We start from the raw sequence: 112605 nt of genomic DNA, 5'->3' as shown, positions 1-112605 counted from the left end.
GCAGCTCGGCGTGGCGGAGATGGGGGCGTTCCGCCTCGTTGTCGGCGGCGCGGAAGTAGAGGTCGGTGGCGCCGGGGATGAGCATCACGCGGGCCTGGATGGCCTGGAGGGCGGCCCGCAGGTCGCCGTCGTAGGTGGGGTTGTCGCTGATGTCGCCGGCGTTCCAGCAGCGCATCTGCGCCAGCAGGTTGGCGGCGTGCTTGTTGTCGTAGCGAGTTTCCCAACCCTTCAGGTAAGTTTCCAGGTCCGGCGCGGCGGGGGAGAGGTGCAGGCCGGCGCGGTAGAAGTCCTGGCTCATCGCATAGCCCGCGTAGTTGCGGCCGAAGGCGCGTAGGGCGGCTTTCGGCTGGGATGAGAAGAGGGCGTGGCCGTCATACTCCGGCGCGGCCTCCAGGATCGCCATCTGGGCGCGGGTGAAGACCTGGTTGTGCACGGCGGTGCGGGCGCTGCCGCAGTTGATGAACACGGCCTCCACCGCCTCGGGGAAGAGCGCGGCCCAGTGATAGGCCTGCTGCGCGCCCATGGACCAGCCGTAGACGGCGCGTAGCCGCTCGATCCCCAGCACGTCGCGCAGGAGGCGGCGCTGGGCGTGGACGTTGTCGTGGGCGGTGACGAGGAGGGGGTAGTCAGGCGTGTCCTGGGGGGAGGAGGAGACGCCGTTGCCGAACATGTCGATCTGCACGATGAACCAGCGAGCGGGGTCCAGCACGCCGTCGGGCCGGATCAGCCATTCCAGCTCGGCCGCGGTGGCGCCGTAGCTGGTGGGGTAGAGCACGACGTTGTCCCGTGCCGGGGAGAGCGTGCCGTGGGTCTTCCAGCTCAGGGTGGCGCCGCGGATGGTGCCGCCCTTCAGCACGGGCAGGTCGCCGAGGTCGAAGCGGCCCGTATCGGTGGCCCAATCGGTCGTGAGGTCGGTCATGAATCCCCTCCGGCGGCGTCGCGCCCATCCTGCCGATGGGGCGCGCCGCCGCAAGGGCGCAGGGCTAGTCGAGCTTCAGGCCGATCTTCTGCACGATGTTGCGGTAGAGCGCGAACTCGCGGTCCAGGAAGGCGCGGGTGGAGGCGGGGGTGCTGTCCGGCACCGGGGTGGTGCCCGTGCTCTCCAGCCGCTCGCGCACGCGGGGCTCGGCCAGCGCCGTGTTGGCGGCCTTGCTGAGGGCCTGCGCCACCTCGTCCGGCAGGTCCTTGGGACCGGCCATCACGGTCCAGGTGGTCAGCTCGTAGTCGGGCAGCACGGCCTCTGCCACCGTGGGCACGTCCGGGAAGTTCGTGTCGCGGGTGCGGGTGGTCACGGCCAGCAGCCGCAGCGCGCCGTCCCGCACCTGGCCGACGACGGAGCCGAGCTGGTCCACGGCGTAGAGGGTCTCGCCCTTGATGAGGGATTCCGCGGTCTGCGAGCCGCCGCGATAGGGGACGTGCTGCGCGGTGGTGCCGGCCAAGACGGCGAGGTAGTCCGCGCCGAGATGCGAGACGCCGCCGACGCCGGAGCTGGCGTAGCCGATGCGGCCGGGCTCCGCCCGCAGCCGGTCCACGAGCTGCTTGACCGTGGTGATGCCAGAATTGGTGGGGACCACGACGCCGAGCGGGCTGGTGCCGACGACCGTGATCGGCGTGAAATCCTGCGTGGGGTGGTAGCGCGCCGCGCTGGCGCCGGAGGCGGGGGCGACGGCGAGGGTGGAAGCCGAACCCACCAGCAGGGTGTAGCCGTCCGGCCTCGCGCGGCGGACGTACTCGGCGCCGATCGCGCTGCCGCCGCCGGGGCGGTTCTCCACCAGGGCGCGGCCCTCGGGCGAGAGGATCGGGCCGATGCGGTCGGCCAGCAGGCGACCGGCAAGGTCGTTCGCGCCGCCGGGGGCGAAGGGGACCACGACGGTGATGGGCCGGTCCGGGAAGGCGGCCAGGGCCGGGCGGGACAGGACGGCACCGGTCAGCGCCAGGGCGCCGAGTTGGCGTCGGGTGGGCATGGGCGTGTCTCCTTGCCGGCCTCGTTCCGGGCCGGTGCGGAGGGCATAGTGGCGTGGCGAGCCGGCGGCGTCACCCGCCAGAGGGGATGGGGCGTCTCCGGCCGGGTTGGCGTCGCCAGGCGCTGCCGACCGGGTCAGGCACCGCCGACCGTGTCAGGCGTCACCGACAGTGACGGTGACGGTTCCCGTGCCCTCGCAGCCCGGGCAGGGCTTGCCCTGGAGGGTGCCGGTGCCGCCGCAATCCGGGCAGGTGTTCTCCGCGGTCTGGGTGGCGTCGGCGGTGGTCTCGTCGCCGGGGCTCGGCGTTCCCTCGGCGGCAGGGACGGTGACGCCGGGGTTTCCGGACGGGTGGGACATCGGGGTTCCTCCGCGGGGTGGCGGAGGGGGAACGCGGGCGGGCGAGGCGGCGTTGCGGCCGCCCCGCCTCCACCCTGCCCGATGGGATCAGGCGCCGAAGCCTTCCAACACCACCTTGCCGCGGGCCTTGCCGCTCTCGATCAGGGCGTGGGCGCGGCGGAGGTTGGCGGCGTTGATGGGGCCGAAGGTCTCCGTGAGGGTGGTGCGGAGGGTGCCGGCATCCACGAGGCGGGAGACCTCGTCCAGCAGCGCGCCCTGCTCCCCCATGTCGGGGGTGCCGAACATGGATCGGGTGTACATCAGCTCCCAGTGCAGGGAGATGCTCTTCCGCTTCAGCACGCTGACGTCGAGCGTCGCCGGGTCGTCGATGAGGGCGAAGCGGCCCTGGGGGGCAATCAGCTCCGCGATCTCGGCCAGGTGCTTGTCCGTCTGGGTCGTGGAGAAGACGAAGCCGGGGGCGCCGAGGTTCAGGGCGGCGACTTCGGCGGCGAGCGGCCTGGAGTGGTCCACGACGTGGTGCGCGCCGAGTTCCAGCGCCCAGTCCCGCGTCTCCGGGCGGGAGGCGGTGGCGATGACGGTGAGGTCCGTCAGCTTGCGGGCGAGCTGGATGGTGATGGAGCCCACACCGCCGGCGCCGCCGACGATCAGCAGGGCGCGGGCGGCGCCGGGGACGGCGTGGGTCTTCACCTGCAGCCGGTCGAATAGGGCTTCCCAGGCGGTGATGGCGGTGAGCGGCATGGCGGCGGCTTCCGCGAAGCCGAGCGAGGCGGGCTTGGTACCGACGATCCGCTCATCCACCAGGTGCAGCTCGGCATTCGTGCCGGGCCGGGTGATGTCGCCGGCATAGAACACGGCGTCGCCGGGGCGGAAGCGGGTGACGTCCGGACCCACGGCCTTCACGATACCGGCGGCGTCCCAGCCCAGCACCTTGTGGCCGCCGGGCTCGGCGGCGGCGCGCATCCGCACCTTCGTGTCCACGGGATTCACGGAGACGGCGCGGACCTCGACCAGCAGGTCGCGGCCGCGCGGCTCGGGGGCGGGGAGGTCGATGTCGAGGAGGGAGTCTTCGCGGTTGATGGGGAGGGAGGTCTGGTAGCCGATGGCACGCATGGTGCTTCTCCGGATCTGTGTTGCCCCGGAGATGCGCGATACCATGTGCCCCCGCAAGAACGCACATGAACCGCCGATAGTGTCGAAAAGGATACCGTGATGGCCCGCACCCGGCACGATCGCCTGGATTGCAGCCCGGGCTGCGCGGTGGAGGCGACGCTCGCCCTCATCGACGGCAAGTGGAAGGGCGTGATCCTGCACCACCTCGGCGAGGGGACGATGCGCTTCAGCGAGATCGGCCGCCGGCTGCCGAGCGTGACGCAGCGCATGCTGACGAACCAGTTGCGGGAGTTGGAGGCGGACGGGTTAATCGCGCGCCGCGTCTATGCCGAGGTGCCGCCGCGCGTGGAGTACAGCCTTTCCGAGCGCGGGCGGAGCCTGGCGCCGGTGATCCGGGCGCTGCGGGAGTGGGGAGACGAGCACGTGATGGCGGCGTTGCAGAAGGCGGCGTGACGGCCGCCGAGCCGCGCCATCAGCGGGCGGATGGCGGCGCCGAGATTGTCTTCGGCCTATCCGGCGGGCGCACGGCGCTGCGCCACCTCTACCAGTCCTCTCCGATGCGCGTGCTGTTCCCGGATGCGGAGCCGGGCCTGCCGATCACGGGCGCGCTGGTGAACACGGCGGGCGGCCTGGCCGGGGGAGACGTGGTCCGCATGCAGGCGCGGGTGGAGGAGGGGGCGGCGGCCACGCTTTGCACCCCGGCGGCAGAGAAGCTGTACCGCTCCCTCGGGCCGGAGACGCGGATCGAGACGGCGCTGCATGTGGGGCCGGGCGCGGTGCTGGAATGGCTGCCGCAGGAGACGATCCTGTTCGACCGCGCACGGCTGCGGCGGCGGCTGGACGTGGAGCTGGCACCTGGCGCGCGGCTGCTGGCGACGGAGATGCTGGTGTTCGGCCGCGCGGCGAGGGGGGAGCGGTTTCGCGAGGGGTTCCTGCATGATTCCTGGCGCCTGCGGGTGGATGGTCGGCTGCGCTGGGCCGATGCGCTGCGGATCGAGGCGCCGGAGGAGGCGTTGGAGGACCGCTTCGGCTTCGCGGGGGCGGGCGGGTTCGCCACGCTGCTCTATGCGGGGGCGGATGCGGCTTCGCACCTGTCCGTCATGCGCGATCTCGCCGGTCCGCTGGGTGCCGCGACCATTCCGCGTGAAGGGGTGGTGCTGATCCGTTGGCTGGGCCCGGCCATGCCGGTGCGGGCCGCCCTGGCGGCGGCGATCTCCGCCCTGCGCGCGGCGCTGTTCGGGCTGCCGCCGGTTCTGCCACGGCTCTGGACCACCTGAGCCGCCCGCCGCCATACTTCTTCCCACCTTCGGAGCCCGCCCATGCACCTGACCCCGCGCGAGAAGGACAAGCTGCTGATTGCCATGGCCGCCAGCGTGGCGCGGCGCCGGCTGGAGCGGGGCGTGCGGCTGAACCATCCGGAGGCGGTGGCGCTGGTGTCCGATTTCGTGGTGGAGGGCGCGCGGGACGGGCGCAGCGTGGCGGAGCTGATGCGCGACGGCGCCACAGTGATCACGCGGGACCAGGTGATGGAGGGCGTGGCCGAGATGATCCACGAGATCCAGGTGGAGGCGACCTTCCCTGACGGGACGAAGCTCGTCACCGTCCATCAGCCGATCCGTTGAGGGGGGTCGCATGATCCCTGGAGAGGTTTTTCCCGCTGAAGGCGAGATCGAGCTGAACGCGGGGCGGCCCGTGACGGAGATGGAGGTCGCCAACACCGGCGACCGCCCCGTGCAGGTGGGCAGTCACTACCACTTCGCCGAGACGAACCCGGAACTGGCCTTCGACCGGGCGGCGGCGCGCGGGATGCGGCTGGACATCGCGGCCGGCACCGCCGTGCGCTTCGAGCCCGGGCAGACGCGGCTGGTGCGGCTGATCCCCTATGCCGGGGCGCGGATCGTGCATGGGTTCCGCGGCGACGTGGAAGGGAAGTTGTAACCGATGCCCGCCAGGATTTCCCGCTCGGCCTATGCCGGCATGTACGGGCCGACCACGGGAGACCGGGTCCGGCTGGCGGATACCGACATCATCGTCGAGGTGGAGCGCGACCTCACCACCTATGGTGAGGAGGTGAAGTTCGGCGGCGGCAAGGTGATCCGCGACGGGATGGGGCAATCCCAGCTCGGGCGCGACGAGGGCGCCATGGACACCGTGATCACCAACGCGCTGATCCTCGACCATACCGGCATCTACAAGGCCGATGTGGGGCTGCGGGACGGGCGGATCGCGGCCATCGGCAAGGCGGGGAACCCCGATACGCAGCCGGGCGTCGATATCATCATCGGGCCGACGACGGAGATCATCGCCTGCGAGGGGCGGATCCTGACCTCTGGCGGGATCGACGTGCACATCCACTTCATCTGCCCGCAACAGATCGAGGAGGCGCTAGCCTCCGGCGTGACGACGATGTTCGGCGGCGGCACGGGGCCGGCGCACGGGACGCTGGCGACGACGGCGACGCCGGGCGCGTTCCACCTCGCGCGCATGCTGCAGGCGGCGGAGGGTTTCCCGATGAACCTGGGCTTCCTCAGCAAGGGCAATGCGGCCCTGCCGAAGGGGTTGGAGGAGCAGATCCTGGCCGGCGCGGCGGGGATGAAGCTGCACGAGGACTGGGGGACGACGCCGAAGGCGATCGACACCTGCCTGGCGGTGGCGGACGCGCTGGACGTGCAGGTGGCCATCCACACGGACACGCTGAACGAGAGCGGCTTCGTGGAGAGCACGATCAGGGCGATCGGCGGGCGCACCATCCAGGCCTTCCACACGGAGGGCGCGGGCGGCGGGCACGCGCCGGATATCCTGCGGCTGGTCGGGGAGGCGAACGTGCTGCCTTCCTCCACCAACCCCACCATGCCCTACACGGTGAACACGCTGGACGAGCATCTGGACATGCTCATGGTGTGCCATCACCTCGATCCGCGCATCCCCGAGGACGTGGCCTTCGCGGAGAGCCGCATCCGGCGCGAGACGATCGCGGCGGAGGACATTCTGCACGACCTCGGCGCTATCTCCATGATGTCGTCCGACAGCCAGGCGATGGGGCGGGTGGGCGAGGTGATCATCCGCACCTGGCAGACCGCGCACAAGATGAAGCAGCAGCGCGGGCGCCTGGCGGGCGAGGTGGGCGACAACGATAACCTGCGCGCGCGGCGCTACCTCGCGAAGTACACGATCAACCCCGCCATTTCCCAGGGCATCGCCGATCATGTCGGCAGCGTGGAGGTGGGGAAGCTGGCGGATCTGGTGATGTGGAGCCCGGCCTTCTTCGGCGTGAAGCCGGAGATGGTGCTGAAATGCGGCACCATCGCCATGGCGCCGATGGGCGATCCCAACGCCTCCATCCCCACGCCGCAGCCCGTGCACTACCGACCGATGTTCGGCGCCTTCGGGCGGGCGCTGCCGGCGGTGGGGGTGACCTTCACCTCCGGGGCGGCGATGGAGGCGGGGATCGGGGAGCGGCTGCGGCTGGAGCGGCCTCTGCTGGCCGTGCGGAACACGCGCCGCGGGATTTCCAAGCGCGACATGGTGCTGAATGACCTGTGTCCCCGCATCGAGGTGGATGCCGAGACCTATGAGGTGCGCGCGGACGGCGAGCTGCTGGTCTGCGAGCCCGCGACGGTGCTGCCGATGGCGCAGCGCTACTTCCTGTTCTGAGAGCCGCCATGACCGAAGACAGCCTGCCCCGCGCCACAAAGGTCCTGCCCGCCGGCGAGTGGAGCGCCGCCGAGGCGCGCGACACGATCACGCTGGATTTCGACGACCGGCACCGGCGGCGCCGGCGCTACACGGGGGAGGGCGGGTTCGCCTTCCTGCTCGACCTGCCGGAGGCAGTGGTGCTGTACGATGGCGACGGGCTGGCGCTGGAGGGCGGCGGCGCGGTGGCCGTGCGCGCGGCGGCGGAGCCGCTGGTGGAGATCACGGCGGGGGATCGCGCGCATTTCGCGCGTCTGGCCTGGCACCTGGGAAACCGGCACCTGCCGGCGGAGATCGGGGCGGACCGCATCCTGATCCGGGACGACCACGTGATCACCGCCATGCTGCGCGGGCTGGGCGCTACGCTGCGGACGGTGCAGGCGCCGTTCAACCCGGAGGGTGGCGCCTATGGCGAGCACAACCGGCAGACCGGGCACCGCCATGGGCCGCAGCACGGGCATCATCACCATGATCACGAGCATGGGCACGACCATTCCCATGACCATCACCATCACTGAGCGCGACGCCGCCCTCTACCGCCTGCTGGCCTGGACGTCGCCGGCCTATCCGGTCGGGGCCTACACCTACAGCCACGGGCTGGAGACGGCGGTGGAGGGCGGGGCGGTGAAGGATCGCGCCGGGCTGGTGGACTACGTGCGGGCGGCGCTGGGGCGCGGCGCGGGCGCGGTGGACGGGCCCTTGCTGGCCGCGGCCTGGCGCGCGGCGGAGGCGGATGACGAGGCGGCGCTGGACGAGGTGGCGGAACTGGCCTCCGCCTGGCGCGGCACGGCGGAGACGGCGCTGGAGAGCGGGGCGCAGGGCGCGGCCTTTGCCGCCGTGACCGCGGCGGCCTGGCCGGAACCGCGCTTCGCCGCGCTGGTGGCGCGGCATCCCAGGCGGCTGGTGCATCCCGTGGCCTTCGGGGCCGCGGCGGCGTGGAACGGCATCCCGCTGCGGGCCGCGCTGTTCAGCTGGCTGGGGGCCTTCGCGGCCAATCTGGTTTCCGCCGGGGTGCGGCTGGTGCCGCTGGGGCAGACGGACGGGCAGGTGGCGACCGCTGCGCTGATGCCCGCCGTGCAGGCTGCGACCGATGCGGCGCTGGCGGCCGAACTCGATGAGATCGGCACCTCCGCGCCGATGCTCGACCTTTTCTCCATGCGCCACGAGACGCAGTACACGAGGCTCTTCCGCTCATGAGCAATACGGATCGTGCCGCAGGCGGCAATGGCCCATTCCGCGTCGGCATCGGCGGCCCCGTCGGGTCCGGCAAGACGGCGCTGACCGATCGGCTGTGCAAGCACCTGCGCGACACGCACGACATCGCCGTGATCACCAACGACATTTACACGCGCGAGGACGCGGAGTTCCTGACGCGCAGCGGCGCGCTGGCGCCGGAGCGGATCACGGGGGTGGAGACGGGCGGCTGCCCGCACACGGCGATCCGCGAGGATGCCTCCATCAACCTCGCCGCCGTGCAGGACATGAACGAGCGCTTCCCCGGGCTGGAGATCCTGTTCATCGAGAGCGGGGGCGATAACCTGGCCGCCACCTTCTCCCCGGAACTGGCGGACCTGACGATCTACGTCATCGACGTCTCGGCAGGGGACAAGATCCCGCGCAAGGGCGGGCCGGGCATCACGCGGTCCGACATGCTGGTGATCAACAAGATTGACCTCGCGCCGCTGGTGGGTGCCGATCTCGGCGTGATGGATCGGGATTCGCGGAAAATGCGCGGGCAGCGGCCGTTCCTGTTCACCAACCTGAAGGAGAACCGCGGCGTGGCCGAGATAGCCGAGTTCATCCTGCAATCCGGCGGCATCGATCGCCGCGCCCTTCAAGGGAATGCCTGACGATGCGCAGCCTTCTTCCCCTCGCCCTGATCCTGCTGCCGCTCCCCGCCCTGGCCCATACGGGGCCGGGCCATGTGGCGGGCCTCGCTGCCGGCTTCGCGCACCCGCTCGGCGGGGCGGACCACCTGATGGCGATGGTGGCGATCGGGCTCTGGGCGGGGCTGATCGGCGGGCGCGGGGTCCTGGCGCTGCCCGTGGCCTTCCTGGCGGCGATGATGGCGGGCGGTGCGCTCGGCATGGCGGGAATTGCGCTGCCGATGGTGGAGGCGGGGATCGCCGGGTCCGTCATCGTCCTCGGCGCGCTGGTGGCGCTGGCGGTGCGGCCGCCGCTCGCCGTCGCGCTGGGGCTGGCCGCGCTGTTCGGGCTGTTCCACGGCCATGCCCACGGGGCTGAGATGGTGCCGGGGGCCGGGGCGGCGGGCTATGCCGCCGGGTTCCTGCTGGCCACGGCGGGGCTGCACGCCCTGGGTCTCGCGGTCGGGGCGGCGGGTCGGCCGGGCTTCCGGGTGGCGGCCCGCCTGGCTGGGGCCGGGGGCGCTGCGGCCATGGTTGCCCTGCTCATCCTGAGCTGAGGCCCGGGACGCGGGCTGCCCGGCTTGCCTGCTGACCTTCGCGGCCGCAGCATCGTGCGGTTGGGAACAGGAGGCAGGGCAGCATGGCGAAGGCCGGCAAGCAGGGCGCGCCGCCGCCCGACCTCATCGCCCTGGCCGCGGCGGTCCGGGCGCAGGGGCGGGGCGATCCCTTCGCCACCCCCGCCCTGGCCATGGCGCTGACCCTCAGCCGCCGGCTGGATGATGGGGAGCTGGACCTGCTCGCGCTGCGGGCGGCGCTGCGTGACATCGGGGAGCGCGCCTTCGCGGACCGGGCCGCGCATCTCGCCGCCCAGGTGGGCGGGACGGACGCGGCGGAGACGGACGCCGCGCTGATCGCGGTGGCCCAGCGCGCCGCGCGGCCCGATCCGGCGGACAGCCCCGTGCCCTTCGCCGCCTTCCGCCTGGCCTGCGAGCGGCCGCGGGCGGCGGCGGTGTTCACGGCCCACCCCACCTTTTCCCTGCCGCGCGCCACGAACCGGGCGCTGGCGGAGGCGGCCTGCGGCGCGCCGATCCCGCCGGGCCTGCCGCTGCGCCCCGTGCCGCCGGACCTGGAGGAGGAGTTCTCCCAGGCCGCCTTCGCCATCGCCAACGGGCGGGACGCGCTGGACCGGCTCTCCGCCGCTTTTCTCGGCGTGGCGCGGGAGACCTGGCCGGACCGCTGGCGGGGGCTGATCCCCACCCCCGTCATCCTCTCCTCCTGGGTGGGCTACGACACGGACGGGCGGACCGATATCGGCTGGCAGGACACGCTGCGGCTGCGGCTGCGGATGAAGGAGCTGGGTCTGGCGCGGCTGGAGGCGCAGATCGGCGCCTTGCCGCCGGAGGGTGCAGAGCCGCTGCGCGAGCGGCTGGCCCTGGCGCTGGAGGCGGTGCGCGCGCAGATCACGGCCTGCCCCCCGCCCGGCCAGCCCGATCCGGAGGCGGCGCGGCGCTTCGCGCTGGCGCTGGTGGACCGGCGGGAGGACGCGCTGACCACGCCGGAGCCGCTGCTGGAGCTGTTCGGCGGCGCCATCGCGGCGGCCCCTGACGACGGCGCGCGGCTGGCGCTGCTCGTCGCGCGGGCGGGGCTGGTGGCGCACGGGCTGTCGCTCGCGCACACCCATGTGCGGCTGAACTCCGCCCAGCTGCACAACGCGGCGCGGCTGCGGGCGCCCTCGCTCGGCGGCGGGCCGGACGACGTCGCGCGCCGCCGCGCCCTCTTCGGCGCCGTCAACGCCGCGCTGGACGAGGCGCGGCCGGAGCCGGTGGACACGGGCGGGCTGCTGGCGGAATCGGCCAGCGCCATGCGGCTGATGATGACGGTGGCGCAGATCGCGAAGCACTTGGACGCCTCCCAGCCCGTGCGCTTCCTGATAGCGGAGACGGAGAGCGGCTTCACCCTGCTCTGCGCGCTGCTGCTGGCGCGGCTCTGCGGCGCGGAGCGGCACGTGGAGATCAGCCCGCTCTTCGAGACCGCCGAGGCGCTGGAGATGCGCGGGGAGCGGGTGATCGAGGAGGCGCTGCGGTCCCCGCACTGGCGCGCCTACCTCAAGGGCATCGGGCGGCTCTGCCTGCAGTTCGGCTACTCGGATTCCGGGCGCTACGTGGGGCAGCCCGCGGCCTCGCACCTGATCGAGCGGCTGAAGCTGCGCGTGGCCGGGCTGCTGGAGCGGCACGGGTTGTCCGACCTGGAAGTGGTGATGTTCGACACGCACGGCGAGGGGCTGGGCCGTGGCGGCCACCCGGACGGGCTGGCGGCGCGCTTCGAGTACCTCGATCCGCCCGCCGTGCGATCCGCCCTCGTCGCCGCCCGCATTCCGCTGCGGCTGGAGACGAGCTTTCAGGGCGGGGACGGCTACCAGCTCTTCGGCACGCCCGCCCTGGCCCACGCCACGGTGGCGCGCATCGCCGAACACGCTTTTTCCGTGCCACCGGCGGAGGTGTCCGACCCCGTCTACGCCGAGGCGGGATTCGCCGCGGACCTGTTCGCGGGCATGCGGGGCGCCATGGCGGCGCTGGTGGAGGACCCGGGCTATGCAGGGCTGCTCGGCGGCTTCGGGCCGGCGCTGCTGGACCGCACGGGATCGCGCCCCGCGGCGCGGCAGAGCGACACGGGCGGGCCCGCGACCATCCGCCACCCGCGGGAACTGCGGGCCATCCCCAACAACGCCGTGCTGCAGCAGATGGGCTTCCTGGCGAACCTGACGCAGGGGCTGGGGACGGGCGCCTCGCGGGAGCCCGAGGGGTTTGCGGAGCTGGTGCGGAAGTCGCCGCGCTTCGCGGGGGCCATGGCCTTCGCGCGCGCCGGACTCTCGCTCTCCGACCCCGATGTGCTGCGCGCCTATGTCGCCACCCTCGATCCCGGCATGTGGCTGGATCGCGCGGCGAATGCCCGCCGCCCCGCCAATGCGGCGGCGCTGACGGCGGTGGCGGCGGCGCTGGAGGGCGTCGGCCTCGGTGACCCCGTGCGGCGGACCTTCCGCCGCCTGCTGGCGGACGACACGGCGCTGCGCGGCGCCTGGCCCGAGGGGGCGCCCCTCATGTCGGACCGGCTGTTCGCCGTGCACGCCGTGCGGCTGATGCTGATCCACCGCATCTGGATGCGGGCGGTGAACATGCCGGAGTTCTCGCCGCGCCACGGCGTGACGCGGGACGGGCTGCTGCGCCGGCTGCTGCGGCTGGACGTGGAGGAGGCGGCGAAGCTGCTGGACGAGGTCTTCCCCGCGCACGAGCCGCCGAGCGCCGCGCTGGATTATGGCGAGCCGCCCGCGCCGCGCCACGGCGGCTACGGGCGGGAGCACGCGGAGCTGATGGAGCCGTTGCGGGAGATGTTCGCGACCGTGCGGGAGGCGACGGCGGTGGTCTCGATGGAGTGCGGGGCCTTCGGCTAGGGCGCGTCAGCCCTCGGTTCCGGCGGGCAGGGAGAGGCGGCGGAGCGTGAGGGCGAGGAGCGTGCCGGGCCCGCGCTCCGGCCCGCCCTCCTGCAGCTCGACCATGTCGGCGCGCATCTCGAGGAGCGCGCGGCGGTCCGCCCGCCCGGGATCACCGCCGATCCAGGCGATCTCGCCGTTCGTCAGCTCCTCGGGGAGGCCGTGCTCCCGTTCCAGATCGGCGCGCAGGGCGGCCGGGGAGGCGCCGGGGAGGAAGCGGACCCAGGTGATCTCGGAGACGTCGCCTTCCGCGCTCTCCGCGGTGAAGGACAGGCAGGCGGCGTAGGAATCCCCGGGCGCGAGAGGGAGGCCGAAGGCGCGGATGTCCGCCACGAGCGCGCGGGAGCAGCGCGGCGCCGGGGCGTCGCGGCGCTCCGGCCGCGGCGGCGCGTCGAAGAAGCCGGAGGCGAGCGGTTGGGAATGCTCCCGGAGCGCGGCGCGGCGCGCTTCGGCCAGCGGCATGTCGATGCGCAGTCCCGCCAGTTCGGCGTTGCGCAGCGGCGGGGCGCCCGCGCGCCGCGCCTCCGCCGCGGCGGCACGGGAGCCGACGGAGGTGAAGCGGTGCAGCGGGCGGCCGGCGTCGCTCTCGACGCGCGCGGCGACGATCTCGGCCAGGATCGGCGTGTCGTGAAGATCCGCCAGGAGCGGCAGAGCGCCGGCGAAGACGAAGTCGATCGTGAGGGTGCCCGGCCCCGCCCAGTTGCCGAGGGAGGCGAGGCCCGCATCCTCCAGCAGCTTTCCTGCGGCCTGCGGCCCCGCGGCGGGAATGGTGCGGATCGCGTCGGGGTTGCGGAACCGCAGCGTGAAGCCGCGCCCTCCATCCGTCGCGTCGCGCATGGAGAGGCCGCGGAACACGCCGGAGCGCAGCGGGACGCCGCCGCGCTCCGCGTCGTAGCCGAGGATGTCGGCGGCGGCATGGAGGCGGAAAGGGCGGTCCAGGTCGAAGGCGGCGAAGTTCGCGCGCAGGCGACGCTCCGCGAGGACGAGGAGGTAGCGCCGCTCGCGCTCGGGATCGCGCGGGGGACGCGCCGCGGGCGGGCGGCCGTCCACGTCGGCCTCCGCGAGGAGGCGGAAGTCGGGCTCCGTGCCGCGCATCCGGTGGTATGCGAAAAGGATGTCCTGCTCCGACGGCGTGCGCGCCTCCACCGACGCCTCCGCCCTTGCCGGCGATGCGCTGCCGCGCGCGGGCGCTGCGCCGGCGGTGACAATGTGGACGGGGATGAGCAGGACGGCGAGGCGGATCAGGCGCAAGCGCGGGGCTTCCACGAGGTGACGGGCGGGCCGCGCAACCGGTGCGCCGGCGGCGCGGGAGGATAGCTGCCGATGCCCGCGGGGCAAGGCGCGGCGCGCCGGTGCGGGGCGCTTGCGGTTTGTTGAGCCGTGCCGTGCCGTGCGCGGGCTTGACCCTGGCCCGCGCGCAACAGTCCGCACGCGGATCTCGCGCCCGCGCGTGACATTGCGTGTCGGACGGTATTTCTCCCTGACATTCCGCCCGCCGCGCTTCCTGGCGGTGGACGGGAGCGCCATGCTGCGCGCGTCGCGGCGCAAGAGCCGGGCGGGATCGCGTTGCCCGCCCATCCGCGGTGCCGATCCGTCGGGCCGGGGGGGCTCGGCGGGGACAGAGCTCGCGGGCCGGTGCGGAGGCGCCCGCGACGTTGGGGGATCCTTGCCATGCCGCCTTCCAGCCGCGCCATCCGATGGCGCACGGCCTGCGCCCTGCTGTGCGCGGCCGCGATCGGGCTCGCGCTGCCGGCGCGCGCGCAATCGGGCGACCGGCGCTACGCCGCGATCGTGCAGGATGCGGGGACGGGCGAGGTGCTCTTCGCCGCGAACGCGGATGCGCGGCGGTACCCGGCCTCCATGACGAAGATGATGACGCTGTACCTCGCCTTTGAGGCGCTGCGGCGGGGAGCGGTGGCGGAGTCTACGCGCATCCGCGTCTCGCGCCACGCCGCGAGCCGTCCGCCCTCGAAGCTCGGGCTGCGCGCGGGCTCCACCATCTCGGTCGGGGACGCGATGATGGCGCTCGTCACGCGATCTGCCAACGATGCGGCCGCCGCGCTGGGCGAGCACCTCGGCGGCAGCGAGGCCGCCTTCGCGCGGATGATGACGCGCAGGGCGCGCGCGATGGGAATGACGCGCACGACCTTCCGCAACGCCTCCGGCCTGCCGGACCGCGGACAGGTGTCGACGGCGCGCGACATCGCGATCCTCAGCCGCCGGCTGATTCAGGACTTCCCGGGCCGCTACGCGTATTTCAGCGCCTCCGCCTTCGCGTGGCGGGGGCAGACCATCGGCAACCACAACCGTCTCCTTACGGCCTATGACGGCGCGGACGGGATCAAAACGGGCTACATCGACGCCAGCGGCTACAACCTGGCCGCCAGCGCCGTGCGCGACGGCAGGCGGCTGGTGGCGGTGATGTTCGGCGGCGCCACCGGGGCCGCGCGCGACGCGCACGTGATGGCGCTGCTGGACCATGGCTTCGAGACGCCGGGCGCGCTGCCGGGCGGCACGATGATGGCGTCGCGCGGCGGGCTACGGCTCGTCGGTGCCGCGCAGGCCGCCGCGATCGCGCCCGCGCTGCGGCCGGTGCCGCGCCCCGCCGTGGCACCCCGCGTGCGGCGCGTTTCCATGCCGCGTCCGGTGGCACGGCAGGTGCCGCGCGCGGCGGGGCGTTGGGCGGTGCAGGTGGGCGCCTACGCGGATCGCGGGCCGGCCGGGGCGGCGGCGCGGCGAGCCGCCGCGCGGGGCGGGGCAGTGGAGTTGCGGCGCGTGCGGGTGCGGTCCGGCTGGCTCTGGCGCGCGCGCGTGACAGGGCTCTCGCAGGAGGCGGCGCGGCAGGTCTGCCGCGGGGCGCGCGGGCCGTGCATGGCCGTCGCGCCGGGGGGCTAGAGGGCGTCGAAGCGCGCCGCGACCCCGTCGATGAAGGCGGCGGTGCGCGCCATGGCCTGCGGATCGTGCAGCGCCGCGATGCGTGCGGGGTCCAGCGCGAGTGCGGCGGCGATGGTGTCCGTCCAGTCTTGCGGCCACTCCTCCCGCACCACGGCCGCGCCCATGGCGGCCAGGCGGCGGGCCTTGACTCCCTGCTCGTCGAAGGGGCGCGGCTCCGGCAGGCAGAGGAAACGCTTGCCGAGGGCCGCGACCTCCGCCACCAGCCCGTCCCCACCGCCGCCGATGACAAGGTCGGCCTCCGCCAGGATCGCGCTCGCGTCCTCGCGCCAGCCCAGCAGCTCCAGGTTGGGCGGCAGGTCGGCGCTTCCGGAGACGGGGCCGAGGACGCGCCATCGCCGGTCCGGCACGGCGCGCGCGGCGGCGGCCAGGGCAGAAGCATCCCCGCCCGCGCCGCCGCGCCCGAAAGCCGCAACGATGCCGCCGCCTGAGAGGGGCGCGGCGCCGCCGCCGGAGAGGAAGCCGGCGTGGAAGGTCTTCGCCCGCATCCAGTCGGGCGTGGCGGGATCCTCCAGCGCGTCGGGGAAGGGGGCGATCAACGCCTCGGCGGCGCGGAAGGCGGTGAGGTGCGGCGGGTCGTCCCGCGTGCCGGCGAGGCGGAAGTAGAGGAAGGGCGTGGAGAGGAGGCGGGAGAGCACCGCCACCTCCACGGAGACGTCCACCACCATCAGCGCCGGGCGTTCCCGCGCGATCCACTCCGCCATAATGGCGCCGCGGGCGCGCATGCCCTCGTGGTGGACGGGCGCGTAGTGCAGGCCGGGCACGCCGGCGGGGTCGCCGTTGCGCGGATCGGCGCCGGCGTCGTCGGGCAGGGCGAGGACGGGGCAGGGGGCCTCGCGCGGCTCTGCCACGGTGCCGATGAGCGTGACGGGGTGGCGCATGTGCCGCGCCAGGGCGGCGGCGCGGTGCCAGTGGCCCATGCCGTGATGGTGGACGTAGTAGCCGACCGGCCTCACCGCGCCATCGCCTCCAGCTCCTGCGTGGCGCGCGCGATCTCCTGCCACTCCGGCGTCAGCGGTGGCAGGTGGGGCTCGGCGCGCTTCACGAAGGCGATGGCGTTCGCGCTCTCCCGCGCCGTGCGGGCGAGGAGGGCGGGATCGGCGCCGGCGACGGGTGCATCGCCGCGGGGCCAGGAATCGCGCAGCGCGCGGTTGCGGAGGAAGAGGGCGCGCCAGAAGGCGGCATCGGGCAGCAGGTGCGGGGCGCCGCTCTCGGACATCTCGCGCCAGCGGCGCATCTCGCCGGCCATGCCGCCGCTGGCGCGCCCGTCCTCGCGCGCGGAGACGGCGATCCAGACCTCGGGCGGGTGGCGCAGGCGGCCGCCGTTGCGCTCGATCGCGGCGACGAGCGCGTTGTCCTCGCCCGTGGGGATGGGGGGCACGCCGCCCGCCGTCTCGAAGGCGGCGAGCGTGACGGCGAGGCTGGCGCCGGTGTGGTCGCCGTGGCGCGGCGGCGGGTCGTGCGGCAGCGGGTCGATGGCGTGGGCCAGGGCGCGCACCGCTTCCCAGTAGCGGGCCACGCGGGCCTGGGCGGCGGCCAGCCAGTCCGGCACCGCGGCGCCGGGTTCCGGCAGGATGCGGATGGCGCCGCCCACCGCCTCCGCCCCTGCGGCGATCGCGGCAAGGTTCGCGGCGACCCAGTGCGGCGGCGGCTCGGCATCGGCGTCCGTGCTGATCAGCACGCCCTCCGCAGCGCCGACCTCGTGCAGCCACGCGGCGCCGCGCTCCATCGCCAGTCCGCGCGCCCCGCCGGCATGGGCGCGATCGGGCGGCAGCGACGCTTCCTCCACGCGCAGATCCAGGGATGGCGCGGCCCCCTGCCGCGCCGCCCTGGCGGTGTCGTCCGTGCAGTTGTTCGCCAGCACCAGCACGCGCAACAGTGCGGTCCCCTCCTGCGCGGCGAGCGCGCGGAGCAGGCGCGGAATGCGCTCCGCCTCGTTCCGCGCGGGGATGCAGACGACGCAGGCGGGGCTCAAGCGGGGGTCCTACTTCGCGGCGAGGGCCCCTGCCGCGGCGGCGCGGGCGATCTCCTGATGGTACAGGGCCTCGTAGCGGTCCACCATGCGGTGCATGTCGCAATGCGCCGCCGCCCGGGCCCGGCAGGCGGCGCGGGAGAGGGCGGCGGCGCGCGGGATGCAGTCCGCCAGCGCCTCCACGTCGTCCGGCGGGGCGAGGCAGCCCGTCCTCTCATCCGTCAGCTCCGGCAGGGCACCGCGGGCGAAGCCGGCGATGGGGGTGCCGCAGGCCAGGGCCTCCGCCACCACCAGCCCGTAGGGCTCGTCGAAGCGCGGGGTGATGAGGGCGACGGAGGCGCGCGCCACCTCCCGCGACAGCTCGCGGTGGCTGAGGTGACCGAGATAGGTCACGTCCTCGCCCAGCAGCGGCAGCACCTTCTCGTGCCAGAAGGCGGTGTCGCTGATGGGGCCGGCGAAGCGCAGCGGGATGCCGGCGCGGCGCGCGGCGCGGATGGCCAGGTCCGTGCCCTTCTCCGGCACGATGCGGCCGGACCAGACGGCGTGGGGCGAAGCCGGCGCTTTCGTGCCCGCCGCGAAAAGGTCGAGGTCGATGCCGTTGCAGATCACGTGGTCCACCCGGACGACATCCTTCCACATCGCCTCCACGGCATGGGAGACGGCGACGTAGCGCATGTCCGGCCGCGTGCATTCCAGCACGCCGTTCTCCAGCTCCATGAAGGGCGGCGTGTGGAACACGGTGAGCATCGGCGCCTTGACGCGGCTGGCGGCGGTGAGCGGCAGGTAGTGCAGGGCGTTGTTGTGCACGATGTCGAAGCCGCCCGCGGCCACCTCGTCCATCATGGCGTCGTAGGCGCGGTGCTCGGCGAACTCCGTCGCCTCCGCCTCCGCCTCATTCGTCGGCGTGCCGGTGGGCGGGCCGTAGGCGCGCAGGTTCAGCGCCGCGTCCGAGCCCTCGCTGGCGAAGAGCGTCACCTCGTGGCCGCGCGCCTTCAGCAGGCGGGCGAGCATGTGCGTGTGCATCTCCAGCCCGCCCGGAAAGGGTTCGGCGATCGGATACTTCAGGTGGGAGACGACCGCGATCCTCAGCGCTGTGCCAGCCGTCAACGTCGTCTCTCCGGTAGGCCGCGATGGGCCGTTTCTCAGGGGTGTGTCGCGCTTGAATGTGGCGGGATTAGGTAACCTGCGTTGAGCGCGCACCGCGGATGCAAGCGAGGGAGCGGCCGGCCGCGTTGCGGTCCCGCGGATGAAATTGTCGTCACGCGCGGCGCAGCACGTCGAGCCGGTACTGCTCCTCGCGCTGCGCCACCAGCGGTTGCAGCGCGTCGCCGGCGCGCGCGAGGAAGCCCTGCACCGCCTCGTCGCCGGTCTGCGGGAAGGGCGGTTCGGCGGGCGGCAGCCAGTGCACCAGCACGACGTCGCCGCCCGGGCGCAGCGCGCGCAGAGCCTGGTCCGTCACGGTGTGCAGGTCGGCGGGGTTGAGGAAGTAGAGCACCTCGGAGAGCAGGATGAGGTCGAAGCTTCCGCCTTCCGGCCAGTCCGCGGGAACATGCGCGCGGCGGATCTCCACCCAGGGCATCTCCGCCAGGTTCTCGCGCGCTTCCGCCAGCGGTGCCTCCGCGCCGTCAACGGCGAGAAGACGCGCGCAGCGGGGCGCGAGGAGACGCGTGAGCACGCCGATGGAGCAGCCGAGCTCGAAGGCGCTCTCGTAGCGCTCGCGCGGCAGGGCGTTGAGGGTGGCGGCGTACTTTTCCCGTTCGTAGGGCGAGGTCTTGAAACGCCAGGGGTCCGGGTTCTTCGCGTAGAACTCCTCGAAGAACTCCGGGGTGAAGCTCTCGCCGGGCGCCTTCACGCGGCCTCCTCCAGGTACACCTCGAAGGGCCGCACCAGCACGGAGAGCACGGCGGGGGAGAGGATGAAGCCCGAGGGATCGTCCTCGATCAGCCGCGTCACCTGGCTGCGATGCGCCATCACGGCGCGACGCTTCGTCTCCAGCTGCGCGGAGACGTCGAGCCGCATGCCGCGCGGCGGCGCGGGCACTTCCGCCGGCGCGACCGGCGCCATGGCGGGGTAGAGGTGGCGCCAGCTCCACACGGGATAGCCGAGCAGGCGCAGCCCCGCGCGGCCCGCGGCCTCCTTCGCGATGGCCCAGGTCGCCTCGTGATCCTTGTGCGGATCGAGACCGATGGTGGCGGCGATCGTGCCGAGCCCCTCGGCGGCGGCGATCACCGCGAGAACCGCTTCCTCGAAGCGCGTGCCGGCGACCGGCACGTCGCCGTCGGGCAGGTCGAGGAAGAGCGGCGGCGGAACGCCCAGCTCCTCCGTCGCCTCAATCGCCTCCTCGCGCCGCAGTTCGCGCAGCACGGGGCCGGGATGGGTGCGGGAGTTCGGGTGCGATCCCGCGCCGTCCGACATCACGACCACGCGCGCCGGGCGGCCCGCCGCGGCCATCGCGGCCAGGAGGCCGCCGCAGCCCAGGGATTCGTCGTCGGGGTGTGGGGCGAGCACGAGCACGCCGCCCTCCGGCACCAGCGCCTCCAACGGCACGAGGGGGAGCGCCTCGGCCTCGCGCAGGAAGTCGCTTGCCCTCACGGCCACATGTCGCCCACGGCCTCGGCGGAGCTCAGCCCGGCCGCCGCGCCCGCCACCAGGGCGCGGTCCGGCGCAGGCTGGCGGAGGTAGGTGGCGAGGTCGCGCATCATCCGCTCCACCGGGTTGGCGCGGGTGAAGGCCTGCAGCCCGATGGAGCGCTGCGCCAGCTCCAGCACGTCGAGCGCCGCCCGCTCCACCGCGCCGCGCGCGAGATCGACGTAGGCGATGATCCGCGCGGGCTCGGCCGATTCCTCCTCCGCCATCCGGGCGGCGTTCAGCACCCAGAGGCGCGCGGTCTCGGCCGCCGTCAGCACCTGCCCGAAGCGGGCGGCCTGGTGCGGGTCCGCGCCGCGCCCGGTGCGGCCGTGGTGCTCCCGCAATGCCTCGGCCACCGCCTCCAGCCCGCCGAGATGCACGGCGAGGAAGCGCCAGGCGCCGCCGGAGAAGCCGGGCTGGCGCATGTAGGAATCGGGACCGCCGAGCACGATCTCCGGCGTGGCGGGGATGCCGTCCATCATCACCGTGCCGGTGGCGGAGGCGCGCATGCCCGTCACCCGCCACTCGGAACTCTCCGCCCGCTCCGTCCCGCGCTCCAGCGGCACGAGGAGCATCTGCTGCGGGCCCTCGCCGTTGTGGCGGCCCGTGACCAGGGCGCGTTCCACCAGCCCGGCGCCGGAGCAGAGCACCTTGCCGCCGCGCAGGATCCCCTCCGCGTCGATGCGCAGGTCGATCCCCGGCCGCTCCGTGTTCCAAACGCCGAAGAGCGCGCCGCCCCGCGCGGCCTCTGCCGCGGCGGCGTGCTGGTCGGGGGTCCCGTGCTCCGCCACCAGCCGGATGGCGTTGACGTGCCCTTCGTAGAGCCGGCCCAGCGGCAGGCTGGCGCGGCCGACCAGCCGCAGCGCCTCGAAGAGCGCCTCCGCCCCGGAAGGCTCGCTGCCCCAGCCCTGGCCGCCGAGGGCGCGGGGCAGGGGGGCGGTCAGCAGCCCCGCCTCGGCCAGCACCGCCACGTCCTCCTCCGGCAGGGCGGAGTCCATGGTGTCCAGCGCCGCGGCGCGGGCCGCGATGGCGGGCATCAGGGCGCGGAGATGGGCAAGGATGGCCTCGTCCTCCGCAGGGAAGGCGAGCGCACTGGCGGGGGTGAGGGCGTCCATGACGTTTGCTAAGTTGCGTACGGTTTAGGGTTGCGCAAGCGGCCCTGACCCTATCCCATTTGCGTGAGTGACCTTGGCCCTGACGCTGCCCCGGGAGCGCCCCGCGCTCCGCCGCGCGCTCTTTCTCCTCCTCTGCCTTTCCGTCGTGCTGCCTCTGGCGGCGCTGCTGTGGCGGGTGCTGTCCCCCGGCGGCTGGACGGGATGGGAGGTGGCAATCGCGGTTCTCTACCTGGGAACCCTGCCCTGGACGGCGATCTGCACCGCGAACGCCGCTGCCGGCCTGTTCCTGCTGCTGCGGGAGGAGGACGCGCCTGCCTTCCTGGTCCCGCAGGTGGTGGCGCCGCGCGCCGGGCCGCCGCTGCGGACGGCCATTGCCGTTTGTATCCGGAACGAGGCCATGGAGGCCGTGCTGCCGCCCCTGGCGCGGCTGCTGGACGGGCTGGCGGCGGCGGGGGAACGCGGGCGCTTCACCCTGTGGTTCCTCTCCGACACGCAGGACCCAGCCCATGCGGCGGCGGAGGAGGCGGCGATCATGGCCGTCGCGGCCGGGGCGCCGCTTCCCGTGCGCTACCGCCGCCGGGCGGGGAATGCCGGCTTCAAGGCGGGGAACGTGATGGAGTTCCTGGACCGCCACGCGGAGGGGCACGAGCTGGCCCTGATGCTGGATGCGGATTCCGAGATGTCGGCGGGCGCCGTGCTGCGGCTGGTGCGGGGGATGGAGGCCGATCCCCGGTTGGCGTTGATCCAGCAGCTCATTGCCGGGCGCCCGGCGGCGCGGGCCTTCGCGCGGCTGTTCCAGTTCGGGATGCGGGCGGGGATGCGGGCCTGGGCCACGGGGCAGGGGTGGTGGCAGCTGGATGACGGGCCCTACTGGGGCCACAACGCCATCCTCCGCATCGCGCCCTTCCGGGAGCACGCACGGCTGGAGCCGCTGCCGGACGGCTCCGCGATCCTTTCCCACGACCAGGTGGAAGCGGTGCGGCTGCACGCTGCCGGCTGGCGAGTGCGCTGCCTGCCCGCGGAGGAGGGCAGCCTGGAGGGCAATCCGCCCGCCCTGCCGGAGTTCCTGGCGCGGGATGTGCGCTGGGGGGCGGGGAACATGCAGTATCGGCACCTCATTCTCCGACCGGGTCTGACCCTCATGGGGCGGTGGCAGCTGGCGCAGGCGATGCTGCTCTTCCTCTGCGCGCCGCTCTGGCTGGGGATGCTGCTGGCGGCGGTGGGCAATGCCGCGACGGGGGGAGGGGCGGGCACGCCCGTGGGGGCGCTGGCAGCGCTGCTGGGGCTGACCTGGGCCGCGAATGCCGCGCCGAAGCTGCTGGGCTACGCGGAGCTGCTGGTCCGGGGGGAGCGCGCCGCGCCCTATGGCGGGCGGGGTGCAGTGCTGCGCGGGGCGGGGGCGGAGATCCTCTTCTCCCTGCTGGTCGAGCCGGTGAGCCTCCTCAACAAGAGCCTTGCCCTTGGCCGGCTGGCCCTCGGCGCACGGGGCGGCTGGGCGCCGCAGAACCGGGCGGACCGTGGCGTGGCCTGGGCCGATGCGGCGCGGCTGCTGTGGCCGCACACGCTGGTCGGGGTGGGGTGCGCGGCGGTGCTGGCGGGGGTATCCGGGACGGCGCCTCTCCTCGCGCTGCCCTTCCTGGCGGGGCTGGTGCTCGCGGTGCCGGTCTGCGTGCTCACAGCCTCGCCGGGGCTCTCGGCATGGCTGATGCGCCACCGGATCGCGGCGACGCCGGAGGAGCTGGCGGCCTTGGCGTCCGGGCCCGCCCGCGCCATGGATGCGCCCCAGGGGGATCGCCTGGCATGAAGGACCTGTCGCAGCTCGACCTCAACCTGCTGCGCGTCTTCGACGCGGTGGCGCGGGAGCGGCACGTGACGCGCGCCGCCTCGCGGCTGAACCTCTCCCAGCCCGCCGTTTCCAACGCGCTGAATCGGCTGCGCGGAGCGCTGGGGGACGAGCTGTTCCTGCGGGCGCCGCAGGGGGTGGAGCCGACCAGCCTCGCGCTCGCGCTGATGCAGCCCGTGGCGGAGGTGCTGGACCGGCTGCAGGAAACGCTGGCCGCCACCGCGCCCTTCGACCCGGCGACGAGCGACCGGGTCTTCACCCTTGCCTTCTCGGAGTACGCGGAGGCGATCCTGGCCCCCCCGCTCTTCGAACGGCTGGCGAGAGAGGCGCCGGGCATCCTGGTGGCCATCCGCCACGCGGACCGCACCAATGCCGGCGCGCTGCTGGAGGGGGACGAGGCGCAGTTGGCGATCGCCATGCTGGCCGAGCCCACCGCCCTCTACACCCGGCTGCGGCTGCTGCCGGAGGCCTTCATGATCCTTGTCCGGCCCGGTCACCCGCTGCTGGAGGGGCCGCTGAGCCTGGAGCGCTACACCGCCTTCCCGCACCTGCTGCACTCGCCCAACGGGTCGCGGGACGGGGCGATGGACCGGATCCTCAAGGATCTCGGCCACGCCCGGCGGCTGGGGGCGGTGGTGGCGCACCTCTCCGCCGTGCCGAGCGTGCTGCTGGGGACGGACATGGTGATGACGCTCTCCTCCCGCCTCGCGCGGCAGCTCTCCGCCGCGCACGGGCTGGCGCTGCTGCCCCTGCCGGAGGCGGCGGCGACGGCGACCCAGCACACCCGCCTTTCCATGATCTTCCACCGGCGCTTCGAGGCGGATCAGGGCCATGCCTGGCTGCGCCGCCTGCTGCTGACCCTGGCGCGTGAGGTGGTGGAGGACTGCCCGGCCGACGGGAAGGAGGGGAGCCGGGCGGTGGCGGACTGAGAGGCGGCGCGTCGGCCGCCCCGCCGCTTTCCGTGACGTGCCGCGCGGCGGTGGCGGGGTGGCCCGCAGCGGGTGGACGGGCCATGCTGGGGCATGACCGAACGCGAGAAGATGCTGGCCGGGCTGCCCTATAACGGGATGGACCCGGACCTCCTGGCGGCGCGCTACCGGGCGCGGGCGCTGGTGCTGCGGATGGACGCGCTGCCGCCCGAGGACGAGGCGGCGCGGCGGGCCGTGCTGGAGGAGCTGCTGGGCGGCATCGGCGCGAAGACGATGGTGATGCCGGGCTTCCGCTGCGACTACGGGGGCAACATCCGTATCGGCGCGGATGCCTACGTGAACTTCAACTGCGTGTTCCTGGATTGCGCGCCGATCACGCTGGGGGACGGGTGCCAGGTGGCGCCCTCCGTCCAGATCTACACGGCGACCCATCCGCTGGAGCCGGGGCCGCGCGCGGCGGGGATCGAGAGCGCGCATCCCGTGACGATCGGGCGGAACGTGTGGCTGGGCGGCGGCTGCATCGTGCTGCCAGGGGTGACGATCGGGGACGACACGGTGGTGGGGGCGGGCGCGGTGGTGAACCGCGACCTGCCGGCGGGCGTGCTGGCCGTGGGGAACCCGGCGCGGGTGGTGCGGCGCCTGGGCGGCGCCGCGCCGGATCAGATGTAGCCTTAGATGTAGTTGGAGAGGGCGGTGTAGACGCCCGCGAAGCCGAAGCCGACGATGTCGTCCTGGCCGTCGGCGTTCACGTCCGCCAGTTCGCGCGGGACGCTGGCGTTGCTGGCCCAGCCGCCGGCCAAGGGGGCGAAGTCGGCGATGAGCTGCGTCATCGGCGCGAAATGGCCGCCACCCGTGGCGAGGGAGGCGTGGGCGCCGGCGAAGCCGAAGCCGACGATGTCGGCCATGCCGTCGCCGTTCACGTCGGCGAGGTGGCGCGGGACGACGTCGTTGCTGACCCAGCCGCCGCTGTTGGCGCCGAAGGCGGCCATCTCGAAGGTGGGGTTGTCGAAGCCGCCGCGGCCATTGGCGAGGGAGACGAGGACGCCGTCGAAGCCGAAGCCGACGATGTCGGCCCTGCCGTCGCCGTTCACGTCGGCGAGGTGGCGGGGGAGGATGTCGTTGCTGACCCAGCCGCCCCTGTTGGCGCCGAAGGCGGCCAGCTCGAAGGTCGGGCTGGCGAAGCCGCCGCCACCGGTGGCGAGGGAGACGAGAACGCCGTCGAAGCCGAAGCCGACGATGTCGGCCATGCCGTCGCCGTTCACGTCGGCGAGGTGGCGGGGGAGGATATCGTTGCTGACCCAGCCGCCCTTGTTGGCGCCGAAATCGGCCAGCCCGAACAGGGGGTTGTCGAAGCCGCCGCGGCCGTTGGCGAGGGAGACGAGGACGCCGTCGAAGCCGAAGCCGACGATGTCGGCCCTGCCATCGCCGTTCACGTCGGCGAGTTCGCGGGGGAGGGTGTCGTCGCTGACCCAGCCGCCCCTGTTGGCGCCGAAGGCGGCCAGCTCGAAGGTGGGATTGTCGAAGCCGCCGCGGCCGTTGGCGAGGGAGACGAGGACGCCGTCGAAGCCGAAGCCGACGATGTCGGCCGCGCCGTCGCCGTTCACGTCCGCGAGGTGGCGCGGGAGGGTGTCGTTATCCGTCCAGCCGCCCGCGTTCGGCGCGAAGCTGGCCAGGGCGAAGCCCGGGGAGCGGAAAGGGACGTCGTTGTCCAGGATGGTGCCGACGCCCACGGCATTGGCGATGCCGGCGCTGTTCGTGGCGCCCGAGAGGACGACGTTGAAGGTCTCGCGCGGCTCGTGGAAGGTATCGGCGAGGATGGCGACGGAGATCGTCTTCGAGGTGGCGCCGCTCTCGAAGAAGAGCGTGCCGGAGGTCGCGAGGTAGTCCGTGCCGGCCCGGGCGCTGTCGTTCGCGGTGGCATAGTTCACGGAGAAGGCGGAGGTTCCGCCGGTGCGGGTGACCGTGAAGGTCGCGAAGGTGCCGCCCTCCACCAGGGTGACGTTCCCGATGGAGACCGAGCCCGGCGGGCTGTCCGCCCGGCCGTAGATGAAGCGGATGCCCGCGATATCGTCGGACTGGGGGGTGGCGATGGTGGGGTTGAAGTAGGGGTACATGAGGGAGCGGGCGTCGGAGGAGTGGCCCAGCCCCAGCGCGTGCCCGATCTCGTGCGTGGCGACGGCGAGGAAGCTGCTGGGGTTCCAGAACCCGCCCTCACCGCTGTCGAAGACGATGTCGCCCGAGTAGGCCACGTTGGCGGGGTTGGTGTAGTAGGTTGGCAGGTAGGCGGATGCCAGCACGCTGCCGCCGAAGAACGGGCGGCCATCCTTGTAGCCGGCGGCGATCCGGATGTTGGCGGAGAGCCCGGCGCCGATGTTGGCGCCCCCATCGGCGACCTGGACGAAGGTGATGTTCGCCACCGACGCCCAGGAGGCGAAGGCCTGCGCGAGAACGGCGCCGTAGTCGAAGGAGAGGAAGCTGGAGAACGAGACGGTGGAGCCGTAGAAGAATCCGGAGCCGGCGGCGTTGTAGAGGCCCGCCCCGGCGATGCTCCAGGTCACCACGCCCCCGGCGGTGCCGAAGCTGCGGGAGCTGCCCCACTTGCCGTCGTAGGCCGAGTAATCCTCCGTGACCTCCGGCGCCGCCGCCCCGTTCAGGTCGTAGAAGACGTCCGGCTCCGGAGGGCCGGAGGGTGGGGTGGGGCCGTGGGGAGCGGGGGTGGCACCACCGTCGTGCGATCCGGGATGCCCGAGGCTAAAAGGCTGCAACTGATCGTTTCCTGGCCCGGTGCTGGTTGGTCCGGGGCTTTGCGAAGTCAGAATATCACTAAAACGTTACCCAGGTCATTCTCTTTTTTAGCGGGCGTCAAAAAATTTAGCCTGCCGGCTCCTCCACCACCCGGGAGAGGCGGATCAGGTCCTGGGTGTGCGGGTGCACCGCCCGGCCGGCACGGAGCGCGGCCTCGTCCAGCTCCTCCACGATCCGGCCGCCCTGCATCACGGCCAGCCTGCCGCAGAGATGGGCGACGACAGCGAGGTTGTGGGAGACGAGGATGCAGGTGAGGCCGCGGGCGGCGCGGAGGTCGGCCAGGAGGTTCAGCACCTCGGCCTGGACGGAGACGTCGAGCGCGCTGGTCGGCTCGTCCAGCAGCAGCACGCGCGGGTCCGCAACCAGGGCGCGGGCGATGGCCACGCGCTGGCGCTGGCCGCCGGAGAGCTGGTGGGGGTAGCGGAAGCGGGCGGCGCGGGGCAGGGCCACCTCCTCCAGCGCGCGGGCGATGCGGGCATCGGCGTCGCGCACCCCGTGGACCTCCAGCGGCTCCGAGAGGATGCGGTCCACGGTCTGGCGGGGGTGCAGCGATCCGTAGGGGTCCTGGAACACCATCTGGACCGTGCGGAAGAAGGCGCGGTCGCGCCTGCGGCCGAGCGGCTTCCCGTCCACGGCGATGCGGCCGGTCCAGTCCGTGATGAGGCCGGCGATGGCGCGGAGCACGGTGGACTTGCCGCTGCCGCTCTCCCCCACCAGCCCGAAGGTTTCGCCGGGCTCCACGCGGAAGGTGGCGCCGCGCACCGCGTGGTTGGCGCCGAAGCGGATATCGAGGTTCGCGACGTCGATCATGCGCGGGGGGCCAGCCAGGCGGGGTCGCGCTTCAGGGTGGGCAGGCGGTCCCGCCGCTCCGAGAGGCTGGGGAGGCATTCCAGCAGGCCGCGCGTGTAGCCGTGGCGGGCATGGTGGAGCTCGGCGGCGGGCAGCTCCTCCATCACCTGGCCGGCATACATCACCGCCACCCGGTCGCAGAAGCGGGCGACGAGGGGGAGGTCGTGGCTGATGAGCATCAGCGCCATGCCGCGGCGGTCCACCTGCTCCTCGATGAGGGAGAGGATCTCGGCCTGCACGCTGGCGTCGAGGGCGGAGGTGGGCTCGTCCGCGATCAGCAGCTCCGGGTCGGGGGCCAGCATCATGGCGATCATCACCCGCTGGCCCATGCCGCCGGAGAGCTCGTGCGGGTAGGCGTCGTGGACGCGGCCGGGGTCGCGGATGCGGACGGATTCCAGCAGGGCCAGGGCGGCGTCCCGCGCCTCCCGCCGGCCCAGGCGCTTGTGGGCGCGGAGCGCCTCCGCGATCTGGGCGCCGGCCGTCATCACGGGGTTCAGGCTGTATTTCGGGTCCTGCAGGATCAGGCCGATGCGGCCGCCGCGCAGGCCGCGCATCTCGCGCTCCCCGGCGTGCAGGATGTCCGTGGTGCCGAAGCGCAGCACATCCGCCCGGACCTTCGCGCTGCCGGGCAGCAGGCGCATCAGGGCGCGGCCGGTGACGGACTTGCCGGACCCGCTCTCCCCCACGATGCCCAGCTTCTCCCGCCCGATGGCGAAGGAGACGCCGCGCACGGCGTGGGTGACCCCGGTGGCGGAGGGGAAATCGACGTGGAGGTTCCGCACCGCCACCAAGGGCTCGTCCTGCAGGGAGGGAGGGGTCATCGCTGCTTCGGGTCCAGCACATCGCGCAGGCCATCGCCCAGCAGGTTGAAGGCGAGGGAGGCGGAGAAGATAGCGATGCCGGGCATGAGGGCGACCCACCACTGCTCCAGGATGAAGCGGCGGGCGGTGGCGATCATCGTGCCCCATTCCGGCAGCGGCGGCTGGGCGCCAAGGCCGAGGAAGCCGAGGCCGGCGGCGGTGAGGATGATGGAGGACATGTCCAGCGTGACGCGCACGACGAGGGAGGGCGTGCACATCGGCATGACGTGGCGCAGCACGACGCGGGCGGGGGAGGCGCCGGTCATCCGCGCGGCGGCCACGTAGTCCGTGCGGCGGATGGTCAGGGTTTCCGCCCGTGCCAGTCGGGCGTAGGGCGGCCAGGCCGTGAGGGCGATGGCGATCACCGCGCTCTCCACCCCCGGCTTCATGGCGGCTACGAAGGCGAGCGCCAGGATGAGGCGGGGGAAGGCGAGGAAGACGTCCGTGACCCGCATCAGCAGCCGGTCCCAGATGCCGCCCGCATAGCCGGCCACGCAGCCGACCAGCAGCCCCAGCGGTGCTACCAGCAGGACGACGGCGACGACCATGCCGAGCGTGATGCGGCCGCCGTAGAGGAGGCGGGACCAGATGTCGCGCCCCAGCTCGTCCGTGCCGAGCCAGTGGGCGCCGGAGGGGGCGGCGAGGCGATTGCCGAGCTCCTGCGCGCCCGGATCGTGGGTGGCCAGCAGCGGCGCCAGCAGGGAGAGCAGCAGCAGGGCGAGGATCACCACCAGCCCCACCATCGCCAGCGGGTTCCGGCGGAAAGCGAGCCAGGCCTGGTAGCGGCGGCCCCAGGCGGCCTGGCTGCGGGATGCCGGGGCGTCCGTCAGCAGCCAGTCGCGGCGGGATGGGGCGGCGCCGGGCTGGGGCAGCGGGGGCGCGAGAGCGGCCTCGGGCGCCGTGTCCGGCACGGGCTCCACGGCGGCCGTGGCGGTGGCGGCATCGGCCATGAGGCTACCGGGGGGGCTGCCGGGGGTGGGGCCGCTCATCGCGTGCGCGGGTCCATCAGGCGGTAGAGCAGGTCGGCGAGCAGGTTCAGCACCACGTAGATCAATCCGACGACGAGCGTGGCGCCGAGCACCGCGTTCATGTCCGCGTTCAGGAGGGAGACAGTGAGGTACTGGCCGAGGCCCGGCCAGCCGAAGATCGTCTCCGTCAGCACCGCGCCCTCCAGCAGCCCGGCATAGGTGAGGAAGATCACCGTCACCAGCGGCACGGCGGTGTTGCGGAAGGCGTGGCGCCAGACGATCCGCATGGGGGAGAGGCCCTTGGCGCGGGCGGTGGTGACGTACTCGCTCCGCAGCTCCGCCAGCATGAAGGCGCGGGTCATGCGGGCGATGTAGGCCAGCGAGAAGAAGGCGAGGATGCCGGCGGGCTGGATCAGGTGCAGGAGCGCGTCCCGGAAGGCCGGCCAGTCGCCGGCCAGGATCGTGTCCAGCGTCAGGATGCCCGTGACCGGCTCCACCATGTCCTGGAAGACGATGCCCTGGCGCCCGGGGCCGGGCAGCCAGCCCAGCCAGGCGTAGAAGACGAGGAGGGAGAGGAGGGCGAGGACGAAGACCGGCACGGAATGTCCGGCGAGGCAGAAGACGCGCACGGCCTGGTCCACCCAGGAGCCCTGGCGGGTGGCGGCGAGGACGCCGAGGCCGATGCCCAGCACGGCGGCGATGAGGATGGCGAGCGTCGCCAGCTCGAAGGTGGCGGGGAAGTAGCGGGCGATGTCCTCCCACACCGTGTTGGAGGTCATCACGGAGCGGCCGAGATTGCCGGAGAGAATATCCGTCAGGTAGCGCCAGAACTGGGCGGGGAGGGGCTGGTCGAGGCCCAGCTCCACCCGCGCCCGCGCCACAACATCGGCGGGCGCGCGGTCCCCCACCACGGCCAGCACCGGGTCGATCGGCACCACGCGGCCGATGAAGAAGGTGACGACGGCGAGGCCGAGGAGGGTGATGGGGATGCTGGCGGCGGTGGCCGCCAGCGCCCGGAAGCGGGCCCCAGGGAACCGGGCCGGCATCAGGCCTTGGTGATTCCGGCGTAGACCGTGCGGTCGTTCAGCACGCCGATCTGCACGCCCCTCACCGCGCTGCGGACCACGGCCGTCTCCACGTCCTGCAGCATGATGGCGAAGGGGCTTCCCTGCTGGTGGTCGCGCTGGATGGCCTCGTACAGCGCCACGCGCTTCGCCCCGTCCGTCTCCTTCACGGCGGCCAGCGTGCGGGCGGTCAGTTCCGGGATGTTCCAGGCGGAGCGCCAGGCGAGGGTCTTGTTGCGGGCGTCGTCCCCGTTGTCGGGGTTCATGCTGAAGGCCTCGGCGTTGCTGTGCGGGTCGAAGTAGTCGGAGCCCCAGCGCAGCAGGGCGAGCTCGTGGCCGCGCGCGCGGGTCTTGGTGATGACGGCGCGCTGCTCGCCCGGCAGCATGCGGGCGCGGATGCCGATGGCGGCCAGGTTCGCCTGCACGGCCTGGGCGATGTCGCTCACCGGCGCGCCGGAGAAGAAGTCGAAGGCGATCTCGAAACCGTCCGCGTGGCCGGCCTCGGCCAGCAGCCTTTTGGCCTGGGCGACGTCCGCCTTGAAGGGCTTCTCCGTCAGCGCGCCCGGCAGGCCCTCCGGCAGGAAGGCCTGGTGCACGGCGTGGGTGTTGGGGACGATGTTGCGCTGGATGCCCTCGTAGTCGATCGCCCACTTGATGGCCTGCCGCACCCCGGGCTTGGACAGGATGGGGTGCTTCTGGTTCATGGCGATGTAGAACAGGCCCGCCTTGCGCTGGGCCACCACCGTGTAGCGGCTGTCGCTCCGCGCGCCTCCGATCTGGTCGGAGGCGAGGTTGCGCGCCACGTCGTAGTCGCCGCGCTGCAGGCCGAGGAGCTGGGCGGAGGGGTCGGCGACGTGGCGCAGGATGATCCGCCGCGTGGCGGGGGCCTGGGCCGCGTTCGGGTTGGCGTCGAGCGTGATCGCCTCGCTCGCGCGCCAGGAGACGATGCGGTAGGGGCCGGAGCCCGCGGAGTTCGTCTTCAGCCAGGCATTGCCCCAGTCGTCGCCGGAGGCGCGGGCGGAGACGACCGCCTTCTCCACGACCGAGCCGACGGCGGCGGAGAGGCAGTAGAGGAGGAAGGAGGTGGCGGTGGGCTCCGCCGTGGTCAGCACCACCGTGCGCGGGCCCGTGGCGCGGATGGTCTCCGCCATGTTATCCCGGGTGAAGCCGAACTGGTTGATGATGAAGGCCGGGCTCTTGTTCAGCGCCACCACGCGCTGGAGGGAGTAGGCCACGTCCTCCGCCGTCGCCTCCCGGCCGCTGGCGAACCGCTGGCCCGCCTTCAGCGTGAAGGTGAAGGTCCTGGCGTCGTCGCTCGCGGTCCAGCTCTCCGCGAGGTCGCCGACGAGGCGGGCGGGGTCCTCGGCCGAGGTGGTGGCGAGCTTCTGGTAGACGTTGCCGCCGACCTCGGTGCCCGTGTACTCGAAGCTCTCGGCGGGATCGAGGGAGATCACGTCGTCGATCTGCTTCGCCATGACCAGCACGCCCGGGGGGGTCTGGGCGTGGGCGGCGCGGATCACCGTGTCCCAGGACAGGAAGGCGGCGCCGGAGGTCGCGCAGGAGGCGGCGAGGAGGGTGCGGCGGCTGGGCATGGCTCGGCTCCGAGGGAGAATCGGCTGTTCCTACAAGGCTGGACCGCCGCGCGACAGCGTGCCAGGCGCGTACGACGGCGTGCTGGCAAGGTTTTGAACCCGGCCCTGGTGCCCCACCCCACCGGGGGAGCGCCGCCTGCACCCCCCCTACCGAGCGCGGCGATCCTGGCCCGGCCGTCCTGACAACCGCGTGCGCATCACTAAAGTCATTGCGGCGGGGCGGAGGCGCCTGATCTGATCGCCGGATCAGCGGGCGAGGGCAGGTCCATGCGGCGTCGTTCCCTTCTGGCGGCGAGCGGCGCCGCTATGCTTCCCGACGCGCGCCCCGCGCGCGCCGAGGGGGCGGTGGACCTGCTGCTGGTGCTGGCGGTGGATGTCTCCCGCTCCATCGACGACGACGAGGCCCGGCTGCAGCGCGAGGGCTACCGCAACGCGATGACCGACCCGCGCGTGGTGGAGGCCATCCGCGCCGGCATGACCGGCGCCATCGCGGTCGCCTATGTCGAGTGGGCGGGGGCGGACTACCAGCGGCTGGTGATCCCCTGGACGCATATCGGCAGCGCGGCGGAGGCGGAGGGATGGGCCGCGGCGCTGGAGCGGGCGCCGCGCGTGGCGCTCTCCTGGACCTCCATCTCGGGCGGGCTGGATTTCTCCATGCGCGCCCTGTCCGAGAGCCCCTTCGAGGGGACGCGGCGGGTGATCGACGTCTCCGGCGACGGGGTGAACAACAGCGGCCAGCCCGTGGAGGCCGTGCGCGACCGGGTGGCGGCGGAGGGCGTGACGATCAACGGCCTGCCTATCATCAACGACCGCCCGACCTTCGGGCGGCCCTCGCCGATCCCGCTGGACGTGTACTACCGGGAATCCGTGATTGGGGGCGACGGCGCTTTCCTCATCGCGGCCGAGGATTTCGAATCCTTCGGGAACGCTGTGCGCCGCAAGCTGGTGCGCGAGATCGCGGGGCTGCCGGGGCCGGTCTTCGGGTAGGGCGGATGGCCGGGGCGGCCACGCCCGGGGGCGTGAGCCGCTTCGGCGCCGAAGCTCCGGCCCGCGGCGCCGTTCAGCGGCGGGCCGCTGAGCGGGATGACATCGCATTCGCTCAGCCACCCCGCTCCAGCCTCTGCCGAACGCGCGATTCAGACATTTGGCGAAGCAGCCAAGTGTCATCGCGCTCTAGCGCTCGATCTCCTCGACCACGATGCCGAAGGCGGCCAGGCCCTCGGCCAGCAGGTCGCCGAGCAGCTCCATGCCCATGAGGTAGCCGGCGGTGTCGGCCTCGTTGCGCTCCCGGGCCAGGCCCAGCGCCTCGCCCCACTCGTCCGGCTCGTAGTCGCCGCGGCCGACCCAGGCGAGGGCGATGAGGGCCGCCTGCTCGTCCTCGTTCAGCTCGCCGATCAGGGTTTCCAGGTTCTCGCCGGTGAGGTCGGGCTTGGCGGCGTCCTCCGTCTCCGGGTCATTCATGTCCTCGTTCAGCTCGTCCTCCTCCGTCTCGTCGGAGGCGCGGGCCGCGTCGACAATATTCGCGACGGTCTGAATGCTGATGCCGAGGTCCACCTCGTTCTCGTCGTCCTGGGGAGAGAGTCCAGGGATTCCAGGGGGCTTGTCGCTCATCTCGTCGCTCCTGAGGGGCCCCGATCGGGCGCCGAAGTGGGTTGCCGCCCGCCCAACGCTTGACCCGCGCTTCGGCTGCGCGGAAACCGCCGCGCCGACTCCACGTTCATTCCGCAGAGAGCGAGGCAAGAAGCTTCGCTAAGTATTTGATCTGAGGCGTAAGAGGGGGTCGGACATGCGGAATTGGGGCGCGATCGCACTCTTCGGGATGCTGGCGGGGACTGTTGCTCTGGCGCCATCCGCAAGCGCGGAAGAGGCTCCGGCCTTCGTTAATGCGACCATGTGTGACGTTGCGGCCCCGATCTCTTCCGGCGCCACGGTCTTCTCCCGCCAGGTTCGGGCGGAGCGGCGGGCGGCTGCGCCGGCCCCGCGCCGTGCCCCGGCTGCCCGGCCAGCGCCGCGCAAGCCGGTGGAGCCTGCGGCGCAGGCCGAGGCCCCGGCGGCCGAGGCCGAGGCGGTGCTCTACCCGGCCGTCCACTTCTGCGTCTCGCCGGCTGGCTCCGCGCGGCCCGTCCGCTTCACCTGAAGCCTTCTGCCCGGCGTTGACCGGGCGATCGCGATCGCTCAGGCCGCCCAGTCCGGGGCGAAGGCCGGGTTCACGAAGCGCTGGTTCTTCGGAAGCGCGTCCAGTTCCGCCACATCCGCCTCGGTGAGACGGTCCGCGAGGGCCAGCGCCTCCAGGTTCGCGCGCTGGCTCTCCGGGCGCGAGGCCTTGGGGATGGCGGCCACCCCGTCCTGCCGCAGCAGCCAGGCCAGCGCGACCTGCCCAGCGCCCGTGCCGTGGCGCGCGGCAACGGCCTGGATCACCGGGTTCTCCGTCATCGCGCCGCGGCCGAGCGGGGAGTAGGCGGTCAGCACGATGTTGTTAGGCCGGGCGATGTCCAGTAGCCGGTCCTGCGAGAGCTGGGCGTGGTACTCCACCTGATTGGCGGCGATCGGCGCACCCGTCTCGATCGCGCGCTTCAGCAGGTGCGGCGGAAAGTTCGCCACGCCGATGGCGCGGGCCAGCCCTTCCTCGCGCAGCCGTGTCATGTCGTGCATGACCCGATGCAGGTCCATGTCGGCGGATGGCCAGTGGACGAGGTAGAGGTCCAGGTAGTCGGTGCCGAGCTTGCGGAGGGAGGTCTCGCAGGCCTGGCGGATCTCGCCGGGGGAGAGGTGATCCCACCAGACCTTGCTCGTCACGAACACGTCTTCGCGCGGCAGGCCGGAAGCATGGAGGCCGGCGCCGACCTCCATCTCGTTCCCGTACATCTCGGCCGTGTCCAGGGCGCGGTAGCCCATGGCGAGGGCCGATTCCACGGAGGCCTGACCTTGCGCTCCCGTTAGGAGGTAGGTGCCCAGGCCGAGGCGCGGGATGGAGAGGAGGGGGGTCGTGATGCGATCGCTCATGACCCCCAGGGTGGGGCCGCCCTAGCGCTTCGCCAAGTCAACAAGCCCGGCAAAGCCGCTCTCCGTCCCGAAGGCGAGGTGGGTGCCGGTGGCGTTCCAGGCCAGGGCCGAGACGGCGCCGCGGCCGGGCGCCGCCACGGGCACGACCTTGCCGGAGGCGATCTCCGCCATCAGCACCAGCCCGTCCCCGAAGCCGGCCACCACCACCTCGTGCTGCGGATGGCAGGCGACGCGGGTGCAGATCACCTGATCGCCGCCCGCGATCTCCGTCGGTGCCTTGCCCATCGGGCCGCCGCCGAAGAAGGGCCAGAGCACGACGGCATCCGCGCCGGAGGAAGCGAGCCAGCGGCCCTTGGCGGTGAAGGAGAGGGAGTGGGTCTTCGCGGGATAGCCGGACATCCGCATGTGCTGGCTGTCCGTCAGGCGCCAGCCGTGCAGCGCGTTCTCCTGCATGCCCGTGACGACGTTCTGGCCATCCGGGGATACGGCGATGACGTGGTGGCTGCCCTTCCACTCCAGCACGCGCGGCTTGTCCTCCTTCGCGCCCACGAACCAGGAGGAGACGCCGTTGTAGTGGGAGGCGAAGACGCGCTTGCCCTTGGCGTCGATCGCCACGCCGCCGACGGAGGAGGGGTGCGGGCCGAGGATCTTCACCTTCGCGCCCTTGCCGTCCAGCAGGTGGACGTTCTTGCCCACCGCCACGGCGCGCAGGCCGGAGGGGTGTGCGGCGAGGTGCGCCACCCACTTCATGGTGCCGAAGTCGGAGACGACCTCCGTGGTGCTATCGGGCGCGATGTGCAGCAGCTTGCCGTCGTCGCCGCCGGAGAGCAGGCCGTCGGCGCTGTCCGGGATCATGTTGAGGACGGCGCCGTCATGCGCCTCCAGCTTCCGCCACTCCCCCGCGTGGTCCGCGGGGGTGGCGAGGTGGATGCTGCCGTCCGAGAGGGCGAAGGCGGCGGAGCGTCCCTCCTTCCCGAAGGCGACGTCGGCCACCCAGGCGCCGAGCTCTCGCCCGGTGCCGCGCTGGTCCAGCAGGAAATCCGCGTCCGCGACGTCCGACATCTTCAGGCGGCCGTGGATTCGAAGCCGCGGCGCAGCTTGGGCCGGTTCAGGTCGCGCCCGATGAAGACGATGCGGGACTTGCGCGGATCGCCCTCCTTCCACTCGCCGATGTAGTCGCCATCGGCGATCATGTGCACGGCCTGGAAGGCGAAGCGGCGGTCGTCGCCCTTGTAGTGCAGGATGCCCTTCGTCCGCAGCAGGTCCTGGCCCTTGGTCTGGAGCAGCTCGCCGATCCAGGCGTTGAACTTCTCCGCGTCCACGGGGCGGTCCAGCTCGAAGGAGACGGACTGCACGGCGCTGTCGTGGCTGTGCTCGTCGTCGCCGGAGAGGAACTCGGGCTCCCGTGCCAGGATGCGGTCCAGGCTGAAGGCGTCGCGGCCGATCACGGCGTCCAGCGGCACCTCGGACTTGGTGGCGCGGCGGATCTCCACGGTCGGGTTGATGGCGCGGATGCGGCGCTCCACCTCGTCCGCCTCCTCCGCGGTCACGAGGTCCATCTTGTTCAGCACGATCACGTCGGCGAAGGCCACCTGGTCCTCGGCCTCCGGGCTGTCGCCCAGGCGGGTGAGGAGGTGTTTGGCGTCCACCACCGTCACGATGGCGTCCAGCCGCGTGGCGCGCTTCACGTCCTCGTCCACGAAGAAGGTCTGGGCGACAGGGGCGGGGTTCGCCAGGCCCGTGGTCTCCACGATGATGCCGTCGAACCGGTCGCGACGCTTCATCAGGCTGCCGATGATGCGGATGAGGTCGCCGCGCACGGTGCAGCAGATGCACCCGTTGTTCATCTCGAACACCTCCTCGTCCGCGTCGATGACGAGGTCCTGGTCCACGCCCATCTCGCCGAACTCGTTGATCACGACCGCGAACTTGCGGCCGTGATTCTCGGTGAGGATGCGGTTCAGCAGGGTGGTCTTGCCGGCGCCGAGATAGCCGGTGAGAACGGTGACGGGGGTGGGGGCGGCTTCGGTGGTCTGGGACGTCGTCTGGGACATGGGGAGGGGTGCCTTCGGGCAAGTCCTGGTGGCCCTCGGGGGAGGGCCGGTTCGCGGTGTTATATGGTATCGGGGAGGCCGATTGAACCGGCCCCGGGGTTCATGCGTTGTCCCCGCCATCCGCATGGCAGGAGGCCGGTCCGATGCCCCGTGGTGACAAGTCCGCCTATACCGACAAGCAGAAGCGCATGGCCGAGCACATCGAGGAATCCTACGAGGCGCGCGGCCTGCCCGAGGACGAGGCGGAGCGCCGGGCCTGGGCGACCGTCAACAAGGAGACGGGCGGCGGTAGGAAGAGCGGCTCCGGCCGCGGCAAGCCGGTGAACAAGGAGCCGTCGCGGACGGGCGGCAAGCGGGGCGGGGCCGCCAGTGCGGCGCGGCCGGCGGAGGAGCGGTCCGCCTCCGCCAAGAAGGCGGCTGCCAGGCGCACGCCGGAGGAGCGTTCGGCCGCCGCGAAGAAGGCCGCCGCGACCCGGAAGCGGAACGCGGCGGCGAGGAAGGCGGGCTAGGGCCCGCCTTCCCCTAGTGGATGGCGTGGATCGCGTCGCTCAGCGTGCCGAAGATGCGGTCCACATGCGGCTTCTCGATGATGAGGGGCGGGGAGAGGGCGACGATGTCGCCGGTCACGCGCACCAGCACGCCGTCGTCGAAGCACTTGCGGAAGATCTCCATCGCGCGGGTGCCGGGCTTGCCCTCGCGCGGGGCCAGCTCGATGCCGGCGATGAGGCCGAAGTCGCGGATGTCCACCACCCCCGGCGCGCTGCGGAGGGAGTGCGCGGCCTCCTGCCAGTAGGGCTCGATCGCGCGCGCCCGGCCGGGCAGGTCCTCCTCCCGGTGCAGGGCGAGGGTGGCGATGGCGGCGGCCGAGGCCAGCGGGTGGCCGGAATAGGTGTAGCCGTGGAACAGCTCGATCCCGGCGGCGGAGTTGTTCACCACCGTGTCGTAGACCTCGTTGGTGGTGGCGACCGCGCCCATGGGCACGGCGGCGTTGGTCAGGCCCTTCGCCATCGTCATGATGTCCGGCGCCACGCCCAGGCGCTCCGCCCCGAAATCCGTGCCGAGGCGGCCGAAGCCGGTGATCACCTCGTCGTAGATCAGCAGGATGCCGTTGGCGTCGCAGATCTCGCGCAGGCGCTCCAGGTAGCCCTTCGGCGGAACGAGCACGCCGGTGGAGCCCGCCACCGGCTCCACCATCACGGCGGCGATGGTGTCGCCGTGCAGGGCGATCAGGTCCATCAGGCGGTTGGCCAGCTCCACGCCGTGCTCCGGCTGGCCCTTGGTGAAGGCGTTACGCGCGGGGTCATGCGTGTGGGGCAGGTGGTCCACATAGGGCAGCATGGCGCCGAACTGCTTGCGGTTGCCGCCGATGCCGCCCACGGACATGCCGCCGAAGCCCACGCCGTGATAGCCGCGCTCCCGCCCGATCAGGCGCACACGCTGGGCCTGGCCGCGCGCCTTCTGGTAGGCCAGCGCGATCTTCAGGGCCGTGTCCGCGCTCTCGCTGCCCGAGTTGGTGAAGAAGACCTTGTCGATCCCGGCCGGCGTCATCTCCGCCACGCGGGCCGCCGCCTCGAAGGCGATGGGGTGGCCGAGCTGAAAGGTGGGGGCGAAATCCATGATCGCCGCCTGCTTCTGGATGGCCTCCACGATCTCGCGGCGGCCATGGCCGGCATTGCAGCACCACAGGCCCGCCGTGCCGTCCAGCACCTCCCGCCCCTCCGGCGTGAAGTAGGACATGCCCTCCGCCCGCGCGAGCATGCGGGGCGTGCCCTTGAAGTGCCGGTTGTCGGAGAAGGGCATCCAGAACGAGTCGAGGTTGTTCGGGCGCGGGAGAGACATCTCGTTCATTGCAGAGACCTTGGGCGGGAAGCTTGGGGCGGAAGCCGTTACCTTGCGCCGGGCAGGGGACGCCAACAAGGCGGAACGGGTGAAAAGGCTTGCATTCCTATCAACCGGCGGCTTATGTTCCTTTTTCGTTCTCTGACAGGAGCTCCTGCATGGCTTTTCCCCTCATTGCCATCGCCGCCTCCCTGGCGCCGGAGATCATCCGCCTCATCGCCGGCGACCGGGCCGGCACCCTGGCCAGGACGGTGGCCGATGCCGTGCGGCAGGCGGCGGGCACGGAGGACCCGGCCGCCGCCCGCGCAGCGCTTGCCGCCGATGCGGAGAAGGCGAGCGCCCTGCGCGTTCGCCTGGCCGAGATCGCGCTGGAGGGCGAGCGGCTGAGCGCCGAGCGCGAGGCGGGGCGGCGGGGCGCGGCGCTGGATGCGTTGCGCGCCACGCTGGGCGACACGCAGTCCGCCCGGGCGAGCATGGCGGAGATGATACGCGGCGGCAGCCGGCTGGCCTGGGGGCCGGCGACGGTCTCCTCGCTCGTGGTGCTGGGCTTCTTCGCCGTGCTGATCCTGCTGGTGACGCTGGACGCGGGGCCGGGCGGCGCCGCGCGGTTCGACCCGCAGGTGGCCAGCGTCATCAACATCACCGTGGGCTCCCTCGGGGCTGCCTTTGCGGCGGTGGTGAACTTCTGGATCGGCTCCTCCCAGTCCTCGCGGGAGAAGGACGCGATCGTCGGGCGGCTGCAGGACGCACAGGCGCAGCAGGTGCAGGCGGCGATGGCGACGCTGCGCGACGTGGCACCGGCCTCGCCGCTGCGGCCCGTCTCCCTCGTGCCGCCCTCCGGGGCGCCGTCCGTGATGCTGTCCGGGGAGGACCGCTTCGATGCCTGCCTGGACGAGGTGCTGCGCTCCGAGGGCGGGTTCGTGAACCATCCGGCCGATCCCGGCGGGGCGACGAACATGGGCATCACCCTCCGCACCCTGTCCGAGTTCCGGGACGGGAAGGCGACGGAGGCCGATGTGCGGGCCCTGACCCGGGCCGAGGCGCGCGAGATCTACCGCGCCCGCTACTGGAACCCCATGCGCTGCGCCGAGCTGCCGGCCGGGGTGGACCTGATGGTGTTCGACTTCGGGGTGAATGCCGGGACGGCGCGGTCGGTGAGGATGCTGCAGAGGGCGGTGGGGGTTTCGGCGGACGGATCCCTGGGGCCGATCACCTTGGCCGCCGTCAGGGCCTGCCGGGACGCGGAGCTGATCGGGCGGCTGGCCGAGGCGCGGACCGCCTATTACCGGGGGCTCGGGACCTTTCCGGTCTTCGGGCGCGGTTGGACGCGGCGGGTGGACGCCGTGCGCCGGGCGGCGCTTGGCATGGCCGCGGGGGCAGGGCCGCTGCCGCTGGTGGCGTGAAGCTGGCCGCGTGCCGGGGGGTTTCCCCCGGCGCGCGGGTGCGGTAAGGGAGGAGTGACGGACCCGTAGCTCAGCTGGATAGAGCGTTGCCCTCCGAAGGCAAAGGTCGTACGTTCGAATCGTATCGGGTCCGCCAATCTTTTTAATATCTTGGTTCTAACCGCCAGCTGGCGGTGGCTATCGCCGGAAGCATGGCGGAAGCACATGCGGGATCGAGATCTGCGGAAGTTACCAATCACCTTCCTGGAAGGCAGTCAGGCGTCAGCTCCGTTTTATGTTGCTCTCACCCCAGATGGGAAATCCTACGAGGTCCTGTCGGCGGCCGAGGTTGAAGCATTCCGAATAGACCGATCCGACGAGAGTTGGACCAGAATCCGCCGGTTCAGGCCCGTCCTGCTGCGGGAAGACCAAGAGGTCGAGGGTCGTCATCCCTTGATCCTGGATTTCGGAGCGTTGGACCCTAGGACTCTCAGCAACGTTCTCCTTCAGCTCACTGACTATAGCCTCTCACGCTTTAGGGGCATGCCGTACACGCCAGAAGGTCGGAGAGGCGTTCCCGGGAGAACCCTCAGGTGCTGAACGCAGTACTTAAGGAGCGCTTCTCAGACCCGCGGCGGAGCGGATCTCATTGAGCGAGCTTCCCGACAACCAGCGGGGGCTGATCCTGAAGCGTTGCCGGGTTAGTGGCAGGGGAGCGGCGGTCGACGCGATCAGCCGTGCATGGCTTCAATGGGAGATTGAGGCGCTCCGAGTGCGGTTGCACTAATTCCTGTCGGCGGCCAGCGGTGCCGAATAGCCACGCTTTTCAGCCTGCCAACGCTCCGCCTTTACGATGCCGCATGGGCGGCCACTTCGTATCCCGGTCCCCACACGCGAGGTTCGGATCAGCGGAGCTCAGTTTAGTAAGGCCTATGCTCAACGACGGGGTACGGCGACATGATCCTCGGCAGGAAGTCGCTTGTATTCCTCGGGGATCACCGAAGTTTCGGGGTCGACCAGCTCGTAGGTAATGCGAGTGACTTCGGTGACCCCCCCGCCCTCGACGCGACGCAGAGACAGTCCGTCATCCGTCATGCAGACCTGCGCCTCTTCACTACCGCTCTGAGCTCGTCGCCTACGGCTGGCAATACGGCGACTTTCCCCGGACTTCATGCGCAGGGGAACGCCAATGCGGGCTAAGTTCGCCTGGATGGCTTGGCGATGTCCAGGAAGGGGACCTCGGCCGTGAGGTCGAAGTTGGCCTTGACGCCGTCGGCTAGAATGTCCGGGTGGAAGGGGGTGTCCGGGCTGCGGGATCCCGGGCAGGCTCTCGAGAGCCGCCTTTGGCAAGAGCGGCAGCCGACACCCAGGCTTATCTTGCGAGAAAGCCGAAAGGTGATTGCGGCAATCAGGTAGTTAACGTCGTGGCAGCGAACCCGCAAGTTCCGGCACGAACGAGCGGGACGCCCTATGATCATCGACTTTACCGGCCGGCGAGTCCTCGTCACCGGATCAACCGGCGGCATCGGCTTTGCTGCAGCCAGAGGTTACTTGGCGGCGGGGGCGAGCGTCGTCATCAACGGCCGCAGCGAGGCGAGCGTCGCCACGGCGGTGGAGCGGCTCGGCGAAACGGGACCGTCCATCGCGGGCTTCGCGGGCGACCTCGGGACCGAGGCCGGCTGCGCGCGCCTCATCGCCGAACATCCCGATTTCGACATCGTGGTCAACAATCTCGGCGTCTTCGGACCGCAGGACTTCTTCAGCACGCCGGATAGCGAGTGGGACCGGTTCTTTCAGACGAACGTCATGTCCGGTGTCCGCCTGTCGAGGGCCTACGCGAAGGGGATGCGCGAGCGCGGCTGGGGGCGCATTGTCTTCGTGTCCTCGGAGTCGGCGATCAACATCCCGGCGGACATGATCCACTACGGCTTCACGAAGACGGCCCAGCTCGCGGTCTCGCGCGGTCTCGCCAAGCGCCTCGCCGGGACCGGCGTGACCGTCAACGCGGTGCTGCCCGGTCCCACCCTGTCCGAGGGAGTGGCCGACATGCTCAAGGCCGAGGCCGAGCGGTCCGGCGAGAGTCTCGAGGCGGCCGCCGCGGCGTTCGTCGTCGCCCATCGCGGCTCCTCGATCATTCGGCGCGCCGCCCGCGTTGAGGAGGTGGCCAGCATGATCCTTTACGTCAGCTCCGAGCAGGCATCGGCCACCACCGGCGCTGCCCTGCGGGTCGATGGCGGCGTTGTCGACAGCATCGTCTAGAGCACACCCACGGGCGTCCCTCCCTCTACGCTGAACCTGAGCCGGGCGCACCGGATCCGCGGTGGCTCTGCCAGAGCGCCGGTACCCGCAGCAGCACCAGCGAGGGGTGCATCGCCACCCCGTCCGACACCGCGGGCGACGTTCCGAACCGTTCCCGAGAGAGGCGTTCATGCCGCCCTTGATCTACGACCTCCTTGCCAGTTCGACTTTCCTAATCGTCGCGCGGCTGGTTCTGACCTCATTTTTCTGGATAGCCGGAGTGGTCTACCTGGTGAAGTTCAGGGACATGGCCGGGGTCATCGCGGCGCACGGGCTGCCCGCGCCGCGCCTGGTGACCGTGATGATCGCCGTCACCTGCCTCCTCGGCTCCGCCCTGGTCATCACCGATTTCAGATCGACGGGCTGGCTCGGAGCGGGCGCCCTGGGCATCTTCACCTTTCTCTCGATCCCGCTCGGCCATCCGTTCTGGAAGTTCCCACAGCCGAGGCGGATGGAGGAGTTCCAGGTTGCGCTCGAACATATCGCCGTTATCGGCGGGCTGATGTGCGCCGCCATTCTCACGCTCCGGTAGGGAAAAGGGCTGGCCGGGCCGAAGATCGAGGCCGGCGGTTCTGCGGCGCACTCAGCCCAGTGACAGGGCGAGGAAGTCTGTCAGGGCGTTGACGCGCCGGGGGGGTGGTCCACCGGGCTGGACGGCGTAGAGATCGATCGAACCGGCCTGGTAGTCGCCGAGCGCCGTTTCCAGCCGGTCCGCCTCAAGGTCGTGTTGGATGTCCCACTGGTTCTTGAGAACCACGCCGAAGCCTGCCAACGCCCAACGGCGGATCACCTCGCCGTCACTGGCCTGTCGGTCGCCCGAAACCCGGACGCTGAAGGGCTTCCCGCGCTCACGAAACGGCCAAGCCGACAGCGGCGCCCCGGGGCGCGCCAGGATGAGGCAGTTATGCTCGGCCAGCTCGCACGGATGCCCAGGCTTTCCCGCGCGCAGCCAGTAAGCCGGAGATGCGCAGACCAGCCGATGGCCGCGGACGAGCAGGCGGGCGCGGAGGCTCGAATCGCGGAGGGGCCCGGTGCGCAGCGCCAGGTCGATCTGATGATGGATCAGGTCGATCGTGTCGTCGCTCAGCAGCAGGGTCACATGGATGTCGGGGTGGAGGGCCTGGAAGGCATCCAGCAGCGGGCCCAGCCGCGTGCGGCCGAAATCGTTTGTGGCGGTCACCCGGATCGGACCGGCCAATGGCCCGCCCTTGCGAAGGCCGTCGAGCGCCGCGTCCCAGCCAGACACGATGCGGCGTGCGTCGGCCAACAGCATCTCGCCCTCGTGCGTGAGGACCAGCCGTCGCGTCGATCGCGCCATCAGGCGCGCACCCAGCTCCTGCTCGAGCTGGTTGACCGCCGACGACACCGTCGACGTCGAGATGGCGCGCTGCCGCGCCACGGCGGAGAAGCTGCCGGCCGCCGAGATGTCGAGCAGCAATCGGAGGGCGTCGATGCGGTCCATCAACCAGGATTCCTAGGGACCAAGTCGTCGCTCCCTGTCACCATCGCTGTTGTCCCGGCTATGACGCATCACCGGTGCTGGATTGCCGCAACAACTCCGCTGCATCGCTGGACGTGCTGGGATGGCGGCTCACGACCGGGATCGATCGTTCCGGGCGGCCAGAGTATCCGCCATCATGGCGGCGATCGCGACCGAGCCGGGATCGCCGCGGGCACGCAGCCCCGCTATCGCGCCCTGATGTTCCGCCAATCCCTTGTGCTGGACCAGCTTGTTCTGCGCCTCCACTCCCTCCGGTGAGACGACCAGCTCGAGCGCAACGATCGCGCGCGTCATCGCCGCGCGCCGCTGGGCATCCAGTTTGCCGGCGGTCCAGGGCCGTTTCGGCAGGAGACGGCTCTCGAACTCCTCCGTGAGCCGGTCCAAATGGGCCGGCCCATCCTCCTCCGGCAGAATGGAGAGCGTGCCGCCAAGATGAACCGACGCGTAGGTCCAGGTCGGAACCTGACCGGGAACGCCGTACCAATCCGGCGACACGTAGGCGTCCGGCCCTTGGCAAGTGAGCAGGGCGGGTTGGCCACCGGGCGAAACCAGCCTGTGCAGGCCGTTCGCCCTCGCCACGTGCAGCTCTACGCGGAAGCCCCCCTCCGGCGTCCTGTGGGCGAGGAAGGGCAGGTGCACCGCGGACGGCTTCCCGGCCTGATCCGCGACAACCAGGCTTCCGAACGTCCGCTCCCGCAACAGGCGAAACGCCTGGTCGTGACCGATGCGGAAGGCGGAATGAACGTACATGGCGCGTTCCAGGTGGGGGGACATCCTCGGTAGCCATGCCGGGGCTGATGTCCTAGGTCCGGTTGCGGCTGCTACATGAGTCCGCCCGCCATGCCCCGCCGACCTTCCCCACCCCTCTGGAACAACTTCAGGCTCGATCCGGAGGCGATCGCATCACGGCAGCGGCAGATCGTCTCCTTCCTGCAGGACGCGATCCTGGAGGGCCGGGCGCCTCCGGGCCTGCGTCTGCCATCCAGCCGCGTGTTGGCCGCCGACCTCGATGTCTCTCGGCAGACCGTCGTCCTGGCCTACGAGGCCCTCATCGCCGAGGGCTTCGCGACGAGCCGTCGCGGTTCCGGCCTGTTCGTCACGGACACCCTTCCCGAGGGAAGCGCGCCTCCGGCCAGCTTCCCGGCAGATCCGGACCTTCTGCCCGGGCGGTCCGTGCCCGTGCTGTCACGGCGAGGGCAAGTCCTCTCGCAACTCACGGCCACTCCGGCGCGACGGGAGGCCGGGCTTCTGGCACCGGGCGTTCCGGCTCTCGACCTGTTTCCCCACGCCGTGTGGTCCAGGCTCTCGGCCCGGTTCTGGCGCGGTTGTGTGGGCTCCAGCCGCCTCGGCTACTCCGACCCGGCAGGCCTGCTCGCGCTGCGGCAGGCCATCGCGGGACATCTCGGCGCAACCCGCGGTCTGTCATGTTCCGCCGAGGACATCATCGTCACGGCCGGGTCTCAGCAGGCGATCGCGCTCGCCGCCTGCGTGCTCCTCGATCCCGGAGATGCAGCTTGGGTTGAGGAGCCGGCCTACGTGGCAGGACGAGGGGCTCTGGCCGCCGCAGGTGCCCGGCTGATCCCCGTTCCAGTGGATCGGGATGGGTTGGTGGTGGATGCCGGCATCGGGGCGGCGCCCGCCGCGCGGCTGGCCCTTGTCACCCCGTCGCACCAGTATCCGTTAGGCGTCACCACGACTCTGCCGCGCCGCCTCGCGCTGCTGCGCTGGGCCGAGAAGGCGAATAGCTGGATCGTGGAGGACGACTACGACGGAGACTACCGCTACGCGGGCCGTCCATTGCGCCCCTTGCGGGCCCTTCAGTCCTACGGCGCAAGCCGGCGCGTGATCTATGTCGGCACCTTCGCCAAGGTGCTGGCCCCGGCCTTGCGGCTCGGCTTTCTCGTGGCGCCCGAAGGGCTGGCACCGGCCTTCACAGCCGTCCGCGCCCTGGCCGACCGGCACCCGCCGGAGCCGATGCAGGCGACGCTGGCCGACTTCATCGGCGAAGGGCATCTCAGTGGCCACCTCCGCCGCATGCGCGTGGCCTATGCCGAGCGGCGGGATGCCCTGCTTCGGGCCCTGGAGGCCGAATGCTCCGACGTGATCCACTGGCACCGCGACGGAGTGGAAGCCGGGCTGCACTTCCCCGTCACCCTCAACGACGCGGGCCGGTCCGACATCGCGGTCAGCGCGGCGGCCGCCCAGCTCGGCCTGCAGACCCCGCCCCTGACCGGCTACTACATGGAGGGTGGGCGGCCGGGACTGGTCCTTGGCTTCGCGGCCACGTCCGCCGGCCGGATGACGGACGCCGCGCGACGTCTCAGGCGGGCGATCCTGTCATGAGCCCTCCCGCGGTGCGGTGGTCGAGCGGGGCGTGCGGGTGACCCGAGATCGAGCTGCCCTTCCGGAGCCAGCAACCACTCAGCACCCGCGCTACGGGGGGTGGCAGAACGTGGCAGGGGCGGACTGATCTGGCCCCGGCAACTGGACCTACGAACTCAGCCCGACGCCGGCTATCCAGCGAGGGCCCCGGTGTCCTGGCCGGCCCGAGGGACACACCGGCACGTGTGAGTTGAGAGCGAGGAGGCACCGATGTCCAGGACGCCCGTGGCCGCACCAAAGCGGCGTTCGCCCAGCCTGCCGTGGCGGGCCAGAGCCGAGCGCCCGCCCGTGACGGGAGCAGTGGGATGACCGTCTCTCTCACCAGTTTCATCACGGCCGCGGACGCCGCGCTCCTTCTCATCGACTACCAGCCGCAGATGCTGATGGGGTTGCGCAGCGACGACCCGATCTCCGTGCTCAACAATGCCCAGATCCTCGCCAAGGCAGCGAAGCTGTTCGGCATGCCGACGGTGCTGACGACGATCACCGCCGAATCCTTCGCGGGCCCTTTTGCCCCCGAGATCGCACGGGATGTGCTGCCCGACATTCCGATCGTGGACCGGACTTCCATTAATGCCTGGCTGGACAGAGGTTTTGTGGAGGCCGTCGCCGCAACGGGCCGGCGAAGACTTATCATTGCCGGCCTGTGGACTGGTGCCTGCGCGACCTTCAACGTGCTGGAGGCGATCGCGCGCGGCCACCAGGCGTACTTCGTGTCCGATGCCTGCGGGGACACGTCGCCGCAGGTTCATAATCGCGCCGTGGACCGCATGATGCAGGCGGGTGCGGTGCCGCTGACGGCGCAGCATTTCGTCTACGAGCTTCAGCAGGACTGGGCACGCACCGAGACCTATCAGGGCGTCGTCGACCTTCTCCGGCCGCACTCGACTTTCGGGCAGGTGCAGATCCCCTACGGCAAATGGGCGATCGGGAACCGCGCCGAGGGCACCTCTCAGTCCAGGCAGTAACGATGGCCGCGGATGAACCCCCGGCACCGCCGCAGCGCAGATTATTCCGAGAGGCAGGACCAGTGAGCAATCCGATCATCGACGCCATCGAGCGGCGCAACACGATCAACCTGTTCGATCCTTCGGGCCGCATCGGCGACGAGGTGATCGCGGAGCTGGTCTCCCTGGCGACGAGAGCGCCCACCTCGTTCAATCTTCAGAACTGGCGCTTCATCGCCGCCCGCACGCCAGAGGCGAAGGCGCGGCTGCGCGCGGTGGCCTGGAACCAGGCCAAGGTGGAGGAGGCGGCGGTGACCTTCGTCGTCTGCGGCCAGGTGACGGATGAGTCCGTAGTCGCGGAGCGGCTCGCCCCCGTCGTGGACGCAGGGATCATGCCGGCCGCTATGGTTCCCGGCTGGGAGGCCGCGGCCAGGACACTGTACTCCGGGCAGCCCGGGCGACAGCGCGACGAGGCGATCCGGACGGCGACGTTCGGGGCGGCGACGCTGATCCACGCGGCCACTGCCTTGGGGCTGGGCACGGCGCCGATGATCGGTTTCGAGCCGGAAGGCGTCATCCGTGAGTTCGGCCTCCGGATGGACGAGATCCCGGTGATGCTGCTGGCCGTCGGGATCGCCAGGCCGGAGAATTGGCCACAGAAGCCGCGTCGGCCGCTCTCGCAGGTGCTGGAACTCGTCTGAATTCCGGAGCTTCGGGAGAGTCGCCCCGTTCGCTCAAGACCCTCAGGAGACCAGACCATGCGTGCGTCACGCAGCGCCCCTCCGACCGCGACGGCCTCGCCGCCTTCCGGGTCCGGCTCATCGCGCCGGGCAGTCCTGCGGACCGGGGCAGGGATCGCCGCAGCGATGCTGAGCCCTCCCGCAGGGCGGCGCGCGGGCGCCACGCCGATCCCAGCACGGGCGTTGCAGCGTTACGAAGTGGAATGGAGCGCCGACCGCCTCGACACGCTACGCCAGAGGATTAAGTCGTTCAGCTTCCCGCGCCCGGTGCCCGGCTCCGCCTGGAGCTACGGCATGGATGCGGACTACCTGCGCGCGCTGATCGACCACTGGTCGGACCGCTTCGACATGGAGGGCGCGGCACGGACGCTCAATCGCTTTCCACAGTTCACGACCCGGATCGAAGACCTGGACATCCACTTCATCCATGTCATCAGGGAGGCCGGTCCCAACAAGGCGCGCCTTCCTCTGCTCCTCACGCATGGCTGGCCGGGCTCGGTCTTCGAGTTCTGGCAGGTCATCGAGCCGCTCGCCTTTCCATCCCGGTTCGGAGCGGTGTCGGACATCGCTTTCGATCTCGTCATCCCATCCCTCCCCGGCTTCGGCTCGTCCGGCAAGCCGATCCGCCCAATCGGGGCGCGCACCACGGCGCGTCTCTGGGACAGGTTGATGCGGGAGCAGCTGGACCACGGGAGCTACTATGCTCAGGGCGGCGATTGGGGAGCGGGTGTAACGGGGTGGCTCGCGATCGATTTTCCGCACTCCGTGAAGGCCATTCACCTCAATCTCATGATCGCGGCCCCGCAGGTACCGGCCCTGACCGAGGCGGAGAGGCGCTTTCAGGCGGACGCGGAGGAGGATGAGCGGCGCTGGGGTGCCTACTATCAGCTGCAGGCGACCGAACCGCAGTCACTGGCCTACGCAATGACCGACAACCCCGTGGCGCAGGCGGCATGGCTGATCCAGCGCTTCTACGGGTGGTCCGATCGGCGGACCCGGCCTTTCGATCAGGTCTTCTCGATGGACCAGCTGCTCACCAATGCCATGATCTACGTCATGAACGACGCATTTCAGACCTCGACATGGTTCTACACTGGGAGTGAGGAGGAGCGCGTCAAGCAGATGCCGGCGGGCTTGCGCGTCGAGGTTCCGACCGGCTTCGCGGCCTATGCTGGGGACGCGCGCTCGCCTAATCCGCCGCGTAGCTTCGTCGAGCAGGGCTACAACTTGCGGCACTGGTCGGAAATACCGCAGGGCGGCCACTTTGCAGCCATGGAGGTTCCCGATCTCTACATTCGGAACTTGCGCGATTGGGCGGGAGCGCTGGACCTTTAATACCCGGCTCATGAAGTTCTGACTGACTGCAGGTATGGGTAGTTAGTCAGGGATGCGATGCGCCCTGTCTCCGCGGTGAGTTGGTTCCAGGCCTGACAGCAGCCGTCGATGATGCTGTCGAGGTCTGGGAAGAGGCGGAGCGAGAGGAAGCGCTCGCGGAGGTAGAGCCAGACACGCTCGACCGGGTTTAGTTCCGGCGCATAGGGCGGCAGGAAGACGAGGCTGATGTTGGCCGGTGTGGCGAGGTGGCCAGCGATGTGCCAGCCCGCACCATCCAGCAGCAGGGCGGCATGCACTTTCTCGGGCAGGGTGGCGCTGAACCGGTCGAGGAAGGCCTGCATCGCCGCCGTGCCCACCTCGGTAAGCACGAGGGCAAAGGCCTGGTCGGTGCCAGGGCGAACGGCGCCGAAGATCCAGGCGGACGCGTGCCGCTGGTCGATGATGCCGCTCGGGCGGATGCCACGCTCGTACCAGATGCGGGCGCCGCGCCCCTTCTGGCCCACGCGTGCCTCGTCCTGGCACCAGATTTGGACCTCAGTGTCGGGGTGGGTACGGGTGATCTCCTTCAGGGCCGCAGCGAGGCCCCTTTTTTGAACCGCTCCTGCGCCGCGCTGTCCGCCCTGGGATGACTGGGGCGGGTCTTTTGCCAGGATAGGTCGAGCGACTTCACCAGCCGCAGCATCCCGCTCTCGCGGTAGCTCACGCCGAAGCGCTCCTCCGCCACCCGGCACAGGTCCACGATGCGCCAGGACGACACACCATCCCTCTCCCGGTCGGGGCCGCGCAGCACGACCGCCTTGAAGGCGGCCTGCTGCCCTTCGGTCATGCGCGTCGGGCGCCCCGAGCGGGGCTGATCACGGAGGCCCGCCACACCCTCGGCATTGAAGCGGATCACCCAATCCCTGAGCGTCTGCCGATCCATCCCCGCAGCCCGGGCCGCCGCCTCCCGGCTCATGCCGTCCAGCACATTCGCCAAGGCCATCAGCCGGGCCGCCACTCGCCCGTCGCGCTCGCGCCGGGCCAGACGGCGCAACTCCGCCGCCTCCATATCGGTCCGGATCGCCACCGCCGTGCCCATCCCGTCCCCTCCGGCACCTCGGAGAACACCGAATCACACCATGCCGTGCAGCACCTCACACGAATGAGTCAGCAGTTCGTGCGCTGGGTATAAGCGCGCAGTACTGAGCCGGGAAATTGGGGCCGCCGTGCCACTCCGTGTGGGATGCGGGAGGTCTGCCCGTTGCGTATCAGTGGAGGACACGCACTCACGCAGCCATCGCTCGCTTGCAGACTAGCGGCCGATACTCGGACAGACGACCCAAACGCACGGCGGTCTGTCCGCTTCTAGACAGCCGGGGAAAGGATGCGAAGGACCGGAATGGGTGCAAAGCGGCAGTCCAGGCCGCTCACCGACTGGCCGGCATCGCCCTCGACCTTCGCCACCCCCGCCTTGTCATGGTGCTGGAGGGCATCGCCCGCAGTATCGGCACTTGCCCCCGCAAGAAGGCCGCCGCCGGGCCCGAGGTCTTCCGCCTCCTGCTCGCCACCCGCCCCGCATCGGACACCCCGCTCGGGGCGCGGGATCGGGCGCTGCTGCTGCTCGGCTTTGGCGGCGCGCTTCACCGGAGCGAACTCGCCGGCCTGGCGCTGGGTGACGTCGAGATCGTTCCCGGGCGCGGGCTGCGCCTCGTCATCCTGCGCTCCAAAACCGACCACCGCGACGCGGGCCAGGAGGTCGCGGTCTGGGCCAACTCTGCTGAGGACGCCTTCTGCCCGGCCGCGGCACTCGAGGCTTAGCTTGCGGTCCGGCGCCGCGGGCCCGGCATTACTGGCGGCTCCTCGGACGCGGCGCTGCCGCTGCTTGTCGGGATGAAGCAAGGCGGGGCGCCTCACCGGGCAGGGACTGTCGGACAAGTTGGTGTGGCGGCTGGTGAAGGAGGCGGCGAGGGCGGCAAGGTTGGAGGGGTGGGAGCGCTTCTCCGGGCACTCGCTCCGGGCGGGGCTGGCCGCCGTCACCGGAGGCCGGGGCCGACCTCGCCCAGGCCATGTAACAGACCCGCTACCGCTCCGCTGACGTGACCCTCGGCTCCCTCCGCCCCGCCGACCTCTGGCGCAAAAACCCCACGCAGGAGATCTGGACGGCGAGCAAGCCCAGAGAAGTGGAGCGAAGCTGAGGTTCACCCCCCCTTTTCCGGAACAGGCGCGAGTTGTCCACTCCGCAGCGCCGTCATGAAGACTGCTGCGGCGTGACGGTCAGGACTGCGGAGGTTCACGCCGCATCAACCTCTGCCAAGCGCGTTTGATAGAGGCTGCCGTGCGCGACCTAGGTCGCGTCGCGATCTTCCCGTCGGCGCTCGGCGGCTGAAACGATGTCACGTGATTGCCGACGTGCCAATCCGCCGTCCTGCGTGCAAGAGGATGGTCATCGATGTCGTCGCCCGGCATCGGTGGCGGTTCCATCCCGGCAAGCAACGCGGAATGTGCGGCAGCCAGGATCGCGTTGCTTTCCTGATCTGGGATCAGGACGAACAGCAGCAACGAGCGGCCGGTGACAAGATAGGAGTGCCTGAGATCGAAGCTCTCCGGCTCGTTCAACTCAGGTCGATTGGTGTCCACCAGCATCAGCCAGTGCCGGCCGTCCATCGCCTCGGGCAGCGAGAACGGCACGGCATCGTGGTGGGCGTTCGCGACGATTAGCAAAGTCGCGTCGGCAGCCGGACGACGGATGCCGCTGGTCTGGGCCCGGCCGTCCAGCAGCATGCCGAAGCAGCGGGTGCCCGGGTCCTGCCAGTGCGTCGGCTCCATCGGCTGCCCCGCCGGCGTCAGCCAGGCAACGTCGCGCACACCAATGGCCTCGTTCCACTCGCCGGTGAAGAAGCGGCTGCGGCGCAGCACGGGGAACGACTGCCTAAGCGCGATCATTTTGCGCGTGAAAGCGGCTAATGCTTCGCCACTCTCGTCGATGCCGGGCCAATCTAGCCAGTTTAGCTCGTTGTCCTGGCAGTAAGTATTATTATTGCCATTCTGAGTGCGGCCAATCTCGTCGCCGCCCAAAATCATCGGCGTGCCCTGCGAGAGCAACAGCATTGCCAGCATGTTACGCTTCTGCCGCTCGCGGAGCGTGGTGACCGCGGCATCGCTGGTGCGCCCCTCGGCACCATGATTCCAGGATAGGTTGTGCGAGTGGCCGTCGCGGTTGCCTTCGCCGTTAGCATCGTTGTGCTTGTGATCGTACGAGACCAGGTCGTTTAGCGTGAAGCCGTCATGCGCGGTCACGAAGTTCACACTGGCCCAGGGCTTGCGCCCACGGCGGTTGAACTTGTCGCCCGAGCCGGTGAGGCGCGTCGCAAGCTCCGCCGCCTGCCCCTCGTCGCCGCGCCAGAACGCGCGCACCGTGTCGCGGTAGCGATCGTTCCATTCCGCCCAACCGGGTGGGAAGCCGCCGACCTGATAGCCCCCGGGCCCGCAATCCCAGGGTTCGGCCAGCAACTTGACACGGGACAGCACCGGATCCTGCCGGCAGGAGTCAAGGAAGCCACCGCCCTCGTCGAAGCCATAGGGTTCACGCCCCAGGATCGTGGCAAGATCGAAGCGGAAGCCGTCCACCCGCATCTCCGTCGCCCAGTAGCGCAGACTGTCCGTGACCATCTGCAACACGCGGGGGTGGGAGAGATTGACGGTGTTTCCAGTGCCCGTGTCGTTGATGTAGTAGCGCGGCTTGTCCGGCAGCAGTCGGTAGTAGCTGGCGTTGTCGATGCCTTTGAAGGAAAGCGTCGGCCCGCGCTCATTGCCCTCGGCCGTGTGATTGTAGACGACGTCGAGGATTACCTCGAGTCCCGCCTCATGCATCCGCGCCACCATCTCCTTGAACTCCGGCGTGGCGTTGCCCGGGCTGCGGGCATAGCGGCGCGCCGGTGAGAAGAAGGAGATTGTATTGTAACCCCAGTAGTTGGTCAGGCCTTTCTGCAGCAGGAAGTCGTCGTTAATGAAAGTATGCACCGGCAACAGCTCGACCGAGGTGATGCCGAGACCGCGTAGGTAGGCGATTGCCTCAGGCGAGGCCATTCCGGCATAGGTCCCGCGTATCGATTCGGGCAGATCCGGGTGGCGCTGCGTAAAGCCCTTGACGTGCGCCTCGTAGATGATTGTGCGGTCCCAAGGGACGTCCGGCGAACGGTCGCGACCCCAGGTGAAGGCGGGATCGATCACCCGACACTTTGGCATCAGCCGCGCGCTGTCGCGGGTGTCAAAGGTCAGGTCATCGCCGCTCTCCAGCTTGTAGCCGAAGACCTCGGGGGCCCAGGTCAGGTCTCCCACCACTGTATGGGCGTAAGGATCAAGCAGTAGCTTGTTGGGGTTGAAGCGGTGTCCCGCGAGCGGCTCGTAGGGACCGTGCACGCGGTACCCGTAGATCGTGCCCGGGCGGGCATCGGGCAGGTAGCCGTGCCAGACCTCGTCCGAGTACTCCGGAAGTTCAATCCGTTCCAGTTCCTGGTTGCCCGCCTCATCGAACAGGCAGAGCTCGACCTTGGTGGCATGTGCGGAGAACAGCGCGAAGTTGACACCTGTCCCGTCCCAGGTCGCACCGAGCGGAAAGGGCTGCCCTTCCCTGATTCGCGCGCGCCGCATCACCTGCGGCGCAAGCGTCCCGATGCGTCCGTCCATTGCCGTTCATACCTTAGAGGAGCCTCCTTAACAGAGGAGGTCTCCCTTTGTTTCCATATGATCACCCAAGTCCGTCCGTTCGCTCATGAGTGCGGTGAAAATACTCGCGCACCCTCTCATCTCAGCGGAAGAAGAACCGGGGCAGTCACCTGATCCTGCTGGTTTTCACCATGTCTTCGATCCAGCAGGTCAGCATCCGGGTATAGGCTCGGCGATGCCGAGGGTCGCGCATCGCATGGGTGGCACCGAGGATGGTGCGGTGGCTGAGGGAAGTGACGTTCCGGAAGGCCGCCTGATAGGACGCGATCGCCTCGTGTGGGATCTGCTCGTCCTTCTCGGACGAGACCAACAGGACATCGCCCCGGAACGCCTCGCAGGCAGCCAGCGCGCGGTCACCTCCCCCGTCTTGCGGCTGCTCGCGGTAGTGGCGGACGACGTTCTTGTCCAGGCGGGCCTTGGGGGTGTCCCAGTGGCTATCCGGGTAGAGGGCGGGAACGCGAAGGGCAAGCCAGCGCACCGGCCGTAGCGTGGTCAGCAGCGCGGAGAGGTAGCCGCCGTAGCTCGTGCCGATAACGCCGATTCCCTCCTTGTGGACCAGGGGATGGGAGGCGAGGTGGTCATAGGCTGCGAGCACGTCGTCCAGGCCGTCCTGGCGGGTCACGTCGTCCTGGGACGCGTCGCTCCCCGCATGGCCGCGCAGGTCGAAGGTGAAGCAGACGCAGCCGAGACGGGTAAGCGCCTCGGCCTGGTCCAGGTCCTCTCCCTGATCGCCGCCCCAGCCATGCACGAACAGGAAGCCCGGCACGGGGATGTCCGGCTCCAGCAGCGTGCCCGTGACCCTCTGCCCGGCGACGCGAAGGACGACTTCGTCCTCCTCGATCGAGCCGGCCTCGCTCATCCCAGCCTCATGGCAAACTTCGTCATTGCCCCGACCGCGGGATCGTCGCCGATGTAGTAGACGGTCGCCCCCGCGGGCGGGACCACGCGGTCGTAGATCTCGACCGTGGAGCAACGCACGCTCTCCGTGTCCGGCTCCTGCCGGAAGGCGTCGAAAGCCGCGATTTCCGCGCCGCTCGCCCCACCAATCCGCCAGGACTGCTCCAGCACGCCGATGTGGCGCTTACCGTGAATGTCCCTACCCTCGATCACGTCGTAGTTGCGCCGGGTGAGGACCACGTCCGGGTAAGCGCGCCGCGCAGCCCGGTCGAAGCTGTTCGTGACCTCCACGGCCCTCGCGAGGGAGGGCGGCAGGTCACGGGCGAGGAGCGTGTCGAGGTCGCCCCGGACGACAAAGAGGTCGGACCCGCCGTACACCTCCCGTCCCTGGTGGTCCTTCGTCAGGTTCTGCTGCCCCCAGTAGCTGATCTTTTCACCGCGCAGCTGGGCGCTGCCAATGCTGTAGGTGATGACGTCGACGAGATCCTGCTCCAGCACGAGGCCGCAGCGGGCAAGGCTGTCCGGGTCTTCCAGGGCGAGAGCGGCAGCGAGCTCCGCCTCGTTCCGCACCACGGCCTGTCCCAACCCGGCCTTGCCGCACACATCCTTCAGCCGCGCGGGACCGTGGGTGAGCAGCAGGCGCCCGGCCTTGAAGGCATCGTTGCGCGTAAAGGCCGTGTAGCCGCGCAGAACGCAATCCGATGTCTCCTCGGCCATCCAGTGGGACCACTCGGGCGGGCATGCCGCGGCCGGGTCCACCAGCCCGTGGGCGATGGCCTTTGTTCCCACGAACATGGCGGGGACGATGCCGCCCAGGATCCGCGAAGGAGAGAGGGCGCCGAGGCCATGCCCCGGAGTTGCCTCGATCGTATCACCTGGAACGAGGAAGACGGGCCGATCTGCAGCTTGCGCCGCCTCGACGGCCGGGAGGAGCGGAAGACCCAGCAACCCGGCGATCCGCGTCAGCAGCACGTGGCGCGATGCGCGGTCGTGCTCGTTGGAGGTGTGTTCTCGCCCCTCCGCCAGGGGTGCCACCCCTTCGAGAGAAGGCCTTGCTGCAAGCGGCGTCGAGGCAGCCGGGAAGGACCCAACCTCCGAAAGGACGTCGTTGAGCATGATGCACCTGAGATGATGATGATGCTCTAACGTCGATTTCAGAACGCGGTTTGAGCTGCCTCAGGATTTCATGTCGACGACAAGCTTCACCTTATCAGGCCTCCGCGTGGCCGAAGTCGGAGGTCTCCCTTCCCGGCCCGGTTCGGGCACCCCGGCGCAACCCGGCCTGCACCCGATCGATCAGCTCGGTTCGCTTGTAAGGCTTGCCCAGCACCTCCAGGGCGACCGATTGCGGACCGTCGATCGACATCTCGTCGTTGTAGCCCGTGGTCAGGATCACGGGGGTGCCCGGTGAGCGCTCGCGCACCTGCTCGGCCAGCACCAGCCCGTTTGCCCCGCCGGGCATGATCACGTCCGAGAAGACGAGGTCGAAAGCATCGTCGGAGGCGGCCGCCTCGTCAAAGGCCTTGATCGCCTCCTCGGCGCTGTGCGCCACCACGACCCGGTACCCCGTCTCCACCAGGGCGTCGCGGGACATCTCTGCGATCTCGCGCCCATCATCCACGACCAGAATGAGGGGGACCCGGGTCGCAGTCTCGACGGCCTGGGCTTGGTAGCCGGTCGTGACGGTCCCCTCCGCCTCCTTTTCCGGCACATAGCGGGGGAAGAGCATCCGCACCGTGGTGCCTCGGCCGGGCTCGCTCTCGATCTCCAGTCGTCCACCGGACTGCTGCACGAAGCCATGCACCATGGCCAGCCCCAGCCCCGTGCCGTGCTGCGGACCCTTGGTGGTGAAGAAGGGCTCCGTCGCCCGGGCTTGCACATGGGGCGGCATGCCGACGCCCTCGTCGCTGACGCAGAGCAGGACGTAGTCGCCGGGCTCTAGGTGACGGGCTGCAGCGTCGCCGTTCAGGTGGATGGCCCGCGTGGTAACGGTAATGGCGCCGCCCTTGGGCGAGGCATCGCGGGCATTCACCACGACGTTCAGAAGGGCCATCTCCAAGTGGTTGGGGTCCACCTTCACCTGCGGCAGGCGGCGCTGGAGATTGAGGTGGAGATCCGCCTTCTCTCCGACGGAGGTGTCCAGCAACTCGGTAAAGGAGTTCACCAGCTCGGTCAGGTCGACGCCCTTGGGCTCCAGCCGGGTGCGCCTCGCGAAGGCCAGGAGCTGGCGGGTGAGCTTGGCGCCCCGGTCCGACGCGGACACGGCTGCTTCATGGAAACGCTCGAAAGCGCGGTCGTCGAATCGCCTGGCTTTCAGGCGCTCCAGGCTGCCGTCGATGATGTGGAGGATGTTGTTGAAGTCGTGCGCCAGCCCGGCGGTCAGCTGACCGATAGCCTCCATCTTCTGAGCCTGACGGAGGGACTGCTCGCTCTCCCGCCGTTTGGACACATCGAGCTGGCTGGCGAAGAAGAAGATCAGCTCGCCCTGCTTGTCGAAGACCGGCCCCATGAAGATGGCATTCCAGAATGGCGTGCCATCGCGGCGGTAGTTCAGGATCTCCAGCGCAGTGGGACGCTTTTCCTGGATAGCCTCGCGCAGCTGGCGGACATGGGCGGGGTCGGTTCCCGCGCCCTGGAGGAAGCGGCAGTTGCGCCCCACGACCTCGCTCTCCTCATAACCGGTCAGGTCGAGGAACGCATTGTTGGCGAAGGCAATAGGGCAGTCGTCCTCGCGGGGGTCGGCCAGGATCATCGGCATGCGCGTCATCTCGACAGCAGCGAAGAAGACGCTGCCGCGGTCGTCGAGCGTGGTATCCGTGATCTCGGCCTGCTTCCAGTGATGCAGGCCAGGGCGGCCCAGCGGCTCCAGGGCGCCCTGATCCATCGCGCCCTCTGCGGGAACGCCGGTGGAAAGTTCGGCCGGCTGTTCTGGTTCACTCATTCGACGGCCCCCGGCGTCAGGTCCAGCCCGCTGGAGGCCGGTGCGAAGATGTGGCCACAGATGGGTTAGAAGCCGGACAAGGTAAGAGGCCACCAAGCGACCCTGGCAGCCCCTCTCGGGCCATCGCTGAAGCGGCTGGTCCGGCGTGCTGGCTGCCGGCGCCCGTAGCGCCGGACTGCTCCAGGCTAGGGCCGGTTTCCATCCAGCGTCAGAGCTCGCTGGCGCACAGGCCGCGGTCGTCTTTCAACGTGGACGTCGTCCGGGTTCCCATGCGTGCCGCGCCCGAGTCGAGGGCGCCCCTCATCCTGCTGCCCCGCCTCCGAACCCGCCGCCGATACGCTCCGCCGCGATGCGCTCCCGCAGCCACGCCGCTGCGGGGCCGCAGGGCCGCTGCTTGTGCCAGACCAGCTCCAGGGCGACGGGCCAGTCCCCCCGGTCGAACTGCAGGTCGGGCGTGACGAGGTCCGGCGCTGCCGGAGAGGCGGCGATGACGTGGTCCGACACAAAGGCCCAGCCGACCCCGTGCTTCACCATCTCCAGGATGACCCAGTGGCTCTCCACCCACCAAACCTCGGCAGCGACCCGGAGCCGGCGCTTCTCCGGCCCGTCGCTGCGGGCGGCGACGAGGATCTGGCGGTGGCGCTTCAGCTCCTCCCACTCCACCCGCTCCTTCGCCAGCGGATGGTCGCGCCCGCAGACGAGTTTCAGGGGCACCCAGCCGATGGTCTGGAAGCCCAGCTCCGTCGGCAACGCCTCCTGCCGCCACATCACGCCAAGATCGGCCGTGCCGGACCGCACCATGCGGCTGACATCCTCCATCAGCGGGAAGAGCAGCTCCAGCTCCACGAAGGGGAAGCGCCGGGCGAAGTCGGCGAACAGGGCGCCGAGCGCGTGCTCGGGGTAGAGCTCGTCGATCGCCACGACGAGGCGGTTCTCCACCCGCTGCTCCAGGCTCCTCGCTAGGCCGATCAGGTGCTCTCGCCGGTCGAGGACCACGCGCGCCTCTAGCAGCAGGCGCTCCCCCGCCGGGGTGAGCACCGGGTTCCGCCCCGCCCGGCTGAACAGCTCCAGCCCCAGATCGGTCTCGAGGTTCGCCACCTGCGCGCTGACGGCCGATTGCGCCTTCCTGAGCCGACGTGCCACGCCCGAGAAGGATCCCACTTCCGCGGCTGCCATGAAGCCTTCGAACTGCTCCAGAGAGGCGGGAATCGATCTGGATTCCAGAAAAATTCTAAGTTGTTGATATAGGAATTCTAGATGGAAAACCTCGCCCATCGACGGTTTATCGAGAGTTCAGACCACGCGCACCACCCGCAACCGAATCCGTCGTGCCATCCTTTTGGACTGATCGGCCTTAGACCTCATTATCCTTCTGGGAAGCCTTGTCTTCGGCCTCGGCGCCGCCACCATGGGCATCGGCAGCGCCATGGCAGCCACGGGCTGGAACTACGCCTACAATCTCGGGTTCGACCGAGCGATGCAGCGCTGGGCCGGGTACACCCGGAAGAGCCTGGGCCTGCGCGTCGCGCATGCCTTGCTGTTCGAGGCCGGGTTGCTGGTGATCCTTCTGTCGCCGATCGCCTGGTATCTCAGCGTCACCCTGGTCCACGCCCTGATGATGGATCTCGCGATTGCCGCCTTCTACGTGGCCTACGCCTTTCTCTTCAACCTGGCCTAAGACCGCGCATTCTCCTTGGAGGCCTGGACGGCGGCCGAAGCAGTCACCTCCTGGATGGCCTGCACCGCTCCGCTCGTTCAACATCTGCGCCCTCCTTCGGGTGGAGTCCGACGATGTTAAGACGACCGAGGAGCCTTCGCACGGCGGCGTTGGTGCGGGTGCATCTTCCAATTAGGTCAAATGTATGAGGCTTGCTGATCTGTCTCATTCCAACTCAGAACCAGTTCTGAGAGGCTCTCTGCCCCAGAATTCAGGGCCGGCCTCCGTGCCATCGTCGCGAAAGCCGCAGATCGAGATCGTCGATTTCGACGAGGTAGTTCTCAACGCGCTCAAAAGGGTGCTGATCCGAGTAGCACCGGAGGACCAGCCCCAGGCGTTGCTTAAGCTCCGTGCAGAGCTTGCGCACTGCTTACTCCATGCACCGATATCGATCGGTGTCGTTGGCGGGGTAGCCTTTCGGGCAAGGCTGGCCACCGCGTTCGAACGGGCCATGCAGTCAATCTACAACGGCAGCTAAGCTCGTCTGCCAATAACCGGGCCAGCACTTGCGCCGACATTCGATACCAAATTGGCCAGGCGAATCGCCGCCCCGGCACCTAGGCCGGGGCGGATCCGGAACAGTACTAAGCTACCATGTGCCACGTAGGGCAAGGTGGTCGCGCGTGCCTCGCCGCGCGCCGAAGACGGCAACCCCAAGTCCGAGCAGCATCGTCAAGAATATCGAGAACGAGGCCACGGAAGCGCCCTTCGCCGCCACGTCCGCAGCCTGGCGGGCGCGCTGCTCGGCCTCCTGAAGAGATTGCCGGGCCTGCTGCTCGGCCTGGGTCACGCGCTGCTGCGCCTCCTGCGGGCTGAGGTTGTACTCGGCCGCAACCAGCGCGTTCAGCCGGTCCCGATCGCCGCCCGCCAGATTGCCGCCCGTCACCCAGCGCCCGACAAGCGTCGCGATCTCGGCCTTGCGCTGGTCCGAGGTCATGGTGGCAGGCGCGCTGCCCGCGCCGGCAAGTGCGTTCTGCGCCCGCTCGACGATGCGCTGCGCCGCGGACTGGGCGGCGTCGGTGCTGGTTCGATTGGCAACTTGTTCGCCCGCCGCGGAGGCGACGGAGCCGATGCCACTCGCGATGCCGCCGATCGCGCCCGTCACGCCATTCGCGGCGGTGGAGGCGACGCCCGCCACAAGATTGCCGAGCAGCACGGCAGAGATGAGGAAGGAGGCCGCCCACATGGCCATGCCGTGCAGGGTCGCGTCGGTGTTGCTAGCCGTGCCGGACAGGCGCGCCGCCGTGTAGCCGCCCACGCCGAGACCGATCAGGTTGGAGACGAGAAGCCAGATCCCCGCGCCGATGCCAAAGCTGGAGGCGTCCGGCGTGTCTCGCGCCGTCGCATCCACGAGGGTCGCGCCCACGGCGGCGCCGAGGACGTTGAGCATCAGGCCGATGGCCAGAGCCACAATGGCGCCGGCCAGGACCGCGCCCCAGGACACGCGGGGGAAGGGGGTGGCGGCCGCCGGTATGGCGGCGGTTCCGGCAGATCCCAGGCCTGGGTAGGTGGAGGACATCAAGTGTCTTTCGCTTGGGCCGCCCGTGGGCAGCTGCTGATAGCAGAACGGCCCGGCGAGGAGCCGGGCCGTGTTGGGTTGGCGGTGGAGCGGCCTACCGGCCCGCGGCGTCGCGGGCGCTGTCCTTCACGCTGCCGGCGGCATTCTGGACCTTGCCCTCTGCCTTCTGGGCCGCGCCCTCTGCCTGGGTCTTGGCATCGCCTGTCAGCTTGCCGAAGGCTTCCTTGACGGAGCCAACGGCCTGCTTGGCCACGCCTTCGATGCGGTCCTTGTCCACGTTCTCGTTCCTTCGATGAGGCCCCGGCCGCGATGGCCCGGATTGCGCCTCACCAACGGGGGTAATCAAGCCGGGTTTGCCGTGTATCCTAAGAAAATACACCGAGAGTGGTTGTTCTGCACCATCGATTTGGTGTGGGGAGACCTTGTGGGAGTTCGGGACCACCTCCTGTCAGGTGCCCAGGCCGCGCTCCCGAGCCCAGACGATCAGCTGCGCGCGAGACCCGACCTTCAGCCTACGGTACAGTCCGTTCACATGGTTCCGAACGGTGGTCGGGCTGATGCCGAGCTGTTCGGCGATAGCGCCGTCGTCCAGGCCGCGCGACACGAGACCCAGCACCTCCCTCGCCCGCGCCGGCAGCGTCGATAACGGGGCCGACAAGCTATCCTGGGGAGCCGTGGGCCCGGAACGGGCGAGATGGTCCAGCACCCGCGCCGTGATGGTCCCCGCATCCGTCATGGCCGCGGCCACGGCGGCCGCGATCTCGGCCCGCGTTCGCCCCCGCTCCGGGGCGCGGGGCACGACAAGGAGGATGCAGGGCTCGCCACCAAGCTCCACCGGCTCCGCCGACACGGCACAGGCCAGGGGGGCACCGTCCTGCACGTGCAGAAGGACTTCCTCGTCGGACAGGCAGGCCTCGTGCCGGAACTTCTTCGCCAGGGCATCCGCCACATCCGGATCGGCCCAGAGCGGCAACTCCTCGGCCGTGCGTCCCACCACATCCGCCTCCTTGCGGTTCGTACTCCGGCAGAAGGCATCATTGGCCAGCAGGATCCGGACCTCGTGGGCGGTGGCCAGAAGCGCCGGCACGGGAAGGGCGCGGAACGCCAGGGCAAAGCGCTCCTCGCTCTGTCGCAGGGCCCTCTCGGCATTCCTCCGGCCATCGAGGTCGGCGAAGGTGAACAGCATGCAGGCCGTGCTGCCGATCTCGATCGGCTGGCCGGCCAGCACGACGCACTTCTCCCGCCCGTCGGGCAACTGCAGCGTCGCCTCCATCTGCGGGATGGTCCGCCCCTCCCGCAGGCGCTCCACCGCCAGTTCCCGTCGGGCCGCGCCCTCCAGCACGTCCACGTCATAGGCCGAGCGTCCGACCACCTGGTCCTCCCGGAAGCCTGTCATCTCTAGGAAGCCCCGGTTAACCCGGATGTGCCGGAGGTCCGAGAGGCGCAGGATGAGGGCCGGGGCCGGGTTGGCGTTGAAGGCCCGCTCGAAGCGCTCCTCGGCATCGTAGCGCTCGGTCTCGTCGCGCAGGATCAGGACCAGCAGGTCGGGGCGTCCCGCCTCGTCGGCCAGCACCAGGCTGCGAATCCGGTGCGTCCAGCGCGCCTCGGCTTCACCCGCGGGTGCCACCTCGACCACCACGTCCTCGAAAGTGTCCCCGGCCATGACCCGCTCCAGCGGGTACTCGCCCTCCGGCAGGCGGTGGCGGTTGCGGTAGCGCAGCTCGAAGCGCTCGCGGTAACCGGCCGCGGTGCCGCCGAGATCGCCGAGTTCCGTCACGCCGTGCATGGCCAGCGCCGGCCCGTTGGCCCAGACCATGCGCCGGTCCGGCGCGATCAGGATCACCCCGTCACTGACCCCCGCGATGATCGAGCGGAGTTGCCGAGTATCGGCGTGGTGAGGCGGGGCAGGGGCGGTCATGGGCGATGAACGGCCGCCCCACCACAGGGTTGATGGGTCCGTCATCCGGGTGCGGCCGGGGCGTGAACGCCAGCCCGGGCGGCTAGCCCAGCCTGAAGGGCGCCAATCCTGACAACTTCCTTACTGCAACACGAATCCAACCCATCCTCTCGGCCGCGCGTTGCGGGCGCGCAATCCAGAGATCCTTCCATGCTCCCTGCCTCAGCGCCGTCCCAGACCATCGCCGAGGAGCCTCCGGCGCGCGTCACCCGGGGCCTGGACGCCCTCAACTTCCTACTGGCCGACGTTCGGGACGGGCTCGGGCCCTACCTCGCCATCTACCTTCTCGCGGTGCGCGGGCCGGAGCAGGGGTGGAACGAGGCGACGATCGGGCTCGTCATCAGCATCGCCGCGATTGCGGGGCTCGTCGCGCAGACCCCGGCCGGCGCGCTGATCGACCGCACCCGGCACAAGCGCGCGGTCGTCATCGCGGCGGCCCTAGCCGTAACGCTGAGCTGCGTGGTGCTGCCCTTCATCTCCGGCTTCTACACGGTGGCGGCCACGCAGTCCCTCGCCGGCATCGCGGGGGCGGTCTTCCCGCCGGCCCTGGCCGCGATCACGCTCGGGGTGGTCGGGCCGAAGGCCTTCTCCCGCCGCATCGGGCGGAACGAGGCCTTCAACCACGGCGGCAACGCGGCCTCAGCCGCCCTGGCCGCAGTGACGGCCTACGCCTTTGGGCCGGTGGTGGTGTTCTGGATCATGGCCGGGCTGGCCGTGGCGAGCATCGGGGCGATGCTGCTAATCCCCGCCCGGGCCATCAACGACGACGTGGCGCGGGGGCTGGATGAGGAAGGCGGCGGGGGTGACCGGCATGAGGAGCCATCGGCCTGGAAGGCCCTCCTCACCTGCCGGCCGCTGCTGATCTTCGCGGGGCTGATGGCCACCTTCCACCTGGCAAACGCGGCGATGCTGCCGACGGTGGGGCAGAAGCTCACGCTGGTGGTGGGCAAGGATTACGCGACCTCCCTGATCGCCGCCTGCATCGTGGCGGCGCAGTGCGTGATGGTGCCGGTCGCGATGCTGGTGGGCGCGCGGGCGGATCGCTGGGGGCGCAAGCCGATCTTCCTGGCGGCCTTTGGCGTGCTGGCCCTGCGCGGACTGCTCTACCCGCTCTCCGACCATCCTGCCTGGCTGCTGGGGGTCCAGATGCTGGACGGGGTGGGGGCCGGGATCTTCGGCGCGCTCTTCCCCGTGGTGGTGGCGGACCTGACGCGCGGGACGGGGCGGTTCAACATCAGCCAGGGCGCGGTGGCCACGGCGCAGGGCCTCGGCGCCGCGCTGAGCGCGAGCCTCGCCGGAGGCGTGATCGTCTGGGCCGGGTACTCGCCCGCCTTTCTCGTGCTGGGCGCGATCGCGGCGGCCGGGTTCCTCGGCTACCTCATCCTGATGCCGGAGACGCTTCCGGGCCAGGCCGGGGCCGGTGGATCGAGGCCGCCCACGGGTGCGGCGCTCCAGCCCTCAGCTTAGGCCGCAGCTATGTCCGGAACAGAGGGGCCCGCGCTCGCGGTCTGGCTGATCGCCGGGCTGGCCACGGCGGGTGTCATCCTGCGCCCCTTCCGCTGGCCCGAGGCGATCTGGGCCGTGGCAGGCGCGGCGGTGCTGGTGCTGACCGGCTTACTGTCGGCCGGGGCGGCCTGGCGCGGCGTGTTGCGGGGCACCGACGTTTACCTCTTCCTGCTGGGGATGATGCTGCTGGCGGAGGTGGCGCGCCGGGAAGGGCTGTTCGATTGGCTGGCAGTCTTCGCCGTGCGGGCCGCAGCTGGTTCGGGCACGCGCCTGCTGGCCGTGGTATACGGCGTGGGCATCCTGACCACGGGCTTCCTGAGCAACGATGCGACGGCGGTGGTCCTGACGCCCGCCGTGCTGGTCGCGGCGCGTGCGGCGCGCGCGAACCCGATGCCGCATCTCTACGCCTGCGCCCTCATGGCCAACGCCGCGTCCTTCCTGCTGCCGATCTCGAACCCGGCGAACCTCGTCGTGTTCGGCGAGCACATGCCGCCGCTCGGGGCATGGCTGCTGCGCTTCACCCTGCCCTCGGCCGCGGCGATCGCCGCGACCTTTCTGGCCCTGTGGCTGACCCAGCGGAATATCCTGGCCGCGCCCATTGCCCTGATGGTCCCGCCGGTCCAGCTACCGCGGAGTGGCTTGGTGGCGGGGATGGGGACCGGCGCGACGGTCGTGGTGATGCTTGGCGCCTCGGCCATTGGGGCCGATCTGGGCTGGCCGACCTTCCTGGCCGGAACCGGAACGGCGCTGGCCGTGGCCTTGGCCACGCGCCAGGGGATTGGGCCGCTTTTCGGCGGGCTCTCATGGGGAGTCCTGCCGCTGGTGGCCGGGCTCTTCGTCCTCGTCCAGGCGCTGGAGGCCACGGGCGCGGTGCGGATGCTGGCCGGACTGGTCCGGGATGGTGGCGCCGGCACGGCGCTGGCGGCCGGGGCGGCCGTCGCCTTCGGGACCAACGTCACGAACAACCTGCCGGCCGGGCTCCTGGCGGGGGCGGTCGTCCAGGCGGCAGGCGCGGGCGGGCTGCTGCCGGGCGCGGTCCTGATCGGGATCGACCTCGGGCCGAACCTTTCGGTCACCGGATCCCTGGCCACCATCCTGTGGATGTCGGCCATCCGGCGCGAAGGCTTGGCGGTCACCGACTGGCAGTTCCTCCGCCTGGGCGCGCTGGTCATGCCGCCGGCCCTGCTGCTCGCGCTGGGGGCGCTCGCGCTGCAGCCGTGATCGAGGTGGAATTCGGACGATTGCTTCCGACAGCGTCGGAACGCTGCGAAGATACCTGCCGTGGGCGCGAACTGCCTGTACTGGCCTCAAGTGCGCAGCCGCTCTAATCCTGATGGCTCATCAGATATGCCGGAGTTGTGGGTTGGCAGGTTCATAAGCCAGCAAACCCGACGATTGTGACAGGTATTCCTGCTCTACCCATTGCGCACGCCGATGGAGGATTATCGTGTCTAGGTTCCCGTTCAGGAGTGCTGGTTACCTCCGCTCTTGCTGGTCTGCCTGGTGGGTGCTTCCGCTCTACCGAGGGCGGATTGTCTGGATCGGACTTCCCTCCTACCGCTTTGGCCAGGTCCAGGGCGGCGGGTCCAAGTCGGGCGCGGTGGTTTCGCCGAGCTCCTTGTTCAGGCGCACCGCGGTGACCTCGCCCTCGCCCTGCAGGGCGTCGATCAGCGCCTCGTTGTGGCTGACCACCACGACCTGGCATCGGCGCGAGGCCCCCGCGAGGAGCCGCGCGAGGGGCGGCATCAGCGAGGGATGTAGGCTGGCCTCCGGCTCGTTCAGCACCATCAGTTCCGGCGGTCGCGGCGACAGCAGGGCGGCCACGAGCAGGAGGTAGCGCAGCGTGCCGTCGGAGAGCTCGGCCGGGCCCAGGGGGCGCAGCAGTCCGTGCTGGTGGAGGAGAAGGCCGCCGCGATCGCCCGGCCCGGCCTCCAGCCGCGCGCCGGGGAAGGCGTGCTCCACCGCCTCCTCCAGCGCCGCCCTGTCGCCGATCGCGGCGATGGTGGCGAGGGCGGCCGCGAGGTCGGCGCCGTCGCCGCCGAGCACCGGGGTGTAGGTCGGCACCTGCGGACGTCGCGCCGGCGCCTCCGGGTCGGTCCGCAGCGCGTCGTAGAAGCGCCAGTTCCGCAGGCGCTCGCGCGCCGCGAGAAGCTCCGCGCCGTCCGTCGGGTCGGCGCAGTGGGTGACCATGGAGTCGAAGGAGGACAGGTCCAGGGCCATGTCGCGCCATGTACCTTCCCGCGAGCGGCGCAGCCGCACATGCGGGCCTCGGCGCTCGGCGAAGACGTTGACGCGGCCGGGCAGCTCGCCTGTCCACATCGCCTCCAGCTTGATCGCGGGATCGAGCGGGAAGGGATGGAGCGGCACCGGCAGGCCCAGCTCGATGGAGTAACCGTACTCGTCGCCGGAGAAGCCGAGGCGGAGGCTGACCGGCCCCTTGCGGACCGTGCCCTGGACGGGGTAGAGCCCCGCGCGTACGCTTCGGCCGATCTCCTCGGGCCCGGCCCAGAGTGTCGAGGACAGCCCGCCCTCCGCGGCGAGCGCGGCGACAAGGCGGCCCTGCGCCGCCTCGGCCAGGAGGCGGAGCGAGCGGTAGAGACTCGTCTTGCCGCTGCCGTTCGCGCCCGTGACGACCGTCAGCGATCCTAGTGGCACGACGAGGTCACGGAGCGAGCGATAGCCGGAGACGGCAAGCGTGTTGATCAGCTTCAGCTTCCCTTTCAGCTGCAGGGACGACGATACCGCGAGATCAGCAATCCGAGGGAGCCCGCCTCTCACCAGCCACGCAGGCGCCAGCGTGGATGAGGGCGAGAACTTCTTGTGCCCCCCAGTAGCTCACATTAGTCCCACCAAACACGCAATGGCGTGGTCTGGCCGGGAGCGGCACTTCCGCTTCTGGGCAGGGTATTTGGGAAAGCTGCCGTTTGAAGAGGCGCCTTCCTGGCTGCCCTCGACCCTTCTCGAACCTTCAGTGTCCGAATAAAGGGATCACCATGAAAGGCAACGAGGTCCGGACAGCTGCCCGGGAAGGTCGCACGGCGCGACGGCTCTTCTCCGCTGCCCTCATGTCCGACACCAAGTGGCGGAAGCTGATTCGGCTCGTGCAGGACGGCCATCCCGATCTGCGCGAGGTGGTGGTCAAGTTCATCGATGTCGCCGAACCGCGGCGCTTGTGCTTCCCGTTCTGGCTCCACCCACCCCGCCCCTACGTCGATACCTACGATGCCGGGCCGTTCGCCTTGCGTGCCATTGAGTGGATGGAGTTCCCTCTCGATCTCACAGATCTCCTTCGCATGGCGGGCCGGTTCCCGCTGGAAGTCCAGGACGGGCGATCGACGATCACAGCCTATGCCTGTCCTGTTCGGAATGTCCGCTGACCACCCCCTCCCCGGCGCTTGCTGACGGCGGGGGGACCAGTGTCTTGCCCTGCCCGGAGTGGTTCCAAAGCCAGCCCAGGCGGCCGATCAGATCAGGCTGTCAGACGATCCTGAAGAGGTCGCCGGAGTCGAAATCCATACGGACGGCACCAGGGCCTGCGCTCTCAGACATTCCTGCGATGGCCGTGATCGCGGCATCCAGCCCATCCGAGGCGACGCTCTGGGCTCGGGCGAAGGTCAGGATCGAGACCTCCGGTGGCCCGAATTCGAACAGGAGGAGCAGGATCCGGGCAAACAGCCCGGGATCGGGGGTCGCGTAGGCGTCCGGCCCTGTCCGTCGGACGACCTTCCACAAGTTCTCCGTGTCCCTCGCGATCTTGTCCAGCGCCCCCTCGAGATGACGGGACAGGGCGGGATGTCCGATCGCGGCGTATAGCCTGGGCTCGTGGACGTCCTGCATGCGCACGTCCAGTTCGGCGACAATCCGGCCGGCCAGCCGCACCCGTTGCGTGGCGTCGAAGTTCTCCTCCCAGGACCATCCGGGCATACCCCGCTCCGCCATCCTCACCCACCACCCCGCCTCGCGCCGATCCGCATGATAGACAGCCGTTGATCGCCGCGCCTGACCTCACCCCACGATGCGGCTGCCCCGGGCCGAGGAGGCTAGGGCCGCCCCGGACCCATGACAGACTTTCGCGTCCTGCTGTATGCTCCCTTCCATGGCTTCGACTCGACACCTGTCGCAGGAGGAGTTCGATGCTTGCTTCGTTGCTCCCATGCGGGACGTGACCTCCACTGCCGATCCCCTGGTAGACATCTGGCCATACGTCGATGGCCTCGATCTGGACACTCTGGGCGTGCCGAGCGTCAACGACGTCCACTACGTCTACCGCGATGCCCTTGACCGGTTCGATCAGGTCCTGATCGGTACAGGACGCTTCAACACCCTTTTGGTGGTCGTGGTCGATCGCGAGCTGAAAGCGGTTCACGGCCACTGCCTGCTGGAGCTGGACAAGATTGGCATCCGACACGTACCCGATGTCGGCTGACCCCTCCCTCCGGCGCTAGCGGCTACGGCCAAGGCGCTACCGTGGCAGACGACCCGAAGCAGAGGTCCAGCAGCTCACCGTCGCGGAAGCGCGGTGATCAAATCGGATGCGAGAGTGCGATCCTCCTCGGGTGCGGCTTGGACGGCCGCACGCACCATCAACGCCGTCGAGGTGTCGTTTCGTGCTGCCTCTAGCACTGCGCGCCCAACCGCAGCCTGTCTTGATCGCAGGGATGGCTGAGAAGATTGATAGGTGCGGCCGGGCTGAAAGAGGAGATAGAACATCGTCAGCAGGAGGACCACGACGAGGAGGAGGGCGCAGAGGATCGCGAGCTTCATGCCCAATCCTATCACGAGTGGGCGTATCCACCGGCGTCCGCAAGGCGAGGCAAACTCCGCGGGATGCTGGAGTTCCACAAGCCACCTCACCCGGCGCTACTCTACTGGCGGAGGCAGCCGCGGCAGGCGACCCAAAGCGGTCATCAGGGTTCGAACGCCCGATTGGCATTCCGCCCTCGCTGGTCAGAGCAAGATGGGACCAGACGTCCGCCCACGTCTCAGAATTTCCGCTGCCAGTCTAGCAACCGGCAGTTCCTCCTGGGGGTGAAAGATCATGTCGCTTACGGGGAGGTGCGGGAAGCTGTTCTCAAGAACGCCGAGGTAAAAGTGCGTCTCCGGCTCCCCTCCACCGATGAAGTTCAGGCATTCCTCGATCTCTTGCTCCGTCAGGTCGGGCACCGCCGGGGGGCGTCCCAGGGCGGCCAACTCCGCGAACTCCCGGGGGCTCGTCCAGCCGTGGAGTTCAATGAAGGTGTTCCGGGTGTAGCCGGGCATGCCGGCCTCCGCGTCGATCTGCACGATGAGCGCATCGCAGTCCCGCCCAGCCTCGAGGTCATCGACGATCCGGTGGACCAAGCGTTCCAGCTCCGCAATCCGCTCCAATGGCGGAGAGGGCATCAGGGCCTCGATCCGTCCTTTCATGCAGCCTCCTGCAACAGTGTGCGAACCATCATCACGCCCGCCGTCCAACGCAGCCAACGGGAGATCCAAGCCTCCAGGAATGACCGCTGTCCACCCCCGGCGGCTATACGTTGCCTGGATGGCAATATTCGCTTACCGGTGGGCGGGATCGCCACGCGAGCTGCCGAGATGGGCGCAAAGCCGACCTGATCAGATGGACCGTCGCCCCTGGTGCACGGCCATTGCGGCGCGCGGCACCGCGCCTGAATGACTGGCGCCTGGCGGGGGAGAGCCGACCTTCGCGGCGGGACTGAGTCCGATGGCGCCTCGGGATAGCCGGGTAGGGGCGGCCGTGCTGGCTCGCCCTTACTAGTCCGGCTTCGTCTCGTTCTCCTCACCCGTCATCTGCCTCCGGACCTCGGCCGCGACGCGGTCGGCGGCGGCAAGTACCTCGTCGAGGTGGTGGATGTAGCGGCCCGTGACGGTGCCGGATGCGTGTCCGAGGAGGACGCCGATGGTGGCGTCGCTGTAGTTCAGGTCGGAGGCGGTGGAGGAGAAGCTGTGCCGCAGGGTGTGGAGCGTGACCTCGGCGCCGAGCCCGGCCCTCCTGGCGATCGGCGCCCAGGCCCCGGGCAGGCCGCCGTAGGGCGGGTCCGGCCGGCACCCGGGGAAGACGTATGCCTTGGCGCCCGCCTCGCCCCGGGCCGGGAGCGCGTCCAGCGCCGCCCGCCCGAGCGGCCGGACCGAGACCCCCTCCGACACCGCGAAGGACAGGATGCCCCCGAGCAGACCAACCGTCCGCGCCGCCGCCCCCTTGCCGCCCTCCACGATCGATTTGCCCCGCCGGCGCTCCGTCTTCTCCACCAGCGCCGTCTTGCCACCCGTCACGTCCCGAATGAAGCGGTTCACGTCCGCCAGCGTCAGGTCCGCCACCCTTGGGCTCCCGAGCAGGGGGAGGATGTGGCAGTTGATCCGGCTCCGGTCCGTGACCAACGTGCTGGCCTTCTTCGGCTTGCCGCCCTTCCCTAGGATGACGCCCTACTCGGCCGCCGCGAGATAGCGATCGCAGAGCTCCCTCACCGTCAGCGAGGCCCGCCGGGTCGCGCGCTCCTCCGCGGGGTCGCCGCCCTTGGCGACTTGGCCCAGGAGCTTCATCGCCTCCTTCCGGGCCTCGTCCGCCGTGAGCCGACCGTGAAAGCCGATGTTCGCCCGCCGGCTGCGCCCGGCCGAGCGGTACTGGACGAGGTACCCACGCCGGCCGGAGGGGTAGATCCGAACGCCGAAGCCCGGCAGCTCGTCACACCATATGAAGTACTCGGACGCACGGACCTCCGCCGTCTCGCCCGCCCGCTTCGTGAGCCTCGCTACCTGACCGCTCCGATCTCGCCCCTGGTCAGACGTCGGGCTGCCGGAAGCACCACGGAAGCAGCCGGAAGCAAACTGCAGCCATCTCGCGGAATCAGCAGCCAATATAAGACTAGGGATTTTCGATTATAGCAGCATTGTTTCCCACTCGAGCGACGAACGGCGACGTGCAGAAAGTAGCTTACGACTGCCCTCCGAAGGCAAAGGTCGTACGTTCGAATCGTATCGGGTCCGTTAGTTCTTCCATGTTTCTGGGTTGTTTCGCTGAAGGCTGGGTCAGATACCAGGGGCTGGCAGCGCTCACCCCTAAAGGGCAGCTATTTGAAGCTGCACGCCGAGCCGGACCTGCGCTGCCTTAGCTGCGGCTGTTCCGTTCTAATCTCATCCCGGCGTTCATGAACCAGGCTGCCAGAACGGCGCCCTGTGCCAGCAATCCCATTAGTAAGTTGGATCGACGCGTCCGGCGCGAACGCGTCAGAGGTACAGATCCGCCTCGCTCAACTTCCATCCTACCCCGCGCTGCCTGCGCTCCTACTTCGCATAATACACACGAGCCAGACCTGATCCGAATACTCGGCTGCATTTGAAATATTACGTGGACTTCTCTTTGACGGAGCACCAGACGGTCGGCATTGCCTTGCGAGCACGAAGTCGTCTTCGCGCGCTCCTGTGCTGCAAAGGACCCTGTACTTGCTCCCGACGCATGGAATCGAGACAACCCGCTCAGTCCTTACGACGCACGGAAGACTGGTCGTGGAGGACAGCGGAGGGGGCGGCAGGCCGCTGCTGCTGATCCACGGAAATTCGTCATGCCGCCAGGTCTTCGCTCGCCAGTTCCAGAGCGACCTGGCCGCACGATACCGCCTCATCGCCTTCGACCTGCCCGGACACGGCGCGTCCGACGACGCTCCTGACCCGTTCCGGACCTACTCGCTGCCGGGCCTCGCTGATTGCGCGGTCGAGATTTTGGAGCGCCTGCAAATCAGCGAAGCCGTCGTGCTCGGGTGGTCACTGGGCGGCCACGTCGCCATCGAGATGCTTTCCCGCTTCAAGGGCATGAAGGGCCTGATCCTCACCGGCACGCCTCCCATCCGACGCGGCGGCTTTGCGGAAGGCTTCGTCTCCGCGCCGGCCGACGGGTTCGCGGGGCGCCGACACCTGTCGGAAGCGGAGGTGGAGACATTCGCCGGGCTGATGTTCGGGACGCCGGTCGAGCCATTCCTGCGCGAGGCCATCAGCCGGGCGGACGGCCGCTGTCGCCAGGGCCTCTTCGAGGCCGCGCGGGCGGGGCTGGGCGTCGATCAACGGCTTGCGGTCGAGGGCAGCGCCCTGCCGATCGCTGTCATCAACGGAGAGGCGGATCCCCTGATCCGGCTCGCCTACCTGGACGGCGTTGCCTACGCCAACCTGTGGGATGGACGGTGTCATCGCCTGGACGGGGCAGGCCATGCGGCGTTCTGGCATGCGGCCGGCGCCTTTAACCCTCTCCTGAGCCGATTTCTTGCTGAACTGGAGCGCGGACGGCAGGTCTGAGCGGCGGGGCATCCTGAGATGGCGTGAGATCGAAGCGCCGCTCTTTCCAGCCCGGCGACGGTCGGGCCGGCGCAGAGGCGTTCAGAAGAGGATCTCCACCGAGGCGTCCAGGACATAGCCCGCGCCACGCCTGGTCCGGATCAGCTTCGGCGCGGAGGGATCAACCTCGATCCTGTGCCGCAGCCTCCTGACCTGCGCGTCAATCGTGCGGTCGTGCACGTCCTCATGCGCCCGGGTTGCCCGGATGAGCCGTGCACGGGAGAGCGGCCGGCCGGGCGCCTCGAGAAGCGCGCTCAACAACGCGTACTCCGCCATCGTCGTCTTCACGATCCGGCCCGCCGGATCCTTCAGCGTTCTGCTGCGAAGGTCGAGCTCCCACCCTTCGAAACGATAGCCGCCCCGGAAGGCGGGTGAGACGGATCGCCGGCCGATCTCCTGCCTTCGCAACGTCGCGCGGATGCGCGCCAGCAACTCGCGCGGGTTCAGCCGACCGCAGAGCACGTCGTCGGCGCCGAGCTCGATGTAGAGGATCCTCTCCGCCTCGGTGCAGCCCTCACTCACGACCAGGATGACGGGAACCGCCGACCGCGCCCTGATCTGCCGCAGGACGGCGATCCCGTCACCGGGCGTGAAGCGCAGCTTCGCAACCACCAGGCTGAACGTGTCCCGCTTCAGGTGACGTGCCAGATCCGCGTGGCCGACGCCGACGGCGGCGCATTGCCGGTCAGCCAGATAGCGGATGGAACCGGCGCGGGCCTCGGCATCGTCGTCCACGACCAGAACGCGCCTGGGATCGACGGAGGACGGGCTGACCATCTCCGACCAGCACGGCTCCGTCCTTGCGAGATGGTGCATTGAGCTCTGAACCTTCATCCCGGGGGAGGGGCGCGGGAAGCCGGAAGTCGCGATGCGGCCGTTGGCGATGCGGAGTGCGTCCCGTCGTCGCGACGCCTCCGTCGGGACCCGGCCGGTTCCGGGTCCCGAGGTGAGGGCGGCTAGAGGCCATGCGCCTGCCGCACCATCTCGGCGGCCCGCTCGCCGATGATGGCGCAGGGCGCCTGGGTGTTCCCGGTCGTCACGCGCGGCATGATCGAGGCGTCCGCCACCCGCAGGCCGTCCACGCCATAGACCCTGAGCGTGGCGTCCACGACCGACATCCCGTCCCGGCCCATCTTCGCCGTGCAGCTCTGGTGCCAGTAGGTGACAGCCGCGTCTCGAGCGTAGAGGTCGAGCGCCTCGTCCTCCAGCTCGCCCGGCATGACCTCCCCCCGCACGAAGGGGCGGAAGGCGCGTGCGTTGCCCAGGGCGCGGCAGAGCTCGATGCAGGCCCTGGCCGTCGTCACATCCGCCGGGTCGGACAGGAAGTTGGCGTCCACGACGGGGGCGGCCAGCGGGTCCGCGCTCCGCAGGCGCAGGCGGCCGCGGCTGGTGGGATGCGCGAGCCCCGCGAACATCGTCCATCCATGCACCGGCACGCCGCGCGCCGCCGTCCTCTCGCTCGGGACGGGAAACTCGACCTGGCAGAACAGCAGGTCCGGCGCGTCGAGATCGGGCCGGCTCTTCCAGTACATCGTGGCCTCGCTGCCGCTGTTCCTCGGGGCGATCGGCTCCTCGTACTCCCAGGTGCAGCCGAAGGAGACATGGTCCTGGAAGTTCCTTCCGACGCCGGGCAGGTGCTGCAGCACGGGAATCCCGAAGCGCTCCAGCTCCGCCCGATCGCCGATGCCGGACAGCATCAGCACCTTCGGCGTCTGGATCGCGCCCAGCGACAGCACGACCTCCGATCCGGCGCCGACCACCGTGACCTCTCCGCCGTGCAGGATCTCCACGCCGCTGGCCCGCCTGCCGTCGAACACGACGCGGCGTACCTGCGCACCGGTCAGCACGGTGAGGTTCGGCCGGTCCAGCCAGGGATGCAGATAGGCGCGGTACAGGGAGTTGCGCCGGCCGTTGCGGACCAGCATGTCGCTGATGGCCGCGCCACCGTCGCTCTCCATCATGCGGCCGTTCGGGCTCTCGAAGGAGGGGACCCCGATCTCGGCCGCGGCGTCCAGCATCGCGAGCGCGATCGGGCTCGGGTCGGATGCGGGCTGCACCCAGACCGGCCCGCCCGTTCCGCGGAACTGCGGGTCCGGTGCCCCCTGCCAGTCCTCGATGCGGCGGTAGATGCCGAGGACGTTCTCGTAGCCCCAGGCCGGATCACCGGCCTCCGCCGCGAAGAAATCCCAGTCGCTGCGGTGCCCCCGCGACCACACCATCACGTTGACGCTCGAGCCGCCGCCGAGGCCCTTGCCCATCGACAGCGACAGCGCGCGCCCGTTCAGGTGAGGGTTCGGCTCTGCCTGGAAGCCCCAATCGCGCTCGGTTCCGAGGTTGGTGGGCCACAGGGCGGGGTTCATGACGCAATCGGCCTCGTCGCTGCCGCCCGCCTCGAGCAGCAGCACCTGCGCTTCAGGGTTCTCCGCCAGGCGCCTTGCCACCACCGAGCCGGAGGACCCGGCCCCGCAGACGACGAAGTCGTAGTGGGGCCGCAGCCCGGCCGTGAGCCGCGCCTGGTTGTCGCGCGCCCGGCGGGAGAAGTCCTCGTCCTCGGTGATAGCGGCGTTGTTCATCGTCTTGATCTCCGTTCTGCGTTGATTGGCGGTGTTGGATCGGGGGGACACGACGAGGCGCACGCGCGTGAGATCACGCGGCGCCTGCGCTCGGGAGGACCGCTGAGATCCCGCCTGGGTGCGGCGGGGAGGCGCCTATCCGCGGACGGCTCGCCCGCGGCCGCCCTGTGCCGTCTTGCCCAAGTCAGCGCCTGTTGTGGGCGGCTTGCTCGATGACGCGGGCAACGGTGCTGGCCTGTGTCATGAAGAGGGCGTGGCTGGCCCTGACCTCGGTGGTGCTGGCGCCGATGCGCTGCGCCATGTGGCGGAGCATGCGATGGTCGAAGGCCTTGTCCTCGGTGGCGATGACGGCCCAGCTGGGGCGGGTGCGCCAGGCGGCCTACGTGAGCTTGGTAGAGAAGGCGGCCATGGCGATGGGAACCTGGGCGTCGCGCATGAAGGCGGCGTCGGCGTCGCTGGCATCGGCGGCGAAGCCGGGCTTGAAGTTCTCCGGCCGGATGAAGCCGAAGCCGTCGGGCTGGACGTCGATGACGAACTCGGGCGGCGTGGTGAAGCCGTTGTACTGCTGTGCGGTGGTCTCGCCGGCATCGGGCGATAGGGCGGACACGTAGACGAGGCCGGCGACCTTGGGGTGGTTGCCCGCTTCGGTGATCACGGTGCCGCCCCAGCTGTGGCCGACGAGAATGGTCGGCCCGTCCTGGCGGTCGAGGACGCGCCGGGTGGCGGCGACGTCGTCGGCCAGCGAGGTGAGGGGGTTCTGGACGATGCTGACGCGGTATCCGCGTGCGGTGAGCTGGTCGTGCACGCCGCGCCACCCGGAGCCGTCGGCGAAGGCCCCGTGGACGAGAACGACGTTGCGGACGGGCTGGGAAGACTGGGCCTGGGAAGGCTGGGCTTGGGAGGGCTGTCCCTGGACGGAGGCGGCGGCGATGGTTGCGACGGCGGCGGCGGCAAGGTCACGACGGGTCGGGTTCATGATTGGCTCCTTTTTGCAATTGCAGTAAGGTTTACCGCAATAAATAACACTTAGGACCGGTACTCCAGCCTGTCTAGCTTAACATTATCACGATATTGTTTTCGAGGGTCTGGGATCCGTTGCAAGGGTTCCACCGCGACATCCAGACATCGCGGGGCACTGCTGCGCGGTGACGATCCGCACGAGGTGACGAGAGCTGAGGAACCCACCCGTTGGTGATCGCCCGACGAACAACGCGCCCAACATATCTGGCAGCTGCAGCAAGGAAAGGGCGTACCGCGCAGCTGTTGCAGCCGTAACCGGAAAGGCGGCATCGGACATCCGGCCGTGAGGCGGCAAGGCGATACCTGCTTGATCGCTGTCTCGCTCTTCACAGGGAATCTGCTCATGTCGATTCGGAATCACCGGCCGCGGGACGCCGCCACAGGCCGGCGCTCTCCCGTCGCGGTTGATCGGCCTGTCTCGCGGCTGCTGCGCATTGCCGAAGGAGTTGGCCACTCGCTGGCGCGCTGGAACGAGCGGCGCAACGCGGAGGCGGAACTCGCCTCCATGAGCGACCGCATGCTCGCCGATATCGGCATGGCGCGATGCGAAGTGACCCGCGCCGTGCGCCGAGGCCGGGGCGAGTGACAGCCGAGCGTGCGACCCCGCCACCACGGGACGCGACATCGGGAGCCTCTCGGGGCGGCCGGAGATGCGCTGGACGACATGCCGCGACACGGGGCTCTGCACGCCGGCGCGACCATCCCGCCCACCGCCAGTATTTGGTCTGTCTATGACAATTGCAGCCATGGAACGGGCATCCTGCAACAGGGCGGTAATACGGCCCCTGTAAGCGGCGCCCTCCGTCTGGCCTCCGGTGCCGGCTTTGCGTCTCGCGGGGCGCCGCCCCGTTGTAACGAGGGAGACGAGGTCGGTCCGGGCTATTTCCCAGGGCCCGCGGCAGGGACGGAACAGCGTGACCGGGAGCCAAGCCGATGTTGCAGATATCCGGAAGTCAGCTCGCTGATCCCGGAGCCGTGTCCTGGTTCCAGAGGATCCTCGTGGTGGATGACGACCCCGACATGCGCCGCATGATCGTGGAGTTCCTGTGCAGCAATGGCCTGCGCGCAACGGGCACGGTCGAGCGGCCGGCGCTGGAACGCGAGCTCGCGCGCGACGACCTGGCGCTGGTGGTGCTGGACCTCAGGCTCGGTGCGCGGAGCGGCCTCGACCTCCTGCGCGAGATCCGCGCGGGCTCCGACCTTCCCGTGATCATCGTGACGGGCGAGCGGCGGGACGAGGTGGACCGCGTGATCGGCCTGGAACTCGGGGCCGACGACTACATCACCAAGCCCTTCAGCCCGCGTGAGCTGCTCGCGCGCATCCGGGCGGTGTTGCGCCGCCAGGCGGTGCAACCGAAGCCGCGCCGCGAGGCCTTGCGGCACCGCTTCGAGGGCTGGGCGCTGGACCGCCGCCTGCGGCGGCTGACCGCACCCGACGGCACCGAGGCGCGCCTCACCAAGGGGGAGTTCGCCCTGCTCTGCGCCTTTCTCGATGCGCCCGGCCGGCCTCTCTCGCGCGAGCACCTGTTGCAGGCGACCCGCATGCATGAGGACGTGTTCGACCGGAGCATCGACGTGCAGGTGCTACGGCTGCGGCGCAAGCTCGACGCCGGCCGCCCGGTGAGCATGATCCGCACCGAGCGAGGCGTCGGCTACGTCTTCGACGTGCCCGTCGAGCGCGTGTAGTGCGGCACTGGGTCGGGGCGGGCGCCACCGCCTGGACACTGGCCGGATCGCTCCTCGCGGCCTCGCTGCTCGCCGGCGCCGCACTCCTTCCCGGCCCGACCGGGGTGGGGGATATGCTGCCGCGCACCGCTCCCGCGCCGGCACAAGGCGAGCACCCGATCGGTCTCCTGCCGATGGCGCCAATGGTCGATGAGCGCCGGCGTGCCCTCGGCGAGCGGCTCTTCACCGATCCCCGCCTGTCCGGCGACGGCTCGCGCTCCTGCGCCTCCTGCCACGACCTGCGGACCAACGGAGCGACCGCGAACCGGCGCGACCTCGGCCTCGACGGGCAGGACCTGCCTCTGAACACCGCCACCGTCTTCAACGCCGCGCTCAGCTTCCGCCTGGGCTGGGAAGGGGACGTGCGCAGCCTGGAGGCGCATACCGAAGCCCTGCTGCAGAACCCCGCCATCATGGGCGCGAACCTCGACGTCGTCCTGCGCCGTCTCGCCGCCGATCCGCCCGTCGCTAGCGCGTTCCGGAGCGCTTACGGCCGCCCCGCGGACAAGGAGGCGCTGCTCGATGCGCTTGTCAGCTTCCAGCGCGGCCTGGTCACGCCGGGCAGCCGCTTCGACAGGTGGATGGCCGGCGAGACCTCGGCGATCACGCCGGAGGAGCGGGCGGGCTACGACCTCTTCCGGCGCATCGGCTGCGCGGCCTGCCACCAGGGCGCGAATATCGGCGGCAACCTCTTCCAGAGGCACGGGATCTTCCACGCGCTGGCCGCGCCCGAGCCGCGGATCCTGCGGGTGCCCAGCCTGCGCAACGTCGCCGTGACGGCGCCCTACTTCCATGACGGCGGCGCGGCCACGCTCGGGGAAGCGGTGCGCGGCATGGGCCTGGCCCAGCTCAACCTGGTTCTCGACAACGGCCAAGTCGCGTCCATCGTCGCCTTCCTTCATACTCTGACGGGTGAGTACCGCGGCGCCCCGCTCACTGCGCCGCCATGAGGGCCGGCATCCCTTCCGGGGTGGCAGCCGCGCTGCTCCTCCTCACCTGGCTCCTCCTGCGCGGCTTCGGCGTCGACACCCGCCCGTTCGACGCGGCGCTGGAGCGGCTGGACGAGATCGAGCTGGCGGAGAGAACGATCGGGCGCGACCTCCTCTCCGCGCGCGCGGGGCTGCTGCGCGACTACGATCCGCTGGTCCGGGCCGAACGCCGGGTTGAGCGGGCGATCGCGCAGCTGCGCGGCCTCGTGGCACCGGAGCAGGTGGAGCGGCTCGAGGCCTGGCGCGCGGGGCAGGAGACGCTGGTCGAGGCCATCAAGAGCTCCAACGCGCTGCTGCAGAACTCGCTGGCGCAGTTCGGGCGCCTGACGATCCAGCTCACCGCCGCGCCTGATGGCGGTGGGTCCCTGGCTGAGGCGGGCCGGCTGGGGGCGGCGGTGCTGCAGCTGACGCTCGACACCTCGGCGCCGGCGGTGGAGGAGGTGAAGCGCGGCCTGGCGGAGGTGCACCGGCACGCCCCGCCGGAGCGGGAAGGCGAGCCGGTCGCGGCACTGCTGGCGCATGGCTGGCTGCTGCACGAGCTGCTGCCGCAGGTGGACGAGCTTCTGCGCGCGCTCCAGGCCAGCACGAGCGGCCCGGCCAGGGAGGCGATCGTCGCCGCGGTGCAGCTCCGGCGCGCGGCCGCCGAAGCCGCGGCGCGGCACTACCGCCTGCTGCTCTACGCCAGCGCGGTGCTGCTGCTCGCCGGCGCGCTGCTGCTCGGCATCCGCCTGCGCGCCCGATCCCTGGCGGCAAGGCGCCACGCGGCCTTCGAGCACATGCTGGCCCGCCTCTCGGCGCAGTTGATCGGCACCAGGCCGGGCGAGGCGCACGCCGTCCTCGACCGGGCGCTGGAGGAGATCGCCCGCCGCCTCGGCGCCCAGCGCGCTTACCTCCTGATCGCGGACCAGCGCGGACAGCCGCATCTCTGGGCCGCCGACCGCGCCGCGCCGCCGCATGGCTGGGCCGAGGCCGTGCTGGAACTGGCCGGCCGCCACCTGCCTTCAGCGGAGGGAACGCTCCGCCTGGGTCCCGGGCATCCCGGCCTTCGGGACGTGCCCGGCGGGCTGCACGCCTGGTTGGCCGCGGTGCGCCGGACGGAAGACAGAGTCGTGGCCCTGCTCGGCTGTGATCTGACGCGCCGCGGCCGCGTGCCGTCCCGGCAGGAGCTCGCCTCGCTCGGCCTCGCGCTCGACGCGGTGCTCAACCTCGTCACCCGGAGTGGCCTGGAGGCGGAGCGGGCCCGCCTGGCCGCACGGCAGGCCCAGTCCCGGCAGATGGAGATGCTCGGCGCCTTCGCCAGCGGCATCGCGCACAACATCAACAACATCATCGGCGCCATTCTCGGCTTTGCCGAGATGGCGCAGGCGGACCCCTCGGCCGCGCGCATCGCCGACATCCGGCGCGCCGCGGAGCGGGCCCGCGACCTGGCCTCCGACATCCTCGCCTTCGGCGGGCCGCAGCCGAGGCCGCAGGGCGAGGTGGAGGTCTGCGCGCTGCTGGCGGAGACGGAGGCGCTGCTGCGCGCCATGCTCCCGCCCCATCTGCACTTGGCCTTCGGGCCGCCCCCGGCCGGAGCCATGGTGCGTGGCGACGCGACGCGGCTGCAGCAGGTCATCCTGAACCTCTGCCGCAACGCCGCGCAGGCGATGGCCGGCGCGGGCGAGGTTGCGCTGGAGATGGAGTTGCGCACCCTGCGCGCGAGGCGCTCGCTCCGGCTCGGCGAGCTACGGCCCGACCACTACATCCTCATCCACGTGCGCGACACCGGGCCGGGCATGGACGCGACGACGCTCGGCCGCATCTTCGAGCCGTTCTTCACCACCCGGCAGGGAGGGCACGGCCTGGGCCTCGCGACCGTGCAGGAGATCGTGCTGGCACATGGCGGCGCGATGGAGGTGTGGAGCAGCCCGGGGCAGGGAAGCCGATTCGAGGTGTGGCTGCCGCGCGCGACCGCGGTGGAGGCCGCACGATGCGAGGTCCCGAGGGGCGGTGGGGAGGTCGTTCTGCTGCTGCACGACGACGACCACCTGCCGTACGAGGAGGAGCTGCTCGCGGCACTCGGCTACGAGCCGCAGGGCTTCACCGGGGTCGCAGCGGCACTCGCCGCGCTCCGCGCCGACCCCGGCCGGTTCGACGCGGCGCTGCTGCCGCGAGGGAGCCCGGAACTCGCCAGGGCAGTGCGCCGGGCCGCGCCGGCGCTGCCGGTCCTTCTCGCGTCGCCAGCGCCGGGGGCGGGCTCCGGCCGTATCGACTGGCCGCTGGCGGCGGAGGAGCTCGCATCCGCCCTGCGGAAGCGCCTGCCGCGGCCGGGCGTACGGCCGGAGGTGGTGCCGGGGCCGATCAGCGGATGAGGAGGCGCGAAGGCGAGGGGCCGGCGCTGGAGCAGCACGAGCAGTGCCGAACCGGAGGAAGCCCAGGCCTTCGCACAGGCCCGCGGTACCGCCCTTGCCGGCGCGCTCGCGACCTCTGCTCCCATGCCCCCGTCCGGCCGGGTGGGACCTGCGCTCTAGGACGGCGCGACACTCCACTCATCCCCGGTGCTGTAGATCGTGTCACGGAGGTCCCTGAGGTCGTGGTTCAGCTTGCCCAGCTGTGCGGGCGACTTCCCGGAGACCTCCAGGAGCGCCTCCGCGAGGCACCCGGCCCGGGCTCTCAGGGCCCGGCCCTGGGGGGTGAGGCCGACGACGACCTGCCGTTCATTCTCCGGGTTCCGGGTCCGGCGCACGAGCCCTGCGGACTCCAGGCGCTTGAGAAGGGGCGTCAGGGTGCTCGATTCCAGCGCCAGCCGGTCCGCGATCCCGCCGACCGTCTGGCCGTCCTCCCGCCACAGGACGTTGAGCACGAGGTACTGCGGGTAGGTCAGGCCTAGCTTGTCGAGCAGGGGCTTGTAGACGCGCTGGATGGCCATGCCGGCCGAGTAGATGGCGTAGCAGAGTTGATCGTCCAGGGGCACGGGCCCCTTCGGGGAGTTCGTCATGGCAGGCTCCTTTGTCCTCATATGGGCCTTCCGTGCCCGCAAACAATATCGTGATAATTGTCTCCTGGGAAGGCCGGTTCCACCGGTAGGGGTATCGTCGCGCTCGCGATGGGCGGCCGAGGAGATTTCATGCTGCGCAGCCTTCCCCCCATCCCGGCATGGTCCTCGGCGCTGATCGCGGCCCTTGTGGGATTTGGCGGCACCGTCGTGCTCGTCGTCCAGGCCATGCGGGTGCTGGGCGCTTCCACGGAGCAGACAGCCTCGGCCGTGACCGCCCTCTGCCTCGCCATTGCAACGGCCGGCGCGGTGCTGTCCTTCCGGTCGCGCATGCCGATCGTCCTGGCCTGGTCCACCCCCGGGGCGGCGCTGCTGGCGGCCTCGACACCGGGCCTGTCCTGGCCCGTCGCGGTCGGCGTGTTCCTATCGGCGGCGCTCATGATGATCGCGGTCGGCGCCGTGCCCGCGCTGGGGCGTTGGGCGGAGCGGATCCCGGCCACCATCGCCTCGGCCATGCTGGCCGGCGTGCTCCTGCCCTTCTGCCTGCAGCTCTTCAGGCTGGGGGCGACCCATCCGCTGCTGGTGGCCGCGCTCGTCGCCGTCTTCGTCGCGGCGCGCCGGCGCGTCCCGTTGCACGCCCTCCTGCTCGTGCTGGCGGCCGGCATGCTGATCGCGGTGCTGCGCGGCGACGTGGCGTCGCTTCCCCCGGGCGCGACGCTCGGCACCCTTCTGGCGACCGCGCCCGCCTTCGACGGGCAGGCGGTCCTCAGCCTCGGCCTGCCGCTCTTCCTGGTGACGCTCGCCTCGCAGAACCTGCCCGGGCTGGTGGTGCTGCGGGCCGCCGGCTACGCCCCGAAGCCCGGGCCGTTGCTGATGGGGACCGGCCTGGCCACGCTGCTGGCGGCGCCCTTCGGGGCCCACGGGGTCAACCTTGCCGCCATCACGGCGGCGATCTGCACGGGGCGGGACGCGCATCCCGACTCGGCGGCGCGATGGACCGTGGGCGTCCTCTACGCGGGGTTCTACCTGCTGCTGGCGGTCTTCTCGCCCGTGCTGGTGCGGTTCTTCCTGGCGCTGCCGCACGAGATCGTCGCGGTGCTCACGGGCCTGGCCCTCATCCCCGCGCTCACGGGCGCGATCGAGGCCATGGTGGCGCCGGGGGAGGACCGCGATCCGGCGATCCTCACCTTTCTCGCGACCAGTTCAGGTCTGTCGCTCTTTGGATTGGGGGCCGCGTTCTGGGGGCTGGTGGCCGGCTTCGCTGCACTGGCCGCTGGCGCCCTGCTGAAGCGGAGGTCGCCCGCGACAGCTGCGCCGGTGGGCGGGTCCGGGACTCGGACCACCCCATAGCCTGCCGGTGCCGGCCATCGTGGCGCTTGGCGGAATTTGAGTGGAACCAGCGGGCCTCGCCCCCTTCCTTCGGGCCATCGCCCTTCTTCGGGCATGGCGTTGCGCCGCCGGCGAGCCGTTTCTAGTCTGCGCGGATGGCGAGAGCGGACGGCACGGTAACCTACCCACCGCGGGACCGGGCGGTGTCCTACACCCCGGAAACCGCCGCCCAGGGCGTCCAGGGCGTGATCCGGGTGCTGGAGGGGCGCTGGAAGCTGGTGATCCTGTTCCAGCTCTTCGGCGGACAGGTGCGGCGCTTCTCCGATCTGGAGAGGGCCATTCCCGGCGTATCGCAGAAGATGCTGATCCAGCAGCTGCGTCAGCTCGAAGCCGACGGCGTCGTCGCGCGCATCGTCCACCATCAGGTGCCGCCGAAGGTGGAGTACTGCCTGACCGAGTGGGGACAGTCCCTGTGCCCGGCGCTGGACGCGCTGCTTGCCTGGGCGGAGGACGCACCTCCTGGGGTCCGCCCGCCCCCGTTGGGGTAGGACGGCCCGGCGGGACGCGCCGAGGCTGCCGAGAGAGGGAGGCGTTCAGCTCCGTCTGGCGGCCCTGTTCCGGCGGGCCGAGGAAACGGCTTCGGCCGGATCACCGGCCGGGAAGGGGGCTACGCTGTTCCACCCGGATCCGGCTGGTCCTCGCCGCATGTTCGATGGAAATGCAGAGCATATCCCATGCGCATTGGAAGGTTTGCCAACGCGGCGACACCTTCTGACAGCGGCTACGGCAGCCTTGCCACGCCGTGATGTCGAAGGAGATCTGCCCGTGGGCGAAGTGTCGATGCCCCTGACCCTCGTCACGGCCCTTATCGTCAGCGCGGCCCCGCTTGCCATCGCGGCGTGGCATCGCGCTCCGGATGCAGCGACGGCAAGCGTCCCCGGGACGGCGAACGGGCGTGCCGCGCCGAGAGGCGTCGGGGACCACCGCGCCGATCACGGCCTGAACAGCCGGGGATCGTAGGCCCGCTCGGGCGAGGGGCGACGGTCGGGGGCGCCTGCCATCTACCGCCCTCGCCTGGAGCGTCCAGCGGCGGCGACCGACGAACGCATCTCCTAAAATCGGATGGCACGAGACGGCATGGACCTTTGCTGTCGTGCCACCTCGCGCATGGATGTGAGAGCACGATGGACACGAACCAAGTCAGCCCGGTCGGGAGCATTCCCACCCTGTCGGTCCGCGAACTCGAGGCCGACCCCCACGGAGTGTTCGGCCGGTACCGCCCGGTAACGCCGGTCATCGCGCGCGAGGGGGGAGGCCTGATCGTGCTGCGCGCGGCCGATGTGGAAGGACTGATGGGTGACAGCCGCGTCCGGCAGACGGAGGTCGAGTTGCCGCGGCAGCGGGGCGTGGCGGACGGGGCGCTGTTCGACATCTTCCTCAACGGCATGGTGACCTCGAACGGTCCCGAGCATCGCCGCCGCCGTGCCCCGTTCACCAGGACCTTCGCCGCCTCGCTCGTCACGGCCCTTCGCCCGGTCATCAGGAGCGAGGCGGAGGCGCTGATCGACAGGTGGAGGGGTGAGCGAGGCGCGGACCTCGTGCCGGGTTTCGCGGCGCTCCTTCCGGCGCGGGTGATCAGCCGCATGCTCGGGCTCCCCGAGGGGGACATCCCGTACTTCACCCGTCTGGTGTACAGCGTCTCGCGCTTCCTGAGCTTCACCTTCCGGCCGGACGAGCTCGAGGGCATCAAGGACGACGCCCGCGCGCTCTACGAGTACGTGGCGGTCCTGGTGGCGGGTGGCCGGGGTGTCGGCCGGAACGATGTCCTGTCCGGCCTTCTCGCCGCCGCGGCGGAGAGGGGCGAGCTGACACCTGTCGAGGTCATCGTGCAGATCGTGACCCTGATCATCGGCGGGACGGACACGACCCGCGTCGCCATGGCGTCGCAGGTCTCGCTGCTGCTGCTGCACCGGGCCCAGTGGGACGCCCTGTGCGCCGAGCCGGGCCTGGTCCGCAGCGCGGTTGCCGAGGGGTTGCGGTACGAGCCGAGCGTCGCCTCCGTCGGCCGCGTGACGCTGGAGGAGGTCGTCCTCGGCGGCACGGTCATCCCGGCGGGCCAGTACCTCACGCTGTCCACGCTCTCGGCGCTCCGCGACGAGGCGGTCTACGACCGGCCCGATCTGTTCGACATGCACCGCGCCGACCAGCGCCGGCCGCACATGGTGTTCGGCGGCGGTCCCCATCGGTGCCTCGGCGAGGCGCTGGCCCGGGCCGAGCTGGAGGAGAGCCTCTCCGCGCTGACCTCACGACTGCCGGGGTTGCGCCTGGCTGGCCCACCGGCCCGGGTGCAGGGGCACATGGGCATCCGTCGCTTGGACCATCTGCCGGTCGTCTGGTAAGCGCCGGCGCCCCGCGCCCGCGCTGCCGGCCCACGCGCGATATCCTGTGCCGTGAGCGGGGCGCAGCATCACGGGGCCGACCCGAGGGCGGAGGCCTCGGCCATCATCTCCTCCTCCCCGAGGGCAGCGCCCTGCGCCGCGAGCCGCTCGATCGCCTCCGGGCTCAGGCGCGCGCGCAGCACCGCGAGCAACCGGTCGTGGACCGCCTGCGAGCCGATGCTGCGCACGGTGCCCGACCGCGCATGGCCGGACCGGACATGGCCGTAGAGCCGCCCTGCCGTGGTCAGGTCGCCCTCAACCGCCGCGATCAGGGCCAGCCTCTCGAGGTTCGCGGCCACCTCGTGCGGCAGCCGCATGATCCGCGCGGCCGCCAGCCGCTCCGCGACGATCGGGCGCGCGCGGGCGATGTCGCCCACGACCAGGAGGTAGGACGCGACGGCCCCGGCGATGTGCTGCACCCAAGCGGAGCGGGCCTGTGCCGGCCCGAGCGAGGCCGGCGCACTCTGCGCGACCGCGATGGCCTCCTCCATCCGGCCCGCCGCGCAGTGGAGCTCGGCGATGCTGCCCAGCGTCAGGGCGACGTCGCGCGGGCTGCGAAGGCGCTGCGCGATGAGGAGCGCCTCCTCCAGGTCGGCCTGGGCCGCGGCGGGCTGGCCGTCGCGCAGGTGGGCCACGGCCCTGACCCGGAGGAGGGATATGAGGGCCTTGCTCTCCCGCCGCTCGCGGAGCACGCCTTCCGCCTCGCCGAGCAGGGGCCAGGCCTCGGGGAGGCGCCCTGCCACGATGTGCTGCCAGGCCTGCCGCCACAGCGCACGCCCGAGGTCGAGGCGGTGCCCGCTGGCGCGGAACAGCGCGGTTGCCTGCTGCGCGGCGTGGAGCGCCTGGGCGCCCCGGGGAGCGACCCATCCGCAGCGGCCGAGCCAGAGCCGGCCCGCCACCTCGGGCGGGGTCGTTCCGTCGATCCGGGAGATCGCCAGGTCGAACCAGTCGCGCAGCTCGCCCGTCAGCGACAGCTCGCCCCAGACGTGCTCGGTCAGGCTCGCCAGCTCGACGCCCAGCCGCTCGTCCCCGTCCGGCCCGAAGGCCCAGGCGAGGCCCGCCCGCAGGTTCTCGAGCTCCGGCGCGTAGAGCGCGAACCATTCCTCGTCGGGCATGAACGGCCAGTCCGCCTCGGCCCGTTCATAGGCTTTCACCAGCCACTGCCCCAGGCTGCGCCGCGCCTCGGCCAGTTCGGTGGCGGAGAGGCGCTCGGCGGCGTAGTAGCGCGTCGAGTCCAGCAGGCGGTAGCGCGCCTGCACCCCTGTCAGATCCGCCTGGACCAGCGACTTGTCCACCAGCGCGGCGATCAGGCCGCAGACGGCGTCCTCCCCGGCGGCGCACTCTGCCACGAAGGCGGCGGAGCCCGCGGTCCAGGTGCCGGCGAAGACGGAGAGCCGCAGCAGGAGCGCGCGCTCCAGCGGCTCGAGCAGGTCGAGGCTCCAGCCGATCGTGGCCCTGAGCGTCTGCTGCCGGGCCAGCGCCGTCCGCCGCCCCGCGGTGAGCAGCTCGAAGTGGCGCTCCAGCCTCTCGCGCAGTTCCGCCAGGGTCATGGCCTGCAGCGCCGGGGCGGCGAGCTCGATGGCGAGCGGAATACCGTCCAGGCGCTGGCAGATCCTGGTGATCTCGCCCGCATCGGCATCGCCCGGCGCGAAGTCGCCGAGCGCCGCGCGGGCGCGCTCGACGAAGAGCTCGCTGGCCGGGTAGTCCGCCAGCCGCGCGGCGGTGACCGCGAGCTCGGGCGGCGCCGCGCCCAGGGGCTGCAGCCGGTGCAGCCGCTCGCCCTCGGCGCGAAGCGGCTCGCGGCTGGTCGCCAGGATCACGATGCCGGGGCAGCCCCGCAGGATCGCCTCGGCGGCATCGGCGGCGGCGCGCAGCAGGTGCTCGCAGCTGTCGAGCACCAGCAGCCCGCGCCGGCCGGCCAGGGCGGCGAGCACGACGCGGAGCGCGTCGCCGCCGCCGACATCGACGCCGAGCGCGGCGGCGATGGTGGCGGCGACGAGGCGGTGATCCTCCACCGGCCCGAGATCCGCGAGCCAGTTCCCGTCAGGGTGGCAGCGCCGGATGCGGTCGGCGACGGCAAGGGCGAGCCGCGTCTTGCCCACGCCGCCGGCCCCCACGACCGTGACGAGCCGGGAGTCGTGGAGTGCGGACACCATCCGGTCGAGGTCGCCGTCGCGGCCGATGAGCTTCGTCAGCGGGCGGGGCAGGTCCCCCGGCCAGGGAGTGGCGCCCGCCGGCGCCGGCGTCTCCGCCCCGGATCGCACCCCCGGCTGCACCGGCGACGGGCGGGAGGGGACGGGGCGGGGCTGCTGCCCATCCTCGGCCGGCACCTCGGCGACGGGTGCGACGAAGCGGTACCCCCGCCCGGACAGGGTCGCGATGATGCCGCTGCCGAGAAGCCTGCGCAGGCCCGCGACATGGACGGTGATATTACCCTCCTCCACGACGCGGCCAGGCCAGACCAGGTCCATCAGCTCATCCTTGGAGACGACGCGGTCCCGCCGTTCCACCAGGGCGAGGAGGAGGTCGAAGGCCCGCCCGCGAATCGGCACCTCCCTCCCCTCGGCCACGAGGGCGCGGCGGTCCGGGACGAGGCGGTAGGGGCCGAAGGCGAAGGCTTTCACGGTCTTGGCCATTTCGACCCCATTTGGAAAGATTCACAATCCTTCACTCGCCGCGCCAAGTGGCGGCAGCCATCAATCCGAGGGAGGAACAACGACACTGGTCCGAACCTGGGCCGTCGTGTGCCGTCGTGTGCGACCGGCAATTCCTCCATGCGACGGCCGGCAAAGCCGAAGAGGGCGGAACGGTCAAGGGGACGGGATCGGCGACATGCTGCTGACCGGGAGCACCGTTCCCGCGAGGCCGGGTGACCGCCGCCTCGGCCATGCGCCCGACCATGGCACGGTGGCGGGCTGCGGCGTTACGCCACGCCGAACCATGGCAGGGCGAGGGCGCTCGACCTGCTGGCCGTGACGGCCCATGCCATCATGGGAATGTCACATGGGAATGGGCCTGAGGCATCCCGGGCACCTGGAGAATTTGGATGTTTTCGGCGCCATCACCAGGACGTTGCGGCGCTGAGGTGCGACCTTGCGACGGCAGGCGCCCGGCAGCGGGCGTGCCGAGCAGAGGATCCAGCGGTGCAGACCCGTCCTGATGGACGGGATCGTGCCGGGACGTCTCCGTCTCGTCCGGGCCCGGAGGCCGCCGCCGCCCCTGGCCTGAACCCACCGCCCACCCAGAAGGAAACCCAGTGATGACCACCACGCGACGCGACATCATCGCGGCCAGCACCGCCGTGGGCATGGCCGGTGCCGCGCAGGCACAGACGGCGAACCAGGCCACTTCGCCCCAGCCCGTCAGGAACGTCGTGCTGGTGCACGGCGCCTTCGCGGACGGCTCGGGCTGGCGCGGCGTCTATGATGAGCTGACCTCCCGCGGGTACCGCGTCAGCATCGTGCAGAACCCGCTCACCTCCCTGGCCGACGATGTCGCGGCCACGCGCCGGGTCTTGGAGAGGCAGGACGGCCCGACGGTCCTCGTCGGCCACTCCTACGGCGGCAGCGTCATCACCGAGGCGGGAGTTCATCCGAAGGTCGCCGGCCTCGTCTACGTCGCGGCGCTGGCGCCGGATGCGGGCGAGTCCACCGGGGGCCAGTTCGCCGAGATCCCCGCCCCGCCCGTCTTCGTCATCGAGACGCAGGCCGACGGGTTCGGCTTCGTGAACCTGGAGAAGTTCAAGGCCGGATTCGCCGCCGACACGAGCGATGCCGACGCGGCCTTCATGCGGGACTCGCAGGTGCCGATCAACATGGCGGCCTTCGGCAGCAAGCTCAGCCATGCCGCCTGGCGCACCAAGCCGAGCTGGGCCGTCGTGCCGAGGCAGGACAGCGCGATCGACCCCCGCCTGCTGCGCCAGACGGCGCGCCGGATCAACGCGACGACGGAGGAGCTGGATGGCAGCCACGTCGTGTTCCTGACGAAGCCGAAGGCCGTGGCCGAGGTGATCGTGCGCGCCGCCGAGGGCGCGGGCCGCGCCGCGCGCTGATCCTGCCGGCACCGGGCCTGCAACAGGGCCGGGGGGGACACTGCCCCTCGGCCTCGCCCGCTCTCCTGCGAGATCGGTGGCAGACCGAGGCCGGCGTGCCCGCCGGCCTCGGTGCTTTGAGCAGAGGCAGGGACATGCGCGAGCGTTCCGGCCCGCGCTCCGCCGCCTGAGCTACGGCACCCTATCCTGCGCGCAGCGGATGGGTCGGTCCGTCGGCGCGTGGCGGCGGGCGGCTGTACGGGCGCTTCGGGCTGACCGGATGCCGGCGGCGGGCGGCGACAGCATCCGCAGCTCTTCCAGAGAGCCATCGCCGACCGGCCGCGGTGCCGGAACCCCGTGCTTTCCAGTCGCTGCATCGGAGGCTCCTCGAGTGATGATCGATCCTTCCATCGCCACACCGCCAGTGAACCGGGCATTGCCCTTGGAGTGGCCCTGCCGCCTCGGGCGCGTGCTCGTGGTCGATGACGACCGGGAGGCCCGCGACGCGGTCCTGGCCGAGCTGGCGGATCACCAGTGCCACGCCGTCGGGTCCTCCGGCCGGGATGTGCAGCATCATCTGCAACGCAGCCAGTTCAGCCTTGTCATCCTGGACGTGCGCGCGGGGCGGATCGACGGCTTCGGCGTCCTGCGGCGGATCCGCGCGCATTCCGACGTTCCCGTCATCCTCACCACGAGGCAGCAGCAGGACGAGGTGGACCGCATCCTCGGGCTCGAGCTCGGCGCGGACGAGTTCTCCCGCGATCCGCTCAACCCCCGCGAGCTCCTGGCGCGCGCCCACGCCATCCTGCGCCGGCAGGAGGTGGGGCGGCGCCAATCCGCCGCGGTGACGGCCCGCGGCGGCTACCGGTTCAACGGCTGGGAGCTGCGCCGCTGCACCAGGGTCCTGACGAACCCGGCCGGCGAGGTCGTCGAGCTGACGAAGACGGAGTACGCGCTGCTAGTAGCGTTCCTCGAGGCCCCGCGCCGGCCCCTTTCACGCGCCCACCTCATCCGGACGACGAAGGCGCACGAGGATGTCCAAGATCGCAGCATCGACGTGCAGGTGCTGAGGCTGAGGCGCAAGATCGAGGCCGACCGCTCCGGTTCCCGGCTGATCAGGACGGAACGCGGCATCGGCTACATCCTGGATGTCCCAGTCGAGATCCTGTTCTGAGCGGGACGCTGCGCTTCATCCCCGGCCCGTGGGGCGGGCACTTACCTTCGCGTGCGTTCCTTACCCCGGCGTCCGTTCTTGTCATCCGCAGACCTCGGAAGCAGCTCTACGCCGACGCAACCTGACTGCCGGAGAGAAGCCGTGCCGAATGACCTGCCACCACCGGTCGCGACCTATGTCGAAGCGAATGCGCGGCTCGATGCGGAGGGCATGCTGGCGCCCTTCGCCGAGGATGCCGTCGTGCTCGACCACGGGCGACGCCACGCGGGACACGACGAGATCAGGACCTGGATCCGGTCGGAGACCATCCGGAGCAACGCCGTCTTTACGCCGGGAACCTCGCGCGAGCGGGACGGCAGGGTCGTGGTGGAGGGCCTGACCGCGGGCGCTTTCCCCGGCAGCCCGATCCGGTTCACCTTCGTGTTCGAGATCCGTGGCGAGACCATCACGGCGCTGGAGATCGCGTGATGGCGCAGCAGAACCGACCGGCCGAGCTCGAGGGGCGCCGGGTCCTGGTCACCGGCGGGAGCAAGGGGGCCGGCAGGGCAACGGTCGAGCGCTTCCTGGCCGCCGGCGCGCAGGTGATGAGCGCCGCGCGGCACCCGCCGGAGGACCTTCCGGGGGCGCAGTTCGTGGCGGTGGACCTGACGACGCCCGACGGGCCCCGCGCGCTCGCGCAGGCGGCCGCGGAGCGCCTGGGCGGGGTGGACGTGCTGGTGCATGTCCTCGGCGGCTCCGCCGCGCCGGGCGGCGGCTTCGCTGCGCTGACCGATGATCACTGGAGCACCGAGCTCAACCTGAACCTGATGGCGGCGGTCCGGCTCGATCGCGCGATCCTGCCGCAGATGATTGAGCGCGGCGGCGGTGCCGTCATCCACGTCTCCTCCATCCAGCGCCGCCTGCCGCTTCCGGATTCCACCACCGCCTACGCGGCGGCGAAGGCCGCGCTGACGACCTACAGCAAGGCGCTCTCGAAGGAGGTCGGGCCCAAGGGGGTGCGGGTCAACGTCGTCTCGCCCGGCTGGATCTACACCGAGGCGGCGGAGGCCCTGGTGGACCGCATCGCCGCCAGCACGGGAGGGACGGCGGAATCCGCCCGCCAGAGCATTCTGGATGCGCTCGGCGGCATCCCCATCGGTCGTCCCGCCAGGCCGGAGGAGGTGGCCGAGCTCATCGCCTTCCTGGCCTCGGACCGGGCATCCGCCATCCACGGCGCGGAGTACGTGATCGACGGCGGCACGATCCCGACGGTGTAGCCGTGGCGGCGCGACCGTCGCGCCGCCAGCGCCTCGTTCACGCCATCCGCGCTGGGGTGGGCCGGGTCGTGCGCCCGGCCCTCGTTCCGCCGGTCGCGCGCATCACTTACCCTTCCGGCATGGCGGCCGCGATCTGGGCGCGCAGCCAGCCGTGCTCGGGGTCGCGATGGCGGCGCTCATGCCAGATCAGGAAGGGCTCGTGCATGGGAAGGGGGACGGGAAGGTCCAGGACGGCCAGGCGGGCCATCCCGGCCGCCTGCACCGCCACGCGGCGTGGCACGATCAGGATGAGGTCCGTCTCGGCGAGGGTGACCAGCGCGGTGAGCAGGTTCGGGAGGCGGAGCGGCTGCTGGTCCGGCAAGCTGAGCCGCTGCATGCCGTCATGCACATGGCCGAACCCCTCCTCCGTCTCGCCCGAGATCAGGACGTGGCGGAGTTCGTTCAGCCGCTCGGAGGTCAGTGGACCGGCCAGTGCGGGGTGATCCTCGCGCACCAGGCCGACGAGGCGGTCGGCCGGCAGCTTGCGGGCGAAGATGCCGGCCGGTGCGTCCTCGATCTGCCCGATGGCGAAGTCGATCTCGCCGCGCTCCAGCCGCTTCAGCGCGGAGGCCAGGGTGGGCTCGGCCGCGACCTCGATATGGGGCGCGTGCTCGGCGAGGCGGCGGAGCAGCGGCGGCAGCAGGACCGGCACCTGGTGGTCGGGCAGGGCGATCGTGACCTTCGCGTGCCGGACCTCCGGCGGCAGGAGCTCGCTGCCCAGGACGTCGCGGATCTGGTCCAGGATCGGCGGCAGCTGCTCCGCAAGCCTCTCGGCGCGGCGCGTCAGGACCAGCCCGGTCGAGCTCCGCACCAGCAGGTCGTCGCCCAGCACGCCGCGCAGCCGCGACAGCGCCCGGCTCATCGCCGGCTGGCTGAGCCCGACGCGCCTCCCCGCCTGGGTGACGCTGCGGCAGTTGAGCAGCGCTTCGAGCGCGACCAGAAGGTTGAGGTCGTGGGCGGCGAGATTGATCCTCGCCGGGCCGGCGGGCGTGGAGCGCAGTTGCTCTGCGCCCACGGGCGTGCGGCGATCCGGCCGGACAAGGCTTTCGAACATGGGGGACTCCGCGTCTCATCCGATGGCCGGCGCAAGGGGCGCTGGCCGCGATGACGAGGCTTCTCGGCCGGTGATCTTCCGTCCTGATGTCGAATTCCGTTCCAAGTGTTAGCGCTGTAAGAGTGGCACGCAGGGCAGGGCGCATCGGCAGGGGAAGGCCGCGCTCCTACGGGGCGCTGCACCGCCCTGCGCGGCCCGCGTTGACGATGGCTCATCGGCGAGTCCACCTTGGCGCGACAGAGGAGCCAGCCAGATGCAGCGCCGCAACCTTCTTCCCCTGGGGCTTCTCCCCGTGGTGGCCGCCTGCGCGCCTCGGATCGCGCCGATCCACCGGGGAAGTGGCTACTTCACAGGGACGGCGTCACTGACGAGGAGGAGCGACGAGATCAAGCGCGCCGCCGCCCGGCGCGGCTGGATCATGACGGAGCAGGCGCCGGGATGGCTGCGCGGAACACTCAACCTCCGGACGCACCAGGCCGTGGTTGACGTGCGGTTCGATACCGAGCGCTTCACCATCACCTACGTGTCCAGCCAGGACCTGAACTATGAGCAGGGCTACATCCACCCGAACTACAATCAGTGGATACGCTACCTGGAGCAGGACATCGCCCTCGAGGCGCAGAGGACCAGCGGCCTGGATTGAGTTGTTCGGTTCGCGCGCTCCGTCGGACGGGACGCTGCTCGATGCGGGACGGTGCTTGCGGATGCGCTCGCCGCGTGAGCCCATCTTTGCGCGGTCCCAACCAGCCCCCGTGCCGGGTTTAATGGGGCCGCTCCTCTCAACCCCGGCCAGGTAGGCGATCTGTGCAGAGCCCCACCAACGCCCTGCGGGGGTTCCTGCGGGCCGTGGACCTCATCCCCTACCTTGCCGTCCTGGCAGTCCCGCTGGCCTGGGCGGCCTGGGTGATGGGCCTGGGCGGCAACGCGACGAGGGAGGAGGTCGAGGCGTCCCTGTGGCTCAAGGGCTATCTCGCGACACTCCTCTTCGTGCCAGCGATGATCGCGTGCGGCGTCCTGGAGTGGCTGACCCATCGCTTCGTGTGGCCGCGGGCGCGCATCGCGATCCGCCTGTTCCGGTGGGTGCACGTCCTGATCGTATTCGGTCCCGTCATCGCCTTCGCGGCCCTGCTGGCCCTGCCGGCGTCATGGCGGCCCTTCTGAGCCACGGCAGGCGCTGCTGCCTCCGCCTCGCCGTCCGTGCGGCCGGAGGGGGCGGACGGCCCTGGGACGCCGTGCGGATCCCGGTTCGGGGCGCCCGCAAGAGAAAGGTCGCCGGCACGGCGCCAGGGTGACGGAGGCGTTGTAAGCCGCTAAGGAACCTTCCATGCGCCGCCACCCGAGAGGCCTCGTTCGCCTTCTCGCCTGCCTGCTGCTCCTGCAGTGGGCGGGGGCCGTGCTGCCGCATGCCCGCGCTATGGCGCAGCTCGCCTCGGCCCAGCTGATCGAGCTCTGCACCCACGAGGGAACGCGCAGGATCCTGGTCGGCGAGGATGGCCAGCCGATCAAGGCGAGCCAGACCGTCGACTGCTCCACCCTGTGCTTCGCGCCGGCCGCCCTCCCGATGGCCGAGCCGCTCGCGGTGCCTCTGCCCGTCGCCTATGCCCTGGTGGCCGAGCACTTCGGGCGGGAGGGGCTGCCCTCCAGCCCGCCGCGCGCACCGCCCCAACAGCCCAGGGCACCACCCTTCACCTGACCACCGGCTCATCGCCGGGCGAGGCCTTCCGCGCCGCGCCCGGCCTTGTCGCGCGTGCCCGCACGCGCACACCACCGCTGTTCAGGAAACGCGCTCCATGCGCCCGACCACCCTATCCCCGCGCCCGGCGCGCGACATCCGTGCCCTCTCGCCCGTTTCCCATGCAGGGCCTTCCCCGCGCCGTCACCTGGGCATCGGCCTGGGTTCCGCCCTCCTCGCCTCCACGGGACTGACGGTCCCGGCGCTCGCCCAGGAGGCCCCGGTCGAGGTGCCGGAGGTGCGGGTCCGGGCCGGCGCCTTTGGAACCGGCGCGGCGGCCGCGGCGGCCCGCCTCGACCAGCCGACGCGGACGGGCAGCCTTCTCGGCCTCACCCCGGCCGAGACCCCGGCCACCGTCGACCTCGTCACCCAGGAGGAGATGCAGGAGCGCGGCCTGCGGGACCTCACCGAGGTCTACAACGCCGCCCCCGGCGTCCGCGCCGGCAACATCCCGGGCTCGCCGGCCGCCGCCAACATCCGCGGCCTGCCCCGGACCGCGGTGGGATACCTGCTGGACGGCGCCCGGTCCGTCGATCCCGGCCTCGTCTCGCGGGACTACGACAGCTTCGCCTTTGAGCGGGTGGAGTTCATCAAGGGGCCGGCCTCGGTCGTGAATGGCATCGGCTCGCTCGCCGGCACAATCAACCTCGTGACACGCCAGCCCGTGATCGGGGCCGACTTCAACGAGGCGCTGCTCGGCTACGGTAGCTTCAACCGCTTCCGCAGCGGGGCCGGGTTCAACCGCTCCTTCGGGAACTGGGGCGCGGTCCGCTCGGCCTTCAGCTACTCCACCTCGGACGGCTACGTGGACGACACGGATGCCCGCCGCATCGCCTTCACCACCGCCTTCACCGCCCGCGCGACGGACCAGCTGACGCTGGACACCTCCTTCGCCTATTTCCGGGACGATTTCGGCACCCCCTACCAGGGTGCCACCACCGTGCCCCGCGCCCTCGCGCGCGATCCGAGCGGCGCCGTCACCGCCCCAGGCGGCTACGTCATCGACCGGGTGACGCGGAGCCGGAACCTCAACGTGGAGGACGGGGTGCAGCGCTCCGACGCCTTCCTGCTGCGCCAGAACGCCCGCTACCGGCTCTCCGCCGATTGGACCCTCTCGAACGAGTTCTCCTACTACACCTCCGACCGCCGCTGGGCGAACTCGGAGGACTACAGCTTCAACGCGCGCACGGGCCTCCTGGACCGCAGCTCGACCCTCATCACCCACGACCAGAGCTTCGTCTCGGACCGCATCGCGGCGGCCTATGACGGCACGATCGGCGGGCTGCGGAACCGCTTCACCGGCGGCTACGAGTTCTACCGGACCGACCTGTTCTCGAAGCGCCGGTTCGGCACCGTCGCCTCCGTCAACCCGTTCAACCCGGTCCGCGGCGTGTTCCCGGCCGACACGGCAGCCAACTTCTCCACGCGGCAGGACTTCGACAGCACGGTCAGCTCCCACTCCGTCTTCGCCGAGAACGCGCTCAACATCACCCCCTCCTGGCTCGTGCTCGGCGGGATCCGCTACGAGGGCATGGATCTTGACCGGCGGGTGGACGACCTGAACAGCGGGGCCACCACCCGCTTCAACCGCCACTTCGACAGCGTTTCCTGGCGCCTGGGCACCACCTACGAGGTGCGGCCGGGGCTCACCCTCTTCGCGCAGTACACGCGCGCCACCGTGCCCATCACCACGCTCCTGACCAGCAACACCGCCAACGCGCGCTTCGACCTCTCGTCGGGTGACTCCTACGAGGTCGGGGCCAAGGCGGCCGTTCTGGACAACCGGGCGGTCGTGACCGCCTCGCTCTATGGGATCGAGCAGGACGACATCCTGACCCGCGACCCCGTGCAGCCCTCGCTCACCCGCCAGGGTGGCAGCCTGCGGAGCCGGGGCGTGGAGCTGGACGCCTCGGTGGACATCACCCCGGGGTGGAAGCTCGGCGGCAACGTCGCCCTGCAGCGGGTGGAGTACACGGAGCTGCGCAGCGCCGGCGGGCAGGACCTGTCCGGCCGGCGCCCGCCGAACTCGGCCAACTTCCTCCTCAACGCCTACACAAGCTACCGCCTGGCCGACATCCCCCTCAGCTTCGGGGCGGCGGTGCGGCATGTCGGTTCCAGCTACACGGACGACGCCAACACGACGAGGCTGAACCCCTACACCCTGCTGGACGCCTTTGCCGCCTACGAGGTCGGCGGCGGCACGCTGACGCTGCGGGGCCGGAACCTGACCAACGCCTTCTATGCGGAGTGGTCGGGCTACGGCTCGCAGCAGATCTACCTCGGCGCGCCGCTCAGCGTGGACCTCACCTACAGCGTCCGGTTCTGAGGGAGGGCGGCGTCATGGCCACACCCGCTCGCTCCCTCCACGGCATGATCTGGCGCTGGCACTTCTATGCCGGACTCTTCGTCGTCCCGTTCCTCGTCATCCTGTCCCTGACCGGGACGGTCTATCTCTTCGAGAGGGAGATCAACGACGCCCTGCAGCCGGGGCTGCGCTTCGCCTCCTCGGCCTCCGCGCCATCCGTTCCCGTGGGCGCGATGGCATCGGCGGCGGAGGCCGCCCTCCCGGGCGGGCGTGTCACGCGCATTGACATGCCCGAGGAGGCGGGGCGCACGGCGCAGCTCTTCCTCACGACAGGCGGGGGCGAGGCCCTGCGGGTCTTCGTGGATCCGCCCACGGGCCGGGTGCTGGGCTCGCACGTCTACGAGCGGACGCTGGTGGGCTTTGCGGACCGGATGCACGGCTCGCTGCTGCTCGGCGACTTCGGCGACGCCATCGTCGAGCTCGCCGCCTCCTGGACCGTCATCCTCGTCCTCAGCGGCCTGTATCTCTGGTGGCCGCGGGGCGGGCGGATGGACGGGAAGTGGTTCCCGCGACTGCGGGCGCGGCGCCGGCCGCTCTGGCGGGACATCCACCAGGTGGTCGGCCTCTACACGGGCGCGCTGATCGTCTTCCTCGTCGTCACCGGCCTGCCCTGGGCGACGATCTGGGGCGGGCAGGTCCTGGCGCCGGTCAGCAACGCCGCTAACCTCGGCTATCCCGAGGGATCGAGGCGCGCGATGCAGAGCACGGCCGGGCCGGTCGCGGCGGTCATGCCCGATGCGCCCTGGACCCTCCACCAGGCGCCCATGCCGGCCTCTACGGGCGGGGGGGCGTGCGGGGGCGGCCACCACCACGAGGACGTTGCGGCCTGTCCGGCCGCGTCGGCGGTCTCGCTCGACAGGGCCGTGGAGATCCTGGCCGCTGCCGGGATGCCCGGCGGCTACCGCCTCAGCCTGCCCCGCGGGGAGAGGGGGGTCTACATGGCCGTGGCCTACCCCCACCAGCCCGAGGCGCAGCGGACGGTCCATATCGACCAGTACTCCGGTGAGATCCTGGGCGATGTCGGCTTCCGCGAGTACGGCGCCGTGGCGAAGGCCGTGGAGCTCGGCGTCGCCATCCACATGGGCCGGTACTTCGGGCTGGCGAACCAGCTCCTCATGCTGCTGCCCTGCATCGGTATCCTCGCGCTCGTGACCACCGGCACGGTCATGTGGTGGAAGCGGCGGCCGAAGGGCGAGCTGGCCGCTCCTCCGCGGGCAGAACGCCCCGTCCCGCCGGGGCTGCTGGCCATCATCGCCGGGCTGGGCATCCTCTTCCCCCTCGCGGGCGCGTCGATGCTCGTCGTCGGCCTGGTGGACGGGCTGCAGCGGGCCTGCCGCGGCTGGGCACGCCGGCTCGCCGGGGCGCGGCGCGTTCGGCCGTGATGCGGCTGCTGCCGGGTGCGGCGGCCGCGTCCGCAGGCCCCTCTCGCGCGTTGACGCCGCATGATCCTGCGAAGCCTGGAGGACGGCGCCCGCCTCCTCATCCCCCAGCCCTCCCACGCCATCCTCTCGGGCCAGATGATGGCCGCCTGGGGCGCCCCCGGCTTCGCGCGGCCGGACCCGGCGCCGGAGGTGATCCTCGCCGCCGGGCTGCACGACGTGGCCTGGCTGGGCTGGGAGGCGGCCCCGACCCTCAACCCGGAGACCGGCCTGCCCCACGCCTTCACCGAGCTCGGCGCGGCGGTCCATGCCCCGATGTGGGCGCGGGGGGTGGAGACGGCCCGCGCCGCCTGGGGCCTCTGGCCCGCCCTGCTGATCTCACTGCACGGCTCGCGCATCTACACGCAGTACATGGACCCGGATCGCCTGCCGCCGGAGGACCACGCCGCGATCGACCGCAACAACGCGAAGGAGAGGGCGTTGCAGGAGGACTGGGCCGCCAGGCTGGGCGCGACGCCGGAGCAGGTGGCGCGGAACTCCGCCCTTGTCGCGGTCACCGACGCCCTCTCCCTCGCCCTCTGCTTCGCCGACCCGGACAAGGCGGGGGAGGCCCCGATGGAGGATGGCGGCACCCGGAAGATGCGGCTGGTGCGGCAGGGGGCGTCCCGCTGGTCCCTGGATCCCTGGCCCTTCCGCGAGGGCGAGCTGACCCTCCGCTGCGAGGCGATCCGCCTCCCGGCCGGGACGCGCTGGACCGACGAGGAGGCGATGCGCCGGGACCTGCGCGACGCGCGCTGGAGCACGCTGGCCGAGACCCTGGTCCCGGCCTGACGGGGCGGGACGGCTTCGCCGCCCTGGGGACGGCTTGGCCGCCCCGGGGACGGCATCGCCGCCCCGGGGTTGCGACCCCCTGGCGCGATGCGTCCCGAAATGGAATCACCGGGACCGACTGCGGATGGGGGCCGACACCCCTCCGGCGGGAGGAGAACGAGATGAACCCTGATCGCACCGCACCCACCCGGCGCGCCCTCCTCGGCGGCGCGGCGCTGGCGGCGCTCGCGCCCGCCGCCCGCGCGCCCGATGCCCACGCCCAGGAGCCCTGGCCCACGCGCCCCGTGCGGGTGATCGTGCCCTTCCCGCCGGGCGGCACGCCGGACACGGCGGCGCGGGCCCTGGTGCCACACCTCTCGGAGGCCTTCGGCCAGCCTTTCGTGGTGGACAACCGCTCCGGCGCCGGCGGCAATCTCGGCACGGACCTGATCGCCAAGGCGCGGGACGGGCACACGATCGGGGTGAGCATCAACGGGCCGTTGGTAACCGCCCCCGCCCTCTACGCGCGCCTGCCCTACGATCCGGCGGCGGACCTCACCTACCTTTCGCAGCTCGTGCGCGGGGCGCAGCTGCTGGTCGTGCATCCTTCCGTGCCGGCGCGGGATCTCGCCTCCTTCGTCGCCCACGCCAAGGCGAATCCGGGGACGATGAGCTTCGGCTCCGTCGGCCCCGGCTCGGCCGGGCACCTGGCGATGGAGGAGCTGAAAGCGCGGCTGGGGATCGACCTGGTCCACGTGCCCTATCGCGGCTTCCCCGAGGCGACGCTGGACCTCGTCGCCGGGCGCATCCAGGCGATGATCCAGATCGCGGCCGGCATCATCCCGCAGGTGCAGGACGGCAGGGCGCGCGCCCTGGCCGTGACGGCGGATGTGCGCCTGGCGAGGCTGCCCGAGGTGCCCACCCTGGCCGAGGCGGGGGTGCCGGACGCGGCGAGCTACGCCTGGATCGGGCTGGTCGCCCCGTCCACGACGCCCGCGGGCGTGGCCGCGCGGCTCTCGGCCGAGACGCGGACGGCGCTGACGGAGCCGCGGGTGCGCGGCGTGCTGGAAGGGGCGGGGTTCGAGGTGGTCGCCTCCACCTCCCAGGCCTTCACGGAGCTGACCGCGGCGGAGCGGCAGCGCTGGGCCGGGCTGATCCGGCGGCTGGGCATCACCGCCGACGGCTAGGGCCTAAAGGGCGGAGGGGAAGGGCGCCCCCACGGCTTCGGGGACCGTCCAGGGTGTGCGGTCGGGAAGGGGCGCCGTGGCCCGCCCGGCCCGCGGGGTGGCGCCCGGAACGGGCTCGACGCCTCACCCGTCGGGCGCGAGGTGGCGCCGAAGGCCTGCCTCAGAGCTGCCGGTGGAACGGCTGCTGCTCGAGCCGGACCGTCTCGCGCCAGCGCTCCTGCCACTGGGCCGTTCGCGCCGCTACCTCGTCCGGTGGCGCGATTCTCTGGATCAGGACCAGCCCGACGGCGCGGAGGAGAGCCCTGGACAAGTCGCGTTCATTGAAGCACGCGACCAACTCCTCCAGAATCTCGTCGAGACCTTCCGGGGTATCGTCGAGCCAAGAGGGCCTGCTCTCCGCCATTCTGGCCTCCCGAGATGCAGTTGGTTTCTTCAGACGTGTCATCCGTTCCGCGAACGTCAAGGCGGTGCCCCCAGCATACAACGGTAAATTTCGCTGACATCCGCTATCTTTTGTCTATCGAAACTTTCTACCCGCACGGGCCTTCTTCGGTGACATTTACATGAACGGACTCGAGGGTTGATGGGACAGGGTGCACGGCGCTCGCCTAACCTTCCGGACGCGCGCGCGCGGAAGCGGGAGGTGGTGGAAGCTCTTCTCGGATCTCCGGAGCGGCTGCGCTCGGAAGGCCTCGCTGCGCTGCGGGCGATGCGCCGGGCGGCGGCGGAGCCAACCTTCTCGCTGGAGGAGCGGGCCGAGTACCAGGACTTAGTGAACCGGCTGGAGCGGGCGCAAGCGGCCGACTGGTCGGAGAGGCGGCGCGCGGGACAGGCTTCCACCCGGGACGAGGCAGGACCCAGCCCGCCGGACCCCCCGCCGGCGGAGGACCGGGAGCGCACCGGCGAGAGGCCGGTGACCCTCGCGGCCGCTTAAGTCCCGCCTCGCCGGAACGCTTGGCTTGGCTGCGCCGATCGCATGGCGTGACCGCCCGCACCCTGCCGTGCCAGGATGGAACCGGCGGAGGGTTCCCGATGAGCGTCGATGGCGATCCGACAGGGCTGATGCCCGAGTGCGGCGCGGGGCCGGTAGGGCAGGTGATCCTGCCCCGCACGCACGACATCGGCGGCTTCGAGGTGCGCCGCGCCCTGCCCGCGAAGGGGCGGCAGATGGTCGGCCCCTTCATCTTCTTCGACCAGATGGGGCCGGGTGAGTTCCTGACCGGGCAGGGGCTGGACGTGCGGCCGCACCCGCATATCGGCCTCTCCACCGTCACCTACCTGTTCGAGGGCGAGATTCAGCACCGGGACACGCTGGGCAGCGACCTGCCGATCCGGCCGGGCGACGTGAACTGGATGACGGCCGGGCGCGGCATCGCCCACTCCGAGCGCACGGCCGAGGCGCGGCGGGGCCACCCCAACCCGCTCTACGGCATCCAGTCCTGGGTGGCGCTGCCGCGCGCGCAGGAGGAGGCGATGCCGGGTTTCGCGCACCACCCCGCCGCTACCCTGCCCGTCATCGAGGAACGGGGCCTGCGGCTGCGTCTGATCGCGGGCACGGGCTGGGGCGCGCGCTCGCCCGTCGTCACCTCCTCGGAGCTGTTCTACGCGGATGCGGTGATGGCCCCCGGCGCCTCGCTGCCCCTGCCGGAACACGAGGAGCGCGGCGCCTACGTGGTGGAGGGCACGGTGGAGATCGCCGGCGACCGCTTCGAGGCCGGGCGGATGCTGGTGTTCCGCGCGGGCGAGGGACTTGCCATCACGGCGGGGCCGCAGGGCGCGCGGCTGCTGATGCTGGGCGGCGCCGCGATGGACGGGCCGCGCTTCCTGTTCTGGAACTTCGTCTCCTCCTCCCGCGAGCGGATCGAGCAGGCGAAGGACGATTGGCGCGCGGGGCGCTTCGGCACCGTGCCGGGGGACGAGAAGAAGTTCATCCCGCTGCCGGTTGAACGGGTGCGGGCGCAGGTGCAGGCGCCGTCCGGCGGGTCGCCGACAAGCTGATCCTGCGGGGGCAGTTCGTGGCCGGAGAGAGGACGGGTCCGGCCCATTGCCCGCAACCGGCCTTGGCTCCCTGACAAGTCACCGTGACTTGTCACCGTGACTTGTCAGGGAGGCCGGTGATACCCTCATGAGGTGTCACGGCGCTGTTGGGGCGAGGCCGCCCCCTGCAGGCGTAAAGGGGTCTTCATGCGGAAGACATTCAGGGGTTTGTACAAGAGGACGACGGCTGCCGCTGACGCCGGTCAGACCTACACAGCCAAGAGCGCGGGGGCTCCTGCCTCCCGGCACTTGCGGTCTGTCCCGAGCAAGCGGGAATGGGATGCCATGATGAGCCGCCTCGATCAGCGGTCCCGCGAGAACAGCGAGCAGGCCGATCAGGTCCTGCGCAAGCTCGGTATCCAGGCCTCCTAGCCAGTGGGCTTCTTCGACACGGCGGGGAAGCTGTGGGCCCTCGCGCGCAAGGTCGAAGAGCTTTTCGTCACCCAGGGGAAGCATGGGACGTCCATCAAGGAGATGGCGGCCCGCCTGGAGGAGATGGAAAAGAGGGTCGCCGCCCTGGAACAGCGCGAGGAGCTGCTGACTGAGCGGGCCCGGAGTGCCGCCAAGGATGGCGCCCACCAAGCGATGGGGGAAGTCTGGCGGGCCGTCGGGGCGCTGGAGGCGGATGCTCGGGCGAACGGCACGCGTCCTGTCATCGATTCCCGGCCCGCACGCCCCCGGTTGCCGAGGCAGCCCGAGGAGTAGATCGAGCTCAGCCGGCGCCAGGATCAGGATCCGGCTTCCGGTGCTTGTGCCCGCTCACGCCATTGTCGACGAGACCGCTGCCCAAGGTGGCCTCGCGTCCGGCTTCAGCTCCGGCACGTCCCGACCGAGGGGCGGGCGGTGCCGTCAGCCTTGATCCCCACGACCACCGGCCGGCGGCCTACTTCCGCAGTTCCATCGCGATCGGCCCCTCGCGCTCCCCGCGGGCGAACTGGTCCACCAGGGGGTTTCCCGTCTCGCCCAGGGCGGAGGCCGGGCCGGTCCAGACGATGCGGCCCTTGTGCAGCATCGCCGCGTCGTCGCCGATGCGGCGGGCGCTGGCCATGTCATGGGTGATGGTCACGGCGGTGGCGCCCAGGCGCTTCACGCAGTCCACGATCAGCCCGTCGATCACCGCGCCCATAATGGGGTCCAGCCCTGTGGTCGGCTCGTCGAAGAAGATGATCTCGGGCTGGGAGGCAATGGCGCGGGCGAGGGCCACGCGCTTCTGCATGCCCCCCGAGAGGGAGGCGGGGTAGAGTTCCCCCACGCCCATGCCGAGGCCGACATCCACCAGCGCCTCCACCGCGCGCTGGCGGGCCTTCTCGCGGGGGAGGCGGCCCTGGGCGAGAAGCTTGAAGCAGACGTTCTCCCAGACCGGCAGGCTGTCGAAGAGGGCGCCGTTCTGGAAGAGCATGCCGGTCCGGTCCAGCACCGCCTCCCGTTCCCGCCGGGACATGGCCAGCACGTTCCGGCCGTCGATCTCGATGGTGCCCTCGTCCGGGTCGATCAGGCCGAGGATGCACTTGATGGTGACGGACTTGCCGGTGCCGGAGCCGCCGAGGATGACCATGGAGCGGCCGGGCATCACGTCCAGGTCCACGCCGTCCAGCACGGGCTTGCCGTTGAAGGACTTCTTCAGGCCGCGCAGCCGGATCTTCGGCACCTGCATGTTGCTCATCGGGCGAAGAACGCCTCGGTCAGCACGTAGTCCAGGGCAAGGATGAGGATGGAGGAGGAGACGACGGCCGTGGTGGTGGCCGCCCCCACGCCCTGCGCGCCGCCGCGCGAGGTGTAGCCGCACCAGGTGCCCATCAGCGCCACGACGAAGCCGAAGACCGCTGCCTTCGCCAGGCCGCTGACCACGTCCATCCACTGCAGGAAGTCCAGCGTGGCCTTGAGGTAGGCGGGGCCGGAGAAGCCGAGCTTGAGGGTGCCGATGAGGTAGCCGCCCATGACGCCGAGGATGTCCGCCACCAGCACCAGCAGCGGCATGGCAAGAATGCCGGCCAGCAGGCGGGGGGTGACGAGGTACTTCATCGGGTTGGTGGAGAGGGTGGTGAGGGCGTCGATCTGGTCCGTCACGCGCATGGTGCCGATCTCCGCCGCGAAGGCGGCGCCGATGCGCCCGGCGATCATCAGCCCCGCCAGCACCGGGCCGAGCTCCCGCGTGATGGAGAGGACGACGACGTTGGCGATGGCCCCTTCCGCCCCGAAGCGGGAGAAGCCGGAATAGGATTGCAGCGCCAGCACCATGCCGGTGAACAGGGCGGTCAGCCCCACCACGGGCAGGGAGAACCAGGCGATATCCAGGAAGGCCCGCAGGAAGAGGCGGGGGTGGAAGGGCGGGCGCAGCAGGTGGCTCAGCGCCGTGAGCGCGAAGAGGGTGACCGCGCCGGTGCGCTGGCACAGGTCCAGGGCGGCGCGGCCGAGGGCCGCCACCCAGTCGAGCGGCGCGAGGGCCATGAGGGAGGGAGGGGTCACGCGGCGGTGTAGGCGCGGCGGTAGCGGGCGCCGAGGGCGGTCAGCACCTCGTAGCCGATGGTGCCGGCGCGGGCGGCCACGTCGTCCGGCGAGTTGCCGGGGCCGATCAGCTCGATCATGGAGCCTGGGCCGATGGCGGGATGGTCGGTCACGTCGAAGGCGGAGAGGTCCATGGAGATCCGGCCCACCAAGGGCACATCCTGCCAGTTGTGCCGGCCGATCGCCCGGCCGGAGAGGGACCTGAGATAGCCATCGGCGTAGCCCGCGGCAACGGTGGCGATCCTTGAGGGGCGAGGCGCCGTCCAGGCCGCGCTGTAGCCGACGGGGGTTCCGGCCGGGATCTCCCGCACCTGCAGCACGGGCGCGGCCAGGCGGAGGGTAGGGCGCATGGGGTTCGGACGCCCCGGGGTGGGGTTGAGGCCGTAGATCGCGCAGCCCGGCCGGGCGAGGTCCGAGGCGAAGTCCCGGCCGAGGAAGATGCCGGCGGAGTTGGCGAAGGAGGAGGGCGCCCCGGGCAGGCGGGCGCGGGCGGCGGCGAAGCGGGCGGCCTGGGCGGCGTTCATGAGGTGGGCCGGCTCGTCCGCGCAGGCCAGGTGGGTCATGACGTAGCGGAGGTCCAGGCCCCGGAGGGGGGAGGGATCCTCCGCCAGCGCGTCCAGCTCGGCGGGGGAGAGACCGAGGCGCGCCATACCCGTGTCCAGGTGCAGGATGGCGCCCCGCCCGGTGCCGGACCATGCGGCGATGTCGCCGGGGCTGTTCAGCACGGGGGTGAGGGCGGCGTCCCCATCGGCGCCGGGGGGGAAGCCGTTCAGCACGGCGATCATCGGCGCGGGGCCGAGGACCGGGCGGAGCGCCATGCCCTCCGCGATGCCGGCGACGAAGAAGTGGCGGCAGCCGGCGGCAGCGAGGGCCGGGGCCACGGCCGCGGCGCCCAGGCCGTAGGCGTCAGCCTTCACCGCCGCGCCCACCTTCCCGCCGCCGGCCTCCGCGTGAAGGGTCCGCAGGGTGCGCCAGTTGGCGGCGACGGCATCGAGATCGACGGTCAGGACGCCGGCGGGTTCAGCCCCGGTGGCGGTCAAGTCGGGGGTTTACTCATAGTTGTCCTGGTCGTGGGTCTGGTCGAGATCGCCGAAGCGGGTGAACTCGCCCTCGAAGAAGAGGCGGATGGTGCCGGTGGGGCCGTGGCGCTGCTTGGAGACGATGAGCTCGGCCTTGTTGTGGGCCATCTCCATGTCTTTCTGCCACTTGTCCAGGGCTTCCGTGTACTTCTCGCCGTTGTCGAAGTTCAGCTCCTTCGGCATTTTCTGGGCGAGGTAGTACTCGTCGCGGTACACGAACATCACCACGTCGGCGTCCTGCTCGATCGAGCCGGATTCGCGGAGATCGGCGAGCTGCGGCCGCTTGTCCTCGCGGCTCTCCACTTGGCGGGAGAGCTGGGAGAGGGCGATCACCGGGACCGACAGCTCCTTGGCGATGGCCTTCAGCCCCTGGGTAATCTGGCTGATCTCCTGCACGCGGTTCTCCGGCCGGGTTCCGGCGGCGGGGCGCATCAGCTGCAGGTAGTCCACGATGATGAGGCTCAGCCCCTTGGTCCGCATCAGCCGCCGGCAGCGGGTGCGGAGGGCGGAGATGGTGATGGCCGGGGTGTCGTCGATGAAGAGGGGGATGGAGGAGAGCTCCCGGCTCACCTCCACGAACTTGTCGAAGTCGCGCTGGGCGATGTCGCCGCGGCGGATGCGGTCGCCGGAGACGCGGGACTGCTCGGACAGGATACGGGTGGCGAGCTGGTCGGCGCTCATTTCCAGGGAGAAGATGGCGACGCCGCCGCGCACCACGGCGTTCGGATCCTTGTCCCGCGCCTCCCGGATCACGGCCTGGGCGGCGCCGAAGCCGATCTTCACGGCCAGCGCCGTCTTGCCCATGGCCGGGCGGCCCGCGAGGATCAGCAGGTCCGAGGGGTGCAGGCCGCCGAGCTTGCTGTCCACGTCCCGCAGCCCCGTGGAAAGGCCGGAGACGCCGCCGGGGGTGGAGAAGGCGCGCTCCGCGAGGTTCACCGCCTCGGCCAGGGCCTTCTCGAAGGTAACCATGCCGCCGTCCGAGGACCCGTCGGTGGCGAGGTTGAACAGGGCCTGCTCGGCCGCCTCGAGCTGGGCCTTGCCGTCCAGCTCCGGCTCCGCCCCGAAGGCGCGGTTCACCACCACCTCGCCGAGGTCCACCAGTTGGCGGCGCAGGAAGCAGTCGAAGATGACGCGGCCGTACTCGCCGGCGTTGATGATGCCGACCATGGCGGTGAGGAGCTGCGTCAGGTAGGCGGGGCCGCCCACCTCGTCCAGCAGGCCGGAGTGCTCGAACTCCGCCCGCAGGGTCACCACGTCCGCGAGCTGCCCGGCCTCGATCCGGCGCTGAACGGCGTGGAAGATGCGGCCGTGGATCGGGTCGGCGAAGTGTTCCGCCGCCAGGAACTCCGAAACCCGCTCATAGGCCTTGTTGTTGGCCAGGAGCGCGCCCAGCAGGGCCTGCTCCGCCTCGATGTTCGAGGGGGGCAGGCGCTGGGAGAGGCCCAGCAGCCCGTTGCCGGACGGCTCGGCCCCGGGCTGGACGAGGGAGTCGAAGGCGTTCATGGGTCCAGTCTAGCCCCCGGCGCGTGCCGCGTCCCCTCCGACCTTTCCCGGGGTCCTGTGGATGGCGGTGGATCATGTGGATAAGCCGCCACGGGCCCCCGCCCGGTGCCAGGACCGCGGCCTGATAACCCCGGCGCGACGTGCCGGAAACGCGAATGGCCGCCCCCCTGCGGAGGCGGCCATCCTTCCGGCGTGCCCGTGGCGCGCCGCTTACTCGCGGGCGGCGCCCAGCTCGGAGAGCTCGGCGGCCAGCTCGGCCTCGAGCGAGGCCTCCTCGGCCTCCTGCTCGGCCCGCAGGTCCTCGCCGCGCGCCTGCTTCTCCGCCTCTTCCGGGGAGCGGGCGACGTTCACGATCACGGGGATCGAGACCTCCGGGTGCAGCGCCACGCGGACGGTGGTGAGGCCCAGGGACTTGATCGGCTGCTCCAGGACGACCTGGTCGCGGGTGATCGTCAGGCCGGCGTCCTTCACCGCGTCCGCGATGTCGCGGCCGGAGACGGAGCCGTAGAGCGCGCCGCTCTCGCCGGCGGAGCGGATCAGGACGACCTGCAGGCCCTCCATCCGCTCGGCCACGCGCTCGGCCTCCTCGCGCCGCTTGATGTTCAGGGCCTCGAGCTGGGCGCGCTCGGCCTCGAACTTCTTGAGGTTCGTCTCGGTCGCGCGGATGGCGCGGCCGGAGGGGAGGAGGAAGTTGCGGGCGTAGCCGGGCTTCACCTTCACGGTGTCGCCCATCTGGCCGAGCTTCTCGACCCGCTGCATCAGGATGACGTTGATCATGGTGCTATGCCCCGATCAGTCGTTGATGACGTAGGGCAGCAGCGCCAGGAAGCGGGCGCGCTTGATGGCGTTCGCCAGCTCGCGCTGCTTCTTGGCGGAAACCGCCGTGATGCGGGAGGGCACGATCTTGCCGCGCTCGCTCAGGAAGCGGGAGAGCAGGCGCACGTCCTTGTAGTCGATCTTCGGCGCGTTCGGGCCGGAGAAGGGGCAGGACTTGCGGCGGCGGTAGAAGGGCCGGCGGGCGCCGACGGCCGGGCGGCGCGCGGCGGGGGTCAGGTCGGTCGTGTCGGACATCTTGGCTTACTCCTCGCCGCCCATGCCACCCATGCCGTCCGCGTCGTCGCGGGGGCGGGCGCGGAACTCCTCGCGGTCGTCGCCGCGCTCGCGGCCGCGGCCGGAGCCGAAGCGGCCGGCCGGGCGGGGGCCGCGGAAGCCGCGGTCGCGCTCACGGTCGTCGCCGCGCTTGGCGAGGATGGCGGAGGGGGCGTCGTCAATCGTCTCGATCCGCAGCGTCATGTGGCGCAGCACGTCCTCGTGCAGGCCCAGCTGGCGCGCGGTCTCCTTCTCGGCCTCGGCCGGGCAGTCGAGGCCCAGCAGCATGTAGTGGGCCTTGCGGTTCTTCTTGATCTTGTACGCGAGGCCGCGGAGGCCCCAGTACTCGCGCTTGCGGATCTCGCCGCCGGCGGCGCCGACGATCTCGCCGACCTGGTCGGCGATGGCCTCGACCTGCGCCTGAGTCAGATCATTCCGCGCGATGAGCACGGTTTCATACAGCGGCATCTGTTTCCCTTCGGATGTCTCAGCCCCGGAGGCCGACGCGGGATGCGAGGGCCGGAAAAAGGGCATAGCCGCGCGCGATGCCTCGCGCCCGGCAGGGTGGCGGGGGCGTATAGCCGGGTGGACGGGCGGGGGCAAGCCGGTTGAAGGGGGCGTGGTCCCCGGCGCGGTCAGCCGGTGCCGCCGTCGTCGGTCTTGCCGCCCTCGGCCAGCTTCCGCAGCTCCTCGGAGCCCAGCCCGGCGGGGATCGAGCCGGCCAGGCTGCCGTCCCCGGCCTCCTCATGGGCCTTGTTGGTCGGGGCGCCGCCCTTGGTGTGGGTATCGCTGCCCGGGCCGGGCGCGGGGCTCTGGTCCTCGCTGTGGTCCTGGCCCGACCTGTCATGGTTGTCGCTCATCGGTCTCTCCGTTCTTTCTGGGCCTGGAGAGGGAAACGCGCGAGCGCGCCGAGGTATGCTCGCCCCTCGGACTGGCTCTCAGATCTCCACCCAGCGGCGGAGGAGGTTGTGGTAGCCGGAGGTCATGGCGAGCACGCCCGGGTGGTCGTCCGGCAGGTCCTGGCGGAGCGCGATGATCCCCATGTCCATCTCGTAGAGTAAGGCGCGCTGGGCGTCGTCCTTCACCATGGATTGGGTCCAGAAGAAGGAGCCCCAGCGGCTGCCCCGCGTCACGGGGTTCACGTGGTGGAGGGAGGTGGAGGGATAAACAACCATGTCCCCGGCCGGGAGCTTCACCGCTTGCTCGCCGTAGGTGTCCTGCACCACCAGCTCGCCGCCGTCGTAGTCGCCGGGTTCGGTGAGAAAGAGGGTGGAGGAGACATCGGCACGGATACGCCCGCCGGTGCCGGGCACGGCGCGGATGGCGTTGTCCACGTGCGGCCGGAAGGTCATGCCGGGGTCGTAGCGGTTGAACATGGGCGGCAGCACGCGCAGCGGCAGGGCGGCGGTGGCGAAGAGCGGGCTGCGGCCGAGGGCGCGGAGGACGAGCTCGCCCAGTTCCCCAGCCACGGGGGAGTCCACGGGGATCTGAAGGTTGTTCTTCACCTTGGCGGATTGCTCGCCGGCGGTGGCGCGGCCGTCCTGCCAGGCGGCGGCCTCCAGGCGCTCCCGGCAGAGGGCGACCTCGGCGGGCGTCAGAACCTGGGGGATGCGGACGAGCATCGGGGCGCTCCGGGCTTGGAAACGAGAGCGGGCGGCGGGGGTGGCCTTGTGCCACTCCCGCCGCCCGGCGTCATGTGCGGGGGCGCATCCCGCCCCCGCATACCCGCCGTCAGAAGTCGGCGGCGAGGGAGACGAGCACGGTGCGGCCGCCGGCGACCACGGCGCGGTTGCCGAACAGGCCCTCGTAGTTGGTGCGGTCCGTCAGGTTGTAGCCGTTCACGCGCACCGTCAGGTTCTGGTTGATGCGGTGCTGGATCAGGGCGTCCAGGCTGAAGTTGTCCGGCACCTCCGCGGTGTTCGCCGTGTCCACGAAGACCTGGCTGCGATAGACGATGCCGGCGCCGACCGTGACGTTCCAGGGCGTGTCGCGGGCGATGTCGTAGGTCGTCCAGACCGAGGCAGAGTGCTTCGGCACGTACTGCACGCGCCGGCCGACGCTGGTGGCGGTGGTGGAACGCGTCGTCTTGCTGTCCAGGTAGGTGTAGTTGGCCAGGATATTCCATTCCGGCGTGATGCGGCCGGTGATCCCCAGCTCCACGCCGCGGATCCGCTGACGGTCATTGGTGGCCACGAACTCGCCCACCGCCGTGTCCGAGGGGGCCAGGGCGTTGTTGCGCTCGGAGTGGAAGAGTGCGGCGGTCAGGCCCAGGCGCTGGTCGAGAAGGCTGATCTTCGCGCCGATCTCGTGATTGGTGTTCCGGGTCGGCTCGAAGTTGCTGTTGAAGCTGCCCGCATCGGCCGGGAAGGTCGTGAAGAAGGTGCCCGGCGGCGTCGTGGAGGTGGAGTAGGAGTAGTAGTAGGTCTGGCTCGGCGTCGGCTCCCAGACCACGCCGGCGCGCGGGTCGAAGAAGCTGTCGCGCACGCTGACGTTCTGGGAGGGCGCGAGACCCGGCGCGCCGGCCTTGTAGTCGAAGTCGTAGTTCGTCCAGCGGAAGCCGCCATAGACCGAGAGCGTGGGCAAAAGGAACAGGCGCTCGTTCAGGAACAGGCCGAGATTGGTGGATTCCGTGTTCCGGACGTTGTTGGCCGCGCCCGTGTTCAGCATCAGGTCGTTGTTGGTCCAGGGGTTCAGCAGCGTGACGCTCGGGCGCGTGGGGGAGTAGGGGTAGGCCGTGCGGTCCACCGTCTCGTGCGCGATGTCCACGCCGGCCGTCAGCTCGTGCCGGAAGGGGCCGGTGGTGAAGCGGGCGAGGGCGGTGGTGAGGTTCTGGATCCCCTCGTTCACCTGATGGTACGGCGCGTTGCTGCCGCCGCCATAGGCGAGGGTGGGGTTCAGGCCGCGGAAGAACTGCCCGGAGCAGGAGTTGAAGTAGGACACCGTCGCGGTCTGGCCGCCGCAGGTGGCCGCGGTCAGTGCCGTGTAGCGGTCCACATGCGTGTAGCGCGTGTCGTTGGTGACGGTGAGCCAGTTGCTGAAACGGTGGGACAGGCGGCCGGTGACGCGGTCCACCGTCACGTTGTCCAGGTCGTTGTCGATGCCGTAAAAGTTGGCGCGGCGCACGCCGTACTCGGAGGCGGGGCGGCCGGTGGCGCCGGGGCCGCTGAAGACGATGGGCATGCCGCCGTCGATCGTGTGGCGGTCGCGGTAGTGCAGGTATT

At 70.8% G+C, this 112605-nt stretch carries 108 protein-coding genes and 1 tRNA gene (2 of these 109 cut by a window edge); 53 read left to right on the top strand and 56 right to left on the bottom strand.

Annotated elements, in window-relative coordinates:
- The 4 genes from VQH23_RS03210 to VQH23_RS03195 all read right to left on the bottom strand — a co-directional run.
- Nucleotides 1–919: the 5' portion of an alpha/beta fold hydrolase gene (locus VQH23_RS03210; protein WP_338664173.1), read on the bottom strand. It extends 104 nt beyond the left edge of the window; only the first 919 of its 1023 coding nucleotides appear in the window; it begins with the start codon at nt 917–919; its stop codon lies off the left edge, out of view.
- A 64-nt stretch (nt 920–983) separates the two neighbouring features.
- Entirely contained in the window at nt 984–1964 is a 981-nt protein-coding gene (locus VQH23_RS03205) for a tripartite tricarboxylate transporter substrate binding protein (RefSeq protein ID WP_338664172.1), read from the bottom strand.
- A gap of 153 nt (nt 1965–2117) precedes the next feature.
- Complete coding sequence (locus VQH23_RS03200; protein ID WP_338664171.1) at nt 2118–2321, bottom strand: hypothetical protein; 204 nt, start codon at nt 2319–2321, stop codon at nt 2118–2120.
- Between the two features lie 87 nt (nt 2322–2408).
- A complete protein-coding gene (locus tag VQH23_RS03195; protein ID WP_338664170.1) occupies nt 2409–3431 on the bottom strand; it encodes a zinc-binding alcohol dehydrogenase family protein in 1023 nt (340 codons plus the stop codon).
- Nucleotides 3432–3530: 99 nt separating this feature from the next.
- On the opposite strand from VQH23_RS03195, the gene VQH23_RS03190 reads away from it, so the two are divergent.
- From VQH23_RS03190 to VQH23_RS03145, 10 genes are all read left to right on the top strand, one after another.
- Nucleotides 3531–3884, top strand: a complete 354-nt coding sequence (locus tag VQH23_RS03190) for a helix-turn-helix domain-containing protein (RefSeq protein ID WP_338664169.1) — start codon at nt 3531–3533, stop codon at nt 3882–3884.
- Nucleotides 3881–4708, top strand: a complete 828-nt coding sequence (locus tag VQH23_RS03185) for an urease accessory protein UreD (RefSeq protein WP_338664168.1) — start codon at nt 3881–3883, stop codon at nt 4706–4708. The genes VQH23_RS03190 and VQH23_RS03185 overlap by 4 nt, the downstream gene beginning before the upstream one ends.
- Nucleotides 4709–4750: 42 nt before the next feature.
- A complete protein-coding gene (locus VQH23_RS03180; RefSeq protein WP_338664167.1) occupies nt 4751–5053 on the top strand; it encodes an urease subunit gamma in 303 nt (100 codons plus the stop codon).
- A gap of 10 nt (nt 5054–5063) precedes the next feature.
- On the top strand, nt 5064–5369 hold the full coding sequence (locus tag VQH23_RS03175) for an urease subunit beta (protein ID WP_338664166.1): 306 nt from the start codon (nt 5064–5066) through the stop codon (nt 5367–5369).
- Between the two features lie 3 nt (nt 5370–5372).
- Nucleotides 5373–7085: an urease subunit alpha gene (ureC, locus tag VQH23_RS03170; RefSeq protein ID WP_338664165.1), complete on the top strand. Its 1713-nt coding sequence runs from the start codon at nt 5373–5375 to the stop codon at nt 7083–7085.
- Between the two features lie 8 nt (nt 7086–7093).
- Complete coding sequence (locus VQH23_RS03165) at nt 7094–7642, top strand: urease accessory protein UreE (protein ID WP_338664164.1); 549 nt, start codon at nt 7094–7096, stop codon at nt 7640–7642.
- Entirely contained in the window at nt 7566–8321 is a 756-nt protein-coding gene (locus tag VQH23_RS03160) for an urease accessory protein UreF (protein ID WP_408904275.1), read from the top strand. Before VQH23_RS03165 ends, VQH23_RS03160 begins: the two co-directional genes overlap by 77 nt.
- On the top strand, nt 8318–8974 hold the full coding sequence (ureG, locus tag VQH23_RS03155) for an urease accessory protein UreG (protein WP_338664163.1): 657 nt from the start codon (nt 8318–8320) through the stop codon (nt 8972–8974). Before VQH23_RS03160 ends, ureG begins: the two co-directional genes overlap by 4 nt.
- Nucleotides 8975–8976: 2 nt before the next feature.
- Complete coding sequence (locus tag VQH23_RS03150; protein ID WP_338664162.1) at nt 8977–9546, top strand: HupE/UreJ family protein; 570 nt, start codon at nt 8977–8979, stop codon at nt 9544–9546.
- An 83-nt stretch (nt 9547–9629) separates the two neighbouring features.
- A complete protein-coding gene (locus VQH23_RS03145) occupies nt 9630–12437 on the top strand; it encodes a phosphoenolpyruvate carboxylase (RefSeq protein ID WP_338664161.1) in 2808 nt (935 codons plus the stop codon).
- A 6-nt stretch (nt 12438–12443) separates the two neighbouring features.
- Here VQH23_RS03145 and VQH23_RS03140 read toward each other — a convergent pair whose 3' ends face one another.
- Nucleotides 12444–13727, bottom strand: coding sequence for a hypothetical protein (locus VQH23_RS03140; protein ID WP_338664160.1), 1284 nt, complete (start codon nt 13725–13727; stop codon nt 12444–12446).
- A gap of 420 nt (nt 13728–14147) precedes the next feature.
- On the opposite strand from VQH23_RS03140, the gene VQH23_RS03135 reads away from it, so the two are divergent.
- Nucleotides 14148–15371, top strand: a complete 1224-nt coding sequence (locus VQH23_RS03135; RefSeq protein ID WP_338664159.1) for a D-alanyl-D-alanine carboxypeptidase family protein — start codon at nt 14148–14150, stop codon at nt 15369–15371.
- Here the strand turns inward: VQH23_RS03135 and VQH23_RS03130 are convergent.
- From VQH23_RS03130 to VQH23_RS03105, 6 genes are all read right to left on the bottom strand, one after another.
- Nucleotides 15368–16384, bottom strand: a complete 1017-nt coding sequence (locus VQH23_RS03130) for a glycosyltransferase (RefSeq protein ID WP_338664158.1) — start codon at nt 16382–16384, stop codon at nt 15368–15370. The genes VQH23_RS03135 and VQH23_RS03130 overlap by 4 nt on opposite strands.
- Entirely contained in the window at nt 16381–17403 is a 1023-nt protein-coding gene (locus tag VQH23_RS03125) for a glycosyltransferase family 2 protein (RefSeq protein ID WP_338664157.1), read from the bottom strand. Before VQH23_RS03125 ends, VQH23_RS03130 begins: the two co-directional genes overlap by 4 nt.
- Before the next feature lie 9 nt (nt 17404–17412).
- Nucleotides 17413–18507 (bottom strand): glycosyltransferase, encoded by a 1095-nt coding sequence (locus VQH23_RS03120; RefSeq protein ID WP_338664156.1) that lies wholly within the window; start codon nt 18505–18507, stop codon nt 17413–17415.
- A gap of 151 nt (nt 18508–18658) precedes the next feature.
- Nucleotides 18659–19252 carry a class I SAM-dependent methyltransferase gene (locus VQH23_RS03115; protein WP_338664155.1) on the bottom strand — a complete coding sequence of 198 codons (594 nt, stop codon included), beginning with the start codon at nt 19250–19252 and terminating at the stop codon, nt 18659–18661.
- On the bottom strand, nt 19249–19992 hold the full coding sequence (locus VQH23_RS03110; protein WP_338664154.1) for a PIG-L deacetylase family protein: 744 nt from the start codon (nt 19990–19992) through the stop codon (nt 19249–19251). Before VQH23_RS03110 ends, VQH23_RS03115 begins: the two co-directional genes overlap by 4 nt.
- The gene (locus tag VQH23_RS03105; protein ID WP_338664153.1) at nt 19989–21143 is read right to left on the bottom strand and encodes an acyl-CoA dehydrogenase family protein; all 1155 of its coding nucleotides are present in this window, start codon (nt 21141–21143) and stop codon (nt 19989–19991) included. The genes VQH23_RS03110 and VQH23_RS03105 overlap by 4 nt, the downstream gene beginning before the upstream one ends.
- 67 nt (nt 21144–21210) lie before the next feature.
- On the opposite strand from VQH23_RS03105, the gene mdoH reads away from it, so the two are divergent.
- The 3 genes from mdoH to VQH23_RS03090 all read left to right on the top strand — a co-directional run bounded on the left by mdoH (nt 21211) and on the right by VQH23_RS03090 (nt 24584).
- Nucleotides 21211–22947 (top strand): glucans biosynthesis glucosyltransferase MdoH, encoded by a 1737-nt coding sequence (gene mdoH / locus VQH23_RS03100; protein WP_338664152.1) that lies wholly within the window; start codon nt 21211–21213, stop codon nt 22945–22947.
- Complete coding sequence (locus tag VQH23_RS03095) at nt 22944–23915, top strand: LysR family transcriptional regulator (protein WP_338664151.1); 972 nt, start codon at nt 22944–22946, stop codon at nt 23913–23915. The genes mdoH and VQH23_RS03095 overlap by 4 nt, the downstream gene beginning before the upstream one ends.
- Nucleotides 23916–24008: 93 nt before the next feature.
- Nucleotides 24009–24584 (top strand): sugar O-acetyltransferase, encoded by a 576-nt coding sequence (locus VQH23_RS03090; protein ID WP_338664150.1) that lies wholly within the window; start codon nt 24009–24011, stop codon nt 24582–24584.
- Between the two features lie 2 nt (nt 24585–24586).
- Here VQH23_RS03090 and VQH23_RS03085 read toward each other — a convergent pair whose 3' ends face one another.
- The 6 genes from VQH23_RS03085 to VQH23_RS03060 form a co-directional block, all read right to left on the bottom strand.
- A complete protein-coding gene (locus VQH23_RS03085) occupies nt 24587–26680 on the bottom strand; it encodes a matrixin family metalloprotease (protein ID WP_338664149.1) in 2094 nt (697 codons plus the stop codon).
- A gap of 106 nt (nt 26681–26786) precedes the next feature.
- Nucleotides 26787–27530: an ABC transporter ATP-binding protein gene (locus VQH23_RS03080; RefSeq protein ID WP_338664148.1), complete on the bottom strand. Its 744-nt coding sequence runs from the start codon at nt 27528–27530 to the stop codon at nt 26787–26789.
- A complete protein-coding gene (locus VQH23_RS03075; protein WP_338664147.1) occupies nt 27527–28390 on the bottom strand; it encodes an ABC transporter ATP-binding protein in 864 nt (287 codons plus the stop codon). Before VQH23_RS03075 ends, VQH23_RS03080 begins: the two co-directional genes overlap by 4 nt.
- Nucleotides 28387–29418 (bottom strand): ABC transporter permease, encoded by a 1032-nt coding sequence (locus VQH23_RS03070; RefSeq protein WP_338664146.1) that lies wholly within the window; start codon nt 29416–29418, stop codon nt 28387–28389. The genes VQH23_RS03075 and VQH23_RS03070 overlap by 4 nt, the downstream gene beginning before the upstream one ends.
- On the bottom strand, nt 29415–30443 hold the full coding sequence (locus VQH23_RS03065; RefSeq protein WP_338664145.1) for an ABC transporter permease: 1029 nt from the start codon (nt 30441–30443) through the stop codon (nt 29415–29417). The genes VQH23_RS03070 and VQH23_RS03065 overlap by 4 nt, the downstream gene beginning before the upstream one ends.
- On the bottom strand, nt 30443–32053 hold the full coding sequence (locus VQH23_RS03060; protein WP_338664144.1) for an ABC transporter substrate-binding protein: 1611 nt from the start codon (nt 32051–32053) through the stop codon (nt 30443–30445). Before VQH23_RS03060 ends, VQH23_RS03065 begins: the two co-directional genes overlap by 1 nt.
- A 267-nt stretch (nt 32054–32320) precedes the next feature.
- Between VQH23_RS03060 and VQH23_RS03055 the strand changes: the two genes are divergently transcribed.
- Nucleotides 32321–33040, top strand: coding sequence for a DUF1194 domain-containing protein (locus VQH23_RS03055; protein WP_338664143.1), 720 nt, complete (start codon nt 32321–32323; stop codon nt 33038–33040).
- Between the two features lie 186 nt (nt 33041–33226).
- On the opposite strand, the gene VQH23_RS03050 is transcribed toward VQH23_RS03055, so the two are convergent.
- Complete coding sequence (locus tag VQH23_RS03050) at nt 33227–33664, bottom strand: DUF3775 domain-containing protein (RefSeq protein WP_338664142.1); 438 nt, start codon at nt 33662–33664, stop codon at nt 33227–33229.
- 280 nt (nt 33665–33944) lie between these two features.
- Here VQH23_RS03050 and VQH23_RS03045 point away from each other — a divergent pair, with 280 nt between their 5' ends.
- Nucleotides 33945–34190 (top strand): hypothetical protein, encoded by a 246-nt coding sequence (locus VQH23_RS03045; protein WP_338664141.1) that lies wholly within the window; start codon nt 33945–33947, stop codon nt 34188–34190.
- Between the two features lie 38 nt (nt 34191–34228).
- Here the strand turns inward: VQH23_RS03045 and VQH23_RS03040 are convergent, their stop codons facing one another.
- From VQH23_RS03040 to VQH23_RS03030, 3 genes are read right to left on the bottom strand one after another with little or no spacing between them, the layout of a single operon-like run.
- Nucleotides 34229–35056 (bottom strand): aldo/keto reductase, encoded by an 828-nt coding sequence (locus VQH23_RS03040; protein WP_338664140.1) that lies wholly within the window; start codon nt 35054–35056, stop codon nt 34229–34231.
- A 21-nt stretch (nt 35057–35077) separates the two neighbouring features.
- On the bottom strand, nt 35078–36118 hold the full coding sequence (locus tag VQH23_RS03035) for a WD40 repeat domain-containing protein (protein ID WP_338664139.1): 1041 nt from the start codon (nt 36116–36118) through the stop codon (nt 35078–35080).
- 2 nt (nt 36119–36120) lie between these two features.
- Nucleotides 36121–37110, bottom strand: a complete 990-nt coding sequence (locus VQH23_RS03030) for a GTP-binding protein (protein ID WP_338664138.1) — start codon at nt 37108–37110, stop codon at nt 36121–36123.
- Nucleotides 37111–37253: 143 nt separating this feature from the next.
- Between VQH23_RS03030 and VQH23_RS03025 the strand changes: the two genes are divergently transcribed.
- Nucleotides 37254–37619, top strand: coding sequence for a plasmid stabilization protein (locus VQH23_RS03025; RefSeq protein ID WP_338664137.1), 366 nt, complete (start codon nt 37254–37256; stop codon nt 37617–37619).
- Between the two features lie 13 nt (nt 37620–37632).
- Here VQH23_RS03025 and VQH23_RS03020 read toward each other — a convergent pair whose 3' ends face one another.
- Entirely contained in the window at nt 37633–38958 is a 1326-nt protein-coding gene (locus VQH23_RS03020; RefSeq protein WP_408904273.1) for an aspartate aminotransferase family protein, read from the bottom strand.
- Nucleotides 38959–39107: 149 nt separating this feature from the next.
- Here VQH23_RS03020 and VQH23_RS03015 point away from each other — a divergent pair, with 149 nt between their 5' ends.
- The 4 genes from VQH23_RS03015 (at nt 39108) to VQH23_RS03000 (ending at nt 43161) form a co-directional block, all read left to right on the top strand.
- The gene (locus VQH23_RS03015) at nt 39108–40352 is read left to right on the top strand and encodes a glycosyl hydrolase 108 family protein (protein WP_338664136.1); all 1245 of its coding nucleotides are present in this window, start codon (nt 39108–39110) and stop codon (nt 40350–40352) included.
- 59 nt (nt 40353–40411) lie between these two features.
- Nucleotides 40412–40488, top strand: a tRNA-Arg gene (locus tag VQH23_RS03010).
- 1313 nt (nt 40489–41801) lie between these two features.
- Entirely contained in the window at nt 41802–42590 is a 789-nt protein-coding gene (locus VQH23_RS03005; RefSeq protein ID WP_338664135.1) for an SDR family oxidoreductase, read from the top strand.
- Between the two features lie 178 nt (nt 42591–42768).
- Nucleotides 42769–43161, top strand: coding sequence for a DoxX family membrane protein (locus VQH23_RS03000; protein WP_338664134.1), 393 nt, complete (start codon nt 42769–42771; stop codon nt 43159–43161).
- A gap of 51 nt (nt 43162–43212) precedes the next feature.
- Here VQH23_RS03000 and VQH23_RS02995 read toward each other — a convergent pair whose 3' ends face one another.
- Both VQH23_RS02995 and VQH23_RS02990 read right to left on the bottom strand, forming a co-directional pair.
- Nucleotides 43213–44091, bottom strand: coding sequence for a LysR family transcriptional regulator (locus VQH23_RS02995; RefSeq protein ID WP_338664133.1), 879 nt, complete (start codon nt 44089–44091; stop codon nt 43213–43215).
- Nucleotides 44092–44220: 129 nt separating this feature from the next.
- Complete coding sequence (locus VQH23_RS02990; protein WP_338664132.1) at nt 44221–44904, bottom strand: FMN-binding negative transcriptional regulator; 684 nt, start codon at nt 44902–44904, stop codon at nt 44221–44223.
- Between the two features lie 66 nt (nt 44905–44970).
- On the opposite strand from VQH23_RS02990, the gene VQH23_RS02985 reads away from it, so the two are divergent.
- The 4 genes from VQH23_RS02985 to VQH23_RS02970 all read left to right on the top strand — a co-directional run bounded on the left by VQH23_RS02985 (nt 44971) and on the right by VQH23_RS02970 (nt 49534).
- The gene (locus tag VQH23_RS02985; protein ID WP_338664131.1) at nt 44971–46473 is read left to right on the top strand and encodes a PLP-dependent aminotransferase family protein; all 1503 of its coding nucleotides are present in this window, start codon (nt 44971–44973) and stop codon (nt 46471–46473) included.
- Nucleotides 46474–46817: 344 nt separating this feature from the next.
- Entirely contained in the window at nt 46818–47480 is a 663-nt protein-coding gene (locus tag VQH23_RS02980) for an isochorismatase family protein (protein ID WP_338664130.1), read from the top strand.
- A gap of 62 nt (nt 47481–47542) precedes the next feature.
- Nucleotides 47543–48160, top strand: a complete 618-nt coding sequence (locus VQH23_RS02975; protein WP_338664129.1) for a nitroreductase family protein — start codon at nt 47543–47545, stop codon at nt 48158–48160.
- 222 nt (nt 48161–48382) lie between these two features.
- Nucleotides 48383–49534 carry an epoxide hydrolase gene (locus tag VQH23_RS02970; RefSeq protein ID WP_338664128.1) on the top strand — a complete coding sequence of 384 codons (1152 nt, stop codon included), beginning with the start codon at nt 48383–48385 and terminating at the stop codon, nt 49532–49534.
- 8 nt (nt 49535–49542) lie between these two features.
- Here VQH23_RS02970 and VQH23_RS02965 read toward each other — a convergent pair.
- A protein-coding gene (locus VQH23_RS02965; RefSeq protein ID WP_338664127.1) for an IS630 family transposase occupies nt 49543–50612 on the bottom strand; the annotation gives its coding sequence in 2 pieces (ribosomal slippage) (nt 49543–50118 and nt 50121–50612; 1068 coding nt in all).
- 377 nt (nt 50613–50989) lie between these two features.
- Between VQH23_RS02965 and VQH23_RS02960 the strand changes: the two genes are divergently transcribed.
- Nucleotides 50990–51331, top strand: a complete 342-nt coding sequence (locus tag VQH23_RS02960) for a hypothetical protein (RefSeq protein WP_338664126.1) — start codon at nt 50990–50992, stop codon at nt 51329–51331.
- A 456-nt stretch (nt 51332–51787) separates the two neighbouring features.
- Here the strand turns inward: VQH23_RS02960 and glgX are convergent, their stop codons facing one another.
- The 5 genes from glgX to VQH23_RS02935 form a co-directional block, all read right to left on the bottom strand.
- Nucleotides 51788–54199, bottom strand: a complete 2412-nt coding sequence (glgX, locus tag VQH23_RS02955) for a glycogen debranching protein GlgX (protein WP_338664125.1) — start codon at nt 54197–54199, stop codon at nt 51788–51790.
- Between the two features lie 145 nt (nt 54200–54344).
- The gene (locus VQH23_RS02950) at nt 54345–55097 is read right to left on the bottom strand and encodes an alpha/beta fold hydrolase (RefSeq protein WP_338664124.1); all 753 of its coding nucleotides are present in this window, start codon (nt 55095–55097) and stop codon (nt 54345–54347) included.
- Complete coding sequence (locus VQH23_RS02945) at nt 55094–56170, bottom strand: DUF3182 family protein (protein ID WP_338664123.1); 1077 nt, start codon at nt 56168–56170, stop codon at nt 55094–55096. Before VQH23_RS02945 ends, VQH23_RS02950 begins: the two co-directional genes overlap by 4 nt.
- A gap of 175 nt (nt 56171–56345) precedes the next feature.
- Nucleotides 56346–58019 (bottom strand): ATP-binding protein, encoded by a 1674-nt coding sequence (locus VQH23_RS02940; RefSeq protein ID WP_338664122.1) that lies wholly within the window; start codon nt 58017–58019, stop codon nt 56346–56348.
- 357 nt (nt 58020–58376) lie between these two features.
- Nucleotides 58377–59285: a LysR family transcriptional regulator gene (locus VQH23_RS02935; RefSeq protein ID WP_338666041.1), complete on the bottom strand. Its 909-nt coding sequence runs from the start codon at nt 59283–59285 to the stop codon at nt 58377–58379.
- 154 nt (nt 59286–59439) lie between these two features.
- Here VQH23_RS02935 and VQH23_RS02930 point away from each other — a divergent pair, with 154 nt between their 5' ends.
- Nucleotides 59440–59754, top strand: a complete 315-nt coding sequence (locus VQH23_RS02930; protein WP_338666040.1) for a chlorhexidine efflux transporter — start codon at nt 59440–59442, stop codon at nt 59752–59754.
- A 628-nt stretch (nt 59755–60382) separates the two neighbouring features.
- Here VQH23_RS02930 and VQH23_RS02925 read toward each other — a convergent pair.
- The 3 genes from VQH23_RS02925 to VQH23_RS02915 form a co-directional block, all read right to left on the bottom strand.
- Nucleotides 60383–61312 carry a hypothetical protein gene (locus VQH23_RS02925; protein ID WP_338664121.1) on the bottom strand — a complete coding sequence of 310 codons (930 nt, stop codon included), beginning with the start codon at nt 61310–61312 and terminating at the stop codon, nt 60383–60385.
- 94 nt (nt 61313–61406) lie between these two features.
- Nucleotides 61407–61589, bottom strand: coding sequence for a CsbD family protein (locus VQH23_RS02920; RefSeq protein ID WP_338664120.1), 183 nt, complete (start codon nt 61587–61589; stop codon nt 61407–61409).
- Nucleotides 61590–61760: 171 nt separating this feature from the next.
- Complete coding sequence (locus VQH23_RS02915) at nt 61761–63230, bottom strand: PAS domain S-box protein (protein ID WP_338664119.1); 1470 nt, start codon at nt 63228–63230, stop codon at nt 61761–61763.
- A gap of 189 nt (nt 63231–63419) precedes the next feature.
- Here VQH23_RS02915 and VQH23_RS02910 point away from each other — a divergent pair, with 189 nt between their 5' ends.
- Both VQH23_RS02910 and VQH23_RS02905 read left to right on the top strand, forming a co-directional pair.
- Nucleotides 63420–64736, top strand: a complete 1317-nt coding sequence (locus tag VQH23_RS02910) for an MFS transporter (RefSeq protein ID WP_338664118.1) — start codon at nt 63420–63422, stop codon at nt 64734–64736.
- A gap of 9 nt (nt 64737–64745) precedes the next feature.
- Nucleotides 64746–65996, top strand: a complete 1251-nt coding sequence (locus VQH23_RS02905) for an SLC13 family permease (RefSeq protein ID WP_338664117.1) — start codon at nt 64746–64748, stop codon at nt 65994–65996.
- A 333-nt stretch (nt 65997–66329) separates the two neighbouring features.
- Here VQH23_RS02905 and VQH23_RS02900 read toward each other — a convergent pair whose 3' ends face one another.
- On the bottom strand, nt 66330–67553 hold the full coding sequence (locus tag VQH23_RS02900; protein WP_338664116.1) for an AAA family ATPase: 1224 nt from the start codon (nt 67551–67553) through the stop codon (nt 66330–66332).
- 287 nt (nt 67554–67840) lie between these two features.
- Between VQH23_RS02900 and VQH23_RS02895 the strand changes: the two genes are divergently transcribed.
- On the top strand, nt 67841–68152 hold the full coding sequence (locus tag VQH23_RS02895) for a hypothetical protein (RefSeq protein WP_338664115.1): 312 nt from the start codon (nt 67841–67843) through the stop codon (nt 68150–68152).
- A gap of 100 nt (nt 68153–68252) precedes the next feature.
- On the opposite strand, the gene VQH23_RS02890 is transcribed toward VQH23_RS02895, so the two are convergent.
- The gene (locus VQH23_RS02890) at nt 68253–68720 is read right to left on the bottom strand and encodes a hypothetical protein (RefSeq protein ID WP_338664114.1); all 468 of its coding nucleotides are present in this window, start codon (nt 68718–68720) and stop codon (nt 68253–68255) included.
- A 151-nt stretch (nt 68721–68871) separates the two neighbouring features.
- Between VQH23_RS02890 and VQH23_RS02885 the strand changes: the two genes are divergently transcribed.
- Nucleotides 68872–69201: a hypothetical protein gene (locus tag VQH23_RS02885; RefSeq protein WP_338664113.1), complete on the top strand. Its 330-nt coding sequence runs from the start codon at nt 68872–68874 to the stop codon at nt 69199–69201.
- Nucleotides 69202–69275: 74 nt separating this feature from the next.
- Here the strand turns inward: VQH23_RS02885 and VQH23_RS02880 are convergent, their stop codons facing one another.
- The 4 genes from VQH23_RS02880 to VQH23_RS02865 all read right to left on the bottom strand — a co-directional run bounded on the left by VQH23_RS02880 (nt 69276) and on the right by VQH23_RS02865 (nt 71630).
- Nucleotides 69276–69539, bottom strand: a complete 264-nt coding sequence (locus VQH23_RS02880; RefSeq protein WP_338664112.1) for a hypothetical protein — start codon at nt 69537–69539, stop codon at nt 69276–69278.
- 183 nt (nt 69540–69722) lie between these two features.
- Nucleotides 69723–70181: a hypothetical protein gene (locus VQH23_RS02875; RefSeq protein ID WP_338664111.1), complete on the bottom strand. Its 459-nt coding sequence runs from the start codon at nt 70179–70181 to the stop codon at nt 69723–69725.
- Between the two features lie 348 nt (nt 70182–70529).
- Complete coding sequence (locus VQH23_RS02870; protein WP_338664110.1) at nt 70530–71093, bottom strand: tyrosine-type recombinase/integrase; 564 nt, start codon at nt 71091–71093, stop codon at nt 70530–70532.
- A 105-nt stretch (nt 71094–71198) separates the two neighbouring features.
- On the bottom strand, nt 71199–71630 hold the full coding sequence (locus tag VQH23_RS02865; protein WP_338664109.1) for an Arm DNA-binding domain-containing protein: 432 nt from the start codon (nt 71628–71630) through the stop codon (nt 71199–71201).
- Nucleotides 71631–72278: 648 nt separating this feature from the next.
- On the opposite strand from VQH23_RS02865, the gene VQH23_RS02860 reads away from it, so the two are divergent.
- A complete protein-coding gene (locus VQH23_RS02860; RefSeq protein ID WP_338664108.1) occupies nt 72279–73058 on the top strand; it encodes an alpha/beta hydrolase in 780 nt (259 codons plus the stop codon).
- A gap of 81 nt (nt 73059–73139) precedes the next feature.
- On the opposite strand, the gene VQH23_RS02855 is transcribed toward VQH23_RS02860, so the two are convergent.
- The 3 genes from VQH23_RS02855 to VQH23_RS02845 form a co-directional block, all read right to left on the bottom strand.
- Nucleotides 73140–73832 (bottom strand): response regulator transcription factor, encoded by a 693-nt coding sequence (locus tag VQH23_RS02855; RefSeq protein ID WP_338664107.1) that lies wholly within the window; start codon nt 73830–73832, stop codon nt 73140–73142.
- A 221-nt stretch (nt 73833–74053) separates the two neighbouring features.
- The gene (locus tag VQH23_RS02850) at nt 74054–75670 is read right to left on the bottom strand and encodes a GMC family oxidoreductase N-terminal domain-containing protein (RefSeq protein ID WP_338664106.1); all 1617 of its coding nucleotides are present in this window, start codon (nt 75668–75670) and stop codon (nt 74054–74056) included.
- A gap of 379 nt (nt 75671–76049) precedes the next feature.
- Nucleotides 76050–76646: an alpha/beta hydrolase gene (locus VQH23_RS02845; protein WP_338664105.1), complete on the bottom strand. Its 597-nt coding sequence runs from the start codon at nt 76644–76646 to the stop codon at nt 76050–76052.
- A 351-nt stretch (nt 76647–76997) separates the two neighbouring features.
- On the opposite strand from VQH23_RS02845, the gene VQH23_RS02840 reads away from it, so the two are divergent.
- The 4 genes from VQH23_RS02840 to VQH23_RS02825 all read left to right on the top strand — a co-directional run bounded on the left by VQH23_RS02840 (nt 76998) and on the right by VQH23_RS02825 (nt 81755).
- Nucleotides 76998–77276 carry a DUF1127 domain-containing protein gene (locus VQH23_RS02840; protein WP_338664104.1) on the top strand — a complete coding sequence of 93 codons (279 nt, stop codon included), beginning with the start codon at nt 76998–77000 and terminating at the stop codon, nt 77274–77276.
- Nucleotides 77277–77665: 389 nt separating this feature from the next.
- On the top strand, nt 77666–78376 hold the full coding sequence (locus VQH23_RS02835) for a response regulator (RefSeq protein WP_338664103.1): 711 nt from the start codon (nt 77666–77668) through the stop codon (nt 78374–78376).
- Nucleotides 78376–79365 carry a cytochrome c peroxidase gene (locus tag VQH23_RS02830; protein WP_338664102.1) on the top strand — a complete coding sequence of 330 codons (990 nt, stop codon included), beginning with the start codon at nt 78376–78378 and terminating at the stop codon, nt 79363–79365. The genes VQH23_RS02835 and VQH23_RS02830 overlap by 1 nt, the downstream gene beginning before the upstream one ends.
- A gap of 20 nt (nt 79366–79385) precedes the next feature.
- Nucleotides 79386–81755: a two-component system VirA-like sensor kinase gene (locus VQH23_RS02825; protein ID WP_338664101.1), complete on the top strand. Its 2370-nt coding sequence runs from the start codon at nt 79386–79388 to the stop codon at nt 81753–81755.
- Nucleotides 81756–81910: 155 nt separating this feature from the next.
- On the opposite strand, the gene VQH23_RS02820 is transcribed toward VQH23_RS02825, so the two are convergent.
- The gene (locus tag VQH23_RS02820; RefSeq protein ID WP_338664100.1) at nt 81911–82381 is read right to left on the bottom strand and encodes a MarR family transcriptional regulator; all 471 of its coding nucleotides are present in this window, start codon (nt 82379–82381) and stop codon (nt 81911–81913) included.
- A 129-nt stretch (nt 82382–82510) separates the two neighbouring features.
- Here VQH23_RS02820 and VQH23_RS02815 point away from each other — a divergent pair, with 129 nt between their 5' ends.
- The 3 genes from VQH23_RS02815 to VQH23_RS02805 all read left to right on the top strand — a co-directional run bounded on the left by VQH23_RS02815 (nt 82511) and on the right by VQH23_RS02805 (nt 86106).
- Complete coding sequence (locus VQH23_RS02815) at nt 82511–83728, top strand: benzoate/H(+) symporter BenE family transporter (protein WP_338664099.1); 1218 nt, start codon at nt 82511–82513, stop codon at nt 83726–83728.
- A 134-nt stretch (nt 83729–83862) separates the two neighbouring features.
- Nucleotides 83863–84255, top strand: a complete 393-nt coding sequence (locus VQH23_RS02810) for a winged helix-turn-helix transcriptional regulator (RefSeq protein ID WP_338664098.1) — start codon at nt 83863–83865, stop codon at nt 84253–84255.
- Nucleotides 84256–84891: 636 nt separating this feature from the next.
- Nucleotides 84892–86106, top strand: coding sequence for a cytochrome P450 (locus VQH23_RS02805; protein ID WP_338664097.1), 1215 nt, complete (start codon nt 84892–84894; stop codon nt 86104–86106).
- Between the two features lie 68 nt (nt 86107–86174).
- Here the strand turns inward: VQH23_RS02805 and VQH23_RS02800 are convergent, their stop codons facing one another.
- Complete coding sequence (locus VQH23_RS02800; protein WP_338664096.1) at nt 86175–88781, bottom strand: winged helix-turn-helix domain-containing protein; 2607 nt, start codon at nt 88779–88781, stop codon at nt 86175–86177.
- A 623-nt stretch (nt 88782–89404) separates the two neighbouring features.
- On the opposite strand from VQH23_RS02800, the gene VQH23_RS02795 reads away from it, so the two are divergent.
- The 4 genes from VQH23_RS02795 to VQH23_RS02780 all read left to right on the top strand — a co-directional run bounded on the left by VQH23_RS02795 (nt 89405) and on the right by VQH23_RS02780 (nt 92605).
- Nucleotides 89405–90196, top strand: coding sequence for an alpha/beta hydrolase (locus tag VQH23_RS02795; protein WP_338664095.1), 792 nt, complete (start codon nt 89405–89407; stop codon nt 90194–90196).
- A gap of 373 nt (nt 90197–90569) precedes the next feature.
- Nucleotides 90570–91349 carry a response regulator transcription factor gene (locus tag VQH23_RS02790; RefSeq protein ID WP_338664094.1) on the top strand — a complete coding sequence of 260 codons (780 nt, stop codon included), beginning with the start codon at nt 90570–90572 and terminating at the stop codon, nt 91347–91349.
- Between the two features lie 141 nt (nt 91350–91490).
- Nucleotides 91491–91817 (top strand): nuclear transport factor 2 family protein, encoded by a 327-nt coding sequence (locus tag VQH23_RS02785; protein WP_338664093.1) that lies wholly within the window; start codon nt 91491–91493, stop codon nt 91815–91817.
- Complete coding sequence (locus VQH23_RS02780) at nt 91817–92605, top strand: SDR family oxidoreductase (RefSeq protein WP_338664092.1); 789 nt, start codon at nt 91817–91819, stop codon at nt 92603–92605. Before VQH23_RS02785 ends, VQH23_RS02780 begins: the two co-directional genes overlap by 1 nt.
- Nucleotides 92606–92711: 106 nt before the next feature.
- Here VQH23_RS02780 and VQH23_RS02775 read toward each other — a convergent pair whose 3' ends face one another.
- Complete coding sequence (locus tag VQH23_RS02775; protein WP_338664091.1) at nt 92712–93698, bottom strand: LysR family transcriptional regulator; 987 nt, start codon at nt 93696–93698, stop codon at nt 92712–92714.
- Nucleotides 93699–93951: 253 nt separating this feature from the next.
- Here VQH23_RS02775 and VQH23_RS02770 point away from each other — a divergent pair, with 253 nt between their 5' ends.
- From VQH23_RS02770 to VQH23_RS02740, 7 genes are all read left to right on the top strand, one after another.
- Nucleotides 93952–94341 (top strand): hypothetical protein, encoded by a 390-nt coding sequence (locus VQH23_RS02770; protein ID WP_338664090.1) that lies wholly within the window; start codon nt 93952–93954, stop codon nt 94339–94341.
- Between the two features lie 161 nt (nt 94342–94502).
- On the top strand, nt 94503–94859 hold the full coding sequence (locus tag VQH23_RS02765) for a hypothetical protein (protein ID WP_338664089.1): 357 nt from the start codon (nt 94503–94505) through the stop codon (nt 94857–94859).
- Between the two features lie 163 nt (nt 94860–95022).
- Nucleotides 95023–95391, top strand: coding sequence for a DUF2946 family protein (locus VQH23_RS02760; protein WP_338664088.1), 369 nt, complete (start codon nt 95023–95025; stop codon nt 95389–95391).
- A gap of 97 nt (nt 95392–95488) precedes the next feature.
- Nucleotides 95489–97756: a TonB-dependent siderophore receptor gene (locus tag VQH23_RS02755; RefSeq protein WP_338664087.1), complete on the top strand. Its 2268-nt coding sequence runs from the start codon at nt 95489–95491 to the stop codon at nt 97754–97756.
- A gap of 14 nt (nt 97757–97770) precedes the next feature.
- The gene (locus VQH23_RS02750) at nt 97771–99177 is read left to right on the top strand and encodes a PepSY domain-containing protein (protein ID WP_338664086.1); all 1407 of its coding nucleotides are present in this window, start codon (nt 97771–97773) and stop codon (nt 99175–99177) included.
- A gap of 60 nt (nt 99178–99237) precedes the next feature.
- The gene (locus VQH23_RS02745) at nt 99238–100005 is read left to right on the top strand and encodes a DUF3891 family protein (protein WP_338664085.1); all 768 of its coding nucleotides are present in this window, start codon (nt 99238–99240) and stop codon (nt 100003–100005) included.
- A 161-nt stretch (nt 100006–100166) separates the two neighbouring features.
- The gene (locus VQH23_RS02740; protein WP_338664084.1) at nt 100167–101171 is read left to right on the top strand and encodes a tripartite tricarboxylate transporter substrate binding protein; all 1005 of its coding nucleotides are present in this window, start codon (nt 100167–100169) and stop codon (nt 101169–101171) included.
- A 160-nt stretch (nt 101172–101331) separates the two neighbouring features.
- Here VQH23_RS02740 and VQH23_RS02735 read toward each other — a convergent pair whose 3' ends face one another.
- A complete protein-coding gene (locus tag VQH23_RS02735; protein ID WP_338664083.1) occupies nt 101332–101574 on the bottom strand; it encodes a hypothetical protein in 243 nt (80 codons plus the stop codon).
- Nucleotides 101575–101817: 243 nt separating this feature from the next.
- On the opposite strand from VQH23_RS02735, the gene VQH23_RS02730 reads away from it, so the two are divergent.
- The 3 genes from VQH23_RS02730 to VQH23_RS02720 all read left to right on the top strand — a co-directional run bounded on the left by VQH23_RS02730 (nt 101818) and on the right by VQH23_RS02720 (nt 103913).
- Nucleotides 101818–102105, top strand: coding sequence for a hypothetical protein (locus VQH23_RS02730; protein WP_338664082.1), 288 nt, complete (start codon nt 101818–101820; stop codon nt 102103–102105).
- Nucleotides 102106–102203: 98 nt separating this feature from the next.
- Nucleotides 102204–103169, top strand: coding sequence for a pirin family protein (locus VQH23_RS02725; RefSeq protein ID WP_338664081.1), 966 nt, complete (start codon nt 102204–102206; stop codon nt 103167–103169).
- Between the two features lie 414 nt (nt 103170–103583).
- Complete coding sequence (locus tag VQH23_RS02720) at nt 103584–103913, top strand: hypothetical protein (RefSeq protein WP_338664080.1); 330 nt, start codon at nt 103584–103586, stop codon at nt 103911–103913.
- A 178-nt stretch (nt 103914–104091) separates the two neighbouring features.
- Here the strand turns inward: VQH23_RS02720 and VQH23_RS02715 are convergent, their stop codons facing one another.
- The 10 genes from VQH23_RS02715 to VQH23_RS02670 form a co-directional block, all read right to left on the bottom strand.
- Nucleotides 104092–104871: an ATP-binding cassette domain-containing protein gene (locus VQH23_RS02715; protein WP_338664079.1), complete on the bottom strand. Its 780-nt coding sequence runs from the start codon at nt 104869–104871 to the stop codon at nt 104092–104094.
- Nucleotides 104868–105656, bottom strand: a complete 789-nt coding sequence (locus VQH23_RS02710) for an ABC transporter permease (RefSeq protein ID WP_338666039.1) — start codon at nt 105654–105656, stop codon at nt 104868–104870. The genes VQH23_RS02715 and VQH23_RS02710 overlap by 4 nt, the downstream gene beginning before the upstream one ends.
- Nucleotides 105657–105670: 14 nt before the next feature.
- Nucleotides 105671–106753, bottom strand: coding sequence for an alanine racemase (gene alr, locus VQH23_RS02705; protein ID WP_338664078.1), 1083 nt, complete (start codon nt 106751–106753; stop codon nt 105671–105673).
- Nucleotides 106754–106762: 9 nt separating this feature from the next.
- The gene (locus tag VQH23_RS02700) at nt 106763–108295 is read right to left on the bottom strand and encodes a replicative DNA helicase (RefSeq protein WP_338664077.1); all 1533 of its coding nucleotides are present in this window, start codon (nt 108293–108295) and stop codon (nt 106763–106765) included.
- A gap of 210 nt (nt 108296–108505) precedes the next feature.
- Entirely contained in the window at nt 108506–109072 is a 567-nt protein-coding gene (gene rplI, locus VQH23_RS02695; RefSeq protein WP_338664076.1) for a 50S ribosomal protein L9, read from the bottom strand.
- A gap of 15 nt (nt 109073–109087) precedes the next feature.
- Entirely contained in the window at nt 109088–109366 is a 279-nt protein-coding gene (rpsR, locus tag VQH23_RS02690) for a 30S ribosomal protein S18 (protein WP_043830720.1), read from the bottom strand.
- A gap of 6 nt (nt 109367–109372) precedes the next feature.
- On the bottom strand, nt 109373–109852 hold the full coding sequence (gene rpsF / locus VQH23_RS02685; protein WP_338664075.1) for a 30S ribosomal protein S6: 480 nt from the start codon (nt 109850–109852) through the stop codon (nt 109373–109375).
- Nucleotides 109853–110019: 167 nt separating this feature from the next.
- Nucleotides 110020–110244, bottom strand: a complete 225-nt coding sequence (locus VQH23_RS02680) for a hypothetical protein (protein ID WP_338664074.1) — start codon at nt 110242–110244, stop codon at nt 110020–110022.
- A gap of 78 nt (nt 110245–110322) precedes the next feature.
- On the bottom strand, nt 110323–111006 hold the full coding sequence (locus tag VQH23_RS02675) for a Fe2+-dependent dioxygenase (protein ID WP_338664073.1): 684 nt from the start codon (nt 111004–111006) through the stop codon (nt 110323–110325).
- 109 nt (nt 111007–111115) lie between these two features.
- A protein-coding gene (locus VQH23_RS02670) for a TonB-dependent siderophore receptor (RefSeq protein WP_338664072.1) crosses the window boundary here: on the bottom strand, nt 111116–112605 show its 3' portion. 751 nt of this gene lie beyond the right edge of the window; 1490 of the gene's 2241 nt are visible here — the last part of the coding sequence; the start codon falls outside the window, past its right edge; the stop codon is at nt 111116–111118.

Origin of the sequence: Pararoseomonas sp. SCSIO 73927 (assembly GCF_037040815.1) — a bacterium.
In the GTDB taxonomy this organism is placed as follows: Bacteria; Pseudomonadota; Alphaproteobacteria; order Acetobacterales; family Acetobacteraceae; genus Roseomonas.
The sequence above is the reverse complement of the archived record's forward strand: the minus strand, read 5'-3'. Positions and strand labels throughout refer to the sequence as shown.

Coding starts and splice junctions, on each gene's coding strand:
- VQH23_RS03205 (WP_338664172.1), bottom strand. CDS start 1,964: ATGCCCACCCGACGCCAACTCGGCGCCCTGGCGCTGACCGGTGCCGTC.
- VQH23_RS03200 (WP_338664171.1), bottom strand. CDS start 2,321: ATGTCCCACCCGTCCGGAAACCCCGGCGTCACCGTCCCTGCCGCCGAG.
- VQH23_RS03195 (WP_338664170.1), bottom strand. CDS start 3,431: ATGCGTGCCATCGGCTACCAGACCTCCCTCCCCATCAACCGCGAAGAC.
- VQH23_RS03190 (WP_338664169.1), top strand. CDS start 3,531: ATGGCCCGCACCCGGCACGATCGCCTGGATTGCAGCCCGGGCTGCGCG.
- VQH23_RS03180 (WP_338664167.1), top strand. CDS start 4,751: ATGCACCTGACCCCGCGCGAGAAGGACAAGCTGCTGATTGCCATGGCC.
- VQH23_RS03175 (WP_338664166.1), top strand. CDS start 5,064: ATGATCCCTGGAGAGGTTTTTCCCGCTGAAGGCGAGATCGAGCTGAAC.
- ureC (WP_338664165.1), top strand. CDS start 5,373: ATGCCCGCCAGGATTTCCCGCTCGGCCTATGCCGGCATGTACGGGCCG.
- VQH23_RS03165 (WP_338664164.1), top strand. CDS start 7,094: ATGACCGAAGACAGCCTGCCCCGCGCCACAAAGGTCCTGCCCGCCGGC.
- VQH23_RS03160 (WP_408904275.1), top strand. CDS start 7,566: ATGGGCCGCAGCACGGGCATCATCACCATGATCACGAGCATGGGCACG.
- ureG (WP_338664163.1), top strand. CDS start 8,318: ATGAGCAATACGGATCGTGCCGCAGGCGGCAATGGCCCATTCCGCGTC.
- VQH23_RS03150 (WP_338664162.1), top strand. CDS start 8,977: ATGCGCAGCCTTCTTCCCCTCGCCCTGATCCTGCTGCCGCTCCCCGCC.
- VQH23_RS03145 (WP_338664161.1), top strand. CDS start 9,630: ATGGCGAAGGCCGGCAAGCAGGGCGCGCCGCCGCCCGACCTCATCGCC.
- VQH23_RS03135 (WP_338664159.1), top strand. CDS start 14,148: ATGCCGCCTTCCAGCCGCGCCATCCGATGGCGCACGGCCTGCGCCCTG.
- VQH23_RS03105 (WP_338664153.1), bottom strand. CDS start 21,143: ATGGACGCCCTCACCCCCGCCAGTGCGCTCGCCTTCCCTGCGGAGGAC.
- VQH23_RS03095 (WP_338664151.1), top strand. CDS start 22,944: ATGAAGGACCTGTCGCAGCTCGACCTCAACCTGCTGCGCGTCTTCGAC.
- VQH23_RS03090 (WP_338664150.1), top strand. CDS start 24,009: ATGACCGAACGCGAGAAGATGCTGGCCGGGCTGCCCTATAACGGGATG.
- VQH23_RS03080 (WP_338664148.1), bottom strand. CDS start 27,530: ATGATCGACGTCGCGAACCTCGATATCCGCTTCGGCGCCAACCACGCG.
- VQH23_RS03075 (WP_338664147.1), bottom strand. CDS start 28,390: ATGACCCCTCCCTCCCTGCAGGACGAGCCCTTGGTGGCGGTGCGGAAC.
- VQH23_RS03070 (WP_338664146.1), bottom strand. CDS start 29,418: ATGAGCGGCCCCACCCCCGGCAGCCCCCCCGGTAGCCTCATGGCCGAT.
- VQH23_RS03065 (WP_338664145.1), bottom strand. CDS start 30,443: ATGCCGGCCCGGTTCCCTGGGGCCCGCTTCCGGGCGCTGGCGGCCACC.
- VQH23_RS03060 (WP_338664144.1), bottom strand. CDS start 32,053: ATGCCCAGCCGCCGCACCCTCCTCGCCGCCTCCTGCGCGACCTCCGGC.
- VQH23_RS03055 (WP_338664143.1), top strand. CDS start 32,321: ATGCGGCGTCGTTCCCTTCTGGCGGCGAGCGGCGCCGCTATGCTTCCC.
- VQH23_RS03050 (WP_338664142.1), bottom strand. CDS start 33,664: ATGAGCGACAAGCCCCCTGGAATCCCTGGACTCTCTCCCCAGGACGAC.
- VQH23_RS03045 (WP_338664141.1), top strand. CDS start 33,945: ATGTGTGACGTTGCGGCCCCGATCTCTTCCGGCGCCACGGTCTTCTCC.
- VQH23_RS03040 (WP_338664140.1), bottom strand. CDS start 35,056: ATGAGCGATCGCATCACGACCCCCCTCCTCTCCATCCCGCGCCTCGGC.
- VQH23_RS03035 (WP_338664139.1), bottom strand. CDS start 36,118: ATGTCGGACGTCGCGGACGCGGATTTCCTGCTGGACCAGCGCGGCACC.
- VQH23_RS03030 (WP_338664138.1), bottom strand. CDS start 37,110: ATGTCCCAGACGACGTCCCAGACCACCGAAGCCGCCCCCACCCCCGTC.
- VQH23_RS03025 (WP_338664137.1), top strand. CDS start 37,254: ATGCCCCGTGGTGACAAGTCCGCCTATACCGACAAGCAGAAGCGCATG.
- VQH23_RS03020 (WP_408904273.1), bottom strand. CDS start 38,958: ATGAACGAGATGTCTCTCCCGCGCCCGAACAACCTCGACTCGTTCTGG.
- VQH23_RS03015 (WP_338664136.1), top strand. CDS start 39,108: ATGGCTTTTCCCCTCATTGCCATCGCCGCCTCCCTGGCGCCGGAGATC.
- VQH23_RS03005 (WP_338664135.1), top strand. CDS start 41,802: ATGATCATCGACTTTACCGGCCGGCGAGTCCTCGTCACCGGATCAACC.
- VQH23_RS02995 (WP_338664133.1), bottom strand. CDS start 44,091: ATGGACCGCATCGACGCCCTCCGATTGCTGCTCGACATCTCGGCGGCC.
- VQH23_RS02990 (WP_338664132.1), bottom strand. CDS start 44,904: ATGTCCCCCCACCTGGAACGCGCCATGTACGTTCATTCCGCCTTCCGC.
- VQH23_RS02985 (WP_338664131.1), top strand. CDS start 44,971: ATGCCCCGCCGACCTTCCCCACCCCTCTGGAACAACTTCAGGCTCGAT.
- VQH23_RS02980 (WP_338664130.1), top strand. CDS start 46,818: ATGACCGTCTCTCTCACCAGTTTCATCACGGCCGCGGACGCCGCGCTC.
- VQH23_RS02960 (WP_338664126.1), top strand. CDS start 50,990: ATGGTGCTGGAGGGCATCGCCCGCAGTATCGGCACTTGCCCCCGCAAG.
- glgX (WP_338664125.1), bottom strand. CDS start 54,199: ATGGACGGACGCATCGGGACGCTTGCGCCGCAGGTGATGCGGCGCGCG.
- VQH23_RS02950 (WP_338664124.1), bottom strand. CDS start 55,097: ATGAGCGAGGCCGGCTCGATCGAGGAGGACGAAGTCGTCCTTCGCGTC.
- VQH23_RS02940 (WP_338664122.1), bottom strand. CDS start 58,019: ATGGATCAGGGCGCCCTGGAGCCGCTGGGCCGCCCTGGCCTGCATCAC.
- VQH23_RS02925 (WP_338664121.1), bottom strand. CDS start 61,312: ATGTCCTCCACCTACCCAGGCCTGGGATCTGCCGGAACCGCCGCCATA.
- VQH23_RS02915 (WP_338664119.1), bottom strand. CDS start 63,230: ATGACCGCCCCTGCCCCGCCTCACCACGCCGATACTCGGCAACTCCGC.
- VQH23_RS02910 (WP_338664118.1), top strand. CDS start 63,420: ATGCTCCCTGCCTCAGCGCCGTCCCAGACCATCGCCGAGGAGCCTCCG.
- VQH23_RS02905 (WP_338664117.1), top strand. CDS start 64,746: ATGTCCGGAACAGAGGGGCCCGCGCTCGCGGTCTGGCTGATCGCCGGG.
- VQH23_RS02895 (WP_338664115.1), top strand. CDS start 67,841: ATGTCCGACACCAAGTGGCGGAAGCTGATTCGGCTCGTGCAGGACGGC.
- VQH23_RS02885 (WP_338664113.1), top strand. CDS start 68,872: ATGGCTTCGACTCGACACCTGTCGCAGGAGGAGTTCGATGCTTGCTTC.
- VQH23_RS02880 (WP_338664112.1), bottom strand. CDS start 69,539: ATGAAGCTCGCGATCCTCTGCGCCCTCCTCCTCGTCGTGGTCCTCCTG.
- VQH23_RS02875 (WP_338664111.1), bottom strand. CDS start 70,181: ATGAAAGGACGGATCGAGGCCCTGATGCCCTCTCCGCCATTGGAGCGG.
- VQH23_RS02850 (WP_338664106.1), bottom strand. CDS start 75,670: ATGAACAACGCCGCTATCACCGAGGACGAGGACTTCTCCCGCCGGGCG.
- VQH23_RS02845 (WP_338664105.1), bottom strand. CDS start 76,646: ATGAACCCGACCCGTCGTGACCTTGCCGCCGCCGCCGTCGCAACCATC.
- VQH23_RS02820 (WP_338664100.1), bottom strand. CDS start 82,381: ATGACGAACTCCCCGAAGGGGCCCGTGCCCCTGGACGATCAACTCTGC.
- VQH23_RS02815 (WP_338664099.1), top strand. CDS start 82,511: ATGCTGCGCAGCCTTCCCCCCATCCCGGCATGGTCCTCGGCGCTGATC.
- VQH23_RS02810 (WP_338664098.1), top strand. CDS start 83,863: ATGGCGAGAGCGGACGGCACGGTAACCTACCCACCGCGGGACCGGGCG.
- VQH23_RS02805 (WP_338664097.1), top strand. CDS start 84,892: ATGGACACGAACCAAGTCAGCCCGGTCGGGAGCATTCCCACCCTGTCG.
- VQH23_RS02800 (WP_338664096.1), bottom strand. CDS start 88,781: ATGGCCAAGACCGTGAAAGCCTTCGCCTTCGGCCCCTACCGCCTCGTC.
- VQH23_RS02795 (WP_338664095.1), top strand. CDS start 89,405: ATGACCACCACGCGACGCGACATCATCGCGGCCAGCACCGCCGTGGGC.
- VQH23_RS02790 (WP_338664094.1), top strand. CDS start 90,570: ATGATCGATCCTTCCATCGCCACACCGCCAGTGAACCGGGCATTGCCC.
- VQH23_RS02780 (WP_338664092.1), top strand. CDS start 91,817: ATGGCGCAGCAGAACCGACCGGCCGAGCTCGAGGGGCGCCGGGTCCTG.
- VQH23_RS02775 (WP_338664091.1), bottom strand. CDS start 93,698: ATGTTCGAAAGCCTTGTCCGGCCGGATCGCCGCACGCCCGTGGGCGCA.
- VQH23_RS02770 (WP_338664090.1), top strand. CDS start 93,952: ATGCAGCGCCGCAACCTTCTTCCCCTGGGGCTTCTCCCCGTGGTGGCC.
- VQH23_RS02760 (WP_338664088.1), top strand. CDS start 95,023: ATGCGCCGCCACCCGAGAGGCCTCGTTCGCCTTCTCGCCTGCCTGCTG.
- VQH23_RS02755 (WP_338664087.1), top strand. CDS start 95,489: ATGCGCCCGACCACCCTATCCCCGCGCCCGGCGCGCGACATCCGTGCC.
- VQH23_RS02750 (WP_338664086.1), top strand. CDS start 97,771: ATGGCCACACCCGCTCGCTCCCTCCACGGCATGATCTGGCGCTGGCAC.
- VQH23_RS02745 (WP_338664085.1), top strand. CDS start 99,238: ATGATCCTGCGAAGCCTGGAGGACGGCGCCCGCCTCCTCATCCCCCAG.
- VQH23_RS02740 (WP_338664084.1), top strand. CDS start 100,167: ATGAACCCTGATCGCACCGCACCCACCCGGCGCGCCCTCCTCGGCGGC.
- VQH23_RS02735 (WP_338664083.1), bottom strand. CDS start 101,574: ATGGCGGAGAGCAGGCCCTCTTGGCTCGACGATACCCCGGAAGGTCTC.
- VQH23_RS02725 (WP_338664081.1), top strand. CDS start 102,204: ATGAGCGTCGATGGCGATCCGACAGGGCTGATGCCCGAGTGCGGCGCG.
- VQH23_RS02715 (WP_338664079.1), bottom strand. CDS start 104,871: ATGAGCAACATGCAGGTGCCGAAGATCCGGCTGCGCGGCCTGAAGAAG.
- VQH23_RS02710 (WP_338666039.1), bottom strand. CDS start 105,656: ATGGCCCTCGCGCCGCTCGACTGGGTGGCGGCCCTCGGCCGCGCCGCC.
- VQH23_RS02700 (WP_338664077.1), bottom strand. CDS start 108,295: ATGAACGCCTTCGACTCCCTCGTCCAGCCCGGGGCCGAGCCGTCCGGC.
- rplI (WP_338664076.1), bottom strand. CDS start 109,072: ATGATCAACGTCATCCTGATGCAGCGGGTCGAGAAGCTCGGCCAGATG.
- rpsR (WP_043830720.1), bottom strand. CDS start 109,366: ATGTCCGACACGACCGACCTGACCCCCGCCGCGCGCCGCCCGGCCGTC.
- rpsF (WP_338664075.1), bottom strand. CDS start 109,852: ATGCCGCTGTATGAAACCGTGCTCATCGCGCGGAATGATCTGACTCAG.
- VQH23_RS02680 (WP_338664074.1), bottom strand. CDS start 110,244: ATGAGCGACAACCATGACAGGTCGGGCCAGGACCACAGCGAGGACCAG.
- VQH23_RS02675 (WP_338664073.1), bottom strand. CDS start 111,006: ATGCTCGTCCGCATCCCCCAGGTTCTGACGCCCGCCGAGGTCGCCCTC.